This is a genomic window from Acutalibacter sp. LFL-21, from assembly GCF_025630755.1.
Classification (GTDB): domain Bacteria; phylum Bacillota; class Clostridia; order Oscillospirales; family Acutalibacteraceae; genus Acutalibacter; species Acutalibacter stercoravium.
On record NZ_JAOTNT010000006.1, the window covers coordinates 1 to 112,878 of the forward strand.

The 112,878-nt window shown below is 59.4% G+C and carries 110 protein-coding genes and 2 tRNA genes (1 of these 112 only partly in view); 35 read left to right on the forward strand and 77 right to left on the reverse strand.

Features of this window, described 5'->3' with window-relative positions; genetic code table 11:
• The 4 genes from ODJ80_RS08210 to ODJ80_RS08225 form a co-directional block, all read left to right on the forward strand.
• Window positions 1-415: hypothetical protein (locus ODJ80_RS08210; protein WP_263041707.1), on the forward strand; the 415-nt coding region annotated here is incomplete at its 5' end.
• Between the two features lie 59 nt (window positions 416-474).
• Window positions 475-1,395 carry a homoserine O-acetyltransferase MetA gene (gene metA / locus ODJ80_RS08215; RefSeq protein WP_263041708.1) on the forward strand — a complete coding sequence of 307 codons (921 nt, stop codon included), beginning with the start codon at window positions 475-477 and terminating at the stop codon, window positions 1,393-1,395.
• A 109-nt stretch (window positions 1,396-1,504) separates the two neighbouring features.
• Complete coding sequence (locus ODJ80_RS08220; protein WP_263041709.1) at window positions 1,505-2,131, forward strand: HAD family hydrolase; 627 nt, start codon at window positions 1,505-1,507, stop codon at window positions 2,129-2,131.
• Window positions 2,132-2,168: 37 nt separating this feature from the next.
• The gene (locus tag ODJ80_RS08225; RefSeq protein WP_263041710.1) at window positions 2,169-2,759 is read left to right on the forward strand and encodes a GNAT family N-acetyltransferase; all 591 of its coding nucleotides are present in this window, start codon (window positions 2,169-2,171) and stop codon (window positions 2,757-2,759) included.
• A gap of 45 nt (window positions 2,760-2,804) precedes the next feature.
• On the opposite strand, the gene ODJ80_RS08230 is transcribed toward ODJ80_RS08225, so the two are convergent.
• The 7 genes from ODJ80_RS08230 to ODJ80_RS08260 form a co-directional block, all read right to left on the reverse strand.
• Window positions 2,805-3,473, reverse strand: coding sequence for a sigma-70 family RNA polymerase sigma factor (locus ODJ80_RS08230; RefSeq protein WP_263041711.1), 669 nt, complete (start codon window positions 3,471-3,473; stop codon window positions 2,805-2,807).
• Window positions 3,457-3,888 (reverse strand): anti-sigma F factor, encoded by a 432-nt coding sequence (gene spoIIAB, locus ODJ80_RS08235; RefSeq protein ID WP_178863436.1) that lies wholly within the window; start codon window positions 3,886-3,888, stop codon window positions 3,457-3,459. Before spoIIAB ends, ODJ80_RS08230 begins: the two co-directional genes overlap by 17 nt.
• Window positions 3,888-4,205, reverse strand: coding sequence for an anti-sigma factor antagonist (locus ODJ80_RS08240; RefSeq protein ID WP_178863434.1), 318 nt, complete (start codon window positions 4,203-4,205; stop codon window positions 3,888-3,890). The genes spoIIAB and ODJ80_RS08240 overlap by 1 nt, the downstream gene beginning before the upstream one ends.
• 180 nt (window positions 4,206-4,385) lie before the next feature.
• Window positions 4,386-4,814, reverse strand: a complete 429-nt coding sequence (locus ODJ80_RS08245; protein ID WP_178863432.1) for a hypothetical protein — start codon at window positions 4,812-4,814, stop codon at window positions 4,386-4,388.
• Window positions 4,814-6,121: a bifunctional folylpolyglutamate synthase/dihydrofolate synthase gene (locus ODJ80_RS08250; protein WP_263041712.1), complete on the reverse strand. Its 1,308-nt coding sequence runs from the start codon at window positions 6,119-6,121 to the stop codon at window positions 4,814-4,816. Before ODJ80_RS08250 ends, ODJ80_RS08245 begins: the two co-directional genes overlap by 1 nt.
• A gap of 65 nt (window positions 6,122-6,186) precedes the next feature.
• A complete protein-coding gene (locus ODJ80_RS08255; RefSeq protein ID WP_263041713.1) occupies window positions 6,187-8,814 on the reverse strand; it encodes a valine--tRNA ligase in 2,628 nt (875 codons plus the stop codon).
• A 231-nt stretch (window positions 8,815-9,045) separates the two neighbouring features.
• On the reverse strand, window positions 9,046-10,800 hold the full coding sequence (locus tag ODJ80_RS08260; protein WP_263041714.1) for an S-layer homology domain-containing protein: 1,755 nt from the start codon (window positions 10,798-10,800) through the stop codon (window positions 9,046-9,048).
• Window positions 10,801-11,101: 301 nt separating this feature from the next.
• Here ODJ80_RS08260 and ODJ80_RS08265 point away from each other — a divergent pair, with 301 nt between their 5' ends.
• Window positions 11,102-12,919, forward strand: a complete 1,818-nt coding sequence (locus ODJ80_RS08265) for an S-layer homology domain-containing protein (RefSeq protein ID WP_263041715.1) — start codon at window positions 11,102-11,104, stop codon at window positions 12,917-12,919.
• A gap of 388 nt (window positions 12,920-13,307) precedes the next feature.
• A complete protein-coding gene (locus ODJ80_RS08270) occupies window positions 13,308-13,505 on the forward strand; it encodes a hypothetical protein (protein WP_178864678.1) in 198 nt (65 codons plus the stop codon).
• Window positions 13,506-13,625: 120 nt separating this feature from the next.
• Here the strand turns inward: ODJ80_RS08270 and ODJ80_RS08275 are convergent, their stop codons facing one another.
• The 4 genes from ODJ80_RS08275 to ODJ80_RS08290 all read right to left on the reverse strand — a co-directional run bounded on the left by ODJ80_RS08275 (window position 13,626) and on the right by ODJ80_RS08290 (window position 17,463).
• On the reverse strand, window positions 13,626-14,060 hold the full coding sequence (locus ODJ80_RS08275) for a GNAT family N-acetyltransferase (RefSeq protein ID WP_263041716.1): 435 nt from the start codon (window positions 14,058-14,060) through the stop codon (window positions 13,626-13,628).
• A gap of 12 nt (window positions 14,061-14,072) precedes the next feature.
• Window positions 14,073-16,640, reverse strand: coding sequence for an alpha-L-rhamnosidase (locus ODJ80_RS08280; protein WP_263041717.1), 2,568 nt, complete (start codon window positions 16,638-16,640; stop codon window positions 14,073-14,075).
• 50 nt (window positions 16,641-16,690) lie between these two features.
• A complete protein-coding gene (locus tag ODJ80_RS08285; RefSeq protein ID WP_178864675.1) occupies window positions 16,691-17,068 on the reverse strand; it encodes a cytidine deaminase family protein in 378 nt (125 codons plus the stop codon).
• A gap of 83 nt (window positions 17,069-17,151) precedes the next feature.
• The gene (locus tag ODJ80_RS08290; protein ID WP_263041718.1) at window positions 17,152-17,463 is read right to left on the reverse strand and encodes a hypothetical protein; all 312 of its coding nucleotides are present in this window, start codon (window positions 17,461-17,463) and stop codon (window positions 17,152-17,154) included.
• Between the two features lie 185 nt (window positions 17,464-17,648).
• Between ODJ80_RS08290 and arfA the strand changes: the two genes are divergently transcribed.
• Window positions 17,649-19,169, forward strand: coding sequence for an arabinosylfuranosidase ArfA (gene arfA, locus ODJ80_RS08295; RefSeq protein WP_263041719.1), 1,521 nt, complete (start codon window positions 17,649-17,651; stop codon window positions 19,167-19,169).
• 107 nt (window positions 19,170-19,276) lie between these two features.
• Here arfA and ODJ80_RS08300 read toward each other — a convergent pair whose 3' ends face one another.
• From ODJ80_RS08300 to ODJ80_RS08330, 7 genes are all read right to left on the reverse strand, one after another.
• Window positions 19,277-20,062 carry an ABC transporter permease subunit gene (locus ODJ80_RS08300; protein WP_263041720.1) on the reverse strand — a complete coding sequence of 262 codons (786 nt, stop codon included), beginning with the start codon at window positions 20,060-20,062 and terminating at the stop codon, window positions 19,277-19,279.
• Window positions 20,059-20,973: an ABC transporter ATP-binding protein gene (locus tag ODJ80_RS08305; protein WP_263041721.1), complete on the reverse strand. Its 915-nt coding sequence runs from the start codon at window positions 20,971-20,973 to the stop codon at window positions 20,059-20,061. Before ODJ80_RS08305 ends, ODJ80_RS08300 begins: the two co-directional genes overlap by 4 nt.
• Window position 20,974: 1 nt before the next feature.
• Window positions 20,975-22,078, reverse strand: a complete 1,104-nt coding sequence (locus ODJ80_RS08310; RefSeq protein WP_263041722.1) for a helix-turn-helix domain-containing protein — start codon at window positions 22,076-22,078, stop codon at window positions 20,975-20,977.
• A 172-nt stretch (window positions 22,079-22,250) separates the two neighbouring features.
• A complete protein-coding gene (locus ODJ80_RS08315) occupies window positions 22,251-23,858 on the reverse strand; it encodes a DUF4179 domain-containing protein (RefSeq protein ID WP_263041723.1) in 1,608 nt (535 codons plus the stop codon).
• Entirely contained in the window at window positions 23,848-24,384 is a 537-nt protein-coding gene (locus ODJ80_RS08320) for an RNA polymerase sigma factor (RefSeq protein WP_263041724.1), read from the reverse strand. Before ODJ80_RS08320 ends, ODJ80_RS08315 begins: the two co-directional genes overlap by 11 nt.
• 173 nt (window positions 24,385-24,557) lie before the next feature.
• Window positions 24,558-25,475, reverse strand: coding sequence for an aldo/keto reductase (locus ODJ80_RS08325; RefSeq protein ID WP_263041725.1), 918 nt, complete (start codon window positions 25,473-25,475; stop codon window positions 24,558-24,560).
• Between the two features lie 13 nt (window positions 25,476-25,488).
• A complete protein-coding gene (locus tag ODJ80_RS08330; RefSeq protein ID WP_263041726.1) occupies window positions 25,489-26,451 on the reverse strand; it encodes a uroporphyrinogen decarboxylase family protein in 963 nt (320 codons plus the stop codon).
• 379 nt (window positions 26,452-26,830) lie between these two features.
• Here ODJ80_RS08330 and ODJ80_RS08335 point away from each other — a divergent pair, with 379 nt between their 5' ends.
• A complete protein-coding gene (locus ODJ80_RS08335) occupies window positions 26,831-28,162 on the forward strand; it encodes an MATE family efflux transporter (RefSeq protein WP_263041727.1) in 1,332 nt (443 codons plus the stop codon).
• Between the two features lie 23 nt (window positions 28,163-28,185).
• On the opposite strand, the gene ODJ80_RS08340 is transcribed toward ODJ80_RS08335, so the two are convergent.
• The gene (locus ODJ80_RS08340) at window positions 28,186-28,737 is read right to left on the reverse strand and encodes a TetR/AcrR family transcriptional regulator (RefSeq protein ID WP_178864664.1); all 552 of its coding nucleotides are present in this window, start codon (window positions 28,735-28,737) and stop codon (window positions 28,186-28,188) included.
• Window positions 28,738-28,879: 142 nt separating this feature from the next.
• Between ODJ80_RS08340 and glgB the strand changes: the two genes are divergently transcribed.
• Complete coding sequence (gene glgB, locus ODJ80_RS08345; protein WP_263041728.1) at window positions 28,880-30,670, forward strand: 1,4-alpha-glucan branching protein GlgB; 1,791 nt, start codon at window positions 28,880-28,882, stop codon at window positions 30,668-30,670.
• A gap of 62 nt (window positions 30,671-30,732) precedes the next feature.
• Here the strand turns inward: glgB and ODJ80_RS08350 are convergent, their stop codons facing one another.
• Entirely contained in the window at window positions 30,733-31,998 is a 1,266-nt protein-coding gene (locus ODJ80_RS08350) for a murein hydrolase activator EnvC family protein (protein ID WP_263041729.1), read from the reverse strand.
• A gap of 264 nt (window positions 31,999-32,262) precedes the next feature.
• Here ODJ80_RS08350 and ODJ80_RS08355 point away from each other — a divergent pair, with 264 nt between their 5' ends.
• Window positions 32,263-32,622, forward strand: coding sequence for a DUF134 domain-containing protein (locus ODJ80_RS08355; RefSeq protein WP_263041730.1), 360 nt, complete (start codon window positions 32,263-32,265; stop codon window positions 32,620-32,622).
• 1 nt (window position 32,623) lies between these two features.
• Complete coding sequence (locus ODJ80_RS08360) at window positions 32,624-35,200, forward strand: FAD-dependent oxidoreductase (protein ID WP_263041731.1); 2,577 nt, start codon at window positions 32,624-32,626, stop codon at window positions 35,198-35,200.
• 197 nt (window positions 35,201-35,397) lie between these two features.
• On the opposite strand, the gene ODJ80_RS08365 is transcribed toward ODJ80_RS08360, so the two are convergent.
• On the reverse strand, window positions 35,398-35,844 hold the full coding sequence (locus ODJ80_RS08365; protein WP_263041732.1) for a hypothetical protein: 447 nt from the start codon (window positions 35,842-35,844) through the stop codon (window positions 35,398-35,400).
• A 132-nt stretch (window positions 35,845-35,976) separates the two neighbouring features.
• Between ODJ80_RS08365 and ODJ80_RS08370 the strand changes: the two genes are divergently transcribed.
• The gene (locus ODJ80_RS08370; RefSeq protein ID WP_178864658.1) at window positions 35,977-36,456 is read left to right on the forward strand and encodes an acyl-CoA thioesterase; all 480 of its coding nucleotides are present in this window, start codon (window positions 35,977-35,979) and stop codon (window positions 36,454-36,456) included.
• Window positions 36,457-36,497: 41 nt separating this feature from the next.
• Here the strand turns inward: ODJ80_RS08370 and ODJ80_RS08375 are convergent, their stop codons facing one another.
• The 14 genes from ODJ80_RS08375 to ODJ80_RS08440 form a co-directional block, all read right to left on the reverse strand.
• Window positions 36,498-37,028, reverse strand: coding sequence for a hypothetical protein (locus tag ODJ80_RS08375; RefSeq protein WP_263041733.1), 531 nt, complete (start codon window positions 37,026-37,028; stop codon window positions 36,498-36,500).
• Between the two features lie 201 nt (window positions 37,029-37,229).
• A complete protein-coding gene (locus ODJ80_RS08380; RefSeq protein WP_263041734.1) occupies window positions 37,230-37,697 on the reverse strand; it encodes a nucleoside deaminase in 468 nt (155 codons plus the stop codon).
• Window positions 37,694-39,139 (reverse strand): CPBP family glutamic-type intramembrane protease, encoded by a 1,446-nt coding sequence (locus ODJ80_RS08385; RefSeq protein WP_263041735.1) that lies wholly within the window; start codon window positions 39,137-39,139, stop codon window positions 37,694-37,696. The genes ODJ80_RS08380 and ODJ80_RS08385 overlap by 4 nt, the downstream gene beginning before the upstream one ends.
• Window positions 39,140-39,162: 23 nt before the next feature.
• Window positions 39,163-41,055, reverse strand: coding sequence for a molecular chaperone HtpG (gene htpG / locus ODJ80_RS08390; RefSeq protein ID WP_263041736.1), 1,893 nt, complete (start codon window positions 41,053-41,055; stop codon window positions 39,163-39,165).
• A gap of 65 nt (window positions 41,056-41,120) precedes the next feature.
• Entirely contained in the window at window positions 41,121-41,489 is a 369-nt protein-coding gene (locus ODJ80_RS08395; protein ID WP_263041737.1) for a MazG nucleotide pyrophosphohydrolase domain-containing protein, read from the reverse strand.
• Between the two features lie 13 nt (window positions 41,490-41,502).
• Complete coding sequence (locus ODJ80_RS08400) at window positions 41,503-42,234, reverse strand: class I SAM-dependent methyltransferase (protein WP_263041738.1); 732 nt, start codon at window positions 42,232-42,234, stop codon at window positions 41,503-41,505.
• Window positions 42,235-42,347: 113 nt separating this feature from the next.
• Window positions 42,348-44,702, reverse strand: a complete 2,355-nt coding sequence (locus ODJ80_RS08405; protein WP_263041739.1) for an endonuclease MutS2 — start codon at window positions 44,700-44,702, stop codon at window positions 42,348-42,350.
• A 183-nt stretch (window positions 44,703-44,885) separates the two neighbouring features.
• Window positions 44,886-45,629: a DNA repair protein RecO gene (recO, locus tag ODJ80_RS08410; protein WP_178864653.1), complete on the reverse strand. Its 744-nt coding sequence runs from the start codon at window positions 45,627-45,629 to the stop codon at window positions 44,886-44,888.
• Between the two features lie 274 nt (window positions 45,630-45,903).
• A complete protein-coding gene (gene era, locus ODJ80_RS08415; protein WP_263041740.1) occupies window positions 45,904-46,824 on the reverse strand; it encodes a GTPase Era in 921 nt (306 codons plus the stop codon).
• 86 nt (window positions 46,825-46,910) lie between these two features.
• Window positions 46,911-47,420: a diacylglycerol kinase family protein gene (locus tag ODJ80_RS08420; RefSeq protein WP_263041741.1), complete on the reverse strand. Its 510-nt coding sequence runs from the start codon at window positions 47,418-47,420 to the stop codon at window positions 46,911-46,913.
• On the reverse strand, window positions 47,413-47,919 hold the full coding sequence (gene ybeY / locus ODJ80_RS08425) for an rRNA maturation RNase YbeY (protein WP_178864650.1): 507 nt from the start codon (window positions 47,917-47,919) through the stop codon (window positions 47,413-47,415). Before ybeY ends, ODJ80_RS08420 begins: the two co-directional genes overlap by 8 nt.
• A gap of 82 nt (window positions 47,920-48,001) precedes the next feature.
• The gene (locus tag ODJ80_RS08430; protein WP_263041742.1) at window positions 48,002-48,961 is read right to left on the reverse strand and encodes a PhoH family protein; all 960 of its coding nucleotides are present in this window, start codon (window positions 48,959-48,961) and stop codon (window positions 48,002-48,004) included.
• A 154-nt stretch (window positions 48,962-49,115) separates the two neighbouring features.
• On the reverse strand, window positions 49,116-50,321 hold the full coding sequence (locus ODJ80_RS08435; RefSeq protein WP_263041743.1) for a sporulation protein YqfD: 1,206 nt from the start codon (window positions 50,319-50,321) through the stop codon (window positions 49,116-49,118).
• A complete protein-coding gene (locus tag ODJ80_RS08440) occupies window positions 50,314-50,613 on the reverse strand; it encodes a YabP/YqfC family sporulation protein (RefSeq protein WP_263041744.1) in 300 nt (99 codons plus the stop codon). The genes ODJ80_RS08435 and ODJ80_RS08440 overlap by 8 nt, the downstream gene beginning before the upstream one ends.
• 116 nt (window positions 50,614-50,729) lie before the next feature.
• On the opposite strand from ODJ80_RS08440, the gene ODJ80_RS08445 reads away from it, so the two are divergent.
• A complete protein-coding gene (locus ODJ80_RS08445) occupies window positions 50,730-51,863 on the forward strand; it encodes a hypothetical protein (protein ID WP_263041745.1) in 1,134 nt (377 codons plus the stop codon).
• A gap of 95 nt (window positions 51,864-51,958) precedes the next feature.
• A complete protein-coding gene (locus tag ODJ80_RS08450; protein WP_263041746.1) occupies window positions 51,959-52,192 on the forward strand; it encodes a hypothetical protein in 234 nt (77 codons plus the stop codon).
• A 61-nt stretch (window positions 52,193-52,253) separates the two neighbouring features.
• On the opposite strand, the gene trmB is transcribed toward ODJ80_RS08450, so the two are convergent.
• On the reverse strand, window positions 52,254-52,910 hold the full coding sequence (gene trmB / locus ODJ80_RS08455; RefSeq protein WP_178864645.1) for a tRNA (guanosine(46)-N7)-methyltransferase TrmB: 657 nt from the start codon (window positions 52,908-52,910) through the stop codon (window positions 52,254-52,256).
• A gap of 127 nt (window positions 52,911-53,037) precedes the next feature.
• Here trmB and ODJ80_RS08460 point away from each other — a divergent pair, with 127 nt between their 5' ends.
• Entirely contained in the window at window positions 53,038-53,892 is an 855-nt protein-coding gene (locus tag ODJ80_RS08460) for a patatin-like phospholipase family protein (protein WP_263041747.1), read from the forward strand.
• Window positions 53,893-53,928: 36 nt separating this feature from the next.
• Here the strand turns inward: ODJ80_RS08460 and ODJ80_RS08465 are convergent, their stop codons facing one another.
• The 7 genes from ODJ80_RS08465 to ODJ80_RS08495 all read right to left on the reverse strand — a co-directional run bounded on the left by ODJ80_RS08465 (window position 53,929) and on the right by ODJ80_RS08495 (window position 58,712).
• On the reverse strand, window positions 53,929-54,366 hold the full coding sequence (locus tag ODJ80_RS08465; RefSeq protein WP_263041748.1) for a DUF1648 domain-containing protein: 438 nt from the start codon (window positions 54,364-54,366) through the stop codon (window positions 53,929-53,931).
• Window positions 54,367-54,378: 12 nt separating this feature from the next.
• Window positions 54,379-55,380 (reverse strand): aspartate--ammonia ligase, encoded by a 1,002-nt coding sequence (gene asnA, locus ODJ80_RS08470; RefSeq protein ID WP_263041879.1) that lies wholly within the window; start codon window positions 55,378-55,380, stop codon window positions 54,379-54,381.
• Window positions 55,381-55,477: 97 nt separating this feature from the next.
• On the reverse strand, window positions 55,478-55,924 hold the full coding sequence (locus tag ODJ80_RS08475) for a hypothetical protein (RefSeq protein WP_263041749.1): 447 nt from the start codon (window positions 55,922-55,924) through the stop codon (window positions 55,478-55,480).
• Between the two features lie 15 nt (window positions 55,925-55,939).
• On the reverse strand, window positions 55,940-56,137 hold the full coding sequence (locus tag ODJ80_RS08480) for a helix-turn-helix transcriptional regulator (RefSeq protein ID WP_178864640.1): 198 nt from the start codon (window positions 56,135-56,137) through the stop codon (window positions 55,940-55,942).
• A gap of 115 nt (window positions 56,138-56,252) precedes the next feature.
• Entirely contained in the window at window positions 56,253-56,393 is a 141-nt protein-coding gene (locus ODJ80_RS08485; RefSeq protein WP_263041750.1) for a hypothetical protein, read from the reverse strand.
• 65 nt (window positions 56,394-56,458) lie between these two features.
• Entirely contained in the window at window positions 56,459-57,586 is a 1,128-nt protein-coding gene (locus tag ODJ80_RS08490) for a sodium ion-translocating decarboxylase subunit beta (RefSeq protein WP_263041751.1), read from the reverse strand.
• A 466-nt stretch (window positions 57,587-58,052) separates the two neighbouring features.
• A complete protein-coding gene (locus tag ODJ80_RS08495; RefSeq protein WP_263041752.1) occupies window positions 58,053-58,712 on the reverse strand; it encodes a sugar O-acetyltransferase in 660 nt (219 codons plus the stop codon).
• 164 nt (window positions 58,713-58,876) lie between these two features.
• Here ODJ80_RS08495 and ODJ80_RS08500 point away from each other — a divergent pair, with 164 nt between their 5' ends.
• The 3 genes from ODJ80_RS08500 (at window position 58,877) to ODJ80_RS08510 (ending at window position 61,134) form a co-directional block, all read left to right on the forward strand.
• The gene (locus ODJ80_RS08500; RefSeq protein WP_263041753.1) at window positions 58,877-59,467 is read left to right on the forward strand and encodes a TetR/AcrR family transcriptional regulator; all 591 of its coding nucleotides are present in this window, start codon (window positions 58,877-58,879) and stop codon (window positions 59,465-59,467) included.
• A 163-nt stretch (window positions 59,468-59,630) separates the two neighbouring features.
• Complete coding sequence (locus ODJ80_RS08505; protein ID WP_263041754.1) at window positions 59,631-60,488, forward strand: sugar phosphate isomerase/epimerase family protein; 858 nt, start codon at window positions 59,631-59,633, stop codon at window positions 60,486-60,488.
• A gap of 142 nt (window positions 60,489-60,630) precedes the next feature.
• Complete coding sequence (locus tag ODJ80_RS08510) at window positions 60,631-61,134, forward strand: flavin reductase family protein (protein ID WP_178864634.1); 504 nt, start codon at window positions 60,631-60,633, stop codon at window positions 61,132-61,134.
• Between the two features lie 102 nt (window positions 61,135-61,236).
• Here ODJ80_RS08510 and ODJ80_RS08515 read toward each other — a convergent pair whose 3' ends face one another.
• Together ODJ80_RS08515 and aroD are read right to left on the reverse strand one after the other, a co-directional pair.
• Window positions 61,237-63,327, reverse strand: a complete 2,091-nt coding sequence (locus tag ODJ80_RS08515) for an AAA family ATPase (RefSeq protein WP_263041755.1) — start codon at window positions 63,325-63,327, stop codon at window positions 61,237-61,239.
• 21 nt (window positions 63,328-63,348) lie between these two features.
• Complete coding sequence (aroD, locus tag ODJ80_RS08520) at window positions 63,349-64,134, reverse strand: type I 3-dehydroquinate dehydratase (RefSeq protein WP_263041756.1); 786 nt, start codon at window positions 64,132-64,134, stop codon at window positions 63,349-63,351.
• Between the two features lie 222 nt (window positions 64,135-64,356).
• Here aroD and ilvD point away from each other — a divergent pair, with 222 nt between their 5' ends.
• The gene (gene ilvD, locus ODJ80_RS08525; protein ID WP_442863908.1) at window positions 64,357-66,072 is read left to right on the forward strand and encodes a dihydroxy-acid dehydratase; all 1,716 of its coding nucleotides are present in this window, start codon (window positions 64,357-64,359) and stop codon (window positions 66,070-66,072) included.
• 26 nt (window positions 66,073-66,098) lie between these two features.
• Entirely contained in the window at window positions 66,099-66,743 is a 645-nt protein-coding gene (locus ODJ80_RS08530; protein ID WP_178864630.1) for a bifunctional 4-hydroxy-2-oxoglutarate aldolase/2-dehydro-3-deoxy-phosphogluconate aldolase, read from the forward strand.
• A gap of 60 nt (window positions 66,744-66,803) precedes the next feature.
• On the opposite strand, the gene ODJ80_RS08535 is transcribed toward ODJ80_RS08530, so the two are convergent.
• The 15 genes from ODJ80_RS08535 to ODJ80_RS08605 form a co-directional block, all read right to left on the reverse strand.
• The gene (locus ODJ80_RS08535; protein WP_263041758.1) at window positions 66,804-67,490 is read right to left on the reverse strand and encodes a hypothetical protein; all 687 of its coding nucleotides are present in this window, start codon (window positions 67,488-67,490) and stop codon (window positions 66,804-66,806) included.
• 126 nt (window positions 67,491-67,616) lie between these two features.
• On the reverse strand, window positions 67,617-68,063 hold the full coding sequence (locus ODJ80_RS08540) for a CD1247 N-terminal domain-containing protein (protein WP_263041759.1): 447 nt from the start codon (window positions 68,061-68,063) through the stop codon (window positions 67,617-67,619).
• Between the two features lie 63 nt (window positions 68,064-68,126).
• Window positions 68,127-68,684, reverse strand: a complete 558-nt coding sequence (gene efp, locus ODJ80_RS08545) for an elongation factor P (protein WP_178864627.1) — start codon at window positions 68,682-68,684, stop codon at window positions 68,127-68,129.
• Window positions 68,685-68,775: 91 nt separating this feature from the next.
• The gene (locus ODJ80_RS08550) at window positions 68,776-69,855 is read right to left on the reverse strand and encodes a M24 family metallopeptidase (protein WP_178864626.1); all 1,080 of its coding nucleotides are present in this window, start codon (window positions 69,853-69,855) and stop codon (window positions 68,776-68,778) included.
• On the reverse strand, window positions 69,852-70,358 hold the full coding sequence (locus tag ODJ80_RS08555) for a YqeG family HAD IIIA-type phosphatase (RefSeq protein ID WP_263041760.1): 507 nt from the start codon (window positions 70,356-70,358) through the stop codon (window positions 69,852-69,854). Before ODJ80_RS08555 ends, ODJ80_RS08550 begins: the two co-directional genes overlap by 4 nt.
• 79 nt (window positions 70,359-70,437) lie before the next feature.
• Entirely contained in the window at window positions 70,438-70,614 is a 177-nt protein-coding gene (gene rpsU, locus ODJ80_RS08560) for a 30S ribosomal protein S21 (protein WP_016404966.1), read from the reverse strand.
• A 139-nt stretch (window positions 70,615-70,753) separates the two neighbouring features.
• Window positions 70,754-71,305: a DUF2087 domain-containing protein gene (locus ODJ80_RS08565; protein WP_022335932.1), complete on the reverse strand. Its 552-nt coding sequence runs from the start codon at window positions 71,303-71,305 to the stop codon at window positions 70,754-70,756.
• A 3-nt stretch (window positions 71,306-71,308) separates the two neighbouring features.
• Window positions 71,309-71,653 (reverse strand): hypothetical protein, encoded by a 345-nt coding sequence (locus ODJ80_RS08570; protein WP_016405338.1) that lies wholly within the window; start codon window positions 71,651-71,653, stop codon window positions 71,309-71,311.
• Window positions 71,654-71,752: 99 nt separating this feature from the next.
• A complete protein-coding gene (locus ODJ80_RS08575) occupies window positions 71,753-71,920 on the reverse strand; it encodes a hypothetical protein (protein WP_263041761.1) in 168 nt (55 codons plus the stop codon).
• Window positions 71,921-72,132: 212 nt separating this feature from the next.
• Entirely contained in the window at window positions 72,133-72,816 is a 684-nt protein-coding gene (locus ODJ80_RS08580; protein WP_263041762.1) for an HAD family hydrolase, read from the reverse strand.
• A 109-nt stretch (window positions 72,817-72,925) separates the two neighbouring features.
• On the reverse strand, window positions 72,926-73,471 hold the full coding sequence (locus tag ODJ80_RS08585; RefSeq protein ID WP_178864623.1) for an NADH peroxidase: 546 nt from the start codon (window positions 73,469-73,471) through the stop codon (window positions 72,926-72,928).
• 198 nt (window positions 73,472-73,669) lie between these two features.
• Window positions 73,670-74,068 (reverse strand): Fur family transcriptional regulator, encoded by a 399-nt coding sequence (locus ODJ80_RS08590; protein WP_016405330.1) that lies wholly within the window; start codon window positions 74,066-74,068, stop codon window positions 73,670-73,672.
• A 133-nt stretch (window positions 74,069-74,201) separates the two neighbouring features.
• Window positions 74,202-74,867, reverse strand: coding sequence for a potassium channel family protein (locus tag ODJ80_RS08595; protein ID WP_178864622.1), 666 nt, complete (start codon window positions 74,865-74,867; stop codon window positions 74,202-74,204).
• Window positions 74,868-74,883: 16 nt separating this feature from the next.
• Complete coding sequence (locus ODJ80_RS08600; protein WP_178864621.1) at window positions 74,884-75,507, reverse strand: potassium channel family protein; 624 nt, start codon at window positions 75,505-75,507, stop codon at window positions 74,884-74,886.
• Between the two features lie 91 nt (window positions 75,508-75,598).
• A complete protein-coding gene (locus tag ODJ80_RS08605) occupies window positions 75,599-76,120 on the reverse strand; it encodes an SH3 domain-containing protein (RefSeq protein ID WP_263041763.1) in 522 nt (173 codons plus the stop codon).
• A 235-nt stretch (window positions 76,121-76,355) separates the two neighbouring features.
• Here ODJ80_RS08605 and ODJ80_RS08610 point away from each other — a divergent pair.
• From ODJ80_RS08610 to ODJ80_RS08650, 9 genes are all read left to right on the forward strand, one after another.
• Window positions 76,356-76,431 (forward strand) — tRNA-Thr (locus ODJ80_RS08610).
• Between the two features lie 54 nt (window positions 76,432-76,485).
• Window positions 76,486-76,570: transfer RNA gene (locus tag ODJ80_RS08615), tRNA-Tyr, on the forward strand.
• Between the two features lie 188 nt (window positions 76,571-76,758).
• A complete protein-coding gene (locus ODJ80_RS08620) occupies window positions 76,759-77,307 on the forward strand; it encodes a hypothetical protein (RefSeq protein ID WP_263041764.1) in 549 nt (182 codons plus the stop codon).
• Between the two features lie 676 nt (window positions 77,308-77,983).
• The gene (gene scfA, locus ODJ80_RS08625; protein ID WP_178864613.1) at window positions 77,984-78,130 is read left to right on the forward strand and encodes a six-cysteine ranthipeptide SCIFF; all 147 of its coding nucleotides are present in this window, start codon (window positions 77,984-77,986) and stop codon (window positions 78,128-78,130) included.
• Window positions 78,131-78,178: 48 nt separating this feature from the next.
• On the forward strand, window positions 78,179-79,561 hold the full coding sequence (scfB, locus tag ODJ80_RS08630; protein WP_263041765.1) for a thioether cross-link-forming SCIFF peptide maturase: 1,383 nt from the start codon (window positions 78,179-78,181) through the stop codon (window positions 79,559-79,561).
• Window positions 79,558-80,880, forward strand: coding sequence for an aminotransferase class I/II-fold pyridoxal phosphate-dependent enzyme (locus ODJ80_RS08635; RefSeq protein WP_263041766.1), 1,323 nt, complete (start codon window positions 79,558-79,560; stop codon window positions 80,878-80,880). The genes scfB and ODJ80_RS08635 overlap by 4 nt, the downstream gene beginning before the upstream one ends.
• A 453-nt stretch (window positions 80,881-81,333) precedes the next feature.
• Window positions 81,334-84,399, forward strand: a complete 3,066-nt coding sequence (locus ODJ80_RS08640) for an alpha-mannosidase (protein WP_263041767.1) — start codon at window positions 81,334-81,336, stop codon at window positions 84,397-84,399.
• Window positions 84,400-84,793: 394 nt separating this feature from the next.
• A complete protein-coding gene (locus ODJ80_RS08645; RefSeq protein ID WP_263041768.1) occupies window positions 84,794-85,657 on the forward strand; it encodes an EamA family transporter in 864 nt (287 codons plus the stop codon).
• Window positions 85,658-86,182: 525 nt separating this feature from the next.
• Window positions 86,183-87,112, forward strand: coding sequence for an alpha/beta hydrolase (locus ODJ80_RS08650; protein ID WP_193500183.1), 930 nt, complete (start codon window positions 86,183-86,185; stop codon window positions 87,110-87,112).
• A 128-nt stretch (window positions 87,113-87,240) separates the two neighbouring features.
• Here the strand turns inward: ODJ80_RS08650 and ODJ80_RS08655 are convergent, their stop codons facing one another.
• On the reverse strand, window positions 87,241-88,209 hold the full coding sequence (locus ODJ80_RS08655) for an aminotransferase-like domain-containing protein (protein WP_263041769.1): 969 nt from the start codon (window positions 88,207-88,209) through the stop codon (window positions 87,241-87,243).
• A 93-nt stretch (window positions 88,210-88,302) separates the two neighbouring features.
• On the opposite strand from ODJ80_RS08655, the gene pdxS reads away from it, so the two are divergent.
• Window positions 88,303-89,178, forward strand: coding sequence for a pyridoxal 5'-phosphate synthase lyase subunit PdxS (pdxS, locus tag ODJ80_RS08660; RefSeq protein ID WP_263041770.1), 876 nt, complete (start codon window positions 88,303-88,305; stop codon window positions 89,176-89,178).
• Window positions 89,179-89,181: 3 nt separating this feature from the next.
• The gene (pdxT, locus tag ODJ80_RS08665) at window positions 89,182-89,760 is read left to right on the forward strand and encodes a pyridoxal 5'-phosphate synthase glutaminase subunit PdxT (protein WP_263041771.1); all 579 of its coding nucleotides are present in this window, start codon (window positions 89,182-89,184) and stop codon (window positions 89,758-89,760) included.
• 57 nt (window positions 89,761-89,817) lie between these two features.
• Here the strand turns inward: pdxT and ODJ80_RS08670 are convergent, their stop codons facing one another.
• Together ODJ80_RS08670 and ODJ80_RS08675 are read right to left on the reverse strand one after the other, a co-directional pair.
• Window positions 89,818-91,443, reverse strand: coding sequence for a DUF5597 domain-containing protein (locus ODJ80_RS08670; protein WP_263041772.1), 1,626 nt, complete (start codon window positions 91,441-91,443; stop codon window positions 89,818-89,820).
• Window positions 91,338-92,408, reverse strand: a complete 1,071-nt coding sequence (locus tag ODJ80_RS08675) for a response regulator (RefSeq protein WP_263041773.1) — start codon at window positions 92,406-92,408, stop codon at window positions 91,338-91,340. Before ODJ80_RS08675 ends, ODJ80_RS08670 begins: the two co-directional genes overlap by 106 nt.
• 338 nt (window positions 92,409-92,746) lie before the next feature.
• On the opposite strand from ODJ80_RS08675, the gene ODJ80_RS08680 reads away from it, so the two are divergent.
• Complete coding sequence (locus tag ODJ80_RS08680) at window positions 92,747-94,039, forward strand: MFS transporter (RefSeq protein WP_263041774.1); 1,293 nt, start codon at window positions 92,747-92,749, stop codon at window positions 94,037-94,039.
• A gap of 318 nt (window positions 94,040-94,357) precedes the next feature.
• Here the strand turns inward: ODJ80_RS08680 and ODJ80_RS08685 are convergent, their stop codons facing one another.
• From ODJ80_RS08685 to ODJ80_RS08735, 11 genes are all read right to left on the reverse strand, one after another.
• Complete coding sequence (locus ODJ80_RS08685) at window positions 94,358-95,284, reverse strand: alpha/beta hydrolase (protein WP_263041775.1); 927 nt, start codon at window positions 95,282-95,284, stop codon at window positions 94,358-94,360.
• Window positions 95,285-95,394: 110 nt separating this feature from the next.
• Window positions 95,395-95,739, reverse strand: a complete 345-nt coding sequence (locus ODJ80_RS08690; protein ID WP_263041776.1) for a MerR family transcriptional regulator — start codon at window positions 95,737-95,739, stop codon at window positions 95,395-95,397.
• A gap of 135 nt (window positions 95,740-95,874) precedes the next feature.
• A complete protein-coding gene (locus ODJ80_RS08695; protein ID WP_263041777.1) occupies window positions 95,875-96,762 on the reverse strand; it encodes a LysR family transcriptional regulator in 888 nt (295 codons plus the stop codon).
• Window positions 96,763-96,988: 226 nt separating this feature from the next.
• The gene (locus tag ODJ80_RS08700) at window positions 96,989-98,758 is read right to left on the reverse strand and encodes an ABC transporter ATP-binding protein (protein ID WP_178864606.1); all 1,770 of its coding nucleotides are present in this window, start codon (window positions 98,756-98,758) and stop codon (window positions 96,989-96,991) included.
• Window positions 98,759-100,525, reverse strand: a complete 1,767-nt coding sequence (locus tag ODJ80_RS08705; protein WP_263041778.1) for an ABC transporter ATP-binding protein — start codon at window positions 100,523-100,525, stop codon at window positions 98,759-98,761.
• A gap of 631 nt (window positions 100,526-101,156) precedes the next feature.
• A complete protein-coding gene (locus ODJ80_RS08710; RefSeq protein WP_263041779.1) occupies window positions 101,157-102,224 on the reverse strand; it encodes a sodium ion-translocating decarboxylase subunit beta in 1,068 nt (355 codons plus the stop codon).
• Window positions 102,225-102,329: 105 nt separating this feature from the next.
• The gene (locus tag ODJ80_RS08715) at window positions 102,330-102,881 is read right to left on the reverse strand and encodes a 2-oxoacid:acceptor oxidoreductase family protein (RefSeq protein ID WP_178863187.1); all 552 of its coding nucleotides are present in this window, start codon (window positions 102,879-102,881) and stop codon (window positions 102,330-102,332) included.
• Entirely contained in the window at window positions 102,878-103,630 is a 753-nt protein-coding gene (locus ODJ80_RS08720; protein ID WP_178863185.1) for a thiamine pyrophosphate-dependent enzyme, read from the reverse strand. The genes ODJ80_RS08715 and ODJ80_RS08720 overlap by 4 nt, the downstream gene beginning before the upstream one ends.
• 59 nt (window positions 103,631-103,689) lie before the next feature.
• Window positions 103,690-104,742, reverse strand: a complete 1,053-nt coding sequence (locus ODJ80_RS08725) for a 3-methyl-2-oxobutanoate dehydrogenase subunit VorB (protein WP_263041880.1) — start codon at window positions 104,740-104,742, stop codon at window positions 103,690-103,692.
• 48 nt (window positions 104,743-104,790) lie between these two features.
• Window positions 104,791-104,997, reverse strand: coding sequence for a 4Fe-4S dicluster domain-containing protein (locus ODJ80_RS08730; RefSeq protein WP_022336045.1), 207 nt, complete (start codon window positions 104,995-104,997; stop codon window positions 104,791-104,793).
• 287 nt (window positions 104,998-105,284) lie between these two features.
• The gene (locus tag ODJ80_RS08735; RefSeq protein ID WP_263041780.1) at window positions 105,285-105,953 is read right to left on the reverse strand and encodes a hypothetical protein; all 669 of its coding nucleotides are present in this window, start codon (window positions 105,951-105,953) and stop codon (window positions 105,285-105,287) included.
• A gap of 571 nt (window positions 105,954-106,524) precedes the next feature.
• Between ODJ80_RS08735 and ODJ80_RS08740 the strand changes: the two genes are divergently transcribed.
• The 3 genes from ODJ80_RS08740 to spo0A all read left to right on the forward strand — a co-directional run bounded on the left by ODJ80_RS08740 (window position 106,525) and on the right by spo0A (window position 109,665).
• Window positions 106,525-107,697 (forward strand): SpoIVB peptidase S55 domain-containing protein, encoded by a 1,173-nt coding sequence (locus tag ODJ80_RS08740; RefSeq protein ID WP_263041781.1) that lies wholly within the window; start codon window positions 106,525-106,527, stop codon window positions 107,695-107,697.
• A gap of 111 nt (window positions 107,698-107,808) precedes the next feature.
• A complete protein-coding gene (locus ODJ80_RS08745; RefSeq protein WP_263041782.1) occupies window positions 107,809-108,651 on the forward strand; it encodes a DUF4304 domain-containing protein in 843 nt (280 codons plus the stop codon).
• Between the two features lie 249 nt (window positions 108,652-108,900).
• A complete protein-coding gene (gene spo0A, locus ODJ80_RS08750; protein WP_263041783.1) occupies window positions 108,901-109,665 on the forward strand; it encodes a sporulation transcription factor Spo0A in 765 nt (254 codons plus the stop codon).
• A gap of 373 nt (window positions 109,666-110,038) precedes the next feature.
• Here spo0A and catA read toward each other — a convergent pair whose 3' ends face one another.
• The 3 genes in view from catA to ODJ80_RS08765 are tightly spaced (at most 28 nt apart) and all read right to left on the reverse strand, a layout consistent with a single transcriptional unit that may run on beyond the window.
• Window positions 110,039-110,674 (reverse strand): type A chloramphenicol O-acetyltransferase, encoded by a 636-nt coding sequence (catA, locus tag ODJ80_RS08755; RefSeq protein ID WP_263041784.1) that lies wholly within the window; start codon window positions 110,672-110,674, stop codon window positions 110,039-110,041.
• A gap of 28 nt (window positions 110,675-110,702) precedes the next feature.
• A complete protein-coding gene (locus tag ODJ80_RS08760; RefSeq protein ID WP_263041785.1) occupies window positions 110,703-111,878 on the reverse strand; it encodes an MFS transporter in 1,176 nt (391 codons plus the stop codon).
• Window position 111,879: 1 nt separating this feature from the next.
• A protein-coding gene (locus ODJ80_RS08765; protein WP_263041786.1) for an ROK family protein crosses the window boundary here: on the reverse strand, window positions 111,880-112,878 show its 3' portion. 24 nt of this gene lie beyond the right edge of the window; the window shows 999 of its 1,023 coding nt (coding positions 25-1,023); the start codon falls outside the window, past its right edge — the gene reads right to left on this strand; it ends in the stop codon at window positions 111,880-111,882.

Genomic DNA, 112,878 nt, shown 5'->3' on the forward strand with positions numbered 1-112,878 from the left:
AGGTCCTTACGCTCTCGATTTCGTTCAGCCTGTCGGCCTCTCTCTCGAGCGCTTGACTATCTTACCACATTCGCTTCAGTTTGTCAAGCACTTTTTTCGGATTTTTTTCGCGGCCTTTTCCGTTCACCGGTCAGGTTCCGATTTTCAGCCGCTCTCTTCCGAGTTTTTCGAGCTCTCTCTCGAGCGCTCAGATATTATACCGCACCCTCCCTTAAATGTCAACACCTTTTTTCGTGTTTTTTCATTTTCTTTTCAGGAAGGCCCGTTTCCTCTTTCTTTCCCCCTTTTCCCCCTCTGTACAACGGCAAAGAGATCGTGTTATAATATCTCCATTCCAGAGGGAAAACTCTCTATGCCTATTTTCTATATATTATGTATGGGACGTCTTTCCTTTCGCTTTCCTCTTTCTTCGTGAGGTTTGCCGTCCGTCTCCTTATGGTTCTAACTTACCTTACAACTGAAAGGTGTGGTTTCATGCCCCTGCGCATCCAAGCGGACCTGCCCGCAATTGAAGTTCTGGAGTCTGAGAACATCTTCGTGATGACTCACGAACGGGCGCAGACCCAGGATATCCGGCCCTTAAAAATTGCCATTCTGAATTTGATGCCCACAAAAATTGAAACGGAAACCCAGCTGCTGCGGCTTCTCAGCAATTCACCCCTGCAGGTGGATGTAGAACTGCTGCACACGGCGACCCATGTGAGCAAGAACACCAGCTCTTATCATCTAAATACCTTTTACAAAACCTTCGGCGATGTAAGGGGTCAGAGGTTCGATGGGCTGATTATCACCGGGGCCCCCGTGGAGCAGCTGCCTTTTGAGGAGGTGGATTACTGGGATGAGATGTGCCAGATCATGGAGTGGAGCAAGGAGAATGTTTACTCGGTGCTGCACATCTGCTGGGGCGCCCAGGCCGGGCTGTACTATCACTATGGCATTCCCAAGTATCCTCTGCCGGAAAAGCTCAGCGGCATTTACAATCACACGGTTTTAAATCCCTACCATCCCCTGATGCGGGGGTTTGATGACAACTATTTCGCCCCCCACTCCCGCTACACCGAAGTGCGGCTGGAGGATATCAAGAAGCACCCGGATTTGATTCCCCTGGCGGTGTCAGACTTGGCGGGGCTGCACATCGTCACCAATCAGAGCGGGCGGCAGATTTTTGTCACCGGGCACGCGGAGTACGACCGGGACACCCTGGCCAAGGAGTATTTCCGGGACGTGAACAAGGGCCTGAATCCCAAAGTGCCCTACCATTACTTTCCCGGGGATGACGACACCAAAACCCCGCCCTTTACCTGGCGGAGCAACGCGCACCTGCTGGTGGCCAATTGGCTGAACTATTATGTATACCAGCAGACCCCCTATGACTTTCTGTGCGGCGGTCAGTGAGGGCGGCGTGCCTGTACAAAGCGTTTCGCGGGCGGGGCAGGGACCATTCTTGCAAACCCCGAGTGAATCCGATATAATGGAAAGTACGACGCGGAAAGGAGCGCTTCTTATGAAATACGACGGCATCCTGTTTGATCTGGACGGCACTTTATGGGATTCCACCGAGGCGGTGGCAGCCTCTTGGAAAATTGCCCTGCAGGGCCAACCGGATGTGGAGGCGCCTCCCACCCGAGAGCAGCTGGAAGGCGTGATGGGCATGACTGGCGAACAGCTGATGGCCACCTTATACCCCCAGCTTTCCCCCCAGCGGCATCAGGAACTGTTCGACCTGTGCTGCCAAGTGGAAAATGGGTATCTGCGGGAGCACGGGGGGCGTCTCTATCCCAGCCTGGTGGAGACCTTGGACAAGCTCTCTCAGAAGCTGCCCCTGTTCATTGTCAGCAACTGCAACGAGGACTACATTCCCAGCTTTTTAGACGCGCACCAGCTTCACCGGTACTTTACCGATTGGGAGTGTATTGGACGGACGGGCCGGCCAAAGGGGGAAAATATCCGCCTGGTGGTCAAGCGCAACCACCTCGCCTCCCCCCTTTATGTGGGGGACACCCACATGGACCAGGAGGCGGCCGCTCAGGCCGGGGTTCCCTTTCTTCACGCAGCCTACGGCTTTGGAGAAGTGGAAGAAGCGCCCAAGCTCCTCTCCTTTTCAGAGCTGCCGCAGCTTTTAGAAGTGTGAAGGTTTCTGGTGCTTGTGTTTTCAGAAAGGAGGAGGCATGAAAACCTCTCTGCTGTTTTCCAGTTATCCCTTTATCAGCGGCGAAAAGGTGACCTTGACCCGCGTTACCGACATGGACGCAGAGGCCTTGTGGCTCCTTCTCAGCGACGAGGACACCCACCGGTTTACCCCGGAAGGGGCAGTACATTCCTCCCGTGAATGCGCCGCCCGGCTGCGCCAGTTCGACACCCTGTTCCAAGAGCGCCGGGGCGTGGTGTTGGGAATCTACTCCACGTTAAACCAGCTGGTAGGGCTTTTGGAGGTCTCACACCTTGACCGCCAGGTGGAATCCGTAACGCTGAGCTTTATGCTGCTTCCAGAATACACAGGGCAGGGCTACGCCTCCGCCGCGGTGCGGGCCGCCTGCGATTATCTGCTGCGCACCGTGGGGGTCCATCGAATCCAATGCTTTGTGCTGCCTATCAACTACCGGGCGGTGCTGGTGCTGGAGCGGTGCGGCTTTGTGAAGGAGGGCACCATTCGGGAGGGTTTCCTCTGGCCGGACAAGGGCATCGTGGATCTGACCCTCTACTCCCTGCTGCCCACGGACCGGAAACCCAAGCTGGACGGACCTGCCCAGTATTTCTAACAAGCGATAGAAAACGCCCCCTCCGGGCCAAGGAGGGGGCGTTTTCTATTGGTCGAAGGCGGCCCGCATGAAGAGCAGCAGCTTTTTCTCCCGGCGGCTGACCTGCACCTGGGTCATACCCAGCAGGGCTGCGGTTTGGGTTTGGGTTTTGCCCTGGAAGTAGCGGTATTGAATGAGCTTGCGGTCCCGCTCCTCCAGGGTCTGCAAAATTTGATACAGGGTCAGGCGCTCGGTCATCCTCTCCTCGGGGGCCTCCACGGGCACGTCCACCTCGCCCCCGTCCTCTGGACCGGTGAGGGACAGGGGAGCCTGTCCCACTCCCAGGGCCAGGGCGGCTTTCTCCACGGGAACGCCCAAGCGCTGGGCCACCTGGGCCACTCCAGGGGCTTTTCCCGTCTCTTGGCGGAGCTGGTCCGCTGTCTCCTGGGCTTTGCGCCCCAGGTCCCGCATGCCCCGGGAGACCCGCAGGGCCCCGCCATCCCGGAACAGGCGGCGTACCTCCCCCAGGATGACCGGCACGGCGTAGGTGGAAAATTTCACCCCCCGGGCCGTGTCGAAGTTCTCCGCCGCTTTCACAAGCCCCACGCACCCCGCCTGGAACAGGTCGTCATACTCCACACCCCTGCCCAGGAACCGGCGGGCGCACAGATGCGCCAGGCCCAGGTTCTCCTCCACCGTGCGGCGGCAGGCCTCCCGCTCACTGTTTGGTGTCAAAGTATTTGGTCAGGGTGACGCTGGTGCCCCGGCCCACGGCGCTGGTGACCCGCACGCTGTCACAGAAGCTTTGCATCACCGCAAATCCCAGGCCCGCCCGCTCCTCGCCGCCAGTGGTGAACAGGGGCTCCATGGCTTTTTCAATGTCCGGGATGCCGCAGCCCTTGTCCCGCACCTTTACCACGGCCTTGCCATTTTCAAATAGCTTGACCGTTATGTACACGGTGCCCCGCTTGTCCTTGTAGCCGTGGACGATGGCGTTGGTCACCGCCTCGGAAACGGCGGTCTTCATGTCGGTCAGGTCCGCCACAGTGGGGTCCAGCTGGGAGAGGAACGCCGCCACCGCCGCCCGGCCGAACCCCTCGTTGACGGAGCGGGAGTCGAAGCTGATCTGCGCTTGATTGATGGGCTTCATCAGCCAGCCCTCCTTTCGATGGCTGCCAGGGACGCGATGCCGGAGAGCTCCACCATCTTGCCCAGGTTCGGGGAAAGGCCGCAGAGCACCACATGGCCCTTCCAAAACTGCAAAAGCCGCACCCGGCCCAGGATCAGCCCGATGCCGGAGCTGTCCATAAAGGGCACCTGGGAAAAGTCCAGCCGCAGGCAGTAGGGCTTCACCTTCTGGGCGGTGTCGTCGATGGCCTCCCGCATATCCCGGGCGCTGTGGTGGTCGATCTCCCCGGAGAGCCGGGCGGTGAGCACCCCTTCTTTATAGCTGAGCTGTACACTCATAGTCTTCCTTCCTTTCTTTTCGGCACAGGGCGGGGCAAAGAAAAAAAGGCCCTGGAAGAAGGGCCAGCCTTCTTCCAAAAGCCTGTTTCTTCCCTTTGCATCTATTCTACAAAGGGATGGGTGCGTATTTTGCCAAAGGATGTCACAGCGGAAAGTTCTTTTTTCTCCAAGAGAAGGGCCTCACTTCCGCCGTTTGGGCAGCATGCCGCGTTTCTTCTTGATCCAGCGGGAGTATGGCGTTCCGGGTTTCATTCTCCAGAACAGCAAGCTGTATATTATACACCAGCCTATGTCAAATACCACAGCTCCTAGGGCTAACCCACGCCCAATCACTGGAAGAGCTACAACACAATCGAAAAAACAGCAAAGTAATAAAACCACGGGGTGCCCAAACAAAATCACAAAGTAGAGCAACAACAGTGTTTTAGGAACTACATCGCGAAATCTTTTATAGAGGAACCACTCTCTTACGCTTTGACCTTGTTTCCGTTTTTTCAGCGTGCTGTTGTTCAGCTGGTACGAAATAATCCCGGCCAGCGTTAAGCGAATGTAAAAAAATGAAATCACATACCATACTAAAACCACGCAAGCATGCTCATAGAAATTCATTACAGGTTTCCTTTTCCAAACTTACCTTTCAGCATGTCGCGGATCTCCCCCGCCAGGTAGAAGGAGCCGCAGACGATGAGGGCGGCGTCCTGCTTCATGGCGCGGGACGCTACGGCCAGGGCCTCCCGGCAGGAGCCCGCGGGGATGGCCTTGGGGCAGAACTCCCTGGCGACCTGAGCCAGCTGCTGGGCGGGCAGGGCCCGGTGTCCCTGGGGCGTGACCGTGACGATGGTGTCAAAGAGGGGGCCCAGCACTTGCAGCTCGCCCCGGCTGTCCTTGTCGGCCAACACGCCCATGATGGCTACTTTCCTCTGGGGGACGAACTCCTCCAAGGCTTGACGCAGGGCATGGGAGCAGCCCGGGTTGTGGCCGCCGTCCAGCAGCACCAGGGGGGACTGGGAGATGACCTCCATCCGGGCGGGGATGAAGGCCCTTTCAAATCCGCGGGCTATGCCCTGGGGGGTGACGGGCCAGCCCCGGCTTTGGAGCACCTCCAGCACCTTCAGGGCGGTGACGGCGTTCTTCACCTGGTGCTCCCCCAGGAAGGGGGTGCGCAGGGCCAGCCGCCCCCAGGGGGCCGTCTCCGCGGTGAAGGCCGTGCCGGACAGGGAACGCTCCCCCTCCCGCACCTGGGAAAGGTCGGGGAGGAACAGCTCCACCTGGCGCTCCTGGCAGATTTGCTCCAGCTCCCGTGTCACCTCTGGGGCCTGGTCGGGGTAGAGCACCAGCCGGCCGCCCTCCTTGACAATACCGGCCTTCTCAAAGGCGATCTTCTCCAGGGTGTCCCCCAAAATGGCGGTGTGGTCCAGGGAGATGGACATGATGGCTGCCGCCTCCGGCACGGGGATGGCGTTGGTGGCGTCGAACCGGCCGCCCATGCCCACCTCCAGCACCACGATATCGCACTGGCGCCGGGCGAACCAATGAAGGGCTAGGGCGGTGATGTACTCGAACTCCGTCACCTGGTCGCCGCTTTCCTCAAACTGGTCGGCGATGGGTGCCAAGGTCTCCACCTCTTCCACCAGCTCCTCCTTGGGGATCATCTCCCCGTCGATCTGGAACCGCTCCCGGAACTCCAGCACATAGGGGGAGGTATACAGCCCCACCTTCAGGCCGCACGCCTGCAGAGCGGAAGCCACCAGGGTGGAGCAGGTGCCCTTGCCATTGGTGCCCGCCACATGGACGAACTTCAGCTGCTTGTGGGGGGCCCCCAGCCGGTCCAGCAGGGCGCTGATGCGCTCCAGCCCCGGCTTGATGCCGAACACCAGCCGGCCGTACACATTGTCCAGAGCTTCTTCATAGGTCATGGTATCTCCTCCACACAAAGAGAGGTTTCCCGTGGGAAACCTCCTTGCCGTTTTTTCTGTGTTCCTTATTGCAGGGCGGCCAGGGCCTCTTCGATACCCCAGACCTTTTCCCGCAGCTTTTCCGCGTTGTCCTTCACCCCGTCGATGACCTTCTGGGGCGCCTTGCTGATGAACTTCTCGTTCTGCAGCTTGGCCTCTGCGGTGGCCAGCTGTTTCTTGGCGCCTTCCAGCTCCTTGGTCAGGCGGGCGGTCTCCGCTTTCTTGTCCACCAGGTCGTCCATGGGCAGGTAGGCCCGGCAGGCGGCAGTGACCACCGTCACGCTGCCCTCAGCCTGGGGTACGCTCTGGGCCACTTCCACGCCGCTGCAATAGGCCAGGCGGGCGATGGCCTCCTTCTCCGCCTCAAAGGCGGCCGTGTCCGCGGCCTCGATGGCCAGGTGGGCCTTCTTGGAGGGGGGCACGTTCATCTCGCTGCGGCGGGTGCGCACGGCGGTGATCAGCTCCATGACCTTCTTCATCTCCGCCTCGGCCTGGGGGAAAGCGCGGCTTTCCTCATACTCCGGCCAGGGGGCCACGATCAGGGCCTGGCCCTGGTGGGGCAGGCTCTGCCAGATCTCCTCGGTGACGAAGGGCATGAAGGGGTGCAGCAGGGCCAGGGTGTTCGTCAGCACCCACACCAGCACCTGGCGGGTATTCTGGGCGGCTGCCTCGTCCCCGCCAGTCAGCGGGCGCTTGGCCAGCTCGATGTACCAGTCGCAGAAGTCATCCCAGATAAAATCGTACAGCTTGGACACGGCCATGCCCAGCTCGAATTTATCCAGGTTCTCGGTGACTTCTTTCGTCACGGTGTTGAACCGGCTGACGATCCACTGGTCCTCCAGGGAGAGGGTTTCCGGAAGGGCGCAGGGCACGTTGTGGCCGTCGATATTCATGTGGATGAACCGGGCGGCGTTCCAGATCTTGTTGGCGAAGTTCCGGCTGGCGGCCACCTTCTCATCGGAGTAGCGGGCGTCGTTGCCGGGGGAGTTGCCGGTGACCAGCGTAAACCGCAGGGCGTCCGCGCCGTACTGATTGATGACGTCCACCGGGTCGATGCCGTTGCCCAGGGACTTGCTCATCTTCCGGCCCTGGGAGTCCCGCAGCAGGCCGTGGAACAGCACGGTGTTGAAGGGAGCCTTGTCCATGTGCTTCAAGCCGGAGAAGATCATCCGGGCCACCCAGAAGAAGATGATGTCGTAGCCGGTGACCAGGGTGTCCGTGGGATAGAAGTATTTCAGCTCTTCCGTCTCGTCGGGCCAGCCCAGGGTGGAGAAGGGCCACAGGGCCGAGGAGAACCAGGTGTCCAGGGTGTCCTCATCCTGGTGGATGTGCTTCCCGCCGCACTTGGGGCAGGTGTCCACGTCCGTCTCGGAGACGATGGTCTCGCCGCAGTCCTCACAGTACCAGGCGGGGATGCGGTGGCCCCACCACAGCTGCCGGGAGATGCACCAGTCCTTGATGTTCTCCATCCAGTTGTAGTAGGTCTTTTCCAGCCGCTCGGGGATGAAGCGGATGGTGCCGTCCTTCACCACGTCGATGGCGGGCTTTGCCAAGGGCTCCATCTTCACGAACCACTGGGTGGAGACACGGGGCTCCACCACGGTATGGCAGCGCTGGCAGGTGCCCACGTTGTGCTTAAGGGGCTCTACCTTGATCAGGTAGCCGCCCTCCTCCAGGTCTTTGACGATCTGCTTGCGGGCTTCCATCCCAGAGAGGCCGGCGTACTTGCCGCCGTTCTCGTTGATGGAGCCGTCCTCGTTCATCACATTGATGACGGGCAGGTTGTGGCGGCGGCCCACCTCGAAGTCGTTGGGGTCGTGGGCGGGGGTGATCTTCACCACGCCGGTGCCGAAGTCCATCTCCACATACTCGTCGGCCACAATGGGAATCTCTTTGTTCACCAGGGGCAGGATGACGTTCTTGCCCACCAGGTGCTTGTAGCGCTCGTCCTCAGGATGAACGGCTACAGCGGTATCGCCCAGCATGGTTTCCGGGCGGGTGGTGGCCAGCTCAATGTATCCGCTGCCGTCAGCCAGAGGATAGCGCAGGTGCCAGAAGGAACCCTGCTGCTCCTCAAAGATGACCTCCGCGTCGGAAATGGCGGTTTTGCAGTGGGGGCACCAGTTGATGATGCGCTCGCCCCGGTAGATCAGGCCCTCTTCATAGAGCTTGACGAACACATGGCGCACCGCCTTGGAGCAGCCCTCGTCCATGGTGAAGCGCAGCCTATCCCAGTCGCAGGAGGAGCCCAGCAGCTTCAGCTGCTCCAAAATGCGGCCGCCGAACTTATCCTTCCAGGCCCAGGCCCGCTCTAAGAAAGCCTCTCGGCCCAGGTCCTCTTTGGAAAGGCCCTCTTCCCGCATGGCCTCCACAATCTTGGCCTCGGTGGCGATGGAGGCGTGGTCGGTGCCGGGCAGCCACAGGGCAGAATAGCCCTGCATCCTCTTCCAGCGGATGAGGATGTCCTGCAGGGTCTCGTCCCAGGCGTGGCCCATGTGCAGCTGCCCCGTGATGTTGGGGGGCGGGATGACGATGGTGTAGGGTTTCTTCTTCGGGTCCACCTCGGCGTGGAAGTAGCCGCCCTGCATCCAAAAGTCGTAGATGCGGCCCTCCACCTCTTGAGGCTCATAGGCTTTCGCAAGCTCTTTGCTCATGTTGTTCCCTCCAGGTTCCTATCCGGGAAGTTCCCGGCGATTCTTCGGTAAAATTCCCTTGAAAATTTATTATTTCATCTTATGCCCGGTTTGTCAACAGAAAATGCGGGCATAAAGGGGGGAAAATGCCCTTTTATGCCTTTTCTTTAGGATTGAGGGCGCAGAAAAGCCGCCCCAGGAGGAGCGGCTTTCTCATGGTTTGCGCGATTCGGGCGAAGCGCGATACGGGGCTTACGCCAGGCCGGCGTTTTCCAAGGCCTGGACGTACTTAACAAACACCGTGGCGGCCTGGCAGCGCTGGGTGTTGTCCCCAGGGTTGAACAGGCCCTTCTCATCGCCGGAGACCAGGCCCAGCTGGTAGGCGTTGTAGACGGCTTCCTTGGCCCAGGAGGAGATGCGGCTGTCATCCGGGAACTGGAAGCCCTCATCCTGGGGTGCGATGCCGCCAGTTATGGACTGCATGTAGTTGTTCAGCACCACGCACATCTCCTCCCGGCTGATGAGGCCGCTGGGATGGAAGCCCCCGTCCTCGTAGCCGGAGACCACGCCCAGCTCCTCTGCCCAGCACACAGGGGCGTAAAACCAGTCCCCCGTTTTGATGTCCGTAAAGCTGGTGCCGGCGGGGACGTAGTCCTCAGGGGCCAGGGCGTTGTAGAGCACTTGGACAAACTCCGCCCGGGTGATGTCCTTCTGGGGATTGAAAAAGCCCCGCTCGTCCCCGGAAAACAGGCCCATATCTGCGGCGGACTCCACATAGTCATAGTACCAGGCGCTGCGCTTCACATCGGGGAAGCGCAGGGGGTCATAGCCCCCCTCCACCAGCTGGTAGGCCTTCTGGTTCTTCACCGGATATCCAAAGTTCACATGGTTTAAATCGGAACTTTCCTGCCAGGGGTTCTCCTCCACATGGTCCGGCTGGCGGCTGAAGGCCTGGCCGTCTACCACGGTTTGCGAGCCGATGAGGAAGTAATCGTAAGAGATGGCCTGGTCGTTGGCGTCATCCCAGGTCAAATCCAGGTTGTACCAGTCCCCATCATCCATCTTAATGTTGTTCCACATGTGGGTGTCGCTGGACGCCAGGGCGCAGGGGATTTCCAACAGGTCGCAAACCATCTTCACAGCCTTGGCGTAGCCATCGCACACAGGCTCATAGGCGTCCCCGGCGATAAGGCAGCTGTAAGCCTGGTGGGAGAGGTTGGCATTCACAGTGCCGTCCTCCTCTAAGGCACCGTAATTATAGGTGCTCTGGGCGGCCAGCAGGTCGTGGACAGCCTGGATCTGCTCGTACCGGGTGGGATATTGGGCCGCCTGGTCCGCAATCTGCTGGGCGGCTTCCGCCTGCTCCAGCCACATCTGCTGCTCCTTGCCGCCATACTGCAGGCGGAAGGCGAAAACCACATTGCCAGTGGTGACGGAGCGGCCGTCGGTGCTGCTCCAGGTGATGCCGTAGCGCATGTCAGAGAGCCAGAGCAGGCCGGGCTGGTCGTAACGCAGGGCAGTGATGGCCGCGCACAGGTCGGTGTAAATGGAGCGGTACAGGGCCTGCGAAGCGGAATCCGGCACAAAGGTGGAGTTCTGGATGGAGCCGGTCAAGGTGAGGTTGTAAAGCTCCTGCACGAACATCTGCACCTGGCGGTAACCGTCCACCTCCGCGGCGAAAAGGATCTCGTTGGGAAGCAGGCCGGCCAGCTGGTCATAGCAGGCCTTCTGCCGGGCAGTGAGCTGGCCGTAAAAAGAACCGTCGTCGTAGGAACCCAGGGGCGCGGAAAAGGTTTGGGCCGCCGAATATCCCGCTTCGTCCCCGCCCAGGGTATCCCGGGTCTCCATCAGGGCATAGCCCTGTTCCCCGTCAGTCCACTGGTACACGGCGCCCAGCTCCCCAGCGGGCTGCTGGGCCTCCTCAGCCAAAGCTCCCACGGGCAGAACGGACAGCAGCACCAGCATTGCCAGCAGCAGGCTCCACCCCTTTGCGATCCTCTGTTTCATCGTCTTTCTTCCCCTTTCTTCCCTCCAGCCCAAAAGCCGGACTTTTCTATAAATAGTGTCTCTATTATCCCTGAATCCATCCCCAATGTCAATCCCCAGCAGGGCTCTCCAGCAGGGGCTCTGACTGGGAAATTCTGCCCCAGGGTTGCATCTTGACGGATTTTGTGCTAGAATGTAACAGATTTGTAACCTTTGGCACTTTCGCCTACGGGCACATCGGGGAGAAGTTTTCCTTTCTCCCGCGGGGAAATCGGGAGTTTAAAATGGGAAAAAGCCCTTTCATGTTTAGGAGGAATGCTTTATGACACAGCAATCTGCGGGACCTGCCCGCCGGGTGCTCACGTTTTTTGTGACACTGGCGGTGCTTTTGGCCTCTATTGCCGGCCTGGGCCAGAGCGCCCAGGCAGCAGGCACCCCCACTTCCATCGGCCTGGCCGAGCACGGCCTGATGGCCTACCGGGACAACTGGCAGTATGTGTACGGCGGCAAGGGCGGAGACACCGATGGCGACGGCCTGCGGGAGTCCGACTGCGCCGGGCTGATCTACGCCTACTTTAAGGATATTGGAGCGGAGGCCGGCTGCTATGGCGGCGCTTCCTCCCAAGTGAAATACAACTGTGTATTTTCCGGTGATGTGGATGAGCTCTACGGTATCCCCCGCATCCACGGGCTGGTCATCACCATGCCCGATTACAACGACCCTTCTACGGGCATTTACAGCCACATCGGCATTTATGTGGGCAACAACATGGCCACGGACAACAGCGATTTCAACACCAACATGGTGTATGACCAGGTGGTGGGCAGCGGCCGGGGCTGGACTGCCTGGCATGTGTTTGACAACGGCACCCTGTACCCCTCCAACGGTTGGTACGAATTTGACGGGGCCCTGTACCACTACACCGACTGCCAGTACGATGTGGACAAGGTGGTAGACGGCATCACCATCGGCAGCGACGGCATCGCCCTGGGCTCCGACGGCGAGCCCCTGACGGCGAACTCTCCCGAGGCCCCGGCTCTGAGCACGGAGTACGTCTCCGCCACCACCGTAGCCCAGCAGCTGGAGAGCCTGGGCTACAGCGGGAAGGACAGCACCGCCGACATCATCGGCGGCGGGGATGACGTGCCCAGCGAAGATGAGTTCAACGGCCGCATCACCGGCGTCGGGGTGTCGCTGCGGGAGGAGCCCACTACCCAGTCCCGGCAGCTGGCCACCCTGGCTCTGGACGAGCGGGTGCAGATTTTGGAAACTGTGACGGGAGAGCGGCTCTCCAACGGCGATGGCGCCAGCGACCAATGGTGCTCTGTGGTGACGGAAACCGGGCGCTCTGGCTATGTGTGGGCCCCTTATGTGGAACAGGAAGCCAGCGTCGAGGCCCCTGTCTTCTCTGTGGAGGACGGCAGGCTGGTAATCACCGCAGAAGAGGGGCTGGACATTCGCTACACCACTGACGGCAGCCGCCCCACTGCGGAGAGCACACCTTACACCGGTCCTATCCACGCCTCCGGCACCTACCGGGCCGTAGCCGTGCGGGACGGCTGGACAAGCCCTATGGCCACCATCACCTTTGCGGGTGGCAGCCTGTTCACAGACTTCACCAGCGATGACTGGTACTTTGAGCACGTGGACCGCACCGTGGAGCTGGGGCTGTTTTCCGGAAACGGGGACCAGACCTTTACGCCCACCAGCACCATCACCCGGGCCCAGTTTGCGGCAGCCCTGGCCAACCTGGCCGGTGTGAACGCAGAGGACTATAAGGGGGAGACAGGCTACAATGATGTCAGCGGGGATATCTGGTATTCCGGGGCGGTGAACTGGGTCACCAGCCAGGGCATCATGGCCGGCATTGGGGGCGGCGCCTTCTGGCCGGAGGAACCCATCAGCCGGGAGCAGATCTGCGTGGCAATGGCCAACTACGCCGGGCTGACCTACAGCGGCAGCTCCGGCACCTTCGCGGATGACAGCTCCATTCACGACTGGGCCAAGGAAGCAGTGTACGCCTGCCGGGAGCTGGGGCTCATCACCGGCATGGGCAGCAACACCTTCGCTCCCCAAGACCCCGCCCAAAGGGCCCAGGCCTGTGCCATTGTGCTGAACGCCTACGACGCGGGGCTGTAAATTTCCATCCGTCTCAAGCCTGCACAGTACAAAGAAGGGGTACCCTCTATAGGGCCCCTTCTTTTTTGCTTCAAAACGCGCCCGGCGGGGCTGGACAGCTCTGAAAGTCAAAAAATTATGTATACCTCATTTTATGACCTTAGCGGAAAATCGCAGTATTTTGTTATGTATTTTTCGACAAACCCTCCTATTATGCAAACTATTCTGCAAATTATGTATGCGATTGTAAGAAACTCGTAAAAAACTCATAATGGCTTTGTAACAAATACCCCTTATACTCCGTATCGTTAAACAACCGGGCCTGATCCGGTTGAGAACTTTCCCGCAGGCGTTGGCCTGAGAGGGACTGTCTTTAACAAATCTTTTTGAAACAAAGGGGAAACTCACAATGAAGAAAGTTCTTGCTACTATCATGGCTCTGACTCTGGCTCTGAGTATGGCTGCCTGCTCCGGCGGCAACACCAGCTCCACCAGCGGCACCTCCAGCACCACCAGCACTTCTTCCGCCGCTGAGGAGAGCACCAGCTCTACCAGCTCCGTGGCCTCTGAGACCTCTGAGGTCAGCACTTCTTCTGTTGCCGAGTAAGAAACAGAACATAAAGAAAAATGGGTTGGCGTTCTGCCAACCCATTTTCTTTTTCTCAAATGGAAAAGCGGAGAGCCGGTCATCCACCGGTTCCCCGCTTTTTTGAGGCGCCTTTCTCCCTTACCACACTTTCCGGTACACGATTTCCCCATGGACCTCCCGGCCGTCCGGCTGGAAGCCCACGCTTTCATACAGGGCCCGGCCCCAGGCGTTTTCCGGGTTGCAGCTGAGGTACACCATGTGGTGGGAAGAATCCGCCTGAAGGCGTTCCAGCAGCAGGGACAGCGCTTCGCGCCCATAGCCCCGGGACTGGTATGCCCTGTCGATCATCAGGCGGTAAATCCAATACTCGCGGTCGCCCACGTCCATGCCGTACATGCAGAAGCCCACCAGGGTCTCCCCGTCGTAGATGGCGAAGGGCACGCACTCCGGCTGGGCCTTGGCCTGGGAAAGGGAGTAAGCGTTAGTGGCCACAAAGTGTTCTTGCCCCTCCCCTACGGAGAGCTTCAAAATATCCCGGAAGTTATTCCGGTCCACACTGCGAAATTCCAGCATTCCAAAGCCTCCTTAAAACACAAATGTTCCGGCGGCCAGCTCCTGCCGGCGCCCATCGGGCAGCAGCAGGGTGGCCTGACAGTCGAAGGGGACGGTGACGCTGCCGTGAAGGGCATCCCCCTCCCAGCGCCACTCCACCCGGTACTCCCCGGCGGCGGTGCGCTGCTTTAACTTGGCCCAGGGAATGCGCCGGTCCGGCATGGGACAGATGAGCGCCTTCTTGTAGCCGGGAGCCTCCTCCACCGGCCTGAGGCCCATCAGGTTCCGGTACATCCAATCCACAATGGACCCATAGGCGTAGTGGTTCAGGCTGTTCATGCCCGTGCCGCTGATAGAGCCGTCCGGCAGGATGGAGTTCCAGCGCTCCCACACAGTGGTGGCGCCCATCTTCACCTCGTACAGCCAGCTGGGGTAGTCATCGTTGAGGAACAGGGCATAGGCCAAGTCGTTGGCGCCGTTTTCGGACAGGGCACGGCACAGGAAGGGCGTGCCGCAGAAGCCGGTGTTCAGGTGGCCGCCGCTGGCGTGGATGAGTTCCTCCAGGGTGCGGAGCACTTGCTCCCGCCGGCCCTCTGGATACAGCTCAAAGAACAGGCTGAGCACACAGGCTGTCTGGGTGGGATGCACCCGCAAGCTGCCGTCCTGGTGGAAATACTCCTGCAAAAACGCTGCCTTGATCTTCCGGGCCAGCGCCTCATATCCCTGCTGGTCCTCCACATATCCCAGAGCCCGGGCCGCCTTGGCGGTGAGGGTGGTGGAGTAGTAGTAGAACGCCGTGGCGGTGTAGGGCAGGTCCGTGGCGCCATAGGGGTTCTGGGTATCCCCGTCCTCCCGGTCCAGGGCCAGCCAATCGCCCAGCTGGCGGCCCCGCAGCCATAAGCCACGCCCGCCGTCAGCTTCATCATCCTGGCGGATGCGCTCCACCCAGGCTTTCATCACCGGGTATTCCTTCCGAAGCAAGGACAGGTCCCCGTAGGTCTCATAAACCGCCCAGGGCATCATGGTGGCCACGTCGCTCCAAATGGCGCAGCCGTCCCCGTTGCCGGAGAGCCAGAAGGCGTCCGCTTCATCAGGAGCCTTGGGAGCGGGCACAAAGAAGGGCACCGAGCCCTGGTAATGCTTTTGCTCCAGCCCCACCTGGTGAATGAAGTGGTGGAAGAAGGCGGGCATGTACAGGTTTTTGCAGGCGGTGGCAGAGATGATGGCCGCGTCGCCGGTCCAGCCCAGGCGCTCATCCCGCTGGGGGCAATCGGTGGGGATATCCAAGAAGTTGTCAAACTGGCCCCACAGGGCGTTGTGGAACAGCTGGTTGACCCGGGGGTCCGCCGTTTCGATGGAGCCGGTGGCGTCTATGTCCGAGCGGATGTGGAAGGCAGTGAAGCGCTCCGAAGCCACCTGGGCCACGCCCTCCACCTTCACATAGCGGAAGCCGTAAAAGGTGAAGTGGGGCCGGACGTGGGTGGGCTTCCCGTTGGAGACATACCGGTACTCCGCCTTGGCAGTGCGCAGGTTGTCCCGGTAGAAGCACTCATCCTGGAGCACTTCTCCGTAGGTCAGCACAATCTCCGTGCCCGCAGGCTCGTTTACGTCCAACTCCACCCAGCCGGTCATGTTCTGGCCAAAGTCCAGCACCGTCTCTCCCCTCTTGGTGTGGAGCACCCTGGGGGCAAAGCTGGCCTTCTTCACGATCTTGGGTCCCATGCGGGCCACCAGCTTTTCCACCTTCTCCGTGCCAGGAACCACCCCAGAGGCCGGGGCCTGGCAGCCGGGCCTGTTCCAGCCGGGGAGCTCCCTGCGGGCATCGTAATGCTCGCCGTCGTAGATGTTGCTGAAGATGACGGGAGAGGGATAGCTCTTCCAGGTCAGGTCAGAGGCGATCACCTGCTCCGTACCGTCCCGCAAGGTGACATGCACCTCGCAGATGGCCTGCATGGTATCCCCGTACAAATTGTGATAGCGGTCGAAGATCATGTCTCCCTTGTACCAGCCGGGAGCCAGGGCCAGGCCGATGGCGTTCTCCCCCTGATTCAGCAAGGGGGTCAGGTCGAAGGTTTGGTACTCCAGCTGGAAGTCATAGCAATGGTAACCCGGGAGAAGAAATTCGTCCCCGGCTTTCCGGCCGTTGACAGAGAGCTCGTAAAGGCCCAGGCCGCACACATAGGCCCGGGCGCTCTCCACCTCTTCCGGCAGGAAAAAGTCCTTCACCAGCAGGGGCTGAACCTCTTTGTCCGCAAAATCCGCGGCAATCCACTGGGCTACCCAAGGCTCGTCCATTTTGGCGGTCTCAAACCAGGAGCAGGCCGTGGCGCAGTCTCCCCCGTCCCCCCAGACGGTGACCTGCCATTGGTAGCGGGTGCGGGGGGCCAGCCCCACTGGGGCCTCAACACCCAGAGAGGACAAATCCTCCTGCCGGCCGCTGTCGTAGACGGTCTCCCCGCCGGGCAGGCGCCGGAGCACCACTTGGGCGCTTTGCTGCCGCTTGTTCTGGGTATCCTCAGCTACCCAGGAGAACACCGGGCGCTCCAAAAAGAGGCCCAAGGGGGTCTCCACATGGTTGACACGCAGATGGGTCAGTTTCAAAACAATTCCTCCTTCTATGCAGGGGGCGCTGTGCCCCCTGTCTTAATTTTTCACTCCTCCTGCCAATAAAAGGGGAGCAGGTCCTTCACCTTTACAGCGGTATCCTCGGCCACCAGCACCAGGGCATCGGGATTTCCCAGCTGCATCAGCAGTTCCCGGCAGCGGCCGCAGGGCGGCATGATATCCCCCTGGGACCCCACCGCCACAATTTTTTCCACACGGTCCTCTCCTGCGGTGAGCATAGCGGCCACGGCAGCGTGCTCCGCGCAGAAGCCCAGGCTGCAGGCAGTGTCGATGCACACACCCCGGTATACATTGCCCTTGTCCGTGACCAAAGCGGCAGCCACGCCGCCAGCCTCTAGGCTTTCTGAAACTTGCCGGGGGTTCAGCACCTCCACGGCCTTTTGATACAGCTTTGTAAATTCCATCTTGGCACCTCATTTCACTGAAAATCATAGCTGGAAACGCCTCAAAAAACCAGAACGGTTTTTTACAAAATTGGGACGAAACTTTACGGGGAAGCTTTTTCCTCCCTGCGGCGTTGGGCCGTTTCTTTCACCGCTTGCGCCAGCCAGCCTTCTCCGGCGCGCTCCAGAGGGATGGGGATTTCTTGGATGGGGCCGCCCGGCTGGGGGCGGCGGAGGTCCCCCGGCAGGGAGGAGAGCCCCACTTCCCGCAGGGAGAACACCCGGCCGTGAAGCCAGCCCACCGGCTGCCCGCCGCAATAGACACACAGGCATCCAAACATCTTTTTCAGCTGGACCGGAAGCCCTTCCAAAGCGTCCAGCCACTGCTTCACCACTTCTTTTTCGGGGTATGCCATTGCTTCTTTCTCCTTTCCGGGCGGTTTACCTGTATTGTAGCACGGGGGAAAGCGGATGTCCACGCAGCGGCGGGGACAACAGGAAAATATCGAAAATCCATTGACTTTTCCGCGCGTTTCGCCTATGATTAAAGAGGTCTGATTTGTACGGACAACTCTGTTTTGGAAAGGAAGGCAGTTTTCCTATGGATAAGAAATTTGCCCGCATCACCCTGGACAAAGACTTTCCCATCAGCCGGGTGGACAAGCGCATCTACGGCTCCTTTGTGGAGCATTTGGGCCGGGCCGTTTACGGCGGCGTGTACCAGCCCGGGCATCCTTCTGCTGACGAGGAGGGCTTCCGCCAGGACGTGCTGGACCTGGTGAAGGAAATTGGCGTGCCCATCGTCCGCTATCCCGGCGGCAACTTTGTCTCCAACTTCTATTGGGAGGACAGCGTGGGCCCTGTGGCGGACCGGCCCCGGCGGCTGGAATTGGCCTGGCGCAGCACCGAGCCCAACCTGGTGGGCGTCAACGAGTTCTCCTCCTGGTGCAAAAAGGCCGGCACGGACCTGATGATGGCTGTGAACCTGGGCACCCGGGGAATTGACGCCGCCTGCAACCTGCTGGAGTACTGCAACCATCCCTCCGGCACCAAGTACAGCGACCTGCGTATCGCCCACGGGGTGAAGGACCCCCACAACATCAAGGTGTGGTGCCTGGGCAATGAGATGGACGGCCCCTGGCAGACCGGCCACAAGACGGCCCGGGAGTATGGCCGCCTGGCTGACGAGACCGCCAAGGCCATGAAGCAGATTGACCCCAGCCTGGAGCTGGTGGCCTGCGGCAGCTCCAACACGGGCATGGCCACCTATCCCCAGTGGGAGGCCACTGTGCTGGAGGAGGCCTATGACAGCGTGGACTTCATTTCCCTGCACACCTACTACGGCAACCGCTTCAACGACACCCGGAATTTCCTGGCCCAGTCTGACGACATGGACCACTTCATCCGCACCATCATCTCCACCTGCGACTTCGTCAAGGCCAAGAAGCGCTCCAAGAAGGATATCATGCTCAGCTTTGACGAGTGGAACGTGTGGTTCCACGCCAACGAGGCCGACGACGACACCATGCAGAACCGCCCCTGGAGCGTGGCCCCCCATCTGTTGGAAGACCACTATGATTTTGAGGACGCCCTGCTGGTGGGGCTGATGCTTATTACCCTGCTAAAGCACTCTGACCGGGTGCGTATGGCCTGCCTGGCCCAACTGGTGAACGTCATTGCCCCCATTATGACGGAGGAGAACGGCCCGGCCTGGAAGCAGACCATCTACTACCCCTACCTCCACGCCAGCAAGTACGGCCGGGGCATCGCGCTGAACCCCTCCCTGCGGTCCTCTAAGCACGACACCATGGACTTCACCGACGTCACCGATGTGGACAGCGTAGCCGTATGGAACGATGAAAAGGAAGAACTGACCATCTTCGCCGTGAACCGGGATCTGGAGGAAGACATCGTGCTGGAAGCGGATGTGAAGAGCTTTGCGGGCTACCGGCTGCTGGAGCACATCGTGTTGGAGCACGATGACATGAAAGCCGTGAACTCCGCCGGGCGCCAGACCGTACTGCCCAAGACCGTCACGGACCGGGACGAGCTGAAAGACGGCCTGCTTCAGAGCAGGCTGGGCAAGGCCAGCTGGAACGTGATCCGGCTGGGTAAAAATTGACCAGGTTTTCAAAACATATTCTCCTGCGCCCTGGGGCGTAGAAAGGCGAAAGGGCCAGAGGACAAAGCCTCTGGCCCTTTCGCTGTCTTTTTTGTGGCAGAAGGGGTTCACCCCAACATGCGCTCGTATGTGAACCCTGCCACAGCCCCTTTGAGAAGCAGGATAGCCGCCAGCGCACAGACGGCGGCCAGCCCCAGCAGAATCCAGGGGCTCAGCAGCATCACGCCTGTGAACTGCCCTACAATCAGAAGCACCACAGGGATCACCAGGAACACCGCTCTCTGCTGGGACTCCTCCACGCTTTTGGCCTTGGCAGATCCCCGCACAATCAAAGTTACCGCCACCATGGAAACGGCTGGCGCCAGCAGAAAGAGCATCATAAGCCAGTTCACGCCGGGAAGAAGCAGCGTCCCCAGAAGGGCCAGGGCCTCGATTTCCAGCACCAAGCACATGACCAGGAAGGAGGCCAAAGAGACCGCCATGCTCAACAAGAATGCCGCCAGCACCTTGGCCCGGAAGATCTGGCGAAGGGTCATGGGGCAGTAGAGCAGGGTTTCCAGCGTGTGGCGCTCTTTTTCCCCAACAAAGGAGCTGGCCGCCATGATGGAAGCAGTCATAATGGGGATCATCAGGAAAAACACCGGCAGAATTGAGTTGAACATCAGCTCTGCCAGGGCCCTAGACGGGTCATCCCCCACCAGCTCCGCTGGCAGCTTGCTCAGAAGGACCTGCAGGTCCGGGTCATTGGGAGAGGCCAGCAAAGCTGCCATCAGGATGGAAGGGATCGCCACGGTCATTACAAGTGGGACGATCAGCAGGGGCAGGAGCAGCCGTTTATTGGAAGTGACACCCCGAAAATCCTTGTGAATGATTGCCAGCATCGCCCGACTCATACCGCTTCCCCCTTTCCACACTGGGTCAAAGCAAAATAGATGTCCTCCAGGGTGGGGCGCTGGGCCGACACCGCGTACACATCCCCTCCTGCCTGCACGATGTTCCGAACCACCGGCGGGATCTCCTCCTCTTGGGAAAGGGCTCCTTCGTACTCTTCCGGCCCCACCTGCTTCAGCCCCAAGCCCGGCGGCACAAGGCTTGCCCGCACCCGCAGGGTAAAACCGGAGAGCACCTGGGCCCGCAGCTCCTCCAAAGTGCCCTCCGCCAAGAGCTCCCCTTCCTCTAAAAGGCCGTACCGGGTGCAGATCTCCTGGGCGTAGCGCAGCTGATGGGTGCACAAAAACACGGTGATTCCCTCCTGCCCCGCCAGATCCCGGATCATCCCGTTGACATTGTGGGCGCTTTCCGGGTCCAGGCCGGAAGTGGGCTCATCCAGAAACAGCACCTGCGGCCGGTGAAGCAGCGCACGGGCCAGGGAAAGCCGCTGCCGCATTCCGGTGGAATAGGCGGCCAGCCTTCGGTTTTCCGCCTCTTCCAAATCCAGCTGGCGCAGCAGGGCTTTCGCCCGGCTCTCGCACTCGCTGGGAGAAAGCCCAAAGGCCGCTCCATAAAACCGCAGATTCTCCAGGCCGGTGAGGCTGTCGTACATCTGCGCATGCTCTGTGACAACCCCGGCCAGGGCGTGGACCTTCTCCGGCCGCTGGGCTGGATCAATCCCCAGCACCCGGCAGCTTCCCCCGCTGGGGAGGGCAATGCCGGTCAAAATCTTTACAGTGGTTGTCTTTCCCGCCCCATTGGGGCCCAAGAAGCCAAAGACCTCTCCCGGATTCAACCGCAGGGTGACGCCTTTCAGCGCCCGCTTTCCACCAGGATAGGTTTTTGAAAGCCTTTCTAAACGTACCGCTTCCATGTCATTGTTCCTCCAAATGTTCCTTCAGCCGCCGCACCAGAGCCTGAAACCGGGGCTCCTCCCGCAAGGGGGAGAAATCCGGCGCCTCTGTGACGCTGCGCACCAGGCTTTGCTTGATAACGGACTCCTCCCGGGGAGGGTAATCCCCCAGCTCCAGGGCCTGATCCAGCCAGCCTTCCAGCTGGTTAAAGAATTCATCCCCGTGCAGCCGCATGGGGAAAATGGGCCCCGAAGCCAAGGCCGTATACTGTTCCAAAGCGTCCAGCGCCCGGTCTTTCTCGCCTCTCTTTATCCAGCCTTGGGCCATAAGCAGATAAAGGGGGAACACCAATCCAGGGTGGAGGCGTTCCACTGCGAACGCTTGAACCAGCCCCTGGGCCCGGCGGCAGGCAAGAAGGAAATCCTCTCCCTGACACAGCTGCAGATAGTTTCCCAAATCGTTAAACAGCAGAACAAGGGCATTGTAGATGCCCACTTGAAGCACCTGCCGGGCTTTTTCCGTTTGTCCCAGGCGGGAATAGGCCATGGCCTGTATGGCTTCCGAAGGGCTTGCCCGGCGGCAATCCTCCCCCAAGCGGGAGAGAGCCTCCTGAGGGCGGTCCAGACACAGCAGGCAATAGGCTTCCATGTTCCTTGCCTCGCTGCACAGGTAGGCATCCTGAGAAACCTCCTGGGCACGGGAAAACAGAGCAAGGGCCTCTTGCAAAAGTGGCTGGGTCTTCCCGGCCAGGCCCAAATAGTTGAGAAACAAGCTTCCCAGCTGGAGCAGCAGCGGGGCACAGCTGGCGTATTGCGCGGCCAGCTCCCGGCAGTGTGCGCAGGCCACTGGAAAGGGCCGTTCCGCAAATTCCCTGGAAAGCTCCCGGTGCAGCCGGCGGATTTCCTCCCGGCTCAGCTGGGGGCGGTAGTCCAGCAGCTCGTCCACGGTGATGTGAAACAGCGCCGCCAGCCGGGGCACCAGGGGAAGGTCCGGGTAGCTTTGCCCGGTCTCCCACTTGGAAACCGCCCCTTTGGAAACGCCTATGCGGGCTGCCAGATCCTCCTGGGTCCAGCCCTGCCGTTTGCGCTGGGCGAGGATTACCGCGCCCAATCCCAGTCCGTCCATCGCTCTCACCTCTTGGCACTATTCTACGAGGGCACAGGGGAAAAAGCAAGGGAGGAAAAAGAAACTTTCCCGGGAAAAGTTTCTCAACGGGAAACTCCGCCCGCAGCACAATCCCCCTGGCAGCACGGACGCCCGCCAGGGGGATTGTATCGTTTCTTCTTTTGCGGCCGGGTCACCACTCCCGCTCGGAGAGGCGCACCTCTCGTTGATATGCGGTTTCCCCGGAATCCGGGCCGGACAAGGTAACCGTGACCGTCTCCAGCAACCGGAGCTCTTCCTGGGCTTCCAAGACGGCACCCCACTCATAATAGGAGCTGTCCCCGGCCTGGCACAGAGCTGCCCCATCTGGGGAAAGGGTACCCTGAGCCGCCACAGTGCCGTCCTCGCCGGTAACCGTTACATTCCAAACCCCCTCCGGAGCGGGGCCGTCAGTGGCAAACCGCACCTCCATTTGGCCATTCTCCTTGTCATAGACCAGGGACCACAGGGTCTTCCCATTCTGGAACAGCCCGGGAATGGCGGTAACACTGCTCCAATCCGCCTGGCCCAGCCGGGCCATATCTCCGTCGTCGAAGGGCAGAATCCAGCGGAGGGAGCGGAAGCACTGGCGGTAATCGCCAGCGTAGGAGAGCCCCTCCTCCTGGTAGGTCTGGGAGGGAGATGCCTCTCCGGTGGACAGGTCGATGGTGGCCTCGGCCAGCACCCGCACCTCCACCGCTTCCCCGCCGCCGGGATAGAACATGGGCGCCTGGCCCGAGCCAGGCTGCCACTCGGGGCACTGCTCGTCAAAGAACCGCAGGATGACTTGCTGGGTCCCGTTGGGCAGGCCGTCGAACCAGGCAGTGGTGGTCACGGTGTCCTGAGGGGAAACCTCGCCGGAGGCAAATCCCTCCAAACTGCCCTGCACACGGGTGCCGTCCGGCAGGAACAGGGCGGGGTAGTCCACTTGACCGCCGCTCTGCCCCCAGTTGGGAATGGTGTAATTGATTTGGGTATAGGAAGGGGTGGCCTCCACCCAATTGACCTGTACCTCTCCGTTGCTGGTGAAGTCCTCCACCCTTTGATTGTGGCTGGTATCCACCGTAACAGTGATTTGGCCGGAAAAAGCCCCATCCACGCTTTCCTCCTGCTGGTAGTCTTTATAGGAACGGGTCAGGTCCCCCACCCGGTAGGAAAGCTCCAGTTTTTCCCCCTCTGAGGCATCCGCTTGCAGGGCCAGGGACACTGTGCCGGCAAGGGTTTCCCCCTGGGGGTAGAGGCTCAGATAGGCTTCCTCCAGGGAGACGCCGTTCACCTGGGCTTCCATCCGGCCACTGAGGCAGTCCAAATCTTCGCTCACCTGCTGGGGGACATCCTCCAGCACAAAGGAAAGGTGGATGAATTTCCCATCGCTGTACGCCTCCGCCAAAGTCAGAACCATGCCGCCCTCCTCCGCCAAAGCCTGGGCGTTGGGCTGGTCCACATGGGGATAAGTGCCCACATAGCTTCCCACCGCCAGCTTGGACCGGCTGTTGTAGAGCTGGAAGGCCCGCCCCACCAAGGGGAGGCTCTCAGCAAAGGCGGGGTTGACGGCGTTTGTGCCGCACAGCACCAGAAAGGCCGCCGCTACACTGCTGGCAGAAACCGCCAGGCGCTTCCAGGGGAAACGGCGCTTTTCAGGCTGGGGCCGGGGCTCCAGGGCGCGGCAGGTCTCTAAAAGGCGCCGGTGGACCGGCTCCGGCACAGGCTCCTCCGCAAAATACGCGCGGATCTCCGCCGCCTGTTTCCGATCATTTTTCATGGCAAAGCTCCTCCTTCTCTAAATAGGCGGTTTGAAACCGCTTTCTTCCCCGGTGCAGCCGCTGGCGGACGCAAGCCTCGCTGACTTCCAGGGCCTGGGCAATCTCCCGAACCGAGAGGCCATCGCAGTAGAACAGCCCCAGCAGCATCCTGTCCTGCTCCGCCAAGCTGCCCAGCGCGGCGTTCACATCCAACATCCGGTCCCAATCGGGGGATTCCTCTCCACGGAGGGCTTCCTCCAGCTGGGTGTGGCTGTGCTTATTGCGCAGGACGCCGATGCGGTAGCACTTGTTCCGCAGGATGCGCACCAACCAAGTTTTGAAATATCGGGGCTGGCGCAGCTGCCCCAGGCTTTCCCAGGCCGCCAGAACAGCGTCCTGCACGGCGTCGGCGGCATCCTCCGGATCTTGCAGAATGGCCATTGCCACCCGGGAGAGCATCTGCTCGCACTCCAGCAGCAGCTGGGTGAACGCCTCCCGGTCGCCCTTTTGGGATTTTCGCACCAGGCGCAGCAGCTCTTGTTCCATTCCGCCACCTCCTTTTTCTCTTCCTTTGTACCGGTACACCTGTTAGAGCCGCCCCAGGTGGAAAAGGTGACAGCCGAAAAATTTTTTCTATCTTTCGCCTCTCCCCATTCCCGAAGGGGGAAAACACAAAAAGCCCCCCAAAAGGAGGGCTTTTTCATGGGCTTGGGCACTTGTCACGGCAGCTTCTTCCCCGCCGCCAGGTAGAGGCCGTACCACTCTGTGCGGGTGAGCTGAATCTCTGCGGCTTTACAGATGCCCGCCAGGCGCTGGGCGTTGGTGGTGCCCACAATGGCCTGGATCTTGGCGGGATGCCGCAGAATCCAGGCGATGGCAATGGCGTTGGGGGTGGCCCCATACTTCTCCGCCAACTGGCCGATCGCGGCGTTGAGCTCTGGGAATTTTTCACTGCCCAGGAAGGTGCCCTGGAACATGCCGTACTGGAAGGGGGACCATGCCTGGATGGTGACGCCGCGCAGGCGGCAGTAGTTTAAAATGTCCCCGTCCCGGTCCAAGGCCCGGTCGTTCTCGATGTTCACATTCAGTCCGGCGTCGATCATGGGGCAGTGGGCAATGCTCAACTGCAGCTGGTTGATGAGCAGCTTTTCCCCACAGGCCTGTTCCAGCAGGGCCATCTGCCCCGGGCTGTGGTTGCTGACGCCGAAATGCCGCACCTTGCCGGACTCCTTCAAAACGCGGAATGCCTCGGCCACCTCCTCCGGTTCCAGCAGGGCATCGGGCCGGTGGAGCAGCAGCACATCCAGATACTCGGTGTTCAAACGGGTCAAGCTGCCCTCCACCGCCTTCAGGATATGCTCCTTGGAGCAATCATAGGCCACGCCGGGCAGAATGGAACACTTGGACTGGATAAGCACCTTCTCCCGCAGGGAGGGGGTCATGGGAAGGGCTTGGGCGAAAAAGCGCTCCGCTTCCCCGCCGCCGTAAATATCGGCGTGGTCGAAAAAGTTCACCCCGTTTTCCAGGGCGGTGTTCAAAAGATGGTTGGCCTGGCTTTTCTCCAAAGAATTGATGCGCATGCAGCCCAAAGCGATGGCCGGGGCCTGCAGCACGCCTCCCAATGAAAGCTGTTTCACGATGATCTCCTCCTTATACTTCCGCGGCGGCTTCCACGGCTGCCCGCAGGCGGGCCCAGTCGATCTCTCCTGGGACGGTGCAATCCGCCCCCAGCATGAAGCCGCGCTTTCCCATTGCCTTGATAATCTTCAAGGTTTCCTGGCGGATCGCTTCCAGGCTGCCTTCCACCAGCACTCCGTGGTTGTCCAGGCCGCCCAGGATGGGCTTTTGAAAGAACTTCCGCCCCTCCTCCAAGGACAGGCCCGCTCGGTGGACGTCCCAGTTGAACAGGTCCCCAGGATACCCCGCATACCGCCGGGGGGAGGACTGGAAGCCAAACTCCATCTCGCCACAGATATGGACGATGTTGTACTTGCCAGGGATTTCCTTGGTCACTTCCAGCACCGCCAGATCCGACGGCTTGACCAGCCGGGCCCACTCCTCTTCAGAAAACCGCTGGGGCTCGCTGAACTGGCCGGAATAGTACAAGCCGCTGCTGCCCAGCTCCAGATAGTCCCGCGCCCACTCCTGCAGCGTTTCCGTCAGGGCACGAACCCCCTCCAGCACAGAAGCCGGATCTTCCTTGCAATGGGCCATGAACTGCTGGTCTGTGCCTCCCCCATCGGTATAGGTGAAAGAGGCGATCTTAAAGGGGCTCCACATGGTGGGGAACACCATGGCCTCTCCCCCGGACTTGTCCAAAATGCGCTGGATCAGCCCAGTCATATGCCGGTAGTGGGCGCAGTCCTTCCCCGGCAGGCGGATATGCCTCCAATCCGACGCCTTCTCGATGCGGATGCCCTGGGTGAAGAACCGGCCAAAGTTGTCATCCATGATTTTGATTATATCTGTCCCCACACTGCGGCACAAATCCACATGGGCCTGGGCACGCTCCTCCAGGGAGAGCCCCTGGGGGTAATGGAACCAAAACCCCGCGGGGACCCGGTCCGGTTCCTGGCCTGCAAAAACAGCCTGCATCCGTTCCACTTTGTTCATACACACCTCTCCATTTCCTGACGCTTTTCAACGGCCGGGCCTTCTGCCCTTCACCGCTGCTTCCGGCTTTCCCCAAAATATTCCCTGGGAACCGCCTTACAAAAGGAGGCCCGCAAGTCCTCTCTATCCAACTATACCGGCAGATTGCAGGAGAGTCAAGAGGGGATTTTGCTTTTCGGCCCGGACGGGAAAATGCAGGGCCGGTCCACTTGACAGTCCCCCGCTTTTCCCGTATAATATCACCTTGTAAAACTTTGGGTGGATTTTTCCAGATGCAGTCTTCTTTTCGCCACACAGCTATTTCGTCATAGCTGTGTGGCTTTTTTTAGGCCCGCATCCGGGCCGGAGGAAGAAAGTCCACCCCCAAAGGAGACAACATATGAACGATGCCTTTATGAAAGATCGGCCTGTACTGCCGCTGCTCCTCTCCATGGCCCTGCCCATGGTGCTCTCCATGCTGGTGAACTCCCTGTACAATATCGTGGACAGCCTCTTTGTAGCGCAGATCAGCGAAGACGCCATGACAGCCCTATCTCTGGTCTATCCCATCCAAAACCTTATCAACGCGGTGGGCATTGGCTTTGGGGTGGGCATTAACGCAGTGATCGCCTTCCACCTGGGGGCAGGAGAGCAGGACAAGGCCGACATGGCCGCCACCCAGGGCTTGGTATTCTCTCTGGTACACGCTGCCGTGCTGACCGTAGGGGCCATTGCCCTGATGCCCACCTTTCTGCGGATGTTCACCTCATCAAAAGAGGTCATCTCCCTGGGCACACGGTATTCCACTGTGGCCTTTGCCTTTACTCCCATGGTCATGGCAGGGCTGGTTTTCGAGAAGCTCTTCCAGTCTGTGGGAAGCATGAAAATCACCATGGCCAGCATGATGTGCGGCTGTGTGGCCAACATTGTTCTGGACCCTGTCCTCATTTTCGGGCTGGGCCCCTTCTCCCCCATGGGTATGGAAGGGGCTGCCCTGGCCACTGGCCTGGGACAGACCTTGACCCTCGCCATCTACCTGGCGGTCTATTTCGCCCGGCCTATCCGGGTCCGAATCCGAAAGCGCTTTCTGCTGCCCCAAAGTGGCATGGCCCTGCGGTTGTATTCCATCGGCATTCCGGCCACGCTGAACCTGGCCCTTCCCTCGGTGCTCATCTCCGCCCTAAACGCCATTCTGGCAGGCTACTCCCAGGTGTACATTCTGGTGTTGGGTATCTATTACAAGCTGCAGACCTTTCTCTATCTGCCTGCCAACGGTATTATCCAGGGGATGCGGCCTGTCATTGGCTATAACTATGGCGCCGGGGAGCACAAGCGGGTCAGCCAGATTTACAGAATCGTGCTGTGCATGTGCGCCGTCATCATGGCACTGGGCACGCTGCTCTGCCTGGCAGTTCCCGGCTGGCTGATGGGGCTCTTTACCCACACCCCAGAGGCCCTTCAGGCTGGGGAGGCCGCCCTGCGCATCATCAGCGCGGGCTTTCTGGTCTCCTCTGTCTCCGTCGTCTCCTGCGGCGCCTTAGAGGGGCTGGGGAAGGGAACGCCCTCGCTGGTAATCTCCCTGTGCCGGTATATTGTCCTCATCCTTCCTGCCGCTTTCCTGCTGAGCCGTGCCTTCGGCCCGGAGGGGGTGTGGAACGCCTTCTGGCTGGCAGAGCTCCTTACGGCGGGGGTGTCCTGGTTTGTCTATCGCCGGGCTCTAAGCCGCACATGACAGGCCCCTGCAATTCCACCTTCTTAAAAGGAGGGCTCTGCATCCATCTCTCGGGAAAGAGCCTGCACGCCCCGGACAATTTCCTCCGCCACGGCACTGTCGCCAAAGCGCTCTCTGTTCTCAAAAAAGCTGTAATAGCCCCCCTGGACCTCATAGGTCAGCAGGGTGCTAAAGCGGACATTCCCTTCCAGCTCGGGCTGGGTTTCAAAAATGTGAGAGCGCAGCTCCGCTTCAATGCTTTTGGGAAGCACCGATTCCTGGGTTCCGGAAAAGAGAATGTCAATCAAAGGCTTTTGGGACTGAAAGGCGGCAAAAAGCTCTCGGGTAAAATCCGCCGGGGAGCTGACGGCCCAATCCGGGTGGCTGATGCTGTGGTAAATGGCTGCCACCGCCTCCTTTTGCAGCCGCTCTGACAGGTCATATAGATCCCGGTAGTGGATATAAAAAGTGGCCTTGCTGATCTCTGCCAGCTCGCACAGCTCTTTAACGGTGATTTTTTCCAAGGGCCTTTGGCCCCGCAGCTGCAAAAACGCGGTGCGGATGGCCCGCAGTGTTTTTTTCTCGCGCAGATCCATATGGCAGTTGTCCTTTCTCTCAAAAAGTCAAATAGTGGACATTTCCTGAAAATTGAAAATTGACGGGGCCCTTCCCCCTGTTTACAATGAAATCATAGCAAAATAATAGACGATAGTCAATTATTTGTAAGGGGGTCATTTTTTGGAGCTGTATGATTTCTATACGGGCAAAGCCTTTGACGCCTACCAGTGGCTGGGGGGACATGTGACAGAGGAGGGGGCTGTGTTCCGCACCTTTGCTCCCAGCGCTCAAGGCATAAGCCTGCTGATTCAGGGGAAAGAGCTGCCCATGGAGAAAATTGCCGATGGGAACTTTTACCAGCTGGCCCTTCCGGGGATTCAGGCGGGAGAGGCGTATGAGTACAGAGTTTACACCCAAAACGGCGGCTTTCAGGACCACTGCGACCCCTTCGGCTTTGGCATGGAGCTGCGGCCAAACCACCGGTCCATCCTTCGGGACCTGGGAGAGTACTCTTTTTCCGACCAGGAATGGATGGCACAGCGGAGCGCTTCCTATGATAAGCCAGTGAACATCTATGAGCTGCACCTGGGCTCTTGGAAAAAGCCGGGCCCAGAAAATGAGGACTGGTACCGCTACGATGAAGTGGGAGAGCTGCTGGCCCCTTACCTGAAAGAGGCGGGCTACAACTATGTGGAGCTGCTGCCCCTCAGCGAGCACCCCTGTGACGAAAGCTGGGGGTATCAAAACACGGGCTTTTACGCGCCTACCAGCCGGTATGGAACCGCACGGGAACTGAAGGAGATGATAAACCATCTCCACCGGGAGGGCATTGGCGTACTTTTAGATTTTGTTCCGGTGCATTTCGCGGTGGACGCTTACGGCCTGGGCCTTTTTGACGGCACCCCTCTGTATGAGTACCCCCATCCCGCCGTGGGGGTCAGTGAATGGGGCAGCTACAACTTCATGCACTCCCGGGGGGAGGTGCGCAGCTTTTTGCAATCCTGCGCCCGCTATTGGCTGGAGGAATACCACCTGGACGGCCTGCGGATGGACGCCATCAGCCGCCTCCTCTACTGGCAGGGCGAGGAGGCCCGGGGTGTCAACGGGAACGGGGCGGCATTCCTCCGGGAGATGAACCGGGGGCTGAAGGAGCACTGCCCCGGCTGCATGCTCATCGCCGAAGACTCCACCTCCTATCCGGACGTCACAAAGCCCGTGGAGGAGGGCGGACTGGGCTTCGACTACAAATGGGACCTGGGCTGGATGCACGATACCCTGGAATACTTCCAGACTGGGCCGGAGTATCGGAGCCGGGATTATCACAAGCTCACTTTCTCCATGATGTATTTCTACAACGAGCGGTATCTTCTGCCCCTCTCCCATGATGAGGTCGTCCACGGCAAAGCTACCATCCTGCAAAAGATGAACGGGGGCTATGCGGGCAAATTTCCCCAGGCCCGGGCCATGTATCTGTACATGATGGTCCACCCCGGGAAAAAGCTGAACTTTATGGGGAATGAATTTGGCCAGCTGCGGGAGTGGGACGAGCGGCGGGAGCAGGACTGGGGGCTGCGGAAGTATCCCATCCATGACGCTTTCTACCGCTTTATGAAGGAGCTGCAGCAGCTCTACCTGTCCCATCCGGAGCTCTCGCAGGAGGACTTCCAGCCGGAGGGATTTCAATGGCTGGACTGCCACCAGGAGGCGCGGTGCCTTTATGCCCTGGAACGGCGGGCACAGGGAAAACGGCTGGCAGCAGTGTTCAACTTCAGCAGCCAGCGCCAAGAGGAGTACGAGCTGGACATCCCTGGCGCCGCCCGCCTGACCCTGCTGCTCCACACAGATTGGGAGCGTTACGGCGGCAGCACCCCGGAGGCCGAACCAGCCTTTTCCAAAGAAGGCGGGAAATTCCGGTTCAGCCTACCTCCCTTCTCCGGGATGCTCTTGAAAATTGAGCCCCATGAGCCATAGAACCCATTGAGAAAGCCCCTCTCCGCTTCCAGGGAGAGGGGCTTTTTCATTCTGATACAGTGTTAAATGCCCAAATAGGGGTCAGGGTCCACACGGCTTCCGCCATAATACACCTCAAAATGCAGGTGATTGCCAAAGGACTCGCCTGTGCTGCCCACATAGCCGATGATCTGGCCCTGCTCCACATACTGTCCAGCGGACACGGCAATGGAGCTCATGTGGGCGTAGCGGGTGGAGAAGGTCTCGTTGTGCCAGATGAGCACGTTGTTGCCCCAGGACCAGTGGTACTGGGCGGAGATGACCTCTCCCGCCTGGGCTGCCACGATGGGGGTGCCGTAGCCGGCGCCGATATCCAGGCCGTTGTGGGGACCGTTGAAGTACATATCCCCAAAGTGGCCGGTAATGCTCCCCACCCCCACGCCGGGCAGGGGCCAAATGGGCGAAAAGCCGCTTTGCAGGCCGGGAGTGACAGGCTCTACACCGGTGCCGCCAGAGGGCTGTGTGGCGCCCTCTCCCCCGTCAGAGCCCCCGTTCTGGGCCTGCTGGTTTTGCAACGCCTGCTGGCGCTTCTCCTCCTCCTGCCGGTTGCGCTCGGCGATGAGGGCCTCCAGCTGGGCTTGCAGCTCCGCGTCCTCGGCCTCGTTGGCAGCGATCTGCTCTTGGGCCTGGGCCTGCTGGCCCTCCAGGCTGGCCACTAAAAGGTCGTTCTCCTCGTAAAGGACCTCCAGCTCGTCCTGGGCGGCCTCAATGGCCTTTTTAGAGTCGGCCACCTCCTGCTGGGCGGCCACCAGCTCCTCCCGGTCGCCCTGGGTCTCTTCCATGTAAGCGTCCAGCTGGTCCAGCATGGACTGGTCCCGCTGGGCCATTACCTCCACCAGCTCCTGGCGGGTGAAAAACTCAGAAAGGCTTTCAGAATCCAGCAGGATCTCCAACGCACCCAGGGAGCTGCCGCCGCTGACGTACAGGGCTTTCAGCCGCTCCTTAAACGCATCAATGGTACCTTGGTACTTCTCTTCGGAAAGGGAGATCCGGGCCTCCAGCTCTTTGATCTTACCGTTCATCTCCTCGATGGTGGCCCGGGCCTGGTCGATCTTCTGCTCGTTCTCGTCGATCTTCCCGGTCAGCTCCTCCTGGTAGGCCAAAGCGGCCTCCTCATCCTCCTTCAAGGCGTCGATCTTGGCCTGCAGGTCCTCATTCTCCTGCTTCAGTTCTTCCTGCCGGTTCTGCACCTCGTCAATCGTAGTGGCCAAGGTGCGCACAGGAAGCATCAACAGCACGGCCAGAGCAAGAGCCACTCCCCGGGCCAGGCGCCGCTTTTTAGAAGACATACGCCTTCCTCTCCTTTCTCTAACAGGGACTTTCCCATCCTGCCCATAGCAGGGTATAATACATTTTTACATTAGCACGCATTCAAAAAAATGTCAACCAACGCCGGGAAAAATGCGGGATATTTTGTCCATTCCCGCAGGATTTTCCATCCCGCGCTGGCCGTTGCCGCAGGTTGTTGCCAGGAAATGCAGAAGTTCTATCTTTTTAATTGACATATGTGCAAAACAAGGGTAAGATAGGGACAAAGGGACCCGAAAGGAGGAGTGCGCTTGGCCCGGCCCAGTAAATGCCGCTGCATCTGCTCTCTGCCCCCTGTGACGGAATTCTTTCCCCAGGGGCGCTCAGAAGGCCAAGAGCCGGTGATCCTGAAGTTGGACGCCTATGAGGTGATCCGCCTTTTGGATTACCGCCACTTTACCCAAGAGCAGTGCGCGGCCCGGATGAATCTTTCACGCAGCACCGTCACACGCATCTACAAGGAGGGCCGCCGCCAGGTGGCCCGGGCCCTGGTAGAGGGCCGCCCGCTGGTCATTCAGGGCGGCGACGTCATGGTCTGCACAGCCCCCCGGCCGGAGTGCGCCGGGGAACCCCATTGCTGCCACAGGCAGGGAAAGGATGAATGAAATGAAAGTTTTAGTCATTGGCGGCGTGGCCGCAGGCACCAAGGCCGCCGCCAAATGGAAGCGGGAGAACCGGGGGGACCAGGTGCTGGTCCTCACCAAAAGCGCGGACATCTCCTACGCGGGATGCGGTCTGCCCTATTATGTGGGCGGCTCCATTGAGAACCGGGAGGAGCTCATCGTCAACACCCCTCAGAAGTACCGGGGCCTTACAGGCGTGGAGGTGCGCACCCTGCGGGAGGCCACCCATGTGGACCCTGCCGCCAAGGTGGTGACCGCCCAGAACCTGGAAAACGGACAAGAGGAAACCTACGGCTATGACAAACTGATTCTGGCCACCGGCGCTTCCGCTGTAAAGCTGCCCATTCCCGGGGTGGACTTAAACGGCGTGTTCCCCATGCGCGCCCCGGAAGACGCCATCACCATGCGGGACTATTTGGAAGCCAACGGCGTGAAGAAGGCCGTGGTCATCGGCGGCGGCTTCATCGGCCTGGAGCTGGCGGAGAACCTCTTTAACCGGGGCGTGTCCGTCACCGTGGTGGAAGCAGCCTCTCAAATCCTCTCCGGCGTGCTGGACCCGGAGATGGCGGGATATGTCCAGCGCCACCTGGCCCAGAAGGGCATCCGGGTGCTCACCGGCACAAAGGCCACGGCCCTTGTGGGCAACGGCAAGGTAGAAGGCGTGCAGACCGGCGGGGGCCTGCTGCCCTGCGGTGTGGTGGTGGTGTCCGCGGGCATCCGGCCCAACACCGCCTTTTTAGAGGGCACCGGCATCCAGATGGAAAAGGGCGCCATTGTGGTGGACGAATGTCTTGCCACCACCGTGGCAGATATCTACGCCGCCGGAGACTGTGCCTTGGTGAAGAACCGCCTGACCGGCAAGGCACAGTACTCCCCCATGGGCTCCTCCGCCAACCTGGAGGGCCGTACCTTGGCCCAGAATCTCAACGGGGAAAACAAGACATATCCCGGCGTGCTGGGCACCGGCGTGGTGAAGCTGCCCGGCCTGAACGTGGGACGCACCGGCCTGACGGAATCCGCCGCCAAAGAGGTCGGCTACGACGTGGAGACCGTGGTGGCTGTCACCGATGACAAGGCCCACTACTATCCCGGCGCGGCGTTCTTCATCACCAAGCTCATTGCCGACCGGAACACCCACCAGCTGCTGGGCGTCCAGGTGCTGGGCCCCGGCGCGGTGGACAAGATGGTGGACATCGCCGTAGTGGGCCTCTCCATGGGCTTGAAGCTGGAGGACTTTGAAAACCTAGACTTGGCTTACGCGCCGCCCTTCTCTACGGCCATCCACCCCTTCGTGCAGGCGGTGTATGTGCTGGAGAACAAGCTCTCCGGCGCCATGCAGAGCATGACCCCCGCCCAGTACGCCGCCGGGGCGGCCGAGGGCTACACCGTCATCGACGTGAACCCCCAGCCCACCATCCGGGGCGCCAAGTTCGTGGACCTCTCCAAAGTGGATGGGCCCATCGAAGGCATTGGCAAGGAGGAGAAGCTGCTGCTGGTGTGCGGCCGGGGCAAGCGGGCCTACTTCCTGCAGAACCGGCTGAAGTTCTACGGCTATGAGAACACCTTGGTGCTGGAGGGCGCCACCACCTTCAACCAGGTGCGGGTGGCTGCTCCCGGCGCCACGGTACCCCCCGAGGAAATCACCCGGGTGAAGGGCCTGGGCTTCCTGCGGGACAAGAACACCCCGGACTGCTTCAACGGCCGGGTCATCACCCGCAACGGCAAACTCACCGCGGAAGAGCTGTCCGCTGTCACCGAAGCGGCGGAGAAGTTCGGCAACGGCCAGGTGGCCATGACCACCCGGTTGACCCTGGAAATCCAGCACATCCCCTTTGACAACATCGAGCCCCTGCGGGAGTTCCTGGCCCAGCGCGGCCTGGAAACCGGCGGCACCGGCTCTAAAGTGCGGCCGGTGGTCAGCTGCAAAGGCACCACCTGCCAGTACGGCCTCATCGACACCTTCGCCCTCAGCGAGGAGATTCACGAGCGGTTCTATCACGGCTATCATGAGGTGAAGCTGCCTCACAAGTTCAAGATCGCCGTGGGGGGCTGCCCCAACAACTGCGTGAAGCCCGATTTGAACGACCTGGGCATTATCGGACAAAAGGTGCCTCTCATCAACCTGGACAAGTGCCGGGGCTGCAAGGTGTGCCAGGTGGTAAACGCCTGCCCCATCCAGGTGCCTGTGGTGCAGGACGGCAAGGTGGTCATCGACGACAATGCCTGCAACCACTGCGGCCGCTGCGTGGGCAAGTGCCCCTTCGGCGCTTTGGAGGGCTCTACCAGCGGTTACCGGGTCTACATCGGCGGGCGCTGGGGCAAAAAGGTGGCCCGGGGCCGGTACCTGGAGAAGGTCTTTACCGACAAGGACGAAGTGCTCAACGTTGTGGAAAAGGCCATTTTGCTATTCCGGGAGCAGGGCCTGACGGGCGAGCGCTTCGCCGACACGGTGGAGCGCATCGGCTTTGAGAACGTCCAGGAGCAGCTGTTGTCTGACGGCCTGCTCCAGCGGAAAGAGGAAAATTTGAAGCTGGACGTAAAAGGCGGGGCCACCTGCTAATAGCGTGCCGCTGCACCATCGCCGCGCATTGGGGCTGCGCCCCAGACCATTTCCGAGGAAGGCAAGCTTGCGGCCCGCGTTTGGGGCAGGGGGCAGTTTGAAATCTGTGGTCTTGCGTGGGCACACACCGCGCAAAACAGCGTAAAACAAAGAGAGGGCCGGGGGACCGGTCCTCTTTTTTTCTTGCAAACTCCCTTTTATCGGAATAGCACGCCTTCCACGGCGTTGAAAGGGAAGTCCTCCATTTTCAGCGCGTGGGACGTGCCCTGATAAAACACCGAGGTCTCATTGATTCCTATGGTGAACCGGCTGCCGTCCTTTAGGGAATATTCCAGCGTGCAGGCGGGCTCCCCCTCCCCCCGGGAAAAGGGCTTATAGGAAAGGCAGCCCAGCAGGTTGGCGGTAAACTCGAACTCCATCTCCGGGCTGGAAGTATCTACCCGCACTGTCTCCCCCGTGGCGGACTGTGTAACGGCGACACACTGAATGTCCTCTGTCTCCGGATGGGTGAAAAACAGGGGCCAGCCATTCAGGGCAACATGGCACACCAGCAAAAGGATTGCCGTCACCAAAGCATGAAGCCCCCATTTGAACAGCCATTTTCCCACTCTCCTGGGGGTAAGCTTTTTCGCTGTGTTCTCCATACAATTCCCTCCCGGGCTTTAGTATAGCACACCCTGGCCCGTTTGCAAGATGGTCCCGTTGAATCCTGCATGGCCATGGGGTATAATAAAACCCTGAGATACGGGAACGAATGGAAGAAAGGAGAAGCCGAAATGGAAAAATATGTGCGGGACTCCTACACCGAGCAGGTGCAGATTTTGTCCCAGTCCAGCTTGAACGGCTACAAGCGGCTGTTCGGCGGGCGGCTGATGGAGTGGATTGACGTGGTGGCCGGGGTAGTGGCCCGGCGCCACTCCAACCGGAACGTGACCACCGCCGCTGTGGACAACCTGCGCTTTGAGGGCCCGGCCTATGGCAACGAGACCATTGTACTGTGCGGGTACATCACCTACACCGGCCGCACCTCTATGGAAGTGTGCGTGCGCACCTATGTAGAGGAGCTCAACGGCCACAAACGGCTCATCAACGTGGCCTACCTGGTGATGGTGGCCCTGGACGAAAACGAGCGTCCGGTGGAGGTGCCCCGGCTGGTGCTGACCACCGAGGAGGAGCGCCGGGAATGGGAAGCCGCCCAGGAGCGCACCCGTATCCGCAAGGAACGGCGGAAAGCGGAAAAAGCCCTGCGCTTCTGAAATGCGTCAAAAAGTGCCCCGTCCTACGGCGGGGCACTTTTTCATGGGTTTACCGCGTTCAAAAGGTCTTCCAGCTGATCGGCCTTGAAAAAGGCGATCTTCCCCTCTTCATCCAGCTGCACTCTGCCCTCCACCTCCACGGTGGCGGCCTCCCCTTCCAGGGACACCTCCAGCTGGGCGGTGTAACCGTACACACGGCTCTCTTCCGCGGTTAGGGAGACCTGGACTTCTTGGGGCTGGATGGTGGCGCCGCTGGCGGCGCAGAAGCCGGGGAAGCCCATGCTCCCCAGAATCCCCCGGGGCAGCTCTTCATAGCACTCTGGGGTGAAGTCCCCGGCGGGGAGCCTTTCCCATAAGTAGTCATAATAGGCCTGCTCCCGCTCTGGGTTGGTGAGAGCTTCTTGGGAATAGCAGGCCTGCAGCAGCTCCATCTGCTCCCCCTCTTGAATGGTGAAAACCGTCTCCACCACCCCTTGGATCTTCCCCTCCATTGTGTCTTCCTGCTGGGCCTGGCAGCCTGACAGCAAAAGCAGGCACAGGGCTAAGGCCAAAACTACCATCTTGTTTGACATGGAATCCACCTCAATCGCAGCGCACAGAACTCCTGTCGGACAACTTTTCTGAAAGACGGGCAAAACTTTGCTTGGGGCTCACCACGTTTTCAATCGTTATAGTTTAATAATAGCAAATATTCCGTTTTTGTCAAGAATTTTATAGAAAAAACAACAAAATCACCCCCAAGGAAACCCGCATCGCTCCTTAGGGGTGATCTTTTATTTGCGCAGTTTTTGAAAGAACTCTTGCAACAGGGCCTTGGCCTCCGCCTCATAGAAGCCTCGGTAAATATCCGGCCGGTGGCTGTAGGGCAGGGCGAACAGATCCAGAGCGGTGCCGCAGCAGCCCGCTCGCTCGTCGTCCGCGCCATAGACCACCCGGTTTATGTGGGAGTTGATAATGGCCCCTGTACACATGGGACAGGGCTCTAAGGTGACGTACAAGTCGCAGCCGGTAAGCCGCCACGTGCCCAACGCCTGGCAAGCCCGGTGAATCGCCTCGACCTCGGCGTGGGCCAGGGCGGTCTTATCCGCTTCCCGGCGGTTGCGGCCTTCCCCGATAATCTGCCCTGCTTTCACCACCACCGCCCCCACGGGGACCTCCCCAGCGGCGGCGGCTTCCCGGGCCAGCTCTAAAGCCCGGAGCATCCATTCCTTCTTGGGCAGGAAGGCCCTCTCCAGCATCATGCCACAAAAAACAGGCTGAGGGTGTACAGGGCCATCAGCCCTGCCGCCACCCAGAAGGCTGGCGCGCGGACAATGGCGGAAGCGCTCTCACCCGCTTTAAGGGGATAGGCAGGGCCGTCATAGCGGGGAGAGCCCGCCGAAATGAACATGCCCCGCTTGAAAATCAGCAGAAGCAGCAGGGACAAAAGCCCCAGCAGGATGGGGACGAACACAATCAGGTTGCTGATTAGAATGCTCATATCCCCAAAAAGGAAATCCGCATGGCTGCCCAGCACAGCGATAAGGTTATTCAAGCCGTGGATGAGCACCACCAGCCACAAATTGTTTGTCCTAGCGTAGAGAAAGCCCAGCGCCAGCCCGGAAATCGTGGCAAACACCACCGTGGAAAAATCCAAATGGGCCATTCCAAACACCAGTGCCGAGGCCACAATGGAAAAGCCCAGGCCATATCTGCGCAGCGAGGAGAGGATTACCCCCCGGAAGGCAAACTCTTCCATAAAGGGAACCAGCACCGCCACCACAGCGATTTCCAGCAGGATGGACGGCCAGGCTTCCCCCTGGGCGGTATAGCCCCCAGAGGAACTGTACCCAAAAAGGCCAAAAAACTCCTGTACAAACAGGGCGGGGTAATTCCCCAGCAGGGAGATGGCCAGGCCAGCCAGCACACAGAGCAGCCCCCCTGTAAAGCCCACCCGCTCAAACTTCAGATAATGTGCGGGGTCTTCCTTCCGGAAGAGCAGGTATGCCGCGAAGGGCAGCGCCGTGGCCAAGGGCACCAACACGGCGGAAAGCCATTGATATCCCATGGCGTTGGTGAGGATATCCACTCCCAGCACAGACAGCAGGAGCATCAGGGGAATCTGCCACACAAAGGAAAGCCCCGTCTGCGCTAAGGAGAGCAGGCACATATGGTTTAGCGTATGGGAAGCTTCCCTGCGCCGGGGATCCTCCTGCTGCAGGCTGAAGGGAGGCGCATAACTGGGAGCGCTTTGCCAAGGCGCAGGGAAGCCTTGCGCAGGAGCCTGGGGCGGCACGCCCTGGGACCAGCCCTGAGCCGGGGCCTGGGGCGGCGCGCCCTGGGGCCAGCCTTGCACCGGGGCCTGGGGCGGCACACCCTGGGGACAGACTTGCACCGGAGCCTGGGGCGGCGCGCCCTGGGGCCAGCCTTGCGCCGGGGCCTGGGGCGGCACGCCCTGAGGCCAGCCCTGCGCCGGAGTCTGGGGCGGCACACCCTGGGGACAGCCCTGCGCCGGGGCCTGGGGCGGCACGCCCTGGGGCCAGCCCTGAGCCGGGGCCTGGGGCGGCACGCCCTGAGGCCAGCCCTGAGCCGGAGCTTGAGGCGGCACGCCCTGGGGCCAGCTTTGTGCCGGGGCCTGGGGCGGCGCACCCTGGGGCCAGCCTTGGGCCGGGGGTTCTGTGGGAGGAAGGTTGTAATCGTTCACGGAGTCAGCCTCCTTTCTATGGGTTATAGGAGCTGGCACAGCTTCTGGGAAAAATCAGAGGGGTCTTCCAGGGAGATGCCCTCGATGAGCAGGGCCTGGTCATACAGCACCTCCGCGTAGAGCTTCAGCCGGTCCTTGTCCTTGGCGTACAGCTCCTGCAGCCGCTGGAAGATGGGGTGCTCCCCGTTTATCTCCAACACCCGCTGTGCTTTGATTTTCTCCTGGGCGGGCATGGCATTGATGACCTTCTCCATTTCCGTGGAGATCATGCCGTCGGTGGTGATGCACACAGGATGGCTCTTCAGCTTGCCGGAGACCCGCACGTCCTTCACCTTGTCCCCCAGGGCGTCCTTCACAAAGGCCAACAGGTCCTTGTTTTCCTCCGCAAGCGCCTGGGTCTTCTCCTTTTCCTCGGCGGACTCCAGCTCCAGGTCATCGGCGGAGATATTGCGGAACTCTTTGTCATCATACTTCATCAGCATGCGCAGGGCGAACTCATCCACGTTGTCCATCAGGCACAGCATCTCGTAGCCTTTTTCTTGAAGAGCCTCCGCCTGGGGCAGGCCCAGGATGCGCTCCACGGTCTCCCCGCAGCCGTAGTAGATGTACTTCTGCTCCGGCTTCATCCGGGAGACATACTCCTTTAAGGTGGTGAGCTTCTTCTCCGCGGAGGAGGTAAACAGCACCAAGTCCTTCAATTCGTCCTTTTTCGCACCGTAGTTGTCGTACATGCCGTACTTCAGCTGCAGGCCAAAGGCCTTCCAGAACTGCTCGTACTTCTCCCGGTCGTTGTTCAGCATGGATTGCAGCTCAGAGGCGATCTTCTTCTCCAGCCGGCTGGCGATGAGCTTCAGCTGCCGGTCATGCTGGAGCATTTCCCGGGAAATGTTCAGGGACAGGTCCTGGGAGTCCACCAGGCCCTTCACAAAGCTGAAGCAGTCCGGCAGCAGGTCGGCGCACTTGTCCATGATGAGCACGCCGCTGGCGTAGAGCTGCAAGCCCTTCTCGTACTCCCGGGTATAGTAGTCCATGGGAGCATGGGAAGGGAGGAACAGAAGGGCCGTGTAGGTGGCGGCGCCCTCGGTGGAAGAGCGGATGACCTTTAGGGGGTCCTGCCAGTCGTAGAACTTCTCTTTGTAGAAGGCGTTCAGCTCTTCCTCGCTGACCTCGCTCCTGGACTTCTTCCAGAGGGGGGTCATGCTGTTGAGGGTTTCCACCTCGGTGTGGGTCTCGTACTCCGGCTCCTTGCCATCCACGCCGGTGCCCTCCTTCACATGGGTGTGGGAGACCTCCATGCGGATGGGATAGCGGATGTAATCGGAGTACTTCTTCACCAGCTGCTGGATGCGGAACTGGTCCAAAAACTCGCTGTAATTCTCGTCCTCGGTGTCGGCTTTCAGGTGCAGGGTGATGGTGGTGCCCCGGTCCGCTTTTGTCCCAGGGGTGATCTCATACCCTGCAAGCCCCTCGGACTCCCAGTGCCAAGCCTCGTCTGCGCCAAAAGCCCTGGTGTCCACGGTGACCTGGTCGCTGACCATGAAGGCGGAGTAGAACCCCACGCCGAACTGGCCGATGATGTCCACATCCTCCTTCTGCTCCGCCTCCTGCTTGAACTGGAGGGAGCCGCTGCGGGCGATGACGCCCAGGTTGTTGTCCAGCTCCTCCTGGGTCATGCCGATGCCGTTTTCGGTGATGGAGAGGGTGCGAGCCTCCTTGTCCACATCCAGGCGGATGAAAAAGTCCTCCCGGGAAAGGCCGGTGGCCCCATCCTCCAAGGTGCGGTAGTAGAGCTTGTCAATGGCGTCGCTGGCGTTGGAGATCAGCTCCCGCAGGAAGATCTCCTTGTGGGTGTAGATGGAGTTGATCATCAAGTCCAGCAAACGCTTGGATTCTGCCTGAAATTCTTTCATTGCCATGGTTTCAAATTACTTCCTTTCCAATATAGAACAGACAGCCCAAAGGGCTGAGTGCAAGCAAAAAATCAGCGGCCCGCCTGGAAGGGGCGCTCATCGTGGAAGCGGAGGTTGTTCAGCTGCTCCTTCTCCCGGATGGTCTCCTCCATGTCGATGCCGTAGAGGTTTGCCAGGCACAGGACAAAGTACATCACGTCCCACAGCTCCTCATCCAGGGTGCCCTTGATGGGCTGGCCGGGCTTGCGGAACTTCCCGTGAAAAATGGCCTCGGAAACCTCCCCCACCTCTTCCACCAACTTGAGGAAAAAATTGTGCTTCAACCGCTCCTCCTGGGCCTCCCGCTGGGGGCCTGGGGGCAGGCTGTCCAGGGCCAAAAAGCCCAAATCCTTCTGGCGCAGGTAGTTTTGCAGGTATTTCACCGTGGTGTTGCCATCCATAAAAAGGCCCTCCTCACTGCTTTACGGCCGCCACCAGCAGCATCATGGGGCGCCGCAGCTCGTCCTTCATGCCGGGGAGGTCCATCATCCGCTGGGGCGGTTTGGGCTCCACCACCCGCCGCAGGGAAAAGCCCCCGGTAAGCAGGGTGTCCAGATAGGTGGTGAGGGTGCGGTGGTACTTCACCACGTTCTCCCCCAGGAACACGGCCTGGCGCTGCCCCTCGTAAAAATAGCGGTCCACGGGGAAGTGAAGGATGTTGCCCTGCTCATCGTAGTACCAATCTTGATTGCCGTAGGCGGTGAAGATGGGGTGTTCCACTGAGAAAACGAAGTCCCCTCCTGGCTTCAGCCAACCCCGGACCTTTTCCACAAAGGCAGGGAAATCCGTTAAATAGTGGATGGCCAGAGAGCTAAACACCAAATCGAAGCTCTCTGGGGGAAAGTCCACTTCCTCTATGGAGGCGTGGACATATTCCACCTGGGGGAAATGGGTCTTGCCCCGGGCCACTTCCAGCATCTTTTCGGACAGGTCCACCCCGGTGACGCGGGCGGCCCCGTGCTCCGCCGCATAGACGCAGTGCCAGCCGTAGCCGCAGCCTAGATCCAGCACCGTCTTCCCTTGAAAATCCGGCAGGAGCTTCTGTAGGTCTTCCCACTCTCCAGCGCCGGCCAGGCCTTGCTGGGAACGGCTCATCTGGCTGTACTTCTCAAAAAAGACGGGGTCGTCGTAGCGATTCTCTTTCATACAGGGCACCTCAAAACCTCTTGTTCATCAAGATAGATTCAAATTTTATTGTAATACAAAACCGCCCCTGTTGCAAGGGCGGTCCTGGTTTCTTTACAATTTGGAAATATTCCCTATTTCAGCTCGGCAATGGTGACGCCGCTTTCCCCTTCGCCATAGGTGCCAAGGCGGAAACTTTTCACCTGGGCGCACCGGCGCAGGTGCTGCTGCACGGCCGCCCGCAGGGCGCCCGTGCCCTTGCCGTGGATGATGGTCACCTGGGAGAGGTGCATCCGAGCGGCCCGGTCCAGGAAGCTGTCCACCTCCATCAGGGCCTCCTCCACAGTCTGGCCCCGCAGGTCCAAGCTGGAAGAAGCCTCCGGCGTGGAGACGCTCTTGGTCACGGTGCGGCCAGGATTCTTCTTTTTCAGCTGCCGTTTGCTCATCAGGCGGATGTTGTGCAGGGGCACCCGGGTTTTGATGATGCCCGCCTGCACCAGCACCATGCCGTCCTTGGGCTCCTCCAGCACAGTGGCCTCTTTGTCGATATCGTAGAGGAGCACATCGTCCCCCACCACCAGGGGCCGGGGCAGCACATAGTTGTCATCCCGCCGCTGGTGCACCGGGTCGGAAGAGCTTTCCAAGTCTTTCATGCCGGAACGCAGGCGGGCTTTCTGCTCGGCAGAGAGCTGCTTGTTCTTCTGGCGGCGCAGCTCCTCCAGCTCATTGACCAGGGCGTCTGCCCGCTGGCGCGTCTTTTGGACGATCTGGGCGGCCTCCTGACGGGCGCGCTCCACCTCTTTCTTGGCCTGGGCCTCCGCCTCTTCCTTCAGGCGATCCGCCTCTTGGGCGCTTTGCTGGGCCTTGGCCGCGGAGGCACGCAGGGTTTCCAACTGGTCCTCCATTTTGCGGCGGTCTTCCTCCAGGCGGCCCACCACCTGCTCAAAGGCGTTGCTCTCCCGGCTGACCAGCTCCCGGGCCTGGTCTACGATGCGGGGGTCCATGCCCAGCCGCTGGGTGATGGCAAAGGCGTTGGACTTGCCCGGCACGCCGATGAGCAGCCGGTAGGTAGGCTGCAGGGTGGCCACGTCAAACTCGCAGCTGCCGTTCTCTACGCCGGGGGTCTGAATGGCATAGGCCTTCAGCTCTGCATAGTGGGTGGTACAGGCCAGGCGTACTCCCTTGCCCCGCAGCTCTTGGATGATGGCCTGGGCCAGGGCGGCGCCCTCCACCGGGTCGGTGCCGGCACCCAGCTCATCCAGAAGGATCAAGCTGCTGCTGTCCGCCACTTGCAGGATGCGGATGATATTCACCATGTGGGAGGAAAATGTGGAAAGAGACTGCTCGATGCTCTGCTCGTCGCCGATATCCGCCAGGATATGCCGGAACACGGACACCCGGCTGCCCTCCCCGGCGGGAACCATCAAGCCGCACATGGCCATGAGCGTCAGCAGGCCGATGGTCTTTAAAGCCACGGTCTTGCCGCCGGTATTGGGGCCGGTGATGATAAGGGCGTCGAAGGTGTCCCCCAGGGTAATCTCTGTGGGCACCACCTTCTCCTTGGCGATCAGGGGATGCCGGGCGGCGTGGAGAATGGTTTTCCCGTCCTCGCCGGTCTGGGGCACCACAGCCTTCATCTTGTAGGCCACCTGGGCCTTGGCGAAGATCAGGTCCAGCTGCACCGCATAGTTGTAGCTTTCAATGATGGAATCGGCAAAGGAGCCCGCTTCGCCGGAGAGCTCCAGCAAAATGCGGGAGATCTCCTCCTGCTCATCGGAGCGGAGGACCCGGATCTCGTTGTTCAGCTCCACCACGCTCATGGGCTCCACGAACACCGTGGCCCCGCTGGCAGAGGTGTCGTGGACCAGGCCGGGCACCTCCCCCCGGAACTCCGCCTTCACCGGGACCACATAACGTCCGCCCCGCTGGGTGACAATGTTCTCCTGCAGGTGCTTCTGGTGGGCGGGGGAACGGATGAGCTTGTCCAGCTGGTCCCGCACCCGCTGAGAGGCCGCACGAATCTTCCGCCGGATGGACGCCAGCGCCGGAGAGGCATTGTCCGCCACCTCTTCCTCGCTGACGATGCAGGTGAAGATCTTCTCCTCCAAATACTTGTTGGGGGCCAGCACCTGGAACCGGCCGGTAAGGGCCGTGCGGACGCTCTCGCTCTTGCTCCACCACTGGGTCAACCCCCGAATGGTCCGCAGGGTGGCGCCGATATCCAGCAGCTCCCGCAGACCCAAACCGCCCCCCGCCTGGGCCCGGCGCAGGGGATTGGTGACGTTCTTCATGCCGTAGAAAGAGGGCGCGCCAAATTTGGCCATGGCCACAAAGGCGGCGTCGGTCTCCTGCAGGAGCCACTGGGCTTCTCCGGCGGTGTGGACCGGCTCCAGCTTTCGGGCCAGCTCCGCCGCATCGGCGCTGGAGCACTCTCCAGCCACCATCTCTAAAATTTTATCCAGTTCTAAAGCTTTGGTATGCTTGTCCATAATCTCGATCCTTACAGCAATGCCCCGGGAGAGGTCCCGGCCCATTGCCCGATAATATTTTTTACAATAGGTTACGCTTCATCCAGCAGCTCCAGCGGGCAATCCAGCCCAAAGGACGGCAGGCAGCTTTGTCCGCCGCAGCAATTCACAGCGCCTCCTGCCGGCTTTTCCTGAACGCCCCGCTTACAGCAGGCTGTAGTAAAAGTCCAAGGTCTTGGGCCGGTGCTGCAGGATCTGCATGGTATAGGCCTCTGCCGCAGCAGCCAGCTCCTGCCGGGCACCGGAGGAAAGGTCAAAGGAGAAGATTTTTTCAAAGTCTGAAAAAACAATGTGGCGCATGGCTGTGAGAGCCGCCGGGGACAAGGGGGCGCAGGGGTCCCCATTGTCGAGATAGCAGCTTTTACAATAGATTTCTCCCCGGTTGACTTTAAAGTACATGCGCTCGCTTTCATAGGCGCCGCAATGGGCGCAATAGGCGATGCTGGGCATATAGCCCGCCTCGCTGAGCATACGCAGCTCTACGATGGCTTTCAACACCGCTTGGGGCCGTGTCCCCCTGCACAGAAAGTGCAGGGCATTGAGCACCAGCCGCAGGAAATCGGCGGACTCCACCCCTTCGGGCACCAGCTCCACCGCCAGCTGGCAGAAATACTGGGCCAAGGCCAGAGCAGTGATATCCCTGCGCAGGTCGAAGAACACCTCGATGGGGAAGGCCTCGTTTACATTGTATGTATCCCGCCCCCGGGAGAGCTTCAGGCGGGAGTAGCACAAAAGGCCGGTTCCGGCGTTTTTGCTGTCCTTTAAATTTTTGGCCCGGCGGGCAAATGCCCGCACAACGCCCTCATCCCTGGTAAGGATGGTCACCAGGCGGTCGCTCTCCCCCACAGTCTGCTCCTTGATGATGAGCCCCTGGGTCTTCAGCTGCATGCGGCGCCTCCCCGGCTGGACCTTTGCGCGCGTCCAGCCGATTTTTCATCTGCGAATAATGGATGTAGTCCTCCACCCTGCCTGTCCGGCAAAAAAGCTCCCATGCTTGTTTCACATCCACAAAGACTTCCCCCTTCCAAAAGGGCAAGCAGCCCCTTCTACAAGAAGAGTATTTGCGGAAGTTCCCCGGCTATGACAGGAAAAGATTTGTTTGTTCGACAGGCTGCGCCATCATTCGCGGCCTGTTTGTGCTTACCGCCCCCGTTGGCCGCCCTCAAAGCTCCAGATCCCTTTCTGAAAAGCCCAGGCTCTGCAGCGTCTCTGGGCGCTGGCGCCAGTCCTCCTTCACTTTTACCCAAAGCTGCAGGTTCACCTTGCAGCCAAAGAACCGCTCCAAGTCCTGCCGGGCGGCCGTGCCGATTTTTTTCAGCATAGCGCCGCCTTTGCCGATCAGAATGCCCTTGTGGCCGGGCTTTTCGCAATAGAGCGTCACGTCGATATCCAGAATACCGTCCCGGTCTTTCATGCGCTCGGTGACAGCCGCCACCCCGTGGGGGACCTCCTTGTCCAGCAGGCGAAGGGTCTTTTCCCGCACCAGTTCCCCGGCGATGACCCGCTCTGGCTGATCGGTGAGGGTGTCCTCTGGGAACAGGTGGCCGCCAGGCATGCACAAGCCTTTCAACTCAGAGAGAAGGTCCTCCATGCCGCTGCCATCCCGGGCGGAGACGGGCACAACCGCCTGGAAATCATACCGCCCTGCATACTGGGCGATCTGCTCCATGAGGACGCTCTTGTCCTCCAGCAGGTCAATCTTATTGATAGCCAGCACCGCGGGGATCTTCCCGCCCTGAAAGCGGCGGATGAGTTCCTCATCCGCTTTGGAAAAAGGGGCCCCCGCCTCTGTGACCAGCAGGCAGGCATCCACGCCGTCCACCGTGCGGGTAACCGATTTGACCATATACTCTCCCAGGGAGTTTTTCGCCTTGATAAGCCCTGGAGTATCCAGGAACACCAGCTGGTCCTCCCCTTGGGTGAGCACCCCCATAATGCGGGTGCGGGTGGTCTGGGGCTTGCGGGAAACAATGGCGATTTTCTCTCCCACCAGCCGGTTCAAAAGGGAGGACTTTCCCACATTGGGGCGGCCCACAATGGCGATAAACGCTGAGCGCTCCTCTGGCAAACCCTTATATTCCATAGTTTTATTCCCTTTCTGTACAGCACAAGGGGGCACCGCGGCAACCGCGGCGCCTCCCAAAGCTCACGATAATAACTCTACTTATTTTATTTCCCATGGCGGAGCCTGTCAAGGCGCTCTTCCACCCAAGCGGGCCCTAAAAAGACAAAACCCGCCGCCAACGCCAGGGACAGTGCCAAAAGCCCCAGCGAAAAGGGATGGCCCAAAATACCCCAGAGAAGGCGCCAAAGCTCTGGGCGGAACAGGATGAACACCCCCGCCAGCAGCGCCCCCACGGCGCTGAGAAGTACCGCCCCTGCCGCCACATCCTTGACGAAGCGGATATAGCGGTTTTGATTTTTCTGCGCGAAATCACAAAGTTTTTCCACGGCGGTGTTCAGCGCTTCCGCCGCCATCACCGCGCCGATGGCCAGCACCAGGCAGGCCATCTCCCCCCGGCTCAAGGAGAGCTGAGAGGCAAAAAACAGCACATACACCGCCATTACCAAATGGATGCGCATGTTCCGCTCTGATTTAAGGCAGGCGCCAATGCCCCGAAAGGCATCGGCAAAGCTCTGCCACACCCGCCGCTTGCCGGAAGGGCCGGTATTACTCACGGTTATAGGTGGCGTAGCTGGCGCTGGCAGGCAGGCCCAGCTCCCGCATGACCTGCTCTTCCTTCTCCCGCATGCGCACCCGGGCCAGGCCGCCGGCCTCGTGGTCATACCCCAGCAGGTGCAGCATAGAATGGGCTGTCAAAAAGCCCATTTCCCGCTCGAAGCTGTGGCCATAGGTTTTGGCCTGCTCCATGGCCTTGGGCACCGAGATGACGATGTCCCCCAGAATTTTGGCGCCGGTCTCGTGGTTGGTGTCATACTGGCCGTTCTCTCCCATGGGGAAAGAGAGCACATCCGTAGGGGCGTCGATATTCCTGTACTGCCGGTTCATCTCTTGGATCTGGTCGTTATCTACAAAGGAGACGCTGATCTCCGCAGAATCCTTAAATCCCTCCAGTTGGAGCACCGCGTGGCAGCAGCGCCGGATGAGCATGCGGATGCCCGTGGGGATTTTCACCGCTTTTTGCTGATTTGAAATGATGACTCTGATTTTTTCCATTCTCTGCACCGTTCCTTTCTCTGGGGCTGTTCCCGAAAAAATTTTTACAACTCTTCTCCCATGCTTACAGGGAAACTTCCTCTCATTTGGCAGAGCGGCTGGCCCGCTCGTAGGCGCGGATGATATCCTGCACCAGCTTGTGGCGCACCACGTCCTTCTCTGTAAAACGGAAAATGGCGATATCCTCCACACCTTTCAGGATGCGCACGGCCTCCTTTAAGCCAGAGCGCTTGCCGTCCGGCAGGTCGATCTGGGTCACGTCGCCGGTGATGACCATTTTGGAGTTGAAGCCCAGCCGGGTGAGAAACATCTTCATCTGTTCCCCAGTGGTGTTCTGGGCCTCATCCAAGATGATAAAGCTGTCATCCAAGGTGCGGCCGCGCATATAGGCCAAGGGCGCCACCTCAATACTGCCCCGCTCCACATAGCGCTGGTAGGTCTCTGCCCCCAGCATATCGAAAAGGGCATCGTACAAGGGACGCAGGTAGGGGTCCACCTTCTGCTGCAGGTCGCCGGGCAGAAAACCCAGCTTTTCCCCCGCCTCCACCGCCGGGCGGGTGAGGATGATGCGGTCCACCTGCTGGGCCCGGAAGGCGTTGACTGCCATGGCCACCGCCAGATACGTTTTACCGGTGCCGGCAGGCCCCACCCCAATGGTGATGGTGTTGTTCTTGATATCATCGCAATAGGTGCGCTGGCCCAGGGTCTTGGGCTTGATGGGCTTTCCCTTGCTGGTAACGCAGATGCAGTCCCCCGCCAGGCGGGCCACCTTGTCCTCGCTGTCCTCCCCCACCATACGGATGCAATACCGCACATTCTGTTCAGTGAGGGTCTCCCCGCTGCCGATGAGGGTGATCAGGCTTTTTACCGTGCGGGCAGCCTTATCCACCGCCTCTGGATCCTCCCCGGCGATTTTCAGCTCGGAGTCCCGCACCACCAGCGCCACGCCAAATTCCTTTTCAATCAGGCGGATATTCTCATCAAAGCTGCCAAACAGCTCTTCTGCCTGCTCCAGCCTGTCTAAATTGATCTTTTGCTCCAACTAAGCATATCTCCTGTTTTCTTGGGATTTTTTAGTTCTGGCAGACGCAAAAACTGACGTGCTCTGCCTTTATGAGCTATTATAACACAGGAAAGGAGAATACTTCAAGGGAAAACACTATGAATTTCCACCAAAATTTATTACCACAGTTGTGTCATTCAAACGAAATCTTTTTCACCACACCGATCTCCTCCTCGCAGCGGCACTTGGCCTGCAGCATACACATGCCGTTTTCCATCCAATAGGTGAGCTCCTCCTCTACCACCCGGCTTCCCTGGGGAAGTTCCTCCCGCTGCGCCCGGCGCAGCGCCAGCAAAGCCGCCTGCCGCAGTTCTTCCTCCTCCCGCTGGAAGACAACTTCCTGCAGCGGCTGCACCACGCTCTCTTCCCACGCCAGAGGAAGTTCGCGGCCCAGAGGGCTCCAGGCTGTGCTGTGGTGCCAGGTGCGGGTGTTTCCCGCCTGCTCCTGGTACAGTCCCAAGGGGATGCGCACGCCGAAAAGCAAGAGGGATCTCTCTCGCACAGCGCTGCCCACCGGGACCAACTGGGAGACTTCCTGGGGCACCTCCACCGTGAATTCCCGATAGGTCAGGGCCCGCACACTGCCTCGGGCGGCCCCCAAGGTCCTGGGGGGATCTTCCTGCTCCGGCCCATAGGGGTGGGCGCTCTCCACTGGGTACAGGCCCGCGATGAGCAGCTGCCCTCCCTGCACGGTGTCCCCCGGGGAGACCTCTGGACGCCCCCACTCCGCTTGGATGGAGAGGATGGTCCCCGCCCGGGAGGCCACCATGTTGGACCACTCCCGGTCATTGACCACCTGCGGAGCGGGGTCGGCCTCATTGACAGCCACCTCTAAAAAGCAGCCATCCTCGTTGACAGAGAGCCAGGCCGCCTCTTCCAAGTCATTTCGGATCGCCATTCCCGCGGCCTTGGCATCTAAGCCATAGAGAGAACACCCCAGGTAAACGCCGTTTTCCCGGGCGGCCTGCAGCACCTGGGCCTGGGTCAGGCGCTGGTCTCCCGTCACAGTCACACCCCAGCAAAAGCCGCTTAGGTACACATAGACGCCCACGCCCACCAGGGCGCCCAGGAGCAGCCCTTTCTGCTTTTGGAGACGGGCTGTAAAAAAAGGCAGCCCTCCCCGCTTGCGCAGGCGGGGATGGGCTCGGCACCGCCTGGCCAGGTCCCGGAGGTTCCTATACTCCCGGGGCCTTCCCCGCACCAACAGCCGCCCGTTTTCCCTCTGGAAGCCCCAGAACTCCACGCCCATCTTGGCCGCGGCGTTGAGAAAGCGGGCTCCATCTCCCTGAATCTCCATCTCGATCCAGCCAGTCAGCCAATGGGCTGCTTTTTCAAGCATGGTTTCCACCTCCTTTTGGGCTGGATTCCCCCTTTTGCCGAAGGGGCATGCCCCCCATTCCGTTTTCGCCATAGGCGTATTCCACCTGATGGATGGCGCCTTCAACAATCGCGGAGCTCTCCGTCAGGCGCACCAGCCGCAGGCCCCTTCCGCTGAACCGCAAAATCAGCCTGCCGCCCCGCAGGATCACCCGCTCGCTATCGTAGTCCACAATCCCATCGCAGCCATCCACCACAGCCCTGCGATTTCCGTGGAGCTCTACCACCGGGCTGCCCGCTCCCCGCGTTTCCATAGCCTGCCCCCTCTCTCCGTTTGAACACTACAAAATATATGTGGTCCGGCGGGAATGTATCCCACCAGGGGGGCATAGGGATGAAGGGGGCGGCAGGCCCCGGAAAGGAGCACGCCATGAAGCTGATCTCTCCCGCCAGGCCAGAAGGGGGCCTTTCCTGGAGAGCGTTGGGAAGCGCCCTGGCCCTAGTGAGCTTTGGAACAGCGCTGCTGGCCTACCCGGCCCAGGTGCGGGACAGCGTAGCCCAAAGCGCCCTGTATTGCCTGGTGTCCCTCACGCCCTCTCTGTTCCCCTTTATGGTCGCAGCCAGCTATGGGGTACGCTCTCAGGCAGGGATGCTGTTCGGGCGGGCATTGGGGCCGGCCGTGCGGCATCTGTTCCGTTTGCCCGCCTGCGCCGGGGCCACCCTGCTCTTGAGCTTTTTGGGCGGCTACCCCGCTGGGGCCCGGGGCATATCCCTCCTGCTGGAACAAGGGCGGCTCACCCGGGAGCAGGCCGGCCGGATGATGCTCTTCTGCGTGGCGCCGGGAGCGGCCTTTGTGGTGACCTTTCTAGGCTGCGGCGCTTTGGGAAGCCTGCGTTTGGGGTGGCTTCTCTTTTTCGCGGTGACCCTCTCTGGGCTGCTGCTGGGACTTCTCACAGGGCTGGGGAAGCCCCTTCCGGAAAAGGAGCCGCCGCAGCCAGGAGAGCCGGGAGGGCCGGCGCTGGTCCGTTCTGTATCCGATGCCTCTTCCGCTGTGGTAAAAATGTGCGGCTGCATTCTGCTGTTTGCCGGATTTACCGCCATTTTGCAGGGGAGCGGGGCCTTCCAGGCCCTGAGCCGCCTGCTGGCCTTTTCAGGGCTGGTCTCCCAAAAGGAGGCCGGGGTGCTGCTCTCCTTCCTGCTGGAGGTCACCGGAGGAACGGGCGAGGCCTCCCGCCAAGGGGGCGCGCCCCTGCTTTACGCCTTTGGTCTGGCCTTTGGCGGGCTGTGCGTACACTTGCAGCTTTTTTCCCTTTTCCCAGAATTCCCCCTTTCTAAGGGGAAATTCTTCCTATTCCGCCTTCTTCACGGTTTTTTGGCGTCGGGCATCTTTTTGCTGCTGGCGCGGCTGTTCCCCCCTCCTCCTCGGCTGGTGTGGGCCTCTTCGGAGGCGGAACTGGCCTTGGGGGGGTCCGCCTCTACGGCGGCAGGGGGGCTCTCTCTGTTCCTTATGTGCCTGGCATTCCTCGCCGCCCTGCCGCAGAGGGAGAAAGGTTCCAAAGAGTAGCCCGTTGCGCCGGGAACGGACTTGTGCTATAATACCTCTGGAATAGAAAGGCGCCGGTTCTTTTTTCGGCGCTTTGGAAAAGAGGGTTTCTTCCCATGGGCCTGTTTCAGAGAAAGAAAAAGCACCCGCTGTTTGGCGGGCGCATTCCTCCCAGCTGCGCCTATTGCCAGCACAACAGCGGAGGAGAGGGCCAGGTGGCCTGCGCCCTGCGCCGCCAGCCAGAGGGGGAGGCTTGCAAAAAATACCGGTACGACCCCCTTCTGCGGGAGCCCCGGGTGGCGCCCTCCCTGCGCACCTCCCAATACCGTCCAGAGGATTTTCAGCTGTAACCAAAAAGCCTTCGAGGTTTCCCTCGAAGGCTTTCCTTTTTCAGCGCTTCCTGCGTTGCACTCAGGGTTGGAGCAGCCGGGCCTTTAAGGCCTTGGTAGGGATGCCCTCCTGGGTAAACCGGAGCTCGTGCTCGGTAAGGATGTTCTCTGGGTCCCCGGCGGCGTGCAGGTCCCGGGTGTCAAAGTAGATTGCAAAGCCCGCCTCGGTGAGATAGCGCCGGGTGGCCAGGTACAGGTCGTCGTTGTCGGTCTTGAACCAGATCTCCCCGCCGGGGGCCAGCAGGGGTTTGTAGTGAAGCAGCTGGCGGGTGTGGGTCAGGCGGCGCTTGTGGCCCCGGGCGGTAGGCCAGGGGTTGCAGAAATTGATGTACAGGCGCTGGACCTTCTCCTCGGGAGAAAAGAGCTCTCCCAGCCGCTCAATATTATAAGCGCACAGGGCCACGTTGTCCGGCTGCTCTTCCCCGTAGGCCTGGGCAATGTTCCGCCGGCCCACGCCCAGAATGTCGTAGCTGATGTCGATTCCCAGGAAATTCACATCCCGGTGGGTGTGGGCGGCTTCGGCCAAAAAGACGCACTTGCCGCAGCCCAAGTCCAGGTGAAGGGGGCGCTTTTCCCCAAACACCGCCTCCCAGCTGCCCCGCTGCTGCTGGGGCTGTGCCACAAAATAGGGGCAGGCGGCAAGCTCCGGCCTGGCCCAAGTCTTTCTTCGTATGCGCATAGGTTCGCTCCTTGTGATAATGTACGCCTTATTATACCTGGGCCGGAAAAGGAAATCAAGCGGGGGCGTTGAATCCTGGAGAAACTTGATGTAAAATGGAGGTATTCGGAAAGGAGAAGAGCGTGCTATGAAAAAGTGGGCTTTAGCCTTAGAGGGCGGCTCCCTGCGGTGTATGTTTTCCGCTGGAGCTGTAGACGTCATGATGGAACAGGGGCTCTGGTCCGATGGGGTCTTCGGCGTGTCCGCCGGGGCGCTGACGGGGGTAAACTACGTCTCCCGCCAGGTGGGCCGCACCGCCCAGGTGAACTTGGACTACGTCAATGACAAGCGGTACCTGGGCCTGGGGAACCTGATCTTCAAAAAGAGCATTTTCAATTTCGACTTCCTCTTCGGGGAAATTTCCGACAAGCTGATCCCCCTGGACCGGGAAGCCTTTGCCGCTTCTCCCATGGGCTTTACCGCTGTGGCTACGGACTGCCGCACCGGCCAGCCGGTCTTTTGGGAGAAACACAGCTGCCAGGATATCTATGGGGCCATCCGGGCCAGCGCCAGCATGCCCCTTCTGGCCCCCACTGTGGAGGTGGAGGGCATCCCCTGCGTGGACGGGGGCGCCTCCTTGTCCATCCCCTATGCCCGCGCCTTGGAGGAAGGCTATGATAAGGTGGTAGTCATCACCACCCGGGAGCACGGTTACCGAAAACCCCAGACCCCTCGGGCGTTGGCCCGCCTTTACGCCAAGCACTACAAGCAGTATCCCCAGCTGGTGCGCGCCCTGCTGGAAACACCCCGGCGCTATGCCCGGGAGCTGGATGCGCTGGACCGCCTGGAGGCCCAGGGAAAGGTGTTCGTACTGCGCCCGCCGGAGCCGGTGACCGTCTCCCGCACAGAGCGGGACCTGATAAAGCTGCGGGCCCTGTACGCCCAAGGGCGGCAAGTCTGCCAGGAACAGTTGGAAGCGCTGGCCGGCTATTTGGAAGGCTGAAAACAGAAAGAGGCTCCCCCGCAAGGAGCCTCTTTCTTATTTTCCGATATTGCTCAAAATCTTGGCAGCCACAAAGCCGATGAACACGATAGGCACCACCAGCAGCTCGACAAGCAGCACAACAGCGATCTTCACCGCCACACCCCATGCCGCCAGCATGATGCAGACCTCTAGGGAAAGGCATACAACAGCCAAAACGGCCGGAAGCAGCCGCTCCATCCCGGAAAACGTGGGGGCCAGAGCGGGGAGCTTCTCCAGGCAGCGGCCAATCCACCAGTGGAACAGATAGCACACCAGCAGCTGCACCACGGGGATGAGAAACAGCGCCGCCTTGGGCATGGTGGCCACCACCTGCCCGTTGTTCCACTGCCGGGGAATGCTTCCCGGCAGGAAGGGGAACGCGAAGGCCGCGCCCACCAGTCCCAAAGCAAAAAAGAGAAGCTCCAGCCAATATGTTTTGACAAACGCTTTCATGAAAAACACTCCTTACAGCAGGACGATACCTGCTTCTTTGCAGAGGCGCTTTGTCTCCTCGTCCCACAGGGAGGCCTGTACCTCGCCGATATGTGCCTTGCCCAGCAGCAGCATGCACAGGCGGCTTTGGCCGATGCCCCCGCCGATAGTCAGGGGAAGCTCGCCGTTTAGGAGCATCTTGTGGAAGGGCAGCTCCCGGCGGTTGTCGCAGCCAGCTTCCGCAAGCTGCCTATCCAGGCTTTCCGGGTTCACCCGGATGCCCATGCTGCTGATTTCCAAGGCGCACTGCAGGGGCTCGTGCCAGAAGAGCAGGTCGCCGTTCAAGCTCCAGTCGTCGTAGTCGGGGGCGCGGCCGTCGTGGGGCTTGCCGCTTCTCAGCTTGCCGCCAATCTGCTGGATGAACACGGTCCTGTGCTTTTTGGTGATGACACCCTCCCGCTCCTTGGGGGTGAGCTGGGGGTACATGTCCTCCAGCTCCTGGGCGGTGAGGAAGAACACATCCCGGCACAGGTCGGTGTCCAAGCTGGAAAACTGCCACTTCAGCTCGTCCAAAGTGCCGCAGATGGCGCTGACAATCCGGCGGACGGTGTCCTTTAAGTAGGCCTCGTTGCGGGTGGATTCGTCGATGACCTTCTCCCAGTCCCACTGGTCCACATAGATGGAGTGGAGGTTGTCCAGCTCCTCATCCCGGCGGATGGCGTTCATGTCCGCCACCAGGCCGTTGCCCACGAAGAAGTTGTAGTCGTGGAGGGCCAGGCGCTTCCACTTGGCCAGGGAGTGCACCACCTGGCCCTCGATGCCCACGGCGGGGATATCGAAGCCCACCGGGCGCTCCACACCGTTGAGGTCATCGTTGAGTCCGGTGGCCGGGTCCACGAACAAGGGCGCAGTGACACGCTTTAAGTGCAGGGCTGCGCAGAGCTTAACCTGGAAGATATTCTTAATCAGCCCAATGGCCTTTTGGGTTTCGTACAGGCCCAGGGCGGGCTGGTAGCGTTCCGGCAGGATGGTCATAGTGGTTCCCCCTTGTTTCAAAATCCTTTTTATTATAGCAGGTTTTGACGGGGATGGGAAGGAATTTTTGCAGGAGGCGGCACCGCCGGCTGCAAGTTCAATCTTCGTCCCCGGCGGGGCGGCGCTTTTCCCGGAAGCTCTTTGCCAGGTACACCGCCAGGATGCTGGCCATCAGGCAGCCGGTGAGCGTGATGGCACCCCCAGAGGTGATCATGCCCTCCTCCAGCAGCGGCCCGCGGCCTGCCGCCAGAGAGGCCAGCTCCATCACCACCATGCACAGGCCGCACAGCCCCATGGCGAAAAAGAAGGTCTTCTGGCTCCTCCCCATGGGGTTGATATCCCGCAGGATGAACTCCCACCAGCACAGGGCAACGCTGCCCCAGATGAGCAGGATCGCCTCCCAAGGCCCCTGGGCCCAGGTGACGCCAAAGGCCTTGCACAGGGCCTCTAGGGCCAGGGCGGCAATTAAAAACACAAAGGCGTGCTTGAACACGTTGCCCCGCTGCCACAGCTGGCGTTCGTCTAACTCGGTTCGTTTTTTCACGGCGCACAACTCCTCTCACGGTTCCCAGAACAGCTGGTCCAAGGTCTTACCCAGGGCCTTGCAGATTTCCACGCAGAGCTTGATGGTGGGGTTGTAGTCCCCCCGCTCGATGGCCACAATGGTCTGGCGGGTGACGCCCACCGCCTCTGCCAAATCCTGCTGGGTCAGGCCCAGGGCCGCCCGGGCGGCTTTCATTTTCAAATTTTTTCCCATGGGCTCACCTCTCAAGAATATTGTATGCTTTAACAATCTAAAAGTCAAGTATATTTTACTTTTTACCTCACAAAAAAGGACGGGATAGAGCCCGTCCTTTTTCTTTTCAATGCTGTTAAGACTTTTTCTTGGAAGTGATCTTGGTCAGCCCGTAGACCAGCAGGGCGATGATGATGATGACCACAAAGATGCCCAGCATCCCTTTGCCCATAATGCCCAGGGCTTCTTCCACAGTTTGCCAATACTCAGGACCCATATCGTCTCTCCTTCCCGCGCAGCGCGCGTTCTATCCAAAACTTGCCAAAGCTTGTGTACCCAGGCTTACATGAAGAAGCCCAGGATGATGCCGCCAGCCACCGCAGAGGCCACCTGTCCGGAGACATTGGCACCCACAGCGTGCATCAGCAGATGGTTCTGGTTGTTGGCGGCAATCCCCATTTTCTCCACAATACGGGCAGACATGGGGAACGCGGAGATGCCCGCAGCGCCCACCATGGGGTTGATCTTGGTCTTGCTGAAGATATTCAGGATCTTGGCGAAGACCACGCCCGCAATGGTATCGAACACAAAGGCGAACAGGCCCAGGGCCATGATCATAATGGTCTGCAGGTTGACAAACTGATCTGCACGCATAGAGAAGGCAATGGTGATGCCCAGCAGCAGGGTGATCAAATTGGCCAGGTCGTTCTGAGCTGTCTCAGACAGGCGGTTGAGCACGCCGCACTCGCGGATCAGGTTGCCGAACATGAGGAAGCCCACCAGGGAAACAGAAGCGGGTGCTACCAGGCCAGCCACGAAGGTGACCATGATGGGGAACAGGATGCGGGTGGTCTTGGTGACCTGGTTGGGGCGGTACTCCATCTTGATGGCGCGCTCCTTCTTGGTGGTCACCAGCTTGATGGCCGCGGGCTGGATGATGGGCACCAAGGCCATGTAGGAATAAGCTGCCACCGCGATGGGGCCGATAAAGTTGGAGCCCAGCACTTGGCTTACCAGAATGGAGGTGGGGCCGTCGGCGGCACCAATAATGCCGATAGAGGCGGCGTCCTTCAGGTCAAAGCCCAGCAGGGCGGCCAGCACCACTGTCATGAAAATGCCGAACTGAGCCGCCGCGCCGAAGAGAAACATCTTCGGGTTAGAGAGCAGGGGCCCAAAGTCAATCATGGCGCCAATGCCGATGAACAGCAGCAGGGGGAATGCCTCTGAGGTGGAGATGCCCACCTCGAACAGCCACTGGATGATGCCATGGGTCTCTCCAGCGCCCTCCATCACCTGGTTGAGCACACCGGAGCTGGGCAGGTTCACCAAGATGGCGCCAAAGCCCATGGGCAGCAGCAGCGTGGGCTCATACTCCTTTTTGATGGCCAGCCAGATGAGCACTGCGCCCACCACATACATGACCGCCTGCTGCCAAGTGATGGATAGCAGGCCTTCCCACAAGAATTCCATTGTTTTCTTCATCCTTCCTTCTGTGTTAAAACAAATCTCTCCCGTTTATGGGGGATATAAAAAGAGACCCATGCCGCAAAGCACAGGTCTTGTCGTTTCAAGCTAAACCAGGGTGCGGGAACACCCAAGATGTTGACTTAGCTGCATGGGGCACCATGCCGACTACTCCCCCATATCGCTTGATAGTGTACCATGATTTCCGGGAGCTTGTCAAGAGCGGGAAATGGGCTTTCCTCCCAGGGAAAGCAGAGCCTTGTAACCGGATGTTTAGGGAACTTTCCGGGAATCTTCAAAAAACCTTCACATTTCCTTGCTATCCTATAACTGTGGTCAAGAAAAGGCCACAGGACAAAATCTTTTTCATTACATCCTCATTTTAACTCCTTACTTCCTCTTCAGGGGCCGCCTCCTCCCATGGGCGGCCCCTAACCCTTTTTTCACGCCTTTTTGCGGGCGGACGAGGGGGTCAGAACAGGCCTTCAAAGCTCTCCGGGACAGCGAAGTCCGCCAGGATTTCCGGCTTATGCCGCATGCTGTCCGCCTCTGTGATCTCCCGGATGACCCGGCAGGGATTTCCCGCGGCAAAGGTACGGGGCGGGATATCCCGGGTGACCACAGCCCCCGCGCCGATGACGCAGCCGTCCCCAATGGTGACACCGGGGCACACCACCACGTTGGCTCCCAGCCACACATTGTCTCCAATGTGGACAGGTTTGGCCCAGCACAGGCGCTTGGGCTTCCCATCGGGGCCCAAAAGGGCATTGCGCTCCTCTGGAACCATGGGATGCACGGGGGTGACAATGGTGACGTTGGGGCCGAAATTGCAGTTATCCCCAATGGTCACCTCCCCATCATCCTGGATGGTGAGATTGAAATTTCCAAAAAAGTTTTTGCCGATTTTGGTGTGCTTCCCGTAGTGAAAAGCGATAGGCCCCTGAATCCGCACGCCCTCTCCCATTTCGCCCAGGATTTCCTGAAGGATTGCGGCCCGTTTCTCAAACTCATCCTCATGGGTTTGGTTGTAATCCACGTCTAAATTATGGGTCTTACGCTTAATCGCCACCAGCTCTGGGTCCCCAGGGCAGAACACAATGCCTTTGTATATCCTCTCTTCTTCTTTGACCATTGCAGCGGCCGCCTTTCCACAAAATTTGAACTGCAAGCTCAGTATAGCACTCCCCCTCCGCTGGTACAAGGGGGCAAATGGCGCATTGCGCTTTTTCCTTTTCCATATTATAATGAAAGCAAAGATCCGGCAGGGCCTTGTTCTGCCGGAAGGGGGAACCGATTTTGAAGGAACTGGAAAACGACCGGCGCACCCGGCTGACAAAGGCGCTCATCCGGCAGGCCTTTACCAGCCTGCTGGAGGAAAAACCCATTCAACGCATTGCCGTAACCGAGCTTTGCCAAAGGGCGGGCATCAACCGCAGCACGTTTTACGCCCACTATGACGATATCTATGACCTGCTGCAGCAGATTGAGGAGGACATGCTCCGGGATTTCCAGCAGGCCCTGGCCCCCTTGCTGGAGGCGGACCTGGAGATGCTTTCCCCCTTGCAGATTACCACGGGCATCTACCGCTGCCTGAAGGACAATGCCGACCTGTGCACCGTCACCCTGGGGGAGCACGGGGACAAGGATTTCGCCCTGCGGCTTGTGAGCATTGGCCGGGAGAGCTATCTGCGGGCCTACTCCCGGCAGTTTCCGGCGGCCACACGCCGCCAGCTGGAGTATTTCTACGCCTTTGCCAGCGGGGGCCATATGGGGCTGCTACGCCAGTGGGTAGAGGAGGGGATGGCCGCCTCTCCGGAGGAGATGGCCCTGGCGGCTGAAAACATCATGCGCTATGGCATGGAGTTTTTGCAGGCCGCCCAGAGCTGACTGACCCGGGCACGCAGGAAAAGGAAAAAGCCCCGCCGCCAAAAAGCGCCCGGGGAAGCTTTCACAAAAAAGTCTCTTCCTGTTTTGCTTTTTCCAGGGGAGTGTGCTATAATGAAGATACCATTCAGGATGTAATTCTATGGAAAGGATAGGCGGTATTGCTATGGCATTGAAAGTTGGCATTCAGCTGTATTCCGTGCGCACGGAAATGGAAAAGGACCCCTTTGAGGCCATCCGCAAAGTGGCGGAGATTGGCTACAAAAATCTGGAGGTGGCAAACTCTCGGGCGGACGAGGACCCCGGCGTAGGCTTCGATGTGCCCGCAGACAAGCTTTTGGAGATTCTGGGCGGCTTTGGAGCCCGTGTGGTCAGCAGCCACCTGCGTCCCATCGACGAGAAAACCCTGCCGGGCATCATTGCGTACCACGGCAAGATCGGCAACAAATATATTGGACAGTCTGCGGACTTCTTCCCGGATTATGACACCCTGATGAAGCGGTGCGAATATTACAACCGCATGGGCAAGGCACTGGCCCCCCACGGGATGAAGTTCCTCTATCACAACCATTATCACGAGTTCCAGAAGCTTCAGGATAAATACGTCCTGTACCACATCATGGAAAACACGGACCCCCAGTATGTGGACTTTGAGCTGGACACATTCTGGGCCATGCGCGGCGGGGCGGACCCAGTGGAGGTCATCCGCCATCTGGGCAGCCGGATGAAGCTGGTGCACCAGAAGGACTTCTCCAAGACCACGGACTCCCCCATCAACATTTTCTCTGTCAAAGATCCCACAGTGCCCATCGGCCGGGAGAACTTTGGCGGCGTGCACAAGCCGGAGGATTTCTGCGAGGTGGGCACGGGCATCATGCCCATTCAAGATATTTTGGACGCGGCCAACGGAGTGGGCGCGGAGTACGTCATTTTGGAGCAGGACTTCACCCAGCTGCCCCCCATGGAGAGCATTCAGGTGAGCATGGACAGCTTCCGCAAATACAACGGCATTGAGTGGAACTAACGGATTACAACATTCCCTCCTTTTTGCAGGCCGCCGGGCGGGGCAAGCGTTCCTGTCCGGCGGTTTTTCTGTTTCAAAGCGGGGATAGGAAAGCCGGCAGCGGCATAGACTGAAGTTGAATTGTGAGAAAGGATGGTGCCATATGGCGTTTCGGGAAATTTCGGTGGAGGAGCTAAAGGACAATCCCTTCACCCTGATTAACAAGGACTGGATGCTTATTACCGCTGGAAACAGGGAGAAGCACAACACCATGACCGCCAGCTGGGGCGGCGTGGGGGAACTGTGGGGCAGATATGTCTCTACCATCTACATCCGGCCCCAGCGCTACACCCTGGAGTTTGTGGAGCGGGAGGACTATTATTCCCTCTGCTTCTTCGGGCCGGAGTACCGGCAGGCCCTAAACCTGTGCGGCAGCAAATCCGGCCGGGAGGTAGACAAGGACGCCGCCACCGGCCTGACGCCTTGCTTTGATGAGGCGGCCCCCTACTACGAGCAGGCCCGGCTTGTCTTTCTTTGCCGCAAGCTGTACCGCCAGGATTTGGAGGAAGGCTGCTTCCTGGACAAGGGCCTTTTGGAAAAGTGGTACGACAACGACCTGCACCGCATGTTTATTGGGGAAATTGTGAAGGTGCTGGAGAAGGAGTAAGCCCTTATTCCGCCAGCCAAAGGCACGCAAAAAGGACATCCGGGCAAAACCGGGATGTCCTTTTTTGATGCTGGATTGTGCCTCTTTCGGATAGAAAGGCGCTTACACGCCAAAGTCCTCTGGCAGCAGCAGTTCCAAATCCCGCTGCTCTTCCGGGGCGCGGACGTTCCGCCGGGAACAGGCGATGACCGCCTCCTCCACCTTGTTGCGGGCCATGCGGCCGTTGCCGTTGGTGCGGGAGTCCCCGCTGCGCTGCTGCTCTTCGTAATAGGCAGTCAGCGGCGCCTCGCAGGAGGGCGCCAGACGGTAGCCCTTCCCCCGCACGATGCTCTTGGTGATCTCCCACAGCTCCTGGGCGGTGTAGTCCGGGAACTCGATGATATTGGGGAAACGGGACTTCAGCCCGGAGTTGGCTTGAAGGAACTCCTCCATTTCCCGGGAGTAGCCCGCCAGGATGACAATGAGGTCGCTGCGGTGGTCCTCCATGCCTTTGACTAGAGTGTCGATGGCCTCCAGGCCAAAGCTGTCATCCTTGCCCCGGTAGAGGGAGTAAGCCTCGTCGATAAACAGGACCCCTCCCAAGGCGGACTGGATCGCCTTCTGGGTCAGGGGGGCGGTATGGCCCACATACTGGCCCACCAGGTCCGCGCGGGTGACCTCCACCAGCTGGCCGCCCTGCAGCACGCCGATGGCCTTTAAGTATCGGGAGACAATGCGGGCCACGGTGGTTTTCCCCGTGCCCGGATTGCCTGTAAAAATCATGTGCATAGAGGGGGAATCCGCCTTCAGGCCCCGCTCCCGCCGGAGCTGCTGGATCTTGAAGTTGTCCTCCAGAGAGAGGATGTAATCCTTTACCGGCTGCAAACCCACGATTTGGGAGAGCTCCTCCTTGACGGCAGCCACTGCGGCCTCTCGGGCTCCGGAGGCGTCCTTCTCCCCCACCTGCACGGTGAGCCCCGCCTGGGTGTACTCCGCCCGAAGGGCATCCCCTTCCGCGAAAAGCCGTCCCTCCACCGGCCCCAGTGCCTTGTGGAGCTTCTCCTCGCTGAGGGCACGGTAGAGCCGGTCCGCCCCCTCCTTCAGGGCATAGGCCCCCTGGTCCGGGGTGAAGCGGTCCGCCAGGGCCCCCACCTCCGCCTCTCCGAAGGAGAGCTTCATTTGCAGCTGCTTTTGGCAGCGCTCCTGCAAGCTGGTCAGTTCACGCCGGGCGATCTCCTCTAAGGACTCCCGGGTAAAGGGTTTTGTCTGGCATTGGTCGTCCAGGGCCGCCAGGAAAGGCGCCCCAAAGGCGTCCGCCAGCTTGGAGGCGGGCTGGTCCGTCAACAGGAACAGGTACTTCCCCGCCGCGGACAGGGTGGACACCGCCCCCGGCACCAGGGCCGTACCGATCTCCACCAGCATGCCCTTTTGCTCGGCGTAACGGCTGGGCAGAGGGATGGAACCCTGCCGGAACAGATCCCCCACCATGGAGAGCACCGAGGTATGGCAGCGCTCCCAATGCTCCAGCAGCAACGCGGAGGCCCCGCTTTTCACGGCAGCGTAAAAATCCTGGATAAACAGCTTTTCCGAGCCGGGGGCGGCGTAGCGGGACAGGTCCAGCAGCGCTGTCTTGGGGCTTTTCAACACCCCCTGCCGCCCCAGCGACGCGGTGACGCACCGCAAGGCGCTGTGCCGCCCTGTGCCGTGGGGCCCCAGCACCGCCGCCCGGCACAGGGGCGCCCCCTCCTGGCTGCCTGCCACAAAGGGGCGTTTATAGGCGATGAGCAGGCTGTCCAAAAACTCCTCCTGGCCCAGCACCAGGGCGCCGGCCTCCTGGCGGGCCACCTGAAAGGCCATATCCATGTCCACCGGCGCGCCGCTGTTCCGGACCACGGCTTGGGTGTCGATACCGTCGGCCTGGAGATGGCGCTCCAAATCCGCCATATCCGCCTTGGCCTCCCGGGTCAGCCGTTCCAGGCTTTCCTGCAGGGAACCGGCCAAGCTGTCTCCCACGCTCTCCACCGCGTCCAAAGCCTGCTGCGCCTGCTGGGCATTGACAGCCGCCTGAGACAACGGCCCAGCCCCCTCAGCGGGCTTGGGGGCTGGCCGCGGATCTTTCTTCTCCTTTTGGGAATCCTGAGGCAGAGAGCTTTTAAAATGCAGCCTGCCGCCCCGGAACATAGACTCCAAAATGGAATCAATATCGTTTTTCATAGGGACACGATCCTTTCCAAATTACACGCCCTCTTCCCCAGCCGCTTCAGCGTTCCGGCTGTTGTGGGGCTGCAGATCCTCTAAAATAGCCCGCAGGTCCTCGGCGCCAATCTGCCCGGGGGCTGAGGCGCTCTGCCCGGCCCCAAAGGTCAGACAGCAGCCGAACACCCCGCCGCAGGCGCGGGTCACCTTGCCCAGCTCCCCCATGGACATGGTGATAACCGGGCCGATTTCCCGGCTGGCCTGCCGGGTGGCGGAAAGCAGTGCCAGCACATCCTCTGGTGTATGGGGCATCACTGCATACTTCGGCAGGTCGGCCCCCAGGGCCTTCATCTTCCTCAACGCGGCGGCGATCTCCTCTGAAGGCGGAGTTTTCGCAAAATCATGCTTGGAAATAACCACCCCGATCCCCTGGCGCTTGGCCAGGGACACCAGCCGGGGGATCCTCTCCTCCCCACAGGCCAGCTCGATATCCACAAGCCCAAACCCGCCCTTCTCAAGCAGGGCGGTGAGCCGCTGTTCATACTCCTCCGGGGAAAGGCGGGCCTGTCCCCCCTCCCCTTGGGTCCGCAGGGTACACAGCAGGGGCCTGCCGCCCAGTTCTCGCACCACCGTAGGAAGGGTGGGGAGGGGGTCCCCAAAGAAGCAGTCCAGCCGCCACTCATAGAGGTCGGCAGGCAGGGCCGAGACAGCCTGCATCTCGCTGAGCAGGGCTGGAACACCTTGGCCGGTCAGCGGCACGCACACCTTGGGAAGGCCCTCTCCAAAACGAAGTCCCTGTATTTCCACATTTTTCCACTGCTCCACTCTTGGGAACCCTCCCTTTTTCACAATATTTTATAGATAATAAAAGTATACCGGCGCAGCAGGCAATTGTCAATTTACGGGATTTTAAAATTTTATTTTGTGCCTCCCGTTGCGAACTGAACACCAGATATTGTATAATAAAATAAGTTCTCTCCCCTTATTTTAGAGGATTCCCCGAACGGTTCAAAAAAAGCCCCCAGGGCTTTAGGAGGAAACAGCATGCTGAAAAGCCAACAGACCCGCAGCGTGGCCCCGGAAATGGACCCGCTGCGCATGGGAATGGGGTGGACTCCAGAAGATTTGGAGCGCCCCCAGGTACTGATTGAGAGCACCTATGGTCAAAGCCATCCCGGCAGCGCCCATCTGTTACAGTTTGCCCAAGAAGCGGCAAAGGCGGCCGACGCGGCAGGGGCGAAATCCGCGCTGTACTTTGCCACGGACATGTGCGACGGCATGAGCCAGGGCCACGACGGCGGCAATTACTCCTTGGTAAGCCGGGACACCATCGCCAACCTGATCGAAATTCACGCAAACGCCACCACCTTTGACGCGGGCGTGTTCATTTCCAGCTGTGACAAATCCGTGCCAGCCCAGCTGATGGCCATTGGGCGGGTAAACATCCCCTCTATCGTGGTCACTGGCGGGGTGATGGAGGCGGGGCCCGACCTATTGACCCTGGAACAGATCGGCAAATACAGCGCCATGTTCCAGCGGGGAGAGATCACAGAGGAACAGTTTACCTTTTACAAACATCACGCCTGCCCTTCCTGCGGGGCCTGCTCCTTTATGGGGACCGCCTCCACCATGCAGATCATGGCGGAGGCCCTGGGGCTGATGCTGCCCGGCAGCGCCCTGATGCCCGCCACCTGTGAAGACCTGGTGGAGGTGGCCCGCAAGGCGGGGGCCCGGGCCGCCCAAATGGCGGTGGAGGGCCTCACCGCCCGGGATATTGTCACGGAGAAGAGCTTTGAAAACGCCGTGATGGTCCATGCGGCCATTTCTGGCTCCACCAACACCTTGCTCCACCTGCCCGCCATTGCCCGGGAGTTTGGCGTGGAGCTGGACGCGGATTCCTTTGACCGGATGCACCGGGGCGCCCACTACCTGCTGGATATCCGCCCGGCCGGGCGCTGGCCCGCGGAATACTTCTATTACGCCGGGGGCGTGCCCCGCATCATGGAGGAGATCAAGTCCATGCTGCACCTGGACGTGATGACCGTCACTGGCAAGACCCTGGGCGAGAACCTGGAGGACTGCAAGAAAAATGGCTTCTACGACCGCTGCGACGCGCTGCTGCAAAAGACCGGCCTGCGGCGCACCGATATCATCCGCACCTTTGAGGAACCCATCGGCACAAACGGCACCATCGCCGTGCTGAAGGGCAACCTGGCCCCCCAGGGCAGCGTGGTCAAGCACAGCGCCGTGCCCAAGGAGATGCACCAAGCCGTTCTGAAGGCCCGTCCCTTTGACTGCGAGGAGGAGGCCATCGACGCCATCCTCCACCACCGCATCCAGCCGGGGGACGCGGTGCTCATCCGGTACGAGGGCCCCAAGGGCAGCGGCATGCCGGAGATGTTCTACACCACAGAGGCCATCTCCTCTGACCCAGAGCTCTCCGCCTCCATCGCCCTCATCACCGACGGGCGCTTCTCCGGGGCAAGCAAGGGACCGGCCATCGGCCATGTGTCTCCCGAGGCCGCGGAGGGCGGGCCCATCGCCCTGGTGGAAGAGGGCGACCTGATCCAGGTGGACATCCCCGGCCGGGTGCTGCGCATCTGCGGGCTGCACGGCCAGGAGGCCACCGAAGAGGAGATCACCGCAGAGCTGGCCCGCCGGAAAGAGCGCTGGCACCCCCGGCCGTCTAAGTACACCACCGGCGCCCTGGGTTTATTCACAAAAAACGCCGCCTCTCCCATGAAGGGCGGCTATATGGATTAACCACTGCAAGAAAGGAAGGAATCTCTATGGAAAACGTGGAACAGGTTTTGCGAAACACCGGTGTCATCCCAGTGATCCAGCTGGAGGATGAAATGAAGGCTGTGCCCCTGGGCCAGGCCTTGCTGGATGGGGGCATCCCTGCGGCGGAGGTCACCTTCCGCACCCCAGCGGCCGCCAAGTCCATCGAGAAGATCGCCGCCGCCCTGCCGGAGATGTTCGTCTGCGCGGGCACCGTGCTCAGTGTGGAACAGGCCAAGCTGGCCGTGGACTGCGGCGCTAAGGCGGTCATCTCCCCCGGCACCAACCGGGAAGTGGTGGAATGGTGCCTGAAGAACCAGGTGCCCGTGTACCCCGGCTGCGCCACCCCCACCGAGGTGGAGGCCGCCCTGGGCCTGGGCCTCACCACGGTGAAGCTCTTCCCCGCGGAAGTGGTGGGGGGCGTGAAGATGCTCAAGGCTCTGTACGGCCCCTACCGGGGTGTGAAGTTCATGCCTACCGGCGGCATCAGCCCCAGCAATGTGAAGGACTACCTCTCCCAGCCCAACGTCATCGCCTGCGGCGGCAGCTGGCTCTGCCCCGCCGGGGACATCAACGAGGGCAGCTGGGCGGCCATCACCCAGCGGGCCAAGGAGTGCATGGCTTTGGTGCAGGAAGTGCGGGCAGGCCAGTGACCAAAAAATACGCGCAAAAAAGGGAGCGGAAACCGCTCCCTTTTTCTATGCTCTCCCTGCTCACAGGACAAACGGGTCCAACGCCTGGACATCCAGGCTGTTCACAAAGTCCAGCGCCTCCTGATAGGAAGCGAAGCCCCCTTGGATGGGCTGGTAACTGTCCGGCGCAAACAGCTGGTCCATGTCTTGCGAGGCCACCTTCCACTGGCCGTCCTCCTGCTTCATTTGGACGGTGTAGGTGCACTGGCTGAACAGCACCTCCACTGTGTAGCGGGGCGCCCCCTCCAGGAGATAGGAATAGATGGTGCTGAGCCAGGTATCCGCCCGGAAACGCACCTGGACCTCTGTGCTGGAGAGGGACTTCCAACCCAGCAGCTTGGGGTTTGTAAAGCCGCGGTCCACGGAAAAGCCCCACTCCAGGGGCGCCTCCAGTCCCTCCTGGCAGTTTTGGGAAAAGCGCTCCTCCAGGCTGCCTGTAAAGTGGGGCTCCAGCTCAGGGGACGCGCTCCGGCGGACCTGCTCCGCCGCGTCCAAGATCTCCTTTGTGGAAAGGGCCTCTTCCCCCTCCAGCGCCTGGGAAAGCTCCTCTGCGGACACCACGCCGGCGCTCTGATAGGCCTCCTCAGCGGCGAGGGCCTGCTCCATCAGCGAGACCCCCTGGGCATAGTGAGAGCCCACTGCCGTGCCGCACACCAGCAGGCAGCACAGGATCACCGGCAGCAGAAAATGCACCTTCTTTTTCACCACAGCCTCCCCCTTTCAAGGAACTGTCAGCCTCTAAGCCCATCATAGCACTTGACATAATTCCTGTCAAGCAAGGCAAGAAAAAGCCCTCCCGAAGTGGGAGGGCTCTCTGTTTTGCTTTTGAGCGGCTTACTCTTCCGGCTTCTCCTCGGCCTCTTCCTCGTCGTCATCGAAGTCGAACTCCAGGGTCTCGCCGCAGCCGGGGCAGACGATGCTGCCCTCTTCCAGCATCTCGTCGTTGAGCTGGATGGTGTCGCCGCAGCTGGGGCAGGTCACTTCGAACTCGGCGTCGTCAAAGTCGTCGCCGTGGTGGTGATGATGACCGCAGCCACAGCCGCACTCATCCTCGTCCTCCAGCTCGTAGTAGTCCTCTTCCAGCTCGCCCAGGTCGTAGTCGATCTCATCCACCTGCTCGGCCAGCTCGTCCAGGCCCTCGTCCAGCTCTTCCACAGACAGGCACAGGTCGTCCAGCAGCTCTACGATGGCGTTGAGGACCTTGGTCTCCTTGGCGCTGGGGTCCAGCTCCAGGCCGTCCATCAGGCCGCGGATATAAGAAGCTCTCTCAGAATTGGTCATGGTCAGTTCCTCCCTTGTTCCGTCTGGGGCAGCGCCCCGCGGTGTATTTGGGCAAATGGGCGCTTAGGCGCGCTCCATGTACTCCCCGGTACGGGTGTCGATGCGGATCATCTCGCCCTCGTTGATGAACAGGGGCACGCGAATCTCCGCGCCGGTCTCCAGGGTAGCGGGCTTCAGGGTGTTGGTGGCGGTGTCGCCGCGGACGCCGGGCTCGGTCTTGGTGACCTCCAGCTCCACAAAGTTGGGGGGCTCCACGCCGAAGACGTTGTCCTTGTAGGAGAGCACCTTGCAGTCCATGTTCTCCTTGACGAACTTGAAGTTGTCAGAGAGGACGCTCTTGTTGATCGGGATCTGCTCGTAGGTCTCGTTGTCCATGAAATAGTACAGGTCGCCGTCGCTGTACAGGTACTGCATGTCCTTGCGCTCGATGTAAGCGGTGGGGTACTTGTCGTTGGGGTTAAAAGTCTTTTCTGTCACAGCGCCGGTGATCACGTTGCGGATCTTGGTGCGCACAAAGGCAGCGCCCTTACCGGGCTTGACGTGCTGGAACTCGATGATGGAATAGACGCCGCCGTCCATCTCAAAGGTCACGCCGTTTCTGAAATCGCCTGCGGTTACCATATTTTAACAACCTCCAATGTATTTCTCTTTCTATTGTACCGTATTTACAGCGGGATTGCAAGCCGTTTCCCGCCCTTTGCCGCAAAAAGCCTTACAGGCAGATGAGCTCCTTGGGAGACTTGGTCAGGCTGCGGCAGCCATCCTCTGTGATGAGGAGCATATCCTCGATGCGCACGCCGTATTTGGCCGGGATATAGATGCCGGGCTCATCGGTAACCACCATTCCAGGCGCGCACACCGTCTGATCCCCGCGGCCGAACCGGGGCCACTCGTGGATTTCAAAGCCCACCCCATGGCCCAAGCCGTGGCCGAAGGTGCCGGGGTAGTCCTTCTCGATGATATCCCGGGCAATCTTGTCCACATCACAGCAGACCATGCCGGGCTTCACCCCGTCGATGACTGCCAGGTGGGCCTTCAGCACCGTGTCGTACACGGCCTTCTGCTCCTGGCTGACCTGGCCCAAGGCCACCGTGCGGGTCATGTCAGAGTGATAGCCGTCCAACAGGGCACCGGTATCCATGGTGATGAAGTCGCCCTTCTGCACGGTGTTGTCAGAGGGGACCGCGTGGCACTGAGAACCGTTCTTGCCCGCGGCCACAATCAGGTCGAAGGCCACGTTTTCCGCGCCCTGCTTGCGCATGAAGAACTCAATCTCCAAAGCCAGGTCCCGCTCGGTGACGCCCTCTTTGATATAGGGCAGGATGTGCTGGAAGGCCGCGTCGGTGATCTCCTGAGAGGCCTCGATCTTCTTGACCTCTTCGGGGGATTTAATCATCCGCTGCTCCCGAATGGCGCTGTCCAGCGTTTCATCCAGAACAGCCTGGGCGCCAAACCGCTGGAAGGCGGCCTCAAAGCGGCGGGCCTGAGCCACAGAGAGCTGCTCGCACTCCATGTAAATCTCCTTGATGCCGTGCTTCTGGATCAGTTCCCCCAGCTTTTCCATCAGGGAATCAAAACCCAGCACCGTGCAGTACTTGGCCTGGTAATGGGCGGCCTCTTCATAGCGGAAGTCCATCAGCAGGTAGGCTTCCTCCGCTGTGACAAGCAGGGCCCCGTCTGTGGCGGGGAACTGGGTGAAATACCGGCGGTTCTTTTCAGAAAACACCAGGGCGGCTTTCTGGCTGTCGCCGTGGATGAGCCGCTCAGTCAGACGTTCCACAGGGTTTTTCATCGCAAAACATCCTTTCTTCTCTGGAATTTTTCCCGCAGGCCCCGTTCAAAATACCTGCGTACTCTAAAGGTGAAGCCTTCCTCCGGCTCGATGGGCGCCAGCAGCACAGATTTCATGCCGCACAGATTGGCCCCCACGATGTCCGTAAAGATCTGGTCCCCTACGATGACGCACTCACGGCACCTCACCCCCAGGCGCCGGGCCGCCCGAAGGTAACCCACCGGCAGGGGCTTGATGGCGAAGCTCAAGGTATCCAGGCCAAACATGGCGCCAAAGCGCTTCACTCGTTTTTTATAATTATTGGAAATAATGATCATCTGGAAACCGGCCGCCTCCATGGCCCGCACCCACTCCACCGCGCCCGGCATAGGAGTATGGGAGGTGTAGGTTGCCAGGGTGTTGTCCACATCCAGCAGCAGGGCCCGCACCCCCAGGCCCTTCAAAAATTCCGGGGTGATTTCTGTAACCCGATTTTTCAGGGCGGTTGGCCGAAAGATGCCCATTTCTTTCCTCCTTGCGGCTTGCTTTTCTCAAACAAAAAAGCGGGCGAACCGCCCGCTTTCAAGGTACCTCTGAGCAGCCTTATTTGTACTTGCGCTTGCGAGCTGCTTCTGACTTTTTCTTACGCTTGACAGAGGGCTTTTCATAAGCCTCTCTCTTCCGGACCTCCTGGATGACGCCTGCTCTGGCGCACTGCTTTTTAAAGCGGCGGAGCGCGCTATCCAAAGATTCGTTTTCCTTAAGCCGGATCTCAGCCATTTGTATATCCCTCCCATCCGCCACAAGGCAGGGGTTGTTTCGTCGTAGGCATTACCAGTACAACAGAAATAATTATACTTTCCTAAGGCTGGATTGTCAAGCCCTGTTTCTCTCATTTTTCCAAAGGCCCCTTCCCGCCCTAGACCAGGCGGGTGTAAAGGCCCTCCTCCCGGCGGAGGATACCCTCGCTAATCATGTCCCGGCGCAGGGTACAGTAGTCCTGGTGGAAGCGCAGCAGCACCTGGTTGAGCTCCCGCTCGGGATAGGGGCGGCCCAGCTCCAGCTCCTTGGCGATTTCCTCCAGGCAGATGCGCTCCTTCTTCCGCTGGGCGGGGATGGCCTTAAGGCGGCCGTACTCAAAAAAGCTGTCCAGCACCCGCTGGCGGTAGCGGGCCTCCCGCTCCTGCTGGCGCTGGGCGTCGGAGGACTTCTCCCCCAGGATGTCCAAAATGCGGCACTGGAACACCTCTTTATTGATAGAGTACATGGTGTAGTACTGCTCCCGGCGGGAGGAGACCGCCCCGGCGTCCATCAGCTTCTTTAAATGGAAAGACACCGTGGCCGGGGTGAGCTCCAGCCGCTGGGCCAGGCGCTCCACGTACATATCCTCCTCCAGCAGGGATTTGAGGATTTGCAGCCGGGAGCGGTCCGCCAAGCCTTTGAATAGTTTTAACGCCTGTTCCTCTGTCATAGGTTACGCCTCCTTTCCCAGTTGGTCCCAGGCCTGCTGCCAGGCCTCCAGCTTCCACTCCTCCACGGCGGCCCGGGCCATATCCCCGTGGGCTTGGGCCAAATCCCGGGCGGCCCGCCAATTCTCCGGCAAAGCTTCCAGCTTCCGGCGGTAGGCGGCCTCCAGCTCCTGAGGCGGCAGGTGGGCTTCCAAGGCCTGGTACACCGTGGCGCAAATCTGGAAGATATTCCCCTGGATTTTCGCCCGGCGGGCCTCATCCTCCCGGCAGTCCTGGGAGAGGGCCTCCCCCTCCTGGCGGCAGCGCTCCACCTGGCTTTCTAAATAGTTGAGCCAAATCTCCTTTTTCAACGTGTTCGCCTTCCTTCGCAAGATTTATTTTTGCATGTATCGAACTGGATCAAGCATACCAGCTCGGCAGGGGTTTGTCAAGATTTAATTTGATATTTATCAAAGTATTTTTCTTCCCCGCCGGATTGCTTTCCAGGCGTTGGCCTGGTCTGTTTGGCGCTGGGTACGGGAGGCCCGTTCCTCCCGGCAGTCCCAGGCGGGCGCCCGGGCGACAGCGCGGCCATGCCGCCAACGCTTCCATTTCTTTTTCAGAATCTCCCATTTCACGGTTGCACCTCCTTTCTGTAATTTTAATTCGATATTTATCGAAGCAATTTTAGCATAACAGAAAGGTGCGGCGGTGTCAAGATTTAATTTGATATTCATCGAAGCATTTGAAGGCAAGCATAAAAAAGAGCCGCCGCAACATGGGGCAGCCCGTTGGCTGATACGGGACGCGCGGCTTTTGGGGCGGCGCGTCCTTTTTGTTTCCGGCGGGGTTAAGCTTGCAGGCCTCGCAAAAACGCCGGCACTTGGGAGAGGCTCTCCAGCACGGGGACGCCGGCGGTTTCCAGGCGGGCGCGGCTTTGGTGACCCTGAGCCAGCAGCACGCAGGGGCAGCCGGCCTCTTGTGCCACCTCCCAGTCATGGAGGGTATCCCCTATAAAGAGGACCCGGCGGGCGTCCACAGCATGAGCGCTAAAGTATTGCAGCGCCAAGCCGGACTTGCTGCGGGCAAAGCTGTCCTCCAATCCCAGAAGGGCTTCAAAAAAGCCCCGCACGCCCGCATGGCCCACCTGCTCTTCCAGGGCCTTCTGCTTGGAGGCAGAGACGATGAGCTGCCGCAGCCCCTGCGCTTCCAACGCTTCCAGCACCTCTGCCGCACCGGCATGCAGCGGGCAGTCCAAAGCTCTCCGGTCATATTCCTCAATGTATTCCAGGGCCAGCTTCTCAAAGGGCTCTCGGCCAAAGTCGAAGCCTGCCGCCCGATAGTATTCCTGCACAGGAAAGGTGAATATCTCCCGGTAGCGCGCCTCCCCTCCCAAAGAGGGCAGCCCCCGCCGTTGGAGCATCCCGTCCATCACCGCCACGCACAGGGATACATCATCCAGCAGGGTGCCGTTCCAATCCCAACAAATATAGTCCAGCATGGCGCCCACCCCTTCCTGATTTATTCCCATCATAACACAGGGCTCCCGCCGCCGCAACCCCGCCTTCTCTCCAGAGCGCAGCAAAAAAAGGGGCAGATTCCTCTGCCCCTTCTCTGTTACTCTGCTATGAACTTCACGGGAATTACTCGCCGAAGTAGCGCTTCAGCAGGCCAGCGAAAGCCTTGCCATGGCGGGCCTCGTCGCGGGCCATCTCGTGAACGGTGTCGTGGATGGCATCCAGGTTCAGCTCCTTGGCCTTCTTGGCCAGGTCGGTCTTGCCCTGGGTAGCGCCGTTCTCAGCCTCTACACGCATCTGCAGGTTCTTCTTGGTGGAGTCGGTGACCACCTCGCCCAGCAGCTCGGCGAACTTGGCGGCGTGCTCGGCCTCTTCGTAAGCAGCCTTCTCCCAGTACAGGCCGATCTCGGGATAGCCCTCGCGATGGGCCACGCGGGCCATGGCCAGGTACATGCCCACCTCGGTGCACTCGCCCTGGAAGTTCTCCCGCAGGCCCTGCAGGATCTCTTCGGGAGCGCCCTTGGCAACGCCCACCACATGCTCGGAAGCCCAGGTCATATCACCGGCCTGCTCCACAAACTTCTCAGCGGGGGCACCGCAGACAGGGCACTTCTCAGGGGCAGCCTCGCCCTCGTACACATAGCCGCAAACAGTACATACGAACTTTTTCATGAGTAAATTCCTCCATTTTAATAAATTTTTCTACAGAGATCTATCCAATAGAACATTTCTTGTGGAACTGCTTGATTTACTTTGCGCCCCTGTACCCACGCCGGGCGCAAAACAAGGAATATAACTTTACACCCTTGCTTTTTTCGGGAAAAACCCGGATCCACAGGACGCAAATTTGCAAAGCTCGCGCCCTTTACATCACTGTTCTTTCCTTTCACACTGGGGGCACACTCCCTCGAACACCACCCTGGCGCTTTCCAGCCGGATGTGAAACCGGGCCGAGAGCTTTTCCAGCTCATCCCGGCGGAAAAACTCCTCGGGGATATCCAGTACAGCGCCGCAGCGCTTGCAGACCAGATGGGCATGGGGTTCTACGCGGGCATCGAAATGCTCCTGTCCATTGATAACCCCCACGCTGACCGCCTTTCCTGTTTCACAGAACTTTTTCAAATTCCGGTACACAGTGCCCAAGCTCAAATCGGGATAACGTGGCTTCAGCCTGGCATAAACCCAATCAGCGGTGGGATGTACGGTGGTTTCCTGCAGTGTATTCAGAATCGCCATCCGCTTTCTGCTGAAATTCTCACGTTTTTCCAAAATTCCGCTCTTCCCTTTCTATACGGTCTTCCAGGCTTCCTTACTGCCTGTGAACACAGTATAGCACAGGTTCCGCAATTTGTAAAGTAGGAATTGTTATTATTTTTGAATTTTTTCTTTTCGCCCGCAATCCTTAGGGCAGCGTAGCGGAAAGCGCCCGCATCAGCGCCTTCTGGCTCCGGTCCTCACTGACCGCCACCAGCTCATCCCCTGCCTGCAGAATTGTAGAGCCGTTGGGGATGGTGAGCACTCCCCGGCGGATCAGAGAGATGACCAGTGTGCCCCCTGGAAGGTCAATATCTTTTAAAGCCACTCCATCCAAAGCCGTATCCGTGGGCAAGGTCATGGAGCAGATCCCCGCCTTGCCCTGGTTCAGGGTGGCAATCAAATGCATATGGGCCAAATCGGCCTCCTGCTCAATCATCTTAGTGAGGATCTCCGTGCTGCAGGCGGTGTTCCGAATGCCCAGCACCCGGAATGTCTCAATATTCCGCGGGTCATTCACACGGGAGATCACCTTTTTGGCATGGAAGTGGTCCCGAGCTACTTGGCAGGCCACCAGGTTGTCCTGGTCGCTGCCTGTGACGGTCATAAACACATCCGCGTCCTGGGTGCCGGCGGCTTCCAGCACAGTCACATTGGTCCCGTCCCCCCGGTAAATCGCCGCGTCCAAATCGTCCGCCAGCCTCTCACACCGCTGGCGGTCCCGTTCTACAAGGCTGACTGTGTGCCGGCGCTCCAGCATGATACGGGCCAGATTATAGCCCACCTTGCCGCCGCCGATAATCACCATTTTCATTGCTCGCACTCCCCTTTCAATCAATCTTGCAGCTGACAACCAGGGAGTCCCCTGCCTCCAGCGGGATCTCTTCCCGCTGGCTCTTCAGCAGGAACGCGCCGTCATCCTTGATGACACCGAACAGGCCGTCTCCTGGCCGCAGCTCCACGCTGGCCGTGGTGTGGCCAAAATAGCGCCGTTCCACTGGAACCACTTCCAGCGAGACCGTTGTGCTGCCAAACGAGACCTGCCGGCTCTGCCACGGGCTGGTAAGGGCTGTGACCAGCTTGTCCCCCGCCATATTGGTGGGGCACACGGTCTGCAGGCCAAAGCGCTCGAAAATATTCTCCCGGTAAGGGTCGGAAATCCGCGCGATCACCTTGGGAATGCCAAAAAAGTTCTTGGCAATCTGCCCCACCGTAATATTTAAGTTGTCGTCCGGAGTAGCCACAGCCACCGCATCACAGCCTTCAATCCCCGCGGCCCGCAGGCTCTTGATATCCATGGGGAAGCCCACCGCAGTGACACCGCTGAAATCCGGGCTCAGCTGGGCGATGTTTTCCGCGCTGGCGTCAATCAGCACCACGTCATGCCCAAGCTCATCCAAGGATTCCGCGGTCTTGCGGCCCAGAAGCCCACCGCCTACGATCATAATGTTCATAGCTCTGCATTGTCCTTTCTTTACCTGTAAAGCCGGACTTTCCCGGCGAAAATATTTCCCGGAAACCTCCGGGCAGGAAAAGAGAACGGCGTTATTCGCCGTCCTCTGCATCCACTGAATTGGAAGACGTGGAAGACTCACTCTGGGAGGAGCTTTCTGATTGTGAGGAACTCTCTGACGATGCGGAGGAGGGCGCCGGCGTAGAGGTGGCGTCCCCTGCTGTTTCCCCGCTGCGAAGCCGGTTGTACTCCTCCACGGTGACCTCAATGACCTCGGCGTAATCGGAAGAGACATAAGCGGTCTCCCCTTCATACTGGATCTGATACCAGCCATTTTGAGGGTCCTCCACCAGCAAGGCCAAGCGCTCCCCATTCTCTGCCAGGCCCAGAATCTCACTGTCCGTTGAAGCCTCCGCACGGATATTCAAACCGGAATCCGCCGTGACCCGCAGGGCTTTGGCCGTCTCTGCCACCTCTGGCACAGAGACTGCCGAGGAGACCTGTGGGGAAGGGGCGGGCGCACTGGATGTCTCATCATCCTTTTTTCCGCCACAGCCGGCCAACGCCGCCGTCATCAGGCAGGCCGCCAACAGGATGCAAACCAACTTTTTCATACAAAATCCACTCCTTTTCCCAATAGATTTCTTGTAATCCTATTGTAGCATAATCCCGGGAAAAGTCCACTGGTTTTTTCTCTATTTTTCAAGATGCCCGCCCCCCGCCGCAGTCCCCCTTTTTTCCCCAAGCGCCCCCTTCTCTGGGGCGGATATAAAAAAATAAAAATGTTCGTAAATTCCCCCTTGACTTTTACGGACATCCAGGATATAATAATCAAGCGCTAAAAAATCCGCTGGTGTAGCTCAGTTGGTAGAGCAGCTGATTTGTAATCAGCAGGTCAGGGGTTCGAGTCCGTTCACCAGCTCCACTGGCAGACAAGCTAGCGCATCACATACCCGGCCGTTTGGTCTGGGGCTTATATGGGAGAGTTCCCGAGTGGCCAAAGGGGGCAGACTGTAAATCTGTTGTCGTCGACTTCAGTGGTTCGAATCCACTCTCTCCCACCACACCTGCGGTGAGCAATTCGCGCTCCGCAGGTTTTTTCTGTTTTGTAACACTGTGCCCGCATTTTGGGGCATCTAAAGTGTCCATTCCACCCAGAGTAGAAAGAAGTCGATTATTGAAAAATAATTGACTTCTTTCTCATTTTATTGTAAAATTTGTAAAATTTCAAATAATTAAGGAGGTTAATAGAATGGAACAGCTCATAGAAAAAGTAGTTATTGAAGGCGTCGAATTTCAAATTATCCAAAAGCCCACGACTTTGTATGCAGGTTATAAGGCAGAGGCCGATAATGAGGATGAAGAATCAAGCGTGGATACCTATCAACTTTTCCAGGCTGGTCATAAAAATATAAAAAATAGTTTGATACCAGATTCTATGCTTTGCCTTAGTATCAATTACAAGGAATGCAGGCACGGACAGAATGCGCGCCGCTCCCTTATGCATTGTCAGGAAACATCGGAAAGAAATCAACCCGAAGGGATTACGGTTCTTGAATCTCCCGCATGTTATATGATAAAAGTGAAATCAACAGAAGCGACATGGGAGCTGGTAAAGAAAATCACCGGGGAAGATAACCCTCAATGGCACATGGCCCCGCTTTTCGGTTTGTGTGAAAAACTGTTTTGCAATGAGGAAAGAGGATTCGCCTTGACGCCTGATTTCAGCGACACATATGAAATCGAATATTATAATGCGGATGGTAACAATTACGCTGGTATAAGCGTGGTTAAACTGTAATCCCAACGTATTCAGACGGCTGGAAAAACGGCAGGCGGTCTTCTTTTCTCACCCTCACAAAAATGCCGATCGCAATGCAGTCGGCATTTTTATTTATATTCCATAAAGGAAGGAGGAAGCGCGTATATGCTTGAGATCCATTCAGGAAATCAGGAGTCCTGTATGAACGCTGCCCCTGTTTTGTTTTATACATAGGCGGAGCGGCGTCTAAAGTGTCCACCTTTGCCACACCTGCGGTGAGCAATTCGCGCTCCGCAGGTTTTCTTTTTTTGTAACACTGTGCCCGCGTTTGGGGCGGCATCGAAAGTGTCCACCCCACCCAGAATGAGTCTGGACGCAATTCGCGTTCAGACTCTTTCTTTGTTTATCCGGCATGGCCCCCGCGCAGGGGGCGGCACCTAAAGGTATCCATCCTTTCCAGGATAGGGCAGGCATTTTTTGGATTTCATCAAACGCAACGCATTTCTAGGGGGAGAAGAACCCGTCCCCCCTATTCTATTTTCCGCAGGGAGCGAAACCAGCGCTGTCCTCCGGCAAAAAAACGCGCATACCCAAATTTTCACAGGCAGCCCGCTGCCGCCTTGACTTTCCCGGCCAACTATGATAGGATTTCTTATGTACACTGGTTTACGCCCTGCGGCATGGGCCAGAAGAACTTATGAAGGAGCTATGTGTCATGGAACGAATCAAGACTCTGGAAACCCGGGATATGTGCGAGAGCGCCAAGAACGGCGGCTGCGGCGAGTGCCAGACTTCCTGCCAGTCCGCTTGCAAGACAAGCTGCGGCGTGGCCAACCAGAAATGCGAGAACGCAGAGAAATAAAAAAAGGCGCCGCCTTCGGGCGGCCTTTTTTGTGTCAGGAGGACCTGAATGGTACACCAATATCAGTTAAACGGTTATAATATTGTGCTCGACAGCTGCTCCGGCAGCATTCATGTGGTGGACGAGGTGGCCTACGATATCATCGCCCTCTTCGAAACCCACACGCCGGAGGAGATTGTGGCCGCCATGCTGGAGAAGTACGGCGGCCGCTCTGATGTAACGAAGGAAGATGTGCGGGGCTGCATCCAGGACGTGCAGGCCCTAAAGGACGCCGGGAAGCTCTTCAGCCCGGACACCTTCGCCGGCATGGCGGGGACCTTTAAAGAGCGCTCTGGCGACGTGGTGAAGGCACTGTGCCTCCACGTGGCCCACACCTGCAACCTCAACTGCGGCTACTGCTTTGCCAGCCAGGGCAAGTACCACGGCGACCGGGCCCTGATGAGCTTTGAGGTGGGCAAGCAGGCCCTGGACTTCCTGATGGACCACTCCGGCACCCGCCGCAACCTGGAGGTGGACTTCTTCGGCGGGGAGCCGCTGATGAACTGGGACGTGGTCAAGCGCCTGGTGGAGTACGCCCGCAGCGTGGAAAAGGAGCGGGGCAAAAACTTCCGCTTCACCCTCACCACCAACGGCATGCTCATCGACGACGACGTGATTGACTTTGCCAACCGGGAGATGAGCAACGTGGTGCTCTCTTTGGACGGGCGCAAGGAAATCAACGACCGCACCCGGGTGGACTACGCGGGCAACGGAAGCTACGACCGCATTGTGCCCAAGTTCCAAAAGCTGGTGGCGGCCCGGGGCGGGAAGAACTACTACATGCGGGGTACTTTCACCCACGCCAACCCGGATTTCACCAAGGACCTGTTCCACATGGCGGACGACCTGGGCTTTACCGAGCTGAGCATGGAGCCGGTGGTGTGCGCCCCCGACGACCCCGCTGCCCTGACGCCGGAGGACATTGAGATTGTAAAGGAGCAGTATGAGATTCTGGCCAAGGACATGCTCCGCCGGGAGAAGGAGGGCCACCCCATCACCTTCTACCACTACATGCTGGATCTGACCGGCGGCCCCTGCGTGTACAAGCGCATCTCCGGCTGCGGCTCCGGCACGGAGTACATGGCCGTCACCCCCTGGGGCGACCTGTACCCCTGCCACCAGTTTGTGGGCGAGGAGGCCTACAAGCTGGGAGATGTGTGGAACGGCGTGACCAACACCGCCCTGCGGGAGGAGTTCCGCGCCTGCAACGCCTACGCCCGCCCCGACTGCGCCGGCTGCTGGGCCAAGCTGTACTGTTCCGGCGGCTGCGCGGCCAACGCCTACCACGCCACCGGCACCATTCGGGGCGTCTACGAGGCGGGCTGCGAGCTGTTCCGCAAGCGCATTGAGTGCGCCATTATGATGAAAGCCGCCCAGGAGGCCGGCCAATGAACACGCCGGTAGCGGACTTTGTCCAGCGCTACGCCAAGGCGGGCACGGCCCGGCTGCACATGCCCGGCCACAAGGGCCGCTGCTTTCTGGGCTGCGAGCCCTGGGACATCACGGAGATCCACGGGGCGGACGCCCTCTACGAGGCGGAGGGCATCCTGGCGGAGAGCGAACAAAATGCCGCCGCCCTGTTTGGCTCCCAGCGGACCTGCTACTCCACCGGGGGCTCCAGCCAGTGCATCCGGGCCATGCTGTACCTAGCGGTGGCGGCCAGCGGCTCCCACACCGTGGTGGCGGCGCGGAATGTCCACCGGGCCTTTGTCTCCGCCGCCGCTCTGCTGGATTTGGAAATCCGCTGGATTTGGCCGGAGGAAAGCCGCTCTTTGTGCGGGTGCCCCATCTCCCCCGCCCAGCTGGAAGAGGCGCTGGGAAGCCTGCCGGAGCCTCCGGCGGCGGTATACCTCACCAGCCCGGACTATTTGGGCGGTATGGCGGAAATACCCGCCTTAGCCCAGGTGTGCCACCAGCACGGCACCTTACTGCTGGTGGACAACGCCCATGGGGCCTATCTGCGGTTTTTGCAGCCCTCCCTCCACCCCCTGGATTTGGGCGCTGATTTGTGCTGCGACTCCGCCCACAAGACCCTGCCGGTGCTCACGGGAGGAGCGTATCTGCACCTCTCCCCTGCCGCCCCGGCGCGGCTGGCCGCCATGGCCAAATCCGCCCTGGGGCTGTTTGGCTCCACCAGCCCCTCTTACTTAACGCTGGCGTCCTTGGATTTGTGCAACCGGTACCTGGCGGAGGGGTATCCCCAGCGCCTGGCGGAAACTGTAGGCCGCCTGAAGGGGCTTCGGGAAAAGCTGGCCGCAGCGGGCTGGCAGGTGGAGTCCAGCGACCCCCTGCGGGTGACAGTGGCCGCCCCCAGCGAGGTGACCGGCCAGAAGCTGGCCCAGCGACTGCGGCGCCACGGCGTGGAGTGCGAGTACGCCGACCGGGACTTCCTGGTGCTGATGGCCACTCCGGAGAATACCCCGGAGGAATTGGCCCGGGCGGCCGCGGCCTTGGGCACATGTCCGGGCCAGCCAAAGCCTCTCCGGCTTCCGCTGGCCCGCGGGGAACAGGCTTGTTCCATCCGTCAGGCAGCCCTCTCCTTTCGTGAGACGGTGGCGGCGGCCGATTCCCTGGGCCGGATCTGCGGCCTGCCCACAGTGGGATGCCCACCCGCCATTCCCATTGCGGTCTCTGGAGAGCGGATCGCTCCAGAAGCCCTGGCACTGTTTGAATATTACGGAATTTCACAAGTGGAAGTGCTGGTGGAATAGCGGCACAGGCACGCGAACGCCCCCATGCTCCGCGGAATCTGTGCTTTTCCGATCCAAAATAAATCCGCTGCCAAGCGGGCCGAACCCCTCTGTGTTCGGCCCGCTTTTGTCATTGCCCCGGTCGCGCTTTAGTGGCCCTTCGCGGCGCAGAGCCCACAGGAAAAACGCCCCAAGCGCTTGGGGAAAGTCTGGGCATGGTTTCCCGCGCAGGGGCAGTGCGCTGCACTGGGATATCCAACCCTGCCCTCCTGCGGCTCCAATTGTGGAAGAGGGACTCCGCGCAAGCGGCCCGCTGCTGGAAAGCTATGTAAAATATTGGACTGAAGAATACACAAAATGCACGCTTGTTGCGGTAAAAGGAATGTGCTATACTTGGCACGATACGGGGGAGGACCTGGGCCGTCCCACGCCTCATCCCAACAAAACGATTGCATGAGCCAGGAGATGATATCCATGAAATTGGCACCGGAATGGCACGACCGGCTGCGGCACTGGACCGCCACCTTGGAGAAGGACTTCTACCGCCCCCTGGGGGAGATCTCCTTCGAAGGTTTCTGCACCTATGACCACATCACCCCGCAGGAAGCGCTGGAGCACAGCGGCTATGCCCCTGTTCCCGCGGGAACTGTGTGGGGGCACCAGTGGGAGTACATGTGGCTGAAGGGGGAGATCACCCTTCCCCCAGAGGCAGAAGGGCAAGTGATCGTGCTCAATTTAAACCCCGGCGGCGAGACCACCTTGTTTGTCAACGGGGCCTCCTTCGGCACCTACCGGGCCGGGTGGGTCTCTGTGCCCCATCACTTTATCGAGGACAACATCCTCACGGAGAACGGCAAGCCCGGCGAGACCTACCTGCTCCAGGCAGAGGCTTACGCGGGCCACTTCTACCCGGAAAGCACCGTGGCGGGCTGCTCCACCGGCCCCGTGATCCCCGGCACCTATACCGATCCTTTGGAGGGGAAACTGCGGGCCGCCATGGGTGAGAACACCTTTGGCATCTGGAACGAAGAAGCTTATCAGCTTTGGATGGACGTGGTCACCCTGACAGAGGTGATGTCCTGCCTGCCGGAGAGCAGCCTGCGGGCAGCCAAAATCGGCAGGGCGCTGGAAAAGTTCACCCTTACAGTGGACTTTGAGCAGTCCTTAGAGGGCCGCATTGCCAGCTACAAAAAGGGCCGCGAGGTTCTGAAAGAGGCCCTTTCCTGCGTCAACGGCAGCACAGCCCCCACTTTCTACGGCATCGGCAACGCCCATTTGGACGTGGCCTGGCTGTGGCCCTTGGAGGAGACCCAGCGGAAGGTCTCCCGCACCTTTGCGGCCCAGCTGCGGCTGATCGAAAAATACCCGGGTTACAAATTCCTGCAAAGCCAGCCCCAGACCTACGCCTATTGCCAGCAGTATTACCCCGAGCTGTTCGAGAGGATCAAGGCTGCCATCCAGCAGGGCGGCTGGATCGCCGAGGGCGGCATGTGGGTGGAACCGGACACCAACATGACCTCTGGCGAATCCTTGGTGCGCCAGCTGGTCCACGGCATGCGCTATTTCCGGGAGGAGCTGGGCGTCAACTGCGAGATCTTATGGCTGCCCGACACCTTTGGCTACACGGCGGCGCTGCCTCAGATCTTGAAGAACTGCGGCATCAAGTACCTGGTCACCCAGAAGATCTTCTGGAGCTACAACGGCGGCGAGCAGTTCCCCTATCATTACTTCACCTGGCGGGGCATGGATGGCAGCGAGATCGTTTCCTATCTGCCCACCAGCTACACCTACACCACCAACCCCAAGCAGCTCATCGACGTATGGGAAAACCGGGTGCAGAAGGACGGCCTGGACAAGTTCCTGCTGCCCTACGGCTACGGCGACGGGGGCGGCGGTCCCAGCCGGGATTACATTGAGTTCGCCCTGCGGGAAAAGAACCTGGAGGGCTGCCCCAAGGTGGAGATGGCCCATCCCAGCAAGATCTTTGAGGACCTGGAGGCCGAGGGCGGCCCCGAGAACACCTATGTGGGCGAGCTGTACTTCTCCTGCCACCGGGGCGTGTACACCAGCCAGGCCTCTGTGAAACGGGGCAACCGGAAGTCGGAGCTGGCCCTGCGGGAGGCGGAACTGTGGGGCGCTGTGGCCCAGCAGAGCGGCTTTGCCTTCCCCTATGAGGAGTGGGACGCCGATTGGAAAAAGGTGCTCCTCAATCAGTTCCATGACATCCTGCCCGGCTCCTGCATCGGGCCGGTGTACAAGAAGGCCAAGGAGCTCCACGACCAGGTCATCGCCTCGGGCGAGGGGATAGCCGCCTCCGCGGCGGGCTCCATCGCGGGCAGCGGCAACGAAGAGCTGGTGTTCAACTCCCTGTCCTGGGAACGGGATGCCGTGGTGAAAAAGGCCGATGGCAGCTATGCCCGGGTAAAGGTTCCGGCCTGCGGCTACGCCCCCGCTGCGGACAGCGGCCTGGCGCCGGAGGAAGCGGTCACTGTCTCCCTGGACGGGAACGGCGCTGTGCTGCAAAACAGCAAGGTCAAGGCCGTGTTTGACAACAACGGGGAGATGACCTCCTTTGTGCTGCTGGAAAGCGGCCGGGAGTTCGCCGCCGGGCCCATGAACCGCCTGCTTCTGTACAAGGATGTGCCCCGCGTATTCGACGCTTGGGATATCGACAGCAACTACGAGCAGCAGTTTGTGGAGAGCGGCCGCTGCACCGGCATTCGGGTGGCGGAGGAGAGCCCCTACCGCTGTGCCATTGAGATCCAGCGGGAGATCGGCAACTCCACCCTGACTCAGATCGTTTCCCTGGAGAGCGGCGCCATTCGGGTGGAGTTCGACACCACCGCCGGTTGGCACGAGCTGCACCGCCTGCTGAAGGTCAGCTTCCCGGTGGACGTCACCGCCACGGAGGCTGTCAACGAGATGCAGTTTGGGTATGTAAAACGGCCCACCCACCGCTCCCGCGCCTATGACAAGGACCGCTTCGAGGTCTGCAACCACCGCTACACCGCCCTCTGCGACGAGGGTCACGGCGCCGCGGTGCTCAACGACTGCAAGTATGGCGTGAGCATGCTGGAAAACGCCATCAACCTGACCCTGCTGCGGGCGGCGGCCTCTCCCGAGATGGCTGCCGACAACGGCACCCACCACTTCACATACGCCTTCACCGCCTGGGAGGGCAGCCTGCTGGAAAGCCCCGTGGTTCGGGAAGGCTATGAGCTGAATGTTTCTCCTGTAATCGTCACCGGCGCCCCCGGCCGGCGGAGCTTCTTCTCCCTGGAGGGCGGCGGGAATGTTGTCATCGACACGGTGAAGCCCGCCGAGGACCAGAGCGGCGATATCGTCCTCCGCCTGTACGAGAGCAAGCACGCCGACACCAGCTGCACCCTTCGCTGGGATCTGCCGGTGGAGTCCGCCTACCTGTGCAACATGCTGGAGGAAGCTGCCAGCGAAACGCCTCTTGCTGTGGAAGGCAGCGGCGTGTCCCTCCACTTCCGGCCCTTCGAGGTCAAGACCGTCCGGCTGCATCCGAAAAAATAAGGCATTGCAAATTTCATACTGTGGAAACGGGGAGGTCTTTCGGGGGCCTCCCCTTCTGCCAAGGCCCTCCCGCTTGCGGCTGGGGAAAAACGCGCTATACTACATTTTGGTTCAGCGAAAGCTCCTCCCAGCGCGAAATTCCGCGGTTTCCGGAGCGCGAAAGGGCATGGCTCGGGGCCCAACGGCCTTGAAAGCTGCCGGGCGGCCGGAAGAGGCGGAGAATGGATCGCTGTGCGATGCTTTCCAACACACAGGAATAAAAAGGCGCGGATACCGTGCAACGCAGCATGGAAAGGAAGCCTGCCGCCTGGATCAGCAGGCGCTCTCCCCATGGGGAGGGTGTGATGGCCCACGGGACACACCTTTTACCCGGACATAAAGGAGGGGTAAGATTATGCTTTGGATCTTATTCGCTTTTGGCTCCGCGTTCTTTGCGGGAATCACAGCGGTACTGGCGAAAATCGGCATTGAGCACATCAACTCCACTCTCGCCACCGCCGTCCGCACTGTGGTAGTTCTGGCCTTCTCCTGGCTGATGGTCTTCGTGGTGGGTTCTCAGAATACCATAGGGCAGATCACTGGAAAAACCCTGCTGTTTTTAATCCTGTCCGGCCTGTCCACCGGGGCCTCCTGGCTGTGCTACTTCAAAGCCTTGCAGCTGGGGGATGTAAACAAGGTGGCGCCCATTGACAAGTCCAGCACTGTGCTGACCATTCTGCTGGCCTTTCTCTTCCTGGGGGAGCCCATCTCCCTTCCCCAGATTTTGGGAGTGCTGGGAATTGGCATTGGAACCCTTTTGATGATTTCCAAAAAAGAAGTGGACCAGGAGAAGCCCCAAAGCAAAAGCTGGCTTCTGTTTGCCCTTCTCTCCGCGGTATTTGCCAGCCTGACCTCCATCTTTGGAAAGATGGGCGTGGAAAACGTGGAATCCAACCTGGGCACTGCCATCCGGACCATTGTGGTGCTGGCGATGGCCTGGGCCATGGTCTTCGTCACAGGGGAACAAAAGGATCTGGGGAAGATTGACCGGAAAAGCGCTTTCTTCCTGCTTCTGTCCGGCATCACCACAGGTCTATCCTGGCTTTGCTACTACCGAGCCCTCCAGGATGGGTTGGCCAGCGTAGTGGTCCCCATTGACAAGCTGAGCATCTTGGTGACCATCGTGTTCTCCGGCCTGGTGCTGAAAGAAAAGCTCAGCCGCAAGGCGGGGATGGGCTTGGTGCTCATTCTGGCCGGCACCGGAGCTATGCTGCTATAGAGGAACAAAAAAAGGATGTTCTCTAAAAAAGAGAGCATCCTTTTTTGCCGCCTTCTTTTCCTCTGCTCCCACAGGGGATTTCCTCCTGAGAGGCCGCCCTTCCGGCTGGCCGGCGGAAGGCGCGCTGTCTTTACACAGCCCTCTCACCGCGAGCTCCGCCCGTGAGGAGGCCCTTTCGCTTTGCACGCCGGACCCGGTTGATGTGCCGGGCAAAATCCCCCCCTGCAAGCAGCTCTGCCAGAACAAACTGTTCCAAAGCGGGGACTGTGCAGGAAAGGAACCCCACCTTTTCCTGAAAGTCTCTGTCCGAGATAAGTATTGGTGAATGAAAATATACACATACATAGGATAATTATCCCCTTTGACCTGAAAGGTATTTTAGACTAACAAATGTCGTAAATTTTCGTTCATGGAGTGAGACAAGTAGGGGCAAATATGCTATAATGCAGGTGTAATTGGAACATTTTGCTGTTTTTCCGTCTATATACAAAGACAAACTTGAATTTGGCGAGGTGAGTATACAACATGAAGATTCATAATGCACAGTATAAAATTGATGATAGCAGTATTTTGAACTACTATGAGGTTGGAACCGAAAAAAACAAATTATTACTGCTTCATGCCCAGGGAACAAACTCTTGTAGCTTCTATAGTGTTGTTACAAAACTCGCAAAGCACTATCATGTGTACCTGGTAGATTATTACGGACACGGAAAGAGTTCCCACAATCCAGAAAAATACAATCTGGTCAGTATCGGCAACGACATTATGGACTTTATTGAAAATGTGATTTTTGATTCTGTTGCCGTGTTGGGTCATTCATCGGGTGGGCTGATTGCAGCATACATTGCAGCACACTCTCCCAGATGCTCCAAACTAATATTGGAAGACCCTCCGTTCTTCTCAAGCTGGGGCGAAAGAAGATATAATACATACAATTACAAAGATTTATCCTCTGTCTGCCATAATTTCCTTTTACAGGATGTGGAAAAGGATTTCGTCTATTACTATTTCAAGAATCAGTATTGCTGGAATTTCTTTCCCGATGAATCCAGAGAAACTGTCAGAGAAAAACTGAGTGGTTTTGCATTGAAATACCGAACCAAACATCCCGACAAAAATCTGAAAGTTCTGTTTTGGCCTAAAAAGTTTTTAGAAGGCTTTAATGGCCTGCAATATTATGACCCTCATTTTGGAGAAGCCTTTTATAACGATTCGTTCAATGACACTGTTGATTACAATGACCTTCTTTCTAAAATCAAATGCAAAACTCTGTTTATGAAAGCAAAGACAACGATTGGTGAAAATGGTTTGTTGCAAGGCGCATTGTCTGATGAAGATTTGCAGAGAGTCAATGCCTTGATTGAAAATATGAAAATCCAGCAATTTGATTGTGGGCACGGTATTCATACAGAAAAGGCAAACCAGTTTGTGGAAGCAATAATTTCAATTTGACCAATTCCGATTTGTTGAACTGAATAGCATATATCCCATAGGAGCAAGGTTGAAATATACCTTGCTCCTTTTCGTTGGGAATTCATAAAAAATGAATAAAAAGGTCAGTTATACACACCAATACTTATCTAATACAGAGATTCCTGAAAAAGGGGGACCAACTCTCTGGGGAGGACCATATACCCCATCCGCAAGGAAGGGGAGATGGTTTTGGAGAAGGTGTTCAAATAGATCACTCGGCCGCCTTTGGAAAGGGAAAACATGGTCTCCTCCGGTTTGCTGGAAACGGAAAATTCCGATTCAAAGTCATCCTCCACCAGGACGCGCCCGCCCCCCGCCGCCCAGCGCAGGTATTCATGCCGCTTTGAGGCGGTGGCGGTGACCCCTGTGGGATAACTGCGGTAAGGAGATATGTGCAGCACACTGGCCTTTGTCTCCGCCAGGGCCCGGGAATCAATCCCATCCGGACCCAGGGGCAGCAGTTCACAGGCCGCCCCTGCCCAGCGATACACCTGCTCGATCTTTTCATAAGAGGGGGACTCCAACGCGAACAGACGGTTTCTCCCCAGCATTCCCACGATCAGGCTGTACAGGTACTCTGCCCCTGAACCAATGACCACCTGGTCCAGTTCCGCCTCAATGCCCCGGTTGCAGGCCAGGTAGCGCCGCAGGGCCTCTCGAAGCTCTAAGCACCCCGCATTGGGGGATTTTTCCAAAATGCGTTCTCCGTACGTGCTGAGCACCCGACGGGTGGTTTTTGCCAGCACAGAAAAGGGAAAGGGCGGCAGCCCGGACGGATCGCTGGGGACCGCCGCAGGTCGGATGGGAAGGGCTGCGGGGGCCGCAAACCCGTCATCCGGGCGGAAGGTTACATAAAATCCGCTGCGCTCCCGAGATTCAATATAGCCCTCCTCCGCCAAAAGGGCGTAGGCGTGCTCCACGGTAACCGTGCTCACGCCGCTGTTGGCCGCCATATTCCGTTTGGAGGGCAGCTTCTCCCCATAGCGGTAGGCCTGGTTGACAATCTCCTCCCGCAGCCGGCTGTACAGCCGCAGATAGGCGGGGCTCAAGGCGGAAAACTCTGTGGAATGGTTCATCTGGTAATATAAAATTCTCCTTCTTTGATTATTTTGATAGATCCAGTTCTATTGTATACTGGTTCCACGCAAAATACAAGGAGGAATGCAACTATGGCGGAAAACCGGTACGAGTTGAATAAAAACCTGGCCCAAATGCTAAAAGGCGGGGTGATTATGGATGTCACCACCCCCGAACAGGCAAAAATCGCGGAAGCCGCAGGCGCCTGCGCCGTGATGGCTTTAGAGCGCATCCCTGCGGATATCCGGGCGGCGGGGGGCGTCTCCCGCATGAGCGACCCCAAAATGATCCGGGGGATTCAAGAAGCGGTGTCCATCCCTGTAATGGCCAAATGCCGCATTGGCCATTTCGCTGAGGCCCAGATCCTCCAGGCCATTGCCATCGACTTTATTGACGAATCGGAGGTTCTCTCCCCTGCGGATGACACCTACCACATTGATAAACGGCAGTTCCAGGTGCCCTTTGTGTGCGGCGCGCGAGACTTGGGGGAAGCCCTTCGGAGGATCAATGAAGGGGCCGCCATGATCCGAACCAAGGGAGAGCCCGGCACCGGAGACATTGTGCAGGCCGTCCGCCATATGCGGTTGATGCAAGCAGAGATCCGGCGCATTACCTCTTTGGCGGAAGAGGAACTGTTCGAGGCGGCCAAGCAGCTGCAGGTTCCCTATGATTTGGTTGCCTATGTCCACCAGCACGGCAAACTTCCCGTGGTCAACTTTGCCGCGGGAGGGGTGGCCACGCCGGCCGATGCCGCCTTGATGATGCAGCTGGGCGCGGAAGGCGTGTTCGTGGGCTCGGGCATTTTCAAATCTGGAAACCCGGAAAAACGGGCCGCCGCCATTGTGCAGGCAGTCACCAATTTTCAGGACGCCAAGCTGCTGGCAGAGCTCTCTGAGGACCTGGGCGAAGCGATGGTGGGGATCAACGAGCAGGAGATCCAGCTGCTGATGGCCGAGAGGGGGAAATAAGCCGTGCGCATTGCTGTACTGGCCCTGCAAGGAGCTTTTCTGGAACATGAGGCAATGCTGAGCCGGCTGGGGATCTCCTGGATAGAAATTCGGAAACAGGAAGACCTCCACCGGACCTTCGACGGCCTGATCCTTCCTGGCGGAGAGAGCACCGTGCAGGGAAGGCTGTTGAAGGAGCTGGGGCTTTTTCAGCCCCTGCAGTCCGCTATCCAGGCGGGCCTTCCTGTGTTTGGCACCTGCGCGGGGCTTCTGCTGCTGGCAAAGCACCTGCAGAATGACGCCCGCACGCACCTTGCCACCATGGACCTTACGGCGGTGCGCAACGCCTACGGCCGCCAGCTGGGCAGCTTTTCCACACGGGGGGAATTTGCAGGCCTGGGAAAAATTCCCATGACCTTTATCCGGGCCCCCTACATTGCCAAAGCCGCTTCTGGGGTAGAGCCCCTGGCCGTGGTGGATGGGCGCCTGGTGGCTGCCCGCCAGGGCAACCAGCTGGCAACCGCCTTTCACCCAGAGCTGACGGGGGACACTTCGGTGCACCAGATGTTTGCGCAGATGGTTTCCCAAGGGCATATCCAGTAGAGTCCTGTTAAAAAAAGCCTGCGGATGCAAGATCCGCAGGCTTTTTCTCTTTCCAGCTCAGGCCTTTACAAAGCCCTTCTTTCCCATTTTGGGGTTTAAGCGGATGCGCACCACTTCCCCCTTTCGGGCGTAGGTCTCATAGTTGGTCTCATCGCCGTTGCGGCGGAAGTCCACCACCCACTGATTCTGCTCATCGAAATGCCCCTCCTCCACCGTGAGGAAGTTCAACTGGTTGGACTGGCGGCAGGCCAGCCAGAACCTGGGCATCTCCTCTTCCGGGTCCGGCCGCGCTACAAAGTCCAGGGCCACGTTGTCGCCGGTGAGATAGAACTCGTACTCTCCGGTCTGTACCAGGATACCTCTGCCCCGGGGCAGGGTCTCCCGCGTATCCGGGATGCGGCGGCGTATATCGAAGTGGGCCACAATGCGGAAGCCCTCCGTCAGGATCAGCTGCTGGTCCATAAACTCCTCCTGGAGGATGGCGTGGATATGCCCTGTGCCGTGGTACTGGAGGAGCAGAGGGGCCATGTTCCGCACCATTTGGAAGGAGACGGCGGTATCCACTACATCTTCCCGCAGGCTGCCAGTTTCATCCAGGGCGCTCTCCGCGCCGAAGCAGCACACGCCCACCGCTTCGTACTGGGCGGCGGCCCGAATGACGTTCAGCGCCGCAGAGGGGCCCGCGAAGCTGCTCTCCGGAATAAAGAGGGCGTTGTCCTCCCGGGAGTAAGCCTGGCAGAAATGGGTGTAATAATCCCGGCAGGGCATGTAGATATCCGGGCACAGCAGGTCAATGGAGGGAGCCGCTTTCTTCCAGATATCCAGCACCCGCACGGTGGGGCCGCCGGAGTTGTAGGCCATGCCCGCCTCGCTGTAGGGATGGCCCAACATGGCGTTGACATACATGGGGATGTTGTAGACCTGCTTGCCCGCCGCGGCGATCTCCCCGATATAGCGGGCCTGGTGCCAGGCGGTGAAGGCCTCATTGGCGTGGCGGCCAAAGCGGCCCCGCCAGCTGTTGTCCCGCATCGAGGCGCCGCTGTCCGGGATCTCCACGCCCTCCAGTTCTGGGGGAACCCCGTTCTCAAAGTCCCGCTGGGCCGCTTGGGAGTAATCCCGGTCCGTGCCGCCCAAGCCCGCTTCGTTTTCCACCTGCACCGCCAGCACGGTTCCGCAGTCCCCGTCCTCTTCCTTGATGCACTTCATCAGCTCTACAAACGTCTTTTGATCCGCCCGGAGAGTGGCCTGGCAATGGGGGCTTAACGAGGGCACCGGCAGGCCGTCGGGCTCCACTGCCAAGCGGTAGGTGTCCGGGTCCAGCTTAATGTATTCCGGCGCATAGTTGGGGTGGCCGTTCTTATTGGTGGCAAACCAGAGGATGACCAGGTGCAGCCCTGCTTTGCGCACTGTATGGATCAGTTCCCGCACATGGGAGGTATCGTACACATTCTGCTGGGGCTCCAGCAAATACCAGTAGACAGGGGCCTCCAGCACATTGCCGTGAAACTCCTTGGCCACCTGGATGGCATCTTGCAGCATTCCAGTGCCCGTGGAAGAGTTGTGGCACTGCACGCCTGTCACCAGCAGAGGCCGGCCCTGCTTAAGGAAGTAAAGGGTTTCCTTGCGGTCATAGTGGATGTTGTAGAGCTGGCTTTCCAGCTCGTGGAGCTTCTCCGCCAGCATGTTCCGGTTAAAGCTCTGCACATACCGCAGAAATGGGGCACAATAGCTCTCCAGCAGGGCAGAATCCAACGCCAGCGGAAAGTATCTGACCGAAGGAGCTGCTCATATCCCACCACATGCTGCTTCTGCTCTGTAAAGAATTTGCGGGAAAGCAGCAGGTGCGCGTCTTCATAGGAGAGATGGATCTCCCCCAGGGTGGAAACCTTCCGGCCATAGGCCAGGAACACATGGTCCAGCGCCGTGGGAAGGGAATTGGCCGCCTGCTCTGCACACTGCTCCAAAAGCTCATGGAAACGGCGTATGACGCCCTCTCCCTTGAGGAGCACCCCTTGGGCCTGCTCCAGCTCGATCAGGTCGAACAGGTGGTTCTCCTGGTTGTTAACCCGCAGAAACCTTTCAAAGGAAAAGCCCATATCCTTCTGCTGGGAGACATACCGCTCATACAACACCACCTGGTATTCCACCGCGGCGGTGTTCATGTCCACCAGGTCCAGCAGCGCCACGTTGCCCGGCTTTAGGAACAGGTCCCGCAGGATGGTCTCACGGGCCCGCTGGTAGTAATTGGTGGCCGCCGCCCGCTTTTTGGATTCCTCCGCAATCTCCTCCTTCAGCTGGAGGAGAAGCTGCTCCAGTTCTTTTTCATCAATGGGCTTTGTCAGGTAAAACTTCACCCCCAGGCGGATGGCCTCCTGGGCATATTTAAAATCGGAATACCCACTGAGGATAATAACCTTCCCAGAAAACCCCTGCTCTTGGGCCCGCCGGGCCACCTCAAGCCCATTGCATTTTGGCATGCTGATATCCAGCAGCACCACATCGGGCCTGCGGGCGGCCAGAAACGAAACAGCCTCTTCCCCGTTTGCCGCCTCTCCGGCAATCTGATAGCCCAGGGCCTCCCAATCCACAATGTTGCGCAGCCCCTGGCGTATTTTCTTTTCATCATCCGCAATTAAAATCTGAAGCATTCTCCCCCCTAGCAGGATCAAATTATACAAAAAATTCTTCAACATAGCAAGAATCTTTGCCCCAGAAAAGGCCGCTTTCCGGGGCTTTGAAGGGTGGAGCAGCCCCCAGAACCTATTGACAGGCACCCCAACGGATGATAGACTTTTCCCCAGCGATTGCTTTCACAATGAGAAAAGGAGGAACCGCCTATGAGGCTCTGCATTGACGGGGCTCCATGCGAGGTCTGAGGACGGCGCATGGAGAGGAGACCGTGGGAACCCCACGGGACGGCCTGCGGGCCCAGTCCTCAGGCTTTGCGATTTGATGAGCCCATTTCACATCAAAGGAGCAAAGTTTTATGAAAGAATCCATTCGAGAGCTAAAGACGTTTCTGGTGCTTTGGAGCACCCAATCCCTGTCCCAGCTGGGCAGTGCCATGACCGGCTTTGCCCTGACACTGTGGCTGTATGAAAAGACCGGCTCGGCCCTGCAGACAGCCCTGTTGTCCATCTGCTCTTATGCCCCTTACGTTTTAATGAGCGTGTTCGCGGGGGCACTTAGCGACCGGTGGGACAAGAAAAAGACTATGCTGGCTTGCGACAGCCTGGCGGCCGCCTCCACCGTGGCGGTGCTGGCCCTGCTCCAGCTAAACCTGCTGGCCCCCTGGCACATGTATCTGCTAAACGCCCTGAGCGGCTTGATGAACACGGTGCAGCAGCCTGCCAGCGATGTGGCCATGACCCTCATCACCCCCAAACGGTGGTATCAAAGGACCAGCGGGCTGCGGTCCCTTTCCAACTCTCTGGTAACCATGCTCAACCCCATCCTGGCCACGGCCGTATTTGCCTTTTCCGGGATGGGAGGGGTGATTTTTCTGGACCTGCTCACCTTTGCCGTCGCATTTCTGGCCCTTCTGCTGGGGGTGCGGCTGCCCGGCGGGGCAGGCTCCGAGCGTGTAAGGCGCGAACCCTTTTGGGGGACCGTGCGGTCCGGCTTGGGATACCTGCGGCAAACCCCGCTGGTGCTCACCCTGATCCTATTCTTGGCGGGGGTGAATTTTGTGGCCTCTGCCTTTGACGCGGCCCTTCCCGCCCTGATCCTCCCCCGGGAAAACGGCGGCGAGACGGTGCTGGGGATGGTGACCTCCTGCGCGGGGGCGGCCACCCTGGCGGGCAGCCTGCTGTGCGTTGTATTGCCCCCGCCCAAGGACCGGGTGCGGGTCATCTATCTGACCATGCTGTTCTCCCTGGGCACGGAAAACTTTCTGCTGTCCCTTTCCCGAAGCCCGGCGCTGTGGTGCCTGGGCCAGCTGATCGGCTGGCTGCTGGTGCCCCTGATGAACGCCAACCTGGACGTGGTGCTGCGGACCACCATCCCGGTGGAGATGCAGGGCCGGGTGTACGCCTGCCGGAACTCCCTGCAGTTTTTCACCATCCCCCTGGGCCTGCTGTCCGGCGGGGCCATGATCGACCATGTGTGCGAGCCCTGGATGGCCTCCCTGCCGGCGGGGAGCCTTCCCTCCCTTCTCTTTGGGACGGGAAAGGGTTCAGGGGCAGCGGTGCTGCTGTTCCTGCTGGGCCTGTTGGGCGTGGGCGTGTGCCTGGGTTTTGGAAGGCTGCTGCAGCGCTATTCCTTCCGGGACGAGCTTTAAGCCCCTGAAAGCCGCCTTTTTTCGCCCCTACCCCCTACTTTCAGATACCCTTAAAACAGGGATTCCACCTGCACAGGTGGGATTCCTGTTTCTTTTTTCCACATATTTCCACGCAAACCGGGAAAACCGCTTCCGCCACAAGCCCGCGGGTGGCGATCCTTTCCTCCCAGCTTCCTTGCCAAAGCAAGCCATGCTCTCTGTATCCATCCCGTTCACAGGGGCGGGGCACAGGAGGAGGGCCCTAAAGGGTTTCGCGCAAAAAAACAGCCCGGCACAACCAGGGAGGCGCGCCGGGCTGTTTTCCCAAAAGGGATTTGGTCACAGCAGGGTTCTGAAAAACCGCAAAATGGGCAGGACATGCTCCTCCTCAATAAACTCCGGGGAGGTTCCAACGTGCTTGGCCCCCTCAATCAAATCCAAAACCACCTTCTCCCCGCCAATCAGGCCCCGCAGCCGCCCGGCAAAGTCAATGGCCTGGATGGGTGGGATAATGGTGTCCCGGGTGCCGTGCTGGATATAAAAAGGAGGCGCGGCAGAGGTCAGGTAGGTGTCCACAGAGGCCTTCTCCGCCAGAGCTCCCAAGCGTCCCTTAGGGGTTCCCAAGTAATCGGCCAGAATGGCGCTGCTCTCTTCCAGCATCGCCCTGTGCAACGCGGGGGAAAGATAGTCCACCCGCTCCAGCTGCCCGTAATGGCGCACCAAATTGATCAAGGGCGCGATGGCCGCCACCCCCCGCACCGCACAGGATTCCCCCTCCGGCCCTGCCGCTCCGCTGCCCAGCGAGCTGCCGTGCTGGGTGGCCCCCACCATGGAGACAAGGTAGCCCCCCGCCGAGTCGCCGTACAAAAAGAAGCTCCGCGGATCCAGCCCATATTCCCCCGCATGGCCCTTTAAAAAGCGGATGGCCGCTTTGACATCATGGATTTGGCAGGGAAAGCGGCATTCCGGCACGAGGCGGTAATTGACAGAGGCCAAGGCAAACCCCTCCCGCAGGGCGTAAAAGCCAGGGTATACGCTCAAATCCCTCTTATCACACCGGGAGAATCCCCCACCGTGGACCAGAATGAGCGTGGGAAAAGGGGGATTTCCCTCTTCCGGCAGATAGAGGTCCACCGCTTGCAGGGGATGTCGGCCATAGGACAGATTGAGATATTGCCGCGTGATATGCCCGAAGAGCGGGGCTGGGTGCTCCTGGGTCAGGTCCACCCATTGGGGGACAAATTTGGCATCGCGTATTGTGCGCACAGCGTTCTTCCTCTCTTTCTATGCTGCAGAGCAGCGGATGATTGACACCATTGTAGAACGCTGGGCAAACCCCGTCAAGGTCCATTCCTATGCTGTTTGGAAGGCGCGGGCTATTTCCCGCGCAGCTCGCGGATCAGGTAATCCACCTGATCCAAAGCCTGCTGCTTTTGATGGATCTCCTCCAACAGGCAGCAGCGGCACCGCCGCAGCAGCCGAAGCCGCTCCCCGGCTGTATCCGGCCCCTGTTCCGCCAGCCTGGCAAAATGCTTCAGCGTGCCCAGTTCCATCCCGGCTTGCTGCAAAAACCGAAACGAAACTGCCCGCTGCAGCGCTTCCTCCCCATAATGCCGGGTACCGTCCGGCGCCTGCACCCCTTGCAGGAGCCCATTTTCCTCATACAACCTCAGCAGTTCCGGCGCCAGGCGGAACCTTCTGCCCGCTTCCAACAGGTCCATGTGTCTCCCCCCGTTTCTCCCCAAAAGGGTCTTGTGTTGGGAAGTGCCCTTCCACTCTCATTATAGGGGACGGGGAGCCGCCTGTCTAATACCCGTTTTTCATAAGGCGCAATGCTTACAGGGTATAAAAAGCGCTCAACCGGCTGGACGGAGGGTTTCCTTGGCAAACTGAATCCACTTGGAGACCGCCGGGCTGAAGGGCTGCTTGCGCTTCCAGGCCAGGATGCTGGTGGCCTTCAGCTCTGGATACAGGGGGCGGCAGGTGATTTTTTCCGGGTCCCAGAAGGAGAGAGAGCCCCGGATCGTGATGGAATAGGCCAGCTGGTTATGGGCCACAATAGAACTGATGGCCGGCAGATTGGAGGTAAAGACCACATTCAGCTTGTCAAACTCCTCTCCAAACCAGCCTGCCAGCTCACTTTGCACACTGAGCCTGCGGGGAAGAATTAAAGGCTGGCCGGCCAAATCCTGAGGAGTCACCCGGTCCAGCCGGGCCAAGGGGGCGTCAGGGTGCATCACCGCCCACCACTGCTCCTGCCGGGCCAGCCGGATGTATTCATATTTTTCTACGCTCACCGGCTCCATCAGCAGGCCAATATCCGTCAGGCCCCGGTCCATCCTGTCCTGGATGTGGTCGGCAGTACCGGTGTACAGGTCAAAGCGCACCGCGGGATAGCGCGCGCGGAATGCCCGGAACAGCGGCGGCAGCAGCTCCACAGAGGCCAGGTCTCCGCAGCCCAGGGAAACAGTCCCCTCAATCCGCTCGTCCTGCTCCGTCAGTTCCTTCTCGGTCTTATCCACCAGCTCCAGAATCTCCTCTGCCCGGCGGCGCAGCAGCAGGCCCTCATTGGTAAGGGCAATCTTGCGGGCGCCCCGGTCAAACAGCTTGACCCCCAGTTCCTCCTCCATCTGGCCGATCTGCCGGCTTAAAGTAGGCTGGGTGAGGTGAAGCAGCTCGGCTGCCTTCGTAATGCTCTCCTCCCGCGCTACCGCCAGGAAATACCGCAAAACCCGAATTTCCACGGGCCTTTCCCCCTTTCTTTTTCCCCATCATAGCAGACCCATGCTCAAAAAGCAATCTCTTTTCTTTTCATGCTTCAATGGCATTTCAAGCAGGCAGCCTTCTGGAGGACCGCCTGCTTTTTGTGACAAAAAAGCAAGCGCGAACCCTGCCGCCGCTCTGGCGCCGTGGGCTGCGCGCTTGCTTTTGCGCTCTATTCCGTTATCCCAGAGGGAGCTCTCTCCCGGTTCAGCTCTCCAGCTGGGCCGTGTACAGATGGTAATAATAGCCCTTCTTCTCCAACAGCTGCTGATGGGTACCCATCTCCGCAATGCCCTTGTTGGAAATGTACAGGATGCGGTCGCAGTTCTTGATGGTGGAAAGGCGGTGGGCGATGATAAAGCTGGTACGGCCTTTCAGAAGGGCGTTGAGGCCCTCTTGCACCAGGCGCTCGGTTTTGGCGTCGATGGAAGAGGTGGCCTCATCCAGCACCAGAATCTTAGGGTCGGAGAGCAGGGTGCGGGCAAAGGCCACCAGCTGCCGCTGGCCCTGGGACAGGCGGGAGCCCCGCTCGTTGACCTGGGTGTAATAGCCATCCTCCATTTCCCGGATGAACTCATCCGCGCGCACGGTCTTGGCCGCGGCGATGACCTCCTCATCGGTGGCGTCCAGGCGGCCATAGCGGATGTTGTCCATAATGGTGCCGGAGAAGATGAAGCTATCCTGGAGCATAATGCCCATTTGAGAGCGAAGGGAGCGGAGGGTCACCTGGGCGATGTCGTGGCCGTCCAGCAGCAGGCGTCCCCTGTCGATGTTATAGAACCGGGAGATCAAGTTCACCACGGTGGTCTTGCCGGCGCCGGTGGGGCCCACCAGGGCAATGGACTCGCCGGGCTTTACATCCAGGTTGAAGTGCTCTAAGATGTTGATTTGCCCATCATAGGAGAAGGTCACGTCGTCGAAGGTGACACGGCCGGTGATGGGGGGCAGCTCGGTGGCGCCGGGGGCATCGTCCACAGTGACGGGCTCGTCAATCATCTCGAAGATGCGCTCCAGGTAGGCCACCGCGTTGATGAAGGTGTTGTACAGGTTGGACAGGTTCAAAATGGGCTGCCAGAACCGCCAAGCGTAGGAGGAAATGGCAATGAGGGTGCCAATCTGCATGGCGGGCCCCAGCATCCACAGGCCGATGAGGTACATGGCGCCCACCACCCAGGTGGAGATGTTGTCCACAGAGTACCACACCAGGTTGGAGGTGTACTGAGCCTTCATCCAGGTCTGATAGCACTTCTTGTTCAGCTTCTCGTAGATGCCGCGGTTCTCCTCCTCCCGGGTGAAGGCCTGGGTGATCTTCATGCCGTCCAGGCTCTCGTGGAGGTAGGCGTTGATATTGGAGCTCTTGTTGGACACATCCTGCCAGGCCCGGCGCTGGGCGGGCTTGATGAGCAGCACGATGACCAGAAACAGGGGGATGCCCGCCATGACGATCAGGCTCAGGCGCACATCGCACAGGAACATGAACACGGCAATCAAGATCAGGTTGAAGATCTCCAGCACAAAGTTGATGATGCCGTTGGAGAGGGCATCCGACACGGAGTTGACATAGTTGATAACGCGGGTCAAAATCTTGCCGTGGGGCCGGTCATCGTAAAACTGGAAGGGCAGCTTCTGCAGGTGCTCGAACAAGTCCTTGCGGATGTCGTAGATAATCTCCTGGCCCACCACAATCATGTACTTGGAGCGGGCCCGGGCGAACAGCACAGAGGCCACAATGGACACCAGCATGATGACGGCCAGCACCACCAGCTCGGTGTAGTCCTTTTGGGGCACGGACACGTCAATGGCCCGCTGGATGAGCATGGGCCCCAGCAGAGAGCAGGCGGCGGAAATGGCGGAGAACAGCAGGGACAAAATCATCTTTTTCTTGTGGCGGCCAATGTACACGCCGGCCCGAAGCAGATGCTTTATGTTAAATGGGGTTTCCAGGGTCTCGTCCACGTCAAACTTGTTGCGTGCCATTTAAACCACCTCCTTTTCCTCTTCCATGCCGTTTTGCAGCAGGAACACTTCCCGGTAGTATCCGGGCCGCTGGGACAGCTCCTCGTGGGTGCCGATGTCCACTACCCGGCCCTTATCCAAAATGACGATCTTATCCGCCCGCTTGGTGGTGGAAATGCGCTGGGCCACGATAATCTTGGTGCAGGGGAAGTCCAAGCTGGCCAGCTGCTCTTGGATATACTTCTCGGTTTCCAGGTCCACGGCGCTGGTGGTGTCGTCCAGAATGAGGATGGAGGGCCGCACGGCTAGGGCCCGGGCCAGGGCGATGCGCTGCTTCTGGCCGCCGGAAAGGCCGGTGCCCCGCTCGCCGATGAGGGTGTCGAAGCCATCGGGAAGCTTTTCCACAAAGTCCACATCCGCCATTTTGGCATAGCGCTTCACGTCATCCTCGGAGAGGGAGGAGTCGCCATAGGCGATATTGCCGTCCACCGTGTCGGAAAACAGGAACACGTCCTGGGTGGCGATACCGATAGCGTGGCGCAGGCCCTGCAGGTCATAGCGCCCCACCGGCGTGCCGTCTATGGTGAGGGTGCCGCCGCTGACGTCCGTAAACCGGGGGATCAAATTCACCAGCGAGGTCTTTCCAGAGCCGGTGGGCCCCATAATGGCCACCGTTTCGCCGGGATTGATATGCAGGTCAATGTGGCGCAGCACCGGTTGGCCGTGGAGGTTCAGGTCCACGCCGGAGAAGTCGATCTCCCCCTTCAGGCGGGTGTCCACCTTTTTGGCGTCGGGACGGGAAGTGATGGTGGACTTGGCATAGTACAGCTCGATAATCTTATTGGAACTGGCGAAGAACCGCTGCAGGTCGTTGAGGTGCATGCCCAGCATGCGCATGGGGTCGGTCAGCGTCCAGGTCAAGCCGTTGAACAGGGTGAAGGTGCCGATGGAGATGCGCCCAGAGATGAGGAACGCGCCCCCCACCAGCAGCACCGCAATGGAGAGGGACTGGGACAGGCCCTCAATATAGGGGCTGTACTGCAGCCACAGCAGGGAGGCCCTGGTGTTGGCCTTTTTATAGTCGGCATTTTTCTCATCGAACCGGTCGATCTCATAGTCCTCCCGGGCGAAGGCCTTTACCACCCGGTTGCCAGAGATGTTCTCCTGGGCCTGGGTGTTCAGCAAAGAGAGGCGCTCCCGCAGGTCCACATACAGGGGGTGCACCCGCTTGGAGAAGGCCAGCGTCAGGGCAAAGATAATGGGCGTTACTGCCAGCATGGACAGGGCAAAGAGCCAGTCTGTCACCAAAAACACAATGGAGGTGGTGACAAACAGCACTGTGCAGTGGATCAGCTGCCGCACCACCCAGGCCACGGCAAACCGGACCATATCCAGGTCGCCGGTGAGGCGGGTCATCAAGTCGCCGGTGCGGGTTTTGGAGAAGAAGTCCTGGTCCTGCTCCTGCATATTCTTATACAAGTCCCGGCGGAGCTTAAAGATTAGCTTTTGGGAACAGCCCTCATAGGTCATAATGGACAGGTACTGAAAGCTGGTGCGGAACAACGTAAACCCAATGAGCACCGCAACCAGAACCGCCAGATGGTGCACCACCTGCTGGGTGACCACACCGCTTTCGGTAAGCGGCTGGAACACCGTGTCCATAATGCTGGCGGTGATGACTGAGTTGCCCAGGGTCAGCATTGCCAGCAGGGCCGTGGAGAACAGGGCAAAGATGTACCGCTTTCGGAAGCCCTCCATCTGCTTCCACACCCACTTTAACTGAAACATACAATTCCTCCCTTTTCACGCCGGGCAGCCCGGCGTACGTCTTGTCTCCTGAAAGGGCAAAAAACCTGGCCTTTCAGGCCGGCTCCGGGCCCTTCCCCCTCTCCGGAAAGGGCTCGATTCCAAGCTCCCATAATTATAGCCCTCGCTCCAAAAAAAGGAAGGGGGTTTTCAAAAATTCCCCTTCGGTATTTCGCTGAAATTCCAGAGGAAAATTTTCCTTTTTGCACAGGAGCCTGGCAATCCCTTTCCCGCGTTCCCCAGCCCCGGAAAACAGCGGGCCGCGAACCCCTTTAAAGGGCGCCTTGCCCGGCGCAAGTCATGACCCCCGGCAAAGCCGGGGACTTGGGTTAGCCCTAGAAGGGCATCGTACCGGCATGCCTCTCAAGAGGCACTGAAAAATCCGCCACTTGCATCACTTGCCCCACAGCCCGTAAACGGGCGTTGTTTATCCAGGATCAACTTCTTTACAATAGCCAAGTTGTTGCTCTCTTCTCGCTTCGCTCGATGCTTGGAGCTAAAGCTTTTTTACTCTCCCCAGCAGAGCTGAGGGTTCTCATTTCGATAAAGCATACAAAAGGAAAAGCCTTGGCGCACGCCAAGGCTTTTCCTTTGGAATCAAAACAAGGGCCCTTCACTCCTTCTTCTCCAGAGGGACAAGCTGCTCCGGACAGGGCCGCTCTTGGAAAACAGGCAGCCAGGTGACCTGTTCCGCCGGCTGGAAGTGAAGGGCGGAAAAGGCGGTGTGGCACAGGGGGAGCGCCTTCTCCCGCACATAGAGGGACACCGGGCCGTCTGCCCCGCCGATGATGCCGATGGAGGCTGCCGTGGGACCCACCCCCGCGCCGTTCCCTGGGAGGGGATTTGGGCGCAGCGGGTCGTTGTCCACCGTGTCCTGAAGGGAGAAGCCCTCCTGCTCCGGCTCCAGGGTATAGACCAGCTCCCACAGGCGGCTTGGCAACTCCCAGCCCTCTATGCGGGGCAGCTCCCTGTGGTGGATGGCCTGCAACGACTTCACTGTGAGGATGCTTTTCTCCCCGGTTTTGGGATGGGCCAGCTCCACCCGGTCCCCCGGTCCCCGCACTTGGAAAACGCTTCCCGGCAAAGGGAGCGGGTCGGCCTTCAGCCGCAGGGAGAGGATCTCCACCTCTTTCCGGCGGCCCCAGGGAAAGACAAAGCGCCAGAGGGACCAGACCTTTTCGGGGTTCAGCCCATAGTGCTCGCCCAGCAGCTTTCCCTCTGGCTCCTGGCTGTTCCAGTTCACGCAGCAGTTGTAATAGCTGCCGCTGCCCCGCTTATAGGGGTACTCCCTTCCGTTGACCACCGCCGCGGGATGGAAGGAAAACTCCAAGGGGTTCTCCGCTGCCATCCGCCGGTGCTCCTCCTTGGTGAAAAGCTCCTCCCTGTCATTCTCCGGGGTCAGGAGCCACTTCTCCACAAAGGCGCGCACATCCTCCGGCTCTACTTGGCGGCAGAAATCCACAACCAGCGCTTTGGCGGTGGAAAACACCCCCGGCACCAGCCAATGGAAGCCCGCCCAGTCAAACTCCCCCTGGAAGGGCAGCTGGATACCCGGGCGCTCCCGGTGGCTGGAGGGCCAGAAATCCCCCTGGCTGGTGACATACCACTCCTCAGGGGAGGGAGGGCGTTTCGAGGGGCCTGACGGCTCCAGGCGGGCCCGGTCTCCTTCCAGAAAATCCATGGCAATCTCCTCCTTTTCCCCATCCTACACCTGCCGGAAGGGCTTGTCAACACAGAAAAAGCCCCGGGCAAACGCCTGGGGCTTAGAGCTTCTATGTTGTCCTGTTTACTGCTCCTGGCCGATCTGGATGGCCTTGCGGTTGAAGTCCAGCATCTGGGCCTTGCGGGCGGGGATGCACTTCTGTACCGCCTGGTCCAGGATATCTGCGTCGCAGAACTGGTAGTCCCCGCCAGAAAGAACCTCCTTGAACAGCTTGCCAATGAGGATCATGTTGGACAGGCCGCTCACGCCGTTCTCATCCGCCAGGGAAGTGGAGGGCACATAGTACACGGTGACATCATCCCGCTCCACTTTCTTGTCGATGAGGCTGGAGTCCACGATGACAATGCCGCCGGGCTCCACCGCATTGATGAACTTGTCAAAAGAGGGCAGATTCATGGCGATGAACACGTTGGGGTTGGTCACCAGAGGGGAACCGATGGCCTCGTCGGAAACGCACACGCTGCAGTTGGCGGTGCCGCCCCGCATCTCCGGACCGTAGGAGGGCAGCCAAGAGAGCTGTTTGTTGGCGATCAAAGCGGCGTAGGCCACCACCTTCCCGGCGAACAGCACGCCCTGGCCGCCGAAGCCCGCGAAAAGAATGTTCAGATTTTTCATTTCTTCACACCCTCCTCCACATCTTTATACACACCCAGAGGATAATAGGGGATCATATTGTCATTAAGCCACTTCAGGGCCTCTACAGGGGACATGCCCCAGTTGGTGGGGCATGTGGAGAGCACTTCCACAATGGAGTAGCCCTTGCCCTCAATCTGGTTCTGGAAGGCTTTCTTAATGGCCTTCCGAGCAATGTTCACATTCTTCACGCAGTCCACGGTAACGCGCTGGGCAAAGGCCACGCCGTCCAGAGTGGAGAGCATCTCGCAGACTTTCACAGGATAGCCGGCGGTGTTGGTGTCACGGCCATAAGGGGTGGTCTGGGTGACCTGCCCCGGCAGGGAGGTGGGGGCCATCTGGCCGCCGGTCATGCCGTAAATGGCGTTGTTGATGAAGATGACGGTGATATTCTCGCCCCGGGTGGCGGCGTGGACCGTCTCGGCGGTGCCGATGGCGGCCAAATCGCCGTCGCCCTGGTAGGTGAAGATGACATTATCGGGACGGGCGCGCTTCAGGCCCGTGGCCACTGCTTGGGCGCGGCCGTGGGGAGCCTGCACCATATCGCAGGAGAAGTAATCGTAGCACATGACCGAGCAGCCCACAGAGGCCACGCCCACAGCCTTGCCTTCCACCCCAAGCTCTTCCAGGGCCTGGGCCACCAAGCGGTGGACAATGCCGTGGGTGCAGCCGGGACAGTAGTGCATGGGCGCGTCAGTCAAGGTAGACGGTTTTTGAAATACAATAGCCATAGTCAATTCGCCTTTCCGGCGGAAAGGGGCACTGCCTCTTCCGCCTATATTTTCTCGCTTTACAGCAGCGCTTCGATCTGTTCCAGCACTTCGGCGGGGGTGGGGATCATGCCGCCGGTGCGGCCGTAGAAGTGGACCGGCACCTTGCAGTCGATGGCCAGCTTCACGTCGTCCACCATCTGGCCCATGCTCATCTCCACCACCAGGAAGTTCTTGGCGTGGCTGGCGGCGCGGTTTAACGCCTGGGTGGGGAAGGGCCACAGGGTGATGGGCCGCACCAGGCCCGCCTTGATGCCCTTTCCCCGGGCCTTGTTCACGGCGCTGCGGGCCACACGGGAGGAGGCGCCGTAGGCCACCAGCACGATGTCCGCGTCCTCGGTCAGATACTCCTCGGCCATCTGTTCGTTGGCCTTGACTTGCTCATAGCGCTCATAGCGCTCCTTGACCAGCTGCTCCAGTTTTTCAGGGGTCAGGTACAGAGAGTTGATGATGTTGTGGGCGCGCTTGCCGCCGTGGCCGCTGGCAGCCCAGGGCTTTTCGGGCAGCTGCGCGGAACCCTCTTCGGGCAGCTCCACAGGCTCCATCATCTGGCCCAGCATGCCGTCGGCCAGGATCATGGCGGGCATGCGGTACTTGTCGGCGGTGTCAAACGCATGGGAGATCAGGTCCACCATCTCCTGCACCGTGGAGGGGGCGAACACCAGAATCTGGAAGTCGCCGTGGCCGGTGGCCTTGGTGGCCTGCCAGTAGTCCGCCTGGCTGGGCTGGATGCCGCCCAGGCCGGGGCCGCCCCGCTGCACGTTGATGATGACCGCGGGCAGGTCAGAGCCCGCCATGTAAGAGATGCCCTCGCCCTTCAGGCTGATGCCGGGAGAGGAAGAGGAGGTCATGGCGCGGATTCCAGCCGCGGAGGCGCCCAGCACCATGTTGATGGCAGCGATTTCAGATTCTGCCTGCAGATAGGTGCCGCCTACCTTGGGCATGCGCTTGGACATATACGCCGCCAGCTCGGTCTGGGGCGTGATGGGGTAGCCGAAGAAGTGATGGCAGCCGGCGCGGATGGCAGCCTCGGCCAGCGCCTCGTTGCCCTTCATCAAAACCTTCATAAGCAAATTCATTCCTTTCTCGAGGGTTCCCCAGGGAACCCCGGACAAAATTCTTTACCGTTCCACAGTGATCGCCGTATCAGGGCACATGGTGGCGCAGGAAGCGCAGCCCACGCACTTTTCAGGCTCCACCAGCTGGGCGGGGTGGTAGCCCTTGGCGTTTAAGCGGGTCTTATCCAGGGCAATAATCTTCAGCGGACATGCGTGCACGCACATTCCGCAGCCCTTGCAGACCTTCTCATCCACAATGATCCTAGCCATATCGTTTTCCCTCCTTCAAGGAATTTTCTCAATTTACTTTATATGCAATACAATGGGTAGTGCTGTGTTGGCATATGTCAAGAACTCTCCCAGGGCGCGGCTTGACAGCGGAGGCACCTCTGCCCGCGACTGTGGTTTCTCACCCAAAACAAGGCGCGGACGTGCGCTAACTTTTCGATGAGCACGAGCGAAGCGAGCGTCTCGCCTGCCGGCTCGGTCGGTCCTGAACGGTCCCCACTGGGGACCAGGACCCCAGGGCGCGAATTGACAGCGGAGGCACTCCGCCCTCACTCCCACATGAACTTCACATAGCGCTTTACAGGCCTGAAGCCTTCCGGCAGGGGTTCCCCCTCTTTCAGGGCAAAGTCCGGGGCAGTGGAGTACAGCAGCGGCAGGCCGGTAAGCTGGGAAGTCCTCTGGGCAAATCCCAGGGCGGCCAGCAGGTCCTGAAGCTGGGTCTCCACCCCCAGATGGGAATTGTTCACCAGGGCGGTAGCTTTCAGGCGGCTGGCGGCCTCTATCTCCCCCAGCAGCGCGGCAGCCTCCTCCGGTGTTTGGGACAACACCCGGTAGCGGTTGATGACGTAGAGCATCTGGTAGCCGGTTTCCTCCAACTGGCCGTGAAGCCCACCCAGAGCCGTGACGCCTGCGTCATCGCCGCCGGCATCAATAAAAACCCGGCCCGCCTGGGGCTCGAAAATGGAATACAGCTCTGGGGGCAGGGTAGGGGTATCCAGGGTAGTGCCCGCAAATACGGGAGCAATCAGCCGCACCCCGTGCTCCTCCAGCAGGCCGCCATATTCGGACGAGCGGAAATATGGGTTGACGATATCCAGGTCCGCCACAGTGACCCTCTCCCCCGCCGCAGCCGCTTCCAAAGCCAGGTTTAGGGTGAGGTTTGTCTTCCCGCAGCCATAATGGCCGCAGACAACAGTGATGCGGGCTTGCTCGCTCATAGCTTCCTCCTTTGGGGCGCAAACTCTCCCCTGCAAGAGAGGGACGCTCTTCTTGCATTTCCCTCTCCTGGAATGGGAGTAATTCTTATCTTAACACAAAAGCGGCGTGGTTTCAACAAGAAACGCCGCTTTAACTTGTTAAAATATGGGAACATCCCGCATTTTCAGAGCATTGCACAGTTTCCCTAAAACACCTCTTCAAGCTCTGTTCATAAATTCCTTACGGAAACTTCAAAAAAGGCTTATGGCCTCTTCATAATTATGGGGTAGACTGGTGACAATGAAAGATGAAGGAAGGTGAAAGCCGAAAGCGAGAAAACTTTTTCGTGAAAATGACCTCTCTTTTCATTTCATTTTATTAACATACTGTCCTTCGGTGGGGTAGGGACCGGCAACCGCCGTCCCGAGGCCAACGCCCCGCCGATGCGGCAGACCAAAAATTCTCGCCTTTGCCTTCTTTGGGCAAAGGCGTTTTTAATTGTCAAAATATTTTTCATCCCGGGTGGCAGAGTAAAAAACGGGCGCGGTTTCTTTTTTTCGCAAAACCTGCCCAGGAAAGGGATGAATACCGATGAGACCGTTATGGAAGCGATTGCGCCAGCAGTTCAACCCCCACAGCCTTTCCAAAGGGGTAAAGGTCTTTGCCATGAGTGTGGGCGCCACGGCAGTATGTATGCTGGCCTCCTTGAGCTTTTTAAAGCTGGAACCCAGCCGGGGCACTGCCCTGGAGGCCTCTGCTTTTAATGGGGGCAGGGAGTTCCTGTCCCCGCAGGCGGCCCAAACCTCCGTGGGACAGGGTTCTCAGGAAAGCCCTGGAAAGGTGGTCCCCCTGGGGACTGTCTTTGGCATTAAGCTCTTCACAGACGGGGTCATTGTGGCCTCGCTTTCAGACCTGTACACCTCAAACGGGGTGTGCTGCCCCGCCGCAGAAGCCGGCATACTGCCCGGGGACTATCTGCTGGAGGCCGACGGCATGGAGATTCCCAGCAACCAAAGCCTGGCGGAGTATATTGGCCAAAGCGCCGGAGAGGCCATCACCTTCCAAGTGCGCCGGGGGGAGCAGGTCTTTGAGACCCAGGTGACTCCCGTGTATGGAGAAGGTTCTTTTAAAACCGGCATGTGGGTGCGGGACAGTGCCGCGGGCATTGGCACCCTGACCTTTTACGATCCATCCACTGGCTGTTTTGCCGGGCTGGGGCACGGCATCTGCGACATGGATACCAGCGGCGTGATGACGCTGAAAACAGGGGAGCCCATGCCCATTACCCTCAGCGGCGTAATCAAAGGCAAAGCTGACGCGCCCGGCCAGCTGCAGGGCTATTTCTCTTCGGAGGAGCCCTTGGGCACCCTGTTGGCCAACCGGGAGACCGGCGTCTATGGCACTCTTTTAGAAACGCCCCTTGGGGAGCCCTTGGAAATTCTCCCCAAGGAACAGGTGAGGTGCGGCCCGGTGCAGCTGCTGGTCAGCCTGGATGAAGCCGGCCCCCAGCTCTATGAAGGGGAAATCGTCCAGATCGCCAATGCGGACCAGCTGACGAAAAACCTGGTGATTCGGGTGACAGACTCCCGGCTTCTGCAGGCCACCGGCGGCATTGTGCAGGGCATGAGCGGCTGCCCCATCCTGCAGGATGGGAAGCTGGCTGGAGCGGTTACCCATGTGTTCACAGAGGACCCCACCACCGGCTATGGCATTTTTGCCCAGGTGATGTGGGAAGAGTGTCAAAGCTGCCAGGGAACGGGTTGAGCAGGAAAGGCGCGCCGCCGGACGTGGGGGCGCGCCTTTTTCCCACCCGCACTTTACAGCCGCGTTTCAGCTGCTATAATGATAACAGTTGACTACACAGGATGGATGGGAATGGACGCAGCAATTCGCTGGGAGGCGTCCCCACGGATCGCAGCCTACAGGAGCCAGCTTCTCGGCGCCGGGTTCCAAGAGGCCGCCCTGTGGCATTCCTCCCCAAAGCTAGGGCTGTTCTACCGGCCCTGCACAGAGCAGACCGCATTTGTGGTAGACCTGCTGGGAACGGCCCATTGGGTGGAGGTGGCCTACGGCTTTGCCTCTACGGCGTTCACCCGCATCAAGGGCAATGAGGACAGCTTGGCAAAGGCGGGAGTCTCCGCCGCTGCGATCCACTTGCGGGAGAAGCTGCTGCTGGCCTCTTGGGAAGACGAGCCCTCCGCCCGGGAAGCTGCCGCTGCGCTGTACCGGGCCTATCCTTCCCTGGAAAAGGAGGAGCTTTTCGCGCTGGTCCAAGATAAGCGCAAAGCCTTCCTCCGGCAGATCTCCCAGGCGCTCAGACCGCTGGGGTTCCGGAAAAAGGGCAACGTCTGGACGGCGGACCTAGCGCCGGGAACTGTTCTGCAGTGGCACGCCCAGAAGTCAGGTTTCTCGGACGAATACTATTTTAACCTGTTCATCCGGAAACAAGGCGCTGTCTATCAAGGCAGCTGCTTCTACGACAGGCTCCATCCCGCCGGCCTCTGTCCCCTGGACTGGCAGGCCATGCCGCCAGAGGTGTTCCAGCACTTTTTGGACAGCACCGTGGTGCCCGTTCTGGAAAAAATTCTCCACACGCCGCTGGGGGAGCTGGGGAAAGATCCCTCTCTGTGGAGAGGCTGCAGCTGTCAGCGGGACCTCTGCCCCGCCTGCTGGGTGGAAAAGAACCTTTGGCAGGCCTTAGAGGAAGCGGGGGCATAAAAAAACAGCACCTCTCCCCCTGGAAAAGCCGCTGCCACAGGATATAGTGTCCCATGGGGGCTTAAAGGAGAAAAGTGCCGTACTTTTTGTGGGAATGTTCGTGCGAAAGGTGAAAAATCCCCGGCTTTCGGCCAGCTTTCGTCGTTTTTCGCCAAAATGATCTTCCAGTTTTTTCCGACAAACCACTTGCCAGAACGATTAGGTTATGGTAAAATTTTTTCACAATAAACCATACCCAGGAGGTTCATCATGGAAAAAGAAAGTAAGGTCATAATTAGTTCGGAAGACGGCGAATGGGGCCGTGAGCCGATTCAGAAGCTGTCGCAGCGGGGAGTGCGGCCCCTGTTTCTCAGGCGGGACAGCACCCTGCTGCTCACAAAAATCCGAGAGGAACACCCCCAGCTGGTGGTGATGGAATTTTTGATGCCGGGCCTGGACGCCATCGGAGTCATCCACGCAGTCAGCCAAGACGCCAATGTGGAGAACCCCCTGTACATAGTGACCTCCTCTTACACAAATCCCATGATGGAACGGGAGATCGCCGCGGCCGGCGTGGCCTACTTCGCCCTGTCCCCCTATGACAAAAACGAAATGGCAGAGCGCATTCTTCACCTGCTCTCTATGAAGGGAAAACACCTTGAGGCAGACCCCATGAATTCCAGCCTGCGGCTGCGGGTGACGGAGATCCTGCATCAGATCGGCGTGCCCGCCCACATTAAGGGGTATCACTACCTGCGGGACTCCATCCTGATGGCGGTGGAGGACCCGGAGATTATCAACGCCGTGACAAAACAGCTTTATCCCAGCGTGGCAAAGCGCTATAATACCACCAGTTCCCGGGTGGAACGGGCCATCCGCCATGCCATTGAGGTGGCGTGGGACCGGGGGGATGTGGATGTGCTCAACTCCTATTTCGGCTACACCATCCACAACACCCGTGGCAAGCCCACCAACAGCGAGTTCATCGCCATGATAGCCGACAAGCTCTGCCTGCAGATGGCCAGCGCTTCCTGACTAACATCCCTGCTTGTTGAAGGACCGTGCGGGTGGCAGCCCGCCTGTCCCCCAGCGCCCCTTCCCTTTCCAAGAAGCCTTGGCCAATGGGAGGGGGACTGCGCAAGGGCCGGCCCACCCTCTCTTAGGGGGGGCGGAAACTGAGGAACCCCCAAAGCTCTTCCAGCCCTGAAAAGCCCCGACATGCCTTGTCCTCTGTGGGTAATGATACACTACCCTTCGTGAGAGCATTTTGTCGAATTATAGGAGAACAACCCATTTTCTTGTAAAAAGATTGTGAACGGGCTCAATATATTGTAGAAAACCGGCGGATAGAATCATCCGCCGGTTTTTGCTGTGATATACAGGATATACGATGAAATCGCAGAGAGAGTCATCCCGCCTTTCCCGAGTTGAGAAGCAGCTGAAGCTCTTCTACAAAGCGGCAGACGTGAAAGCCGTCGCACACGGCGTGATGGACCTGCAGGGCTAAGGGCATCAGCAGGCGCCCCTGCACAGGACGGTAGCGGCCCAGGGTAAAAATGGGGAGCAGGTATTCCCCGCCCCGGGGAAGCTCCAGGTGAAAACTGGTGAAGGCCTGCCAGGGGATCATGGAGACGTTGAACACGTTTGGGGGCGTGTGGGGCTTGGCTTCAAAGGATTCCACGCTTCCATAAAGGCGCAGATCCTCCTCATAGCGCTGGAGAAACGCAGAAAGGTCCGGGGTATACTCTGTCCAAAGGCAGGAAAAGGATTCTGTGTCCGGGTGGAAGACGGTATAGCTGGGCGAAAGCTGGTCATACCAGCCCAGGACGCCCTCCTCATTGAACGCCATGCGGAATTCCCGGTGCCGGTTGACAATCACTGCCAGGCTGTAAAGCACGGCCGGATAAAAGCGCCCTCCCCGCCGCTTCAGCTCTGTCACATCCAAATCCACTGTCATGCTGTAGAAGCAGGGCACCTGGGAAAAATAATGCTCAAAGCGCTCTGCCCGGTCCCAGATATCCCGGTCGATGGGATGGAATGCCATAGGGCCGCCTCCTTTCCAAAACTTTTGATCACTGCTTCCCACTCTGCCGGCTGCCCCGGAGGATGCTTTCCGTGCCCAGGAACATGAGGGCTAGGAACAGCAGCAGGTATGCCGGCAGGATGCGCACATCGAAAAAGTCGGCCAAAAAGCCAAACAGCGGGGGGATTACCATGCCCCCCACATACGAACAGGCCATCTGCACCCCCATCATAGCCTGGGAGAACTTCTTTCCAAAAACCTGGGGTGTCTGGTGGAGCATGGCCGGGAAAATGGGGGCGCACCCTCCGCCGATCAGGCAAAGGCCCAGGGGAATGCGCCACTGAGGCAGGGGCAGGAACAGCAGCAGGATACCGCACAGGCCGATCCCCTGTCCCACCCGGATCAACGTGGGGCTGGAGAGCTTTATGGCCACAAAACCGGAAAGCAGACGCCCAATGGTGATGCCCAAAAAGAACAGGGAACTCCATCCGGCGGCGGTGTCCTCGCTGACGCCGAAGCCTTTAACCGCATAACTGCTGGTCCACAGGTTGGCAGTGACCTCCACCGCCGTGTAACAGAAGAATCCCAGCAGCGCGCCCTTGGCCTTGGGAAGGCGGAATACCTGGCGCAGAGGCAGGGCCACCACGGCCTCTTCCCCCGCCTCCTCTTGGGGAGAGGAGACTTTTTTCCAAAGGGGCAGGCTGAACAGCAGCACCGCTACCAGTGCCACCTGCAGCAGGCCGATGGTCCGGTATCCCGCATGCCAGTTGTTGTTCCGGTCGATCCAAAACGCCATGACAATGGGCCCCGCAGTGGCGCCGATGCCCCAGAAGCAGTGCAGCCAGCTCATGTGCTTGGCCTGGTAGTGGAGGGCCACGAAATTGTTCAGGCCCGCGTCCACCGAGCCCGCCCCCAGTCCCAGGGGCACCGCCAACAGGCAGAGCCAGCCCACTTGGGGAGCAAAGGAAAACCCCAGCAGGGCAAAGGCCGTCATGGCCACGCTGACAAGCGTCACCCGGCCCGTCCCGAACCGGCGGATGACCCGGGTGCTCATCAGGCTGGAGATCACCGTGCCGCAGGAGACGATCATAGAGATGACCCCCGCAAAGGGCAGAGGGGCCTCCAGGCTTTTCTGGATGGCGGGCCAAGCCGAACCCAACAGGGAATCTGGCAGGCCCAAACTGATAAAGGACACATAGATGATCACGAGCAACGCGGTAAACATGTTATTCTTCCTCCCAGGCTGTTCCAAAAAGGGTGTGCTTCAGCTGACGCAAAGCCAGCGCTTTCATCCCGGCGCTGTAATCCGGCCCCATGTCACGGCGAACCTCCAATTGCAGTCCATACGCATTGTAGAAGGTCCTTTCCACCTTTTGGCGGATAGCTTCTTCCGAGCCGGGGCGGAAAATGTCCCCATAGAGCACCACCCGTTCCGGCCCGGCCATGACGCAGACCGCCCGAAGGTACCGGGCCGCTGTCTCCTCCACGGCCGCGGGGTTTCCATGGTCCATGCCGTTCCACTGGTCCAGACCACACAGGTAGTGGAACTCCCCCACAAAGCCCTGCCGTCCCGGCCAAGGACTCCGGCCCAGCGCTAAGCCCATGCCGGGGCCAAAGCGGCCGGGAAAGTAGATGCCCGCTGTAAGGCCCGCTACCTCACCGGGAAGCCCCTGGACATATCCCAGCACAGCAGCGTTGATATCGTTTTCCAGCAACACCGGCACATGGTAGCGCCCTTTCCATCGCCGGGACAGAGAATCCCCCGCCAGGGCGCGGTGGTCGCAGAAGAGAATCTTGTCTCCCTCCACCTGGCCCGGCACGCCGAGTGCCAGGGTGCGGATGCCCGGTGTCTCCTGAAACGCCGCGTCCAGCAGGGCGTCAAAGCTCTCGGGACGCAGGTCTCCTAAAAACTGGGAATCACGGTCTACCCGGTCGCCAAAGAGGTCAAACACCTCCAGCTGGACCAGCGTTCTCCCTTCCATCTGATAGGTATACAGCACTCCGGCGTTATGCCGCTCTCCCCGGTAGCGGTAGCAGGCAGAGGGGCGCCCTCCCTCTGAGGGGACGCTTCCGCAGCTCTCTACCTCGCCCTTTTCCATCAGCTCAGCCAGCACAGCGCTCACGGTCACCTGGCTGAGCCCCGTCGTCTGGGCCAGCTGGGGCCGGGTGGCCTGCCGCAGGCAGAGCATGGCCTGGCGGATCACTGTTTTGTTGTGCTGGCGCAC

Coding starts and splice junctions, on each gene's coding strand:
- metA (WP_263041708.1), top strand. CDS start 475: ATGCCCCTGCGCATCCAAGCGGACCTGCCCGCAATTGAAGTTCTGGAG.
- ODJ80_RS08220 (WP_263041709.1), top strand. CDS start 1,505: ATGAAATACGACGGCATCCTGTTTGATCTGGACGGCACTTTATGGGAT.
- ODJ80_RS08225 (WP_263041710.1), top strand. CDS start 2,169: ATGAAAACCTCTCTGCTGTTTTCCAGTTATCCCTTTATCAGCGGCGAA.
- spoIIAB (WP_178863436.1), bottom strand. CDS start 3,888: ATGAAGCCCATCAATCAAGCGCAGATCAGCTTCGACTCCCGCTCCGTC.
- ODJ80_RS08240 (WP_178863434.1), bottom strand. CDS start 4,205: ATGAGTGTACAGCTCAGCTATAAAGAAGGGGTGCTCACCGCCCGGCTC.
- ODJ80_RS08245 (WP_178863432.1), bottom strand. CDS start 4,814: ATGAATTTCTATGAGCATGCTTGCGTGGTTTTAGTATGGTATGTGATT.
- ODJ80_RS08250 (WP_263041712.1), bottom strand. CDS start 6,121: ATGACCTATGAAGAAGCTCTGGACAATGTGTACGGCCGGCTGGTGTTC.
- ODJ80_RS08255 (WP_263041713.1), bottom strand. CDS start 8,814: ATGAGCAAAGAGCTTGCGAAAGCCTATGAGCCTCAAGAGGTGGAGGGC.
- ODJ80_RS08260 (WP_263041714.1), bottom strand. CDS start 10,800: ATGAAACAGAGGATCGCAAAGGGGTGGAGCCTGCTGCTGGCAATGCTG.
- ODJ80_RS08265 (WP_263041715.1), top strand. CDS start 11,102: ATGACACAGCAATCTGCGGGACCTGCCCGCCGGGTGCTCACGTTTTTT.
- ODJ80_RS08270 (WP_178864678.1), top strand. CDS start 13,308: ATGAAGAAAGTTCTTGCTACTATCATGGCTCTGACTCTGGCTCTGAGT.
- ODJ80_RS08275 (WP_263041716.1), bottom strand. CDS start 14,060: ATGCTGGAATTTCGCAGTGTGGACCGGAATAACTTCCGGGATATTTTG.
- ODJ80_RS08285 (WP_178864675.1), bottom strand. CDS start 17,068: ATGGAATTTACAAAGCTGTATCAAAAGGCCGTGGAGGTGCTGAACCCC.
- ODJ80_RS08290 (WP_263041718.1), bottom strand. CDS start 17,463: ATGGCATACCCCGAAAAAGAAGTGGTGAAGCAGTGGCTGGACGCTTTG.
- arfA (WP_263041719.1), top strand. CDS start 17,649: ATGGATAAGAAATTTGCCCGCATCACCCTGGACAAAGACTTTCCCATC.
- ODJ80_RS08300 (WP_263041720.1), bottom strand. CDS start 20,062: ATGAGTCGGGCGATGCTGGCAATCATTCACAAGGATTTTCGGGGTGTC.
- ODJ80_RS08305 (WP_263041721.1), bottom strand. CDS start 20,973: ATGGAAGCGGTACGTTTAGAAAGGCTTTCAAAAACCTATCCTGGTGGA.
- ODJ80_RS08310 (WP_263041722.1), bottom strand. CDS start 22,078: ATGGACGGACTGGGATTGGGCGCGGTAATCCTCGCCCAGCGCAAACGG.
- ODJ80_RS08315 (WP_263041723.1), bottom strand. CDS start 23,858: ATGAAAAATGATCGGAAACAGGCGGCGGAGATCCGCGCGTATTTTGCG.
- ODJ80_RS08320 (WP_263041724.1), bottom strand. CDS start 24,384: ATGGAACAAGAGCTGCTGCGCCTGGTGCGAAAATCCCAAAAGGGCGAC.
- ODJ80_RS08330 (WP_263041726.1), bottom strand. CDS start 26,451: ATGAACAAAGTGGAACGGATGCAGGCTGTTTTTGCAGGCCAGGAACCG.
- ODJ80_RS08335 (WP_263041727.1), top strand. CDS start 26,831: ATGAACGATGCCTTTATGAAAGATCGGCCTGTACTGCCGCTGCTCCTC.
- ODJ80_RS08340 (WP_178864664.1), bottom strand. CDS start 28,737: ATGGATCTGCGCGAGAAAAAAACACTGCGGGCCATCCGCACCGCGTTT.
- ODJ80_RS08350 (WP_263041729.1), bottom strand. CDS start 31,998: ATGTCTTCTAAAAAGCGGCGCCTGGCCCGGGGAGTGGCTCTTGCTCTG.
- ODJ80_RS08360 (WP_263041731.1), top strand. CDS start 32,624: ATGAAAGTTTTAGTCATTGGCGGCGTGGCCGCAGGCACCAAGGCCGCC.
- ODJ80_RS08365 (WP_263041732.1), bottom strand. CDS start 35,844: ATGGAGAACACAGCGAAAAAGCTTACCCCCAGGAGAGTGGGAAAATGG.
- ODJ80_RS08370 (WP_178864658.1), top strand. CDS start 35,977: ATGGAAAAATATGTGCGGGACTCCTACACCGAGCAGGTGCAGATTTTG.
- ODJ80_RS08375 (WP_263041733.1), bottom strand. CDS start 37,028: ATGTCAAACAAGATGGTAGTTTTGGCCTTAGCCCTGTGCCTGCTTTTG.
- ODJ80_RS08380 (WP_263041734.1), bottom strand. CDS start 37,697: ATGATGCTGGAGAGGGCCTTCCTGCCCAAGAAGGAATGGATGCTCCGG.
- htpG (WP_263041736.1), bottom strand. CDS start 41,055: ATGGCAATGAAAGAATTTCAGGCAGAATCCAAGCGTTTGCTGGACTTG.
- ODJ80_RS08395 (WP_263041737.1), bottom strand. CDS start 41,489: ATGGATGGCAACACCACGGTGAAATACCTGCAAAACTACCTGCGCCAG.
- ODJ80_RS08400 (WP_263041738.1), bottom strand. CDS start 42,234: ATGAAAGAGAATCGCTACGACGACCCCGTCTTTTTTGAGAAGTACAGC.
- ODJ80_RS08405 (WP_263041739.1), bottom strand. CDS start 44,702: ATGGACAAGCATACCAAAGCTTTAGAACTGGATAAAATTTTAGAGATG.
- recO (WP_178864653.1), bottom strand. CDS start 45,629: ATGCAGCTGAAGACCCAGGGGCTCATCATCAAGGAGCAGACTGTGGGG.
- era (WP_263041740.1), bottom strand. CDS start 46,824: ATGGAATATAAGGGTTTGCCAGAGGAGCGCTCAGCGTTTATCGCCATT.
- ybeY (WP_178864650.1), bottom strand. CDS start 47,919: ATGGAAAAAATCAGAGTCATCATTTCAAATCAGCAAAAAGCGGTGAAA.
- ODJ80_RS08435 (WP_263041743.1), bottom strand. CDS start 50,321: ATGCTTGAAAAAGCAGCCCATTGGCTGACTGGCTGGATCGAGATGGAG.
- ODJ80_RS08440 (WP_263041744.1), bottom strand. CDS start 50,613: ATGGAAACGCGGGGAGCGGGCAGCCCGGTGGTAGAGCTCCACGGAAAT.
- ODJ80_RS08445 (WP_263041745.1), top strand. CDS start 50,730: ATGAAGCTGATCTCTCCCGCCAGGCCAGAAGGGGGCCTTTCCTGGAGA.
- ODJ80_RS08450 (WP_263041746.1), top strand. CDS start 51,959: ATGGGCCTGTTTCAGAGAAAGAAAAAGCACCCGCTGTTTGGCGGGCGC.
- trmB (WP_178864645.1), bottom strand. CDS start 52,910: ATGCGCATACGAAGAAAGACTTGGGCCAGGCCGGAGCTTGCCGCCTGC.
- ODJ80_RS08460 (WP_263041747.1), top strand. CDS start 53,038: ATGAAAAAGTGGGCTTTAGCCTTAGAGGGCGGCTCCCTGCGGTGTATG.
- ODJ80_RS08465 (WP_263041748.1), bottom strand. CDS start 54,366: ATGAAAGCGTTTGTCAAAACATATTGGCTGGAGCTTCTCTTTTTTGCT.
- asnA (WP_263041879.1), bottom strand. CDS start 55,380: ATGACCATCCTGCCGGAACGCTACCAGCCCGCCCTGGGCCTGTACGAA.
- ODJ80_RS08480 (WP_178864640.1), bottom strand. CDS start 56,137: ATGGGAAAAAATTTGAAAATGAAAGCCGCCCGGGCGGCCCTGGGCCTG.
- ODJ80_RS08485 (WP_263041750.1), bottom strand. CDS start 56,393: ATGGGTCCTGAGTATTGGCAAACTGTGGAAGAAGCCCTGGGCATTATG.
- ODJ80_RS08490 (WP_263041751.1), bottom strand. CDS start 57,586: ATGGAATTCTTGTGGGAAGGCCTGCTATCCATCACTTGGCAGCAGGCG.
- ODJ80_RS08495 (WP_263041752.1), bottom strand. CDS start 58,712: ATGGTCAAAGAAGAAGAGAGGATATACAAAGGCATTGTGTTCTGCCCT.
- ODJ80_RS08505 (WP_263041754.1), top strand. CDS start 59,631: ATGGCATTGAAAGTTGGCATTCAGCTGTATTCCGTGCGCACGGAAATG.
- ODJ80_RS08510 (WP_178864634.1), top strand. CDS start 60,631: ATGGCGTTTCGGGAAATTTCGGTGGAGGAGCTAAAGGACAATCCCTTC.
- ODJ80_RS08515 (WP_263041755.1), bottom strand. CDS start 63,327: ATGAAAAACGATATTGATTCCATTTTGGAGTCTATGTTCCGGGGCGGC.
- ODJ80_RS08530 (WP_178864630.1), top strand. CDS start 66,099: ATGGAAAACGTGGAACAGGTTTTGCGAAACACCGGTGTCATCCCAGTG.
- ODJ80_RS08540 (WP_263041759.1), bottom strand. CDS start 68,063: ATGACCAATTCTGAGAGAGCTTCTTATATCCGCGGCCTGATGGACGGC.
- efp (WP_178864627.1), bottom strand. CDS start 68,684: ATGGTAACCGCAGGCGATTTCAGAAACGGCGTGACCTTTGAGATGGAC.
- ODJ80_RS08550 (WP_178864626.1), bottom strand. CDS start 69,855: ATGAAAAACCCTGTGGAACGTCTGACTGAGCGGCTCATCCACGGCGAC.
- ODJ80_RS08555 (WP_263041760.1), bottom strand. CDS start 70,358: ATGGGCATCTTTCGGCCAACCGCCCTGAAAAATCGGGTTACAGAAATC.
- rpsU (WP_016404966.1), bottom strand. CDS start 70,614: ATGGCTGAGATCCGGCTTAAGGAAAACGAATCTTTGGATAGCGCGCTC.
- ODJ80_RS08565 (WP_022335932.1), bottom strand. CDS start 71,305: ATGACAGAGGAACAGGCGTTAAAACTATTCAAAGGCTTGGCGGACCGC.
- ODJ80_RS08580 (WP_263041762.1), bottom strand. CDS start 72,816: ATGATGGGAATAAATCAGGAAGGGGTGGGCGCCATGCTGGACTATATT.
- ODJ80_RS08585 (WP_178864623.1), bottom strand. CDS start 73,471: ATGAAAAAGTTCGTATGTACTGTTTGCGGCTATGTGTACGAGGGCGAG.
- ODJ80_RS08595 (WP_178864622.1), bottom strand. CDS start 74,867: ATGAAAATGGTGATTATCGGCGGCGGCAAGGTGGGCTATAATCTGGCC.
- ODJ80_RS08600 (WP_178864621.1), bottom strand. CDS start 75,507: ATGAACATTATGATCGTAGGCGGTGGGCTTCTGGGCCGCAAGACCGCG.
- ODJ80_RS08605 (WP_263041763.1), bottom strand. CDS start 76,120: ATGAAAAAGTTGGTTTGCATCCTGTTGGCGGCCTGCCTGATGACGGCG.
- ODJ80_RS08620 (WP_263041764.1), top strand. CDS start 76,759: ATGGAACAGCTCATAGAAAAAGTAGTTATTGAAGGCGTCGAATTTCAA.
- scfA (WP_178864613.1), top strand. CDS start 77,984: ATGGAACGAATCAAGACTCTGGAAACCCGGGATATGTGCGAGAGCGCC.
- scfB (WP_263041765.1), top strand. CDS start 78,179: ATGGTACACCAATATCAGTTAAACGGTTATAATATTGTGCTCGACAGC.
- ODJ80_RS08635 (WP_263041766.1), top strand. CDS start 79,558: ATGAACACGCCGGTAGCGGACTTTGTCCAGCGCTACGCCAAGGCGGGC.
- ODJ80_RS08640 (WP_263041767.1), top strand. CDS start 81,334: ATGAAATTGGCACCGGAATGGCACGACCGGCTGCGGCACTGGACCGCC.
- ODJ80_RS08645 (WP_263041768.1), top strand. CDS start 84,794: ATGCTTTGGATCTTATTCGCTTTTGGCTCCGCGTTCTTTGCGGGAATC.
- ODJ80_RS08650 (WP_193500183.1), top strand. CDS start 86,183: ATGAAGATTCATAATGCACAGTATAAAATTGATGATAGCAGTATTTTG.
- ODJ80_RS08655 (WP_263041769.1), bottom strand. CDS start 88,209: ATGAACCATTCCACAGAGTTTTCCGCCTTGAGCCCCGCCTATCTGCGG.
- pdxS (WP_263041770.1), top strand. CDS start 88,303: ATGGCGGAAAACCGGTACGAGTTGAATAAAAACCTGGCCCAAATGCTA.
- ODJ80_RS08670 (WP_263041772.1), bottom strand. CDS start 91,443: ATGCTGGCGGAGAAGCTCCACGAGCTGGAAAGCCAGCTCTACAACATC.
- ODJ80_RS08675 (WP_263041773.1), bottom strand. CDS start 92,408: ATGCTTCAGATTTTAATTGCGGATGATGAAAAGAAAATACGCCAGGGG.
- ODJ80_RS08680 (WP_263041774.1), top strand. CDS start 92,747: ATGAAAGAATCCATTCGAGAGCTAAAGACGTTTCTGGTGCTTTGGAGC.
- ODJ80_RS08690 (WP_263041776.1), bottom strand. CDS start 95,739: ATGGACCTGTTGGAAGCGGGCAGAAGGTTCCGCCTGGCGCCGGAACTG.
- ODJ80_RS08700 (WP_178864606.1), bottom strand. CDS start 98,758: ATGGCACGCAACAAGTTTGACGTGGACGAGACCCTGGAAACCCCATTT.
- ODJ80_RS08705 (WP_263041778.1), bottom strand. CDS start 100,525: ATGTTTCAGTTAAAGTGGGTGTGGAAGCAGATGGAGGGCTTCCGAAAG.
- ODJ80_RS08710 (WP_263041779.1), bottom strand. CDS start 102,224: ATGGATTTTCTGGAAGGAGACCGGGCCCGCCTGGAGCCGTCAGGCCCC.
- ODJ80_RS08715 (WP_178863187.1), bottom strand. CDS start 102,881: ATGAAAAATCTGAACATTCTTTTCGCGGGCTTCGGCGGCCAGGGCGTG.
- ODJ80_RS08720 (WP_178863185.1), bottom strand. CDS start 103,630: ATGGCTATTGTATTTCAAAAACCGTCTACCTTGACTGACGCGCCCATG.
- ODJ80_RS08730 (WP_022336045.1), bottom strand. CDS start 104,997: ATGGCTAGGATCATTGTGGATGAGAAGGTCTGCAAGGGCTGCGGAATG.
- ODJ80_RS08735 (WP_263041780.1), bottom strand. CDS start 105,953: ATGAGCGAGCAAGCCCGCATCACTGTTGTCTGCGGCCATTATGGCTGC.
- ODJ80_RS08740 (WP_263041781.1), top strand. CDS start 106,525: ATGAGACCGTTATGGAAGCGATTGCGCCAGCAGTTCAACCCCCACAGC.
- ODJ80_RS08745 (WP_263041782.1), top strand. CDS start 107,809: ATGGACGCAGCAATTCGCTGGGAGGCGTCCCCACGGATCGCAGCCTAC.
- spo0A (WP_263041783.1), top strand. CDS start 108,901: ATGGAAAAAGAAAGTAAGGTCATAATTAGTTCGGAAGACGGCGAATGG.
- catA (WP_263041784.1), bottom strand. CDS start 110,674: ATGGCATTCCATCCCATCGACCGGGATATCTGGGACCGGGCAGAGCGC.
- ODJ80_RS08760 (WP_263041785.1), bottom strand. CDS start 111,878: ATGTTTACCGCGTTGCTCGTGATCATCTATGTGTCCTTTATCAGTTTG.